Source organism: Streptomyces sp. enrichment culture (assembly GCF_964273145.1).
In the GTDB taxonomy this organism is placed as follows: Bacteria; Actinomycetota; Actinomycetes; order Streptomycetales; family Streptomycetaceae; genus Streptomyces.
The window spans coordinates 4,472,979-4,587,314 of sequence record NZ_OZ186873.1; the positions used below are offsets into that span (position 1 = coordinate 4,472,979).

Annotated in this window: 95 protein-coding genes, 5 pseudogenes and 2 riboswitches (1 of these 102 cut by a window edge); of the genes and pseudogenes, 47 read left to right on the forward strand and 53 right to left on the reverse strand. The window is 72.3% G+C overall.

Annotated features, from left to right (window positions below):
• Both ACSU6Z_RS20310 and ACSU6Z_RS20315 read left to right on the forward strand, forming a co-directional pair.
• Positions 1-88: the 3' end of a hypothetical protein gene (locus ACSU6Z_RS20310; RefSeq protein WP_437047568.1), read on the forward strand. Its footprint begins 494 nt before the window's first position; 88 of the gene's 582 nt are visible here — the last part of the coding sequence; its start codon lies beyond the left edge, outside the window; its stop codon occupies positions 86-88.
• Positions 85-273, forward strand: coding sequence for a DUF5708 family protein (locus tag ACSU6Z_RS20315; RefSeq protein ID WP_437047570.1), 189 nt, complete (start codon positions 85-87; stop codon positions 271-273). Before ACSU6Z_RS20310 ends, ACSU6Z_RS20315 begins: the two co-directional genes overlap by 4 nt.
• A 216-nt stretch (positions 274-489) precedes the next feature.
• On the opposite strand, the gene ACSU6Z_RS20320 is transcribed toward ACSU6Z_RS20315, so the two are convergent.
• Genes ACSU6Z_RS20320 through ACSU6Z_RS20330 form a run of 3 tightly spaced genes read right to left on the reverse strand, consistent with a single transcriptional unit; the run spans position 490 to position 2,652 of the window.
• Positions 490-1,062 (reverse strand): cob(I)yrinic acid a,c-diamide adenosyltransferase, encoded by a 573-nt coding sequence (locus ACSU6Z_RS20320; protein WP_437047573.1) that lies wholly within the window; start codon positions 1,060-1,062, stop codon positions 490-492.
• Positions 1,063-1,075: 13 nt separating this feature from the next.
• Positions 1,076-1,825 carry an ABC transporter permease gene (locus ACSU6Z_RS20325; protein ID WP_437047575.1) on the reverse strand — a complete coding sequence of 250 codons (750 nt, stop codon included), beginning with the start codon at positions 1,823-1,825 and terminating at the stop codon, positions 1,076-1,078.
• 8 nt (positions 1,826-1,833) lie between these two features.
• Positions 1,834-2,652 (reverse strand): ABC transporter ATP-binding protein, encoded by an 819-nt coding sequence (locus ACSU6Z_RS20330; protein ID WP_437047577.1) that lies wholly within the window; start codon positions 2,650-2,652, stop codon positions 1,834-1,836.
• Between the two features lie 79 nt (positions 2,653-2,731).
• On the opposite strand from ACSU6Z_RS20330, the gene ACSU6Z_RS20335 reads away from it, so the two are divergent.
• The 4 genes from ACSU6Z_RS20335 to ACSU6Z_RS20350 all read left to right on the forward strand — a co-directional run bounded on the left by ACSU6Z_RS20335 (position 2,732) and on the right by ACSU6Z_RS20350 (position 7,790).
• Positions 2,732-3,373, forward strand: a complete 642-nt coding sequence (locus ACSU6Z_RS20335) for a TetR/AcrR family transcriptional regulator (RefSeq protein ID WP_437047579.1) — start codon at positions 2,732-2,734, stop codon at positions 3,371-3,373.
• A 126-nt stretch (positions 3,374-3,499) separates the two neighbouring features.
• Positions 3,500-4,348 (forward strand): 3-hydroxyacyl-CoA dehydrogenase family protein, encoded by an 849-nt coding sequence (locus ACSU6Z_RS20340; RefSeq protein WP_437047580.1) that lies wholly within the window; start codon positions 3,500-3,502, stop codon positions 4,346-4,348.
• A gap of 165 nt (positions 4,349-4,513) precedes the next feature.
• The gene (locus tag ACSU6Z_RS20345) at positions 4,514-4,837 is read left to right on the forward strand and encodes an STAS domain-containing protein (RefSeq protein WP_003997851.1); all 324 of its coding nucleotides are present in this window, start codon (positions 4,514-4,516) and stop codon (positions 4,835-4,837) included.
• 274 nt (positions 4,838-5,111) lie between these two features.
• The gene (locus ACSU6Z_RS20350) at positions 5,112-7,790 is read left to right on the forward strand and encodes an ATP-binding protein (RefSeq protein WP_437047582.1); all 2,679 of its coding nucleotides are present in this window, start codon (positions 5,112-5,114) and stop codon (positions 7,788-7,790) included.
• Positions 7,791-7,874: 84 nt separating this feature from the next.
• On the opposite strand, the gene nucS is transcribed toward ACSU6Z_RS20350, so the two are convergent.
• On the reverse strand, positions 7,875-8,546 hold the full coding sequence (gene nucS, locus ACSU6Z_RS20355) for an endonuclease NucS (RefSeq protein ID WP_029382899.1): 672 nt from the start codon (positions 8,544-8,546) through the stop codon (positions 7,875-7,877).
• A gap of 291 nt (positions 8,547-8,837) precedes the next feature.
• Here nucS and ACSU6Z_RS20360 point away from each other — a divergent pair, with 291 nt between their 5' ends.
• Positions 8,838-9,230 (forward strand): SCO5389 family protein, encoded by a 393-nt coding sequence (locus ACSU6Z_RS20360; protein WP_006130174.1) that lies wholly within the window; start codon positions 8,838-8,840, stop codon positions 9,228-9,230.
• An 84-nt stretch (positions 9,231-9,314) separates the two neighbouring features.
• Here ACSU6Z_RS20360 and ACSU6Z_RS20365 read toward each other — a convergent pair whose 3' ends face one another.
• On the reverse strand, positions 9,315-10,343 hold the full coding sequence (locus ACSU6Z_RS20365; protein WP_437047583.1) for an LLM class flavin-dependent oxidoreductase: 1,029 nt from the start codon (positions 10,341-10,343) through the stop codon (positions 9,315-9,317).
• A gap of 277 nt (positions 10,344-10,620) precedes the next feature.
• On the opposite strand from ACSU6Z_RS20365, the gene ACSU6Z_RS20370 reads away from it, so the two are divergent.
• Positions 10,621-10,953: an ATP/GTP-binding protein gene (locus ACSU6Z_RS20370; protein WP_437047585.1), complete on the forward strand. Its 333-nt coding sequence runs from the start codon at positions 10,621-10,623 to the stop codon at positions 10,951-10,953.
• 23 nt (positions 10,954-10,976) lie between these two features.
• On the opposite strand, the gene ACSU6Z_RS20375 is transcribed toward ACSU6Z_RS20370, so the two are convergent.
• The 7 genes from ACSU6Z_RS20375 to mce all read right to left on the reverse strand — a co-directional run bounded on the left by ACSU6Z_RS20375 (position 10,977) and on the right by mce (position 20,943).
• Positions 10,977-11,828, reverse strand: a complete 852-nt coding sequence (locus ACSU6Z_RS20375; protein WP_437047586.1) for an ABC transporter permease subunit — start codon at positions 11,826-11,828, stop codon at positions 10,977-10,979.
• A complete protein-coding gene (locus ACSU6Z_RS20380; protein WP_437047588.1) occupies positions 11,825-13,033 on the reverse strand; it encodes an ABC transporter ATP-binding protein in 1,209 nt (402 codons plus the stop codon). Before ACSU6Z_RS20380 ends, ACSU6Z_RS20375 begins: the two co-directional genes overlap by 4 nt.
• A gap of 275 nt (positions 13,034-13,308) precedes the next feature.
• Complete coding sequence (locus tag ACSU6Z_RS20385) at positions 13,309-14,079, reverse strand: ABC transporter permease (RefSeq protein ID WP_437047589.1); 771 nt, start codon at positions 14,077-14,079, stop codon at positions 13,309-13,311.
• 2 nt (positions 14,080-14,081) lie between these two features.
• The gene (locus ACSU6Z_RS20390) at positions 14,082-15,044 is read right to left on the reverse strand and encodes an ABC transporter ATP-binding protein (protein WP_437047590.1); all 963 of its coding nucleotides are present in this window, start codon (positions 15,042-15,044) and stop codon (positions 14,082-14,084) included.
• Between the two features lie 86 nt (positions 15,045-15,130).
• Positions 15,131-16,069: a cellulose-binding protein gene (locus ACSU6Z_RS20395; protein ID WP_437047591.1), complete on the reverse strand. Its 939-nt coding sequence runs from the start codon at positions 16,067-16,069 to the stop codon at positions 15,131-15,133.
• A gap of 183 nt (positions 16,070-16,252) precedes the next feature.
• The gene (gene scy / locus ACSU6Z_RS20400) at positions 16,253-20,266 is read right to left on the reverse strand and encodes a polarized growth protein Scy (RefSeq protein ID WP_437047593.1); all 4,014 of its coding nucleotides are present in this window, start codon (positions 20,264-20,266) and stop codon (positions 16,253-16,255) included.
• A gap of 236 nt (positions 20,267-20,502) precedes the next feature.
• Positions 20,503-20,943 (reverse strand): methylmalonyl-CoA epimerase, encoded by a 441-nt coding sequence (mce, locus tag ACSU6Z_RS20405; RefSeq protein WP_437047594.1) that lies wholly within the window; start codon positions 20,941-20,943, stop codon positions 20,503-20,505.
• A gap of 146 nt (positions 20,944-21,089) precedes the next feature.
• Here mce and ACSU6Z_RS20410 point away from each other — a divergent pair, with 146 nt between their 5' ends.
• Positions 21,090-22,313: an acetyl-CoA C-acetyltransferase gene (locus ACSU6Z_RS20410; protein WP_437047595.1), complete on the forward strand. Its 1,224-nt coding sequence runs from the start codon at positions 21,090-21,092 to the stop codon at positions 22,311-22,313.
• Positions 22,314-22,366: 53 nt separating this feature from the next.
• The gene (meaB, locus tag ACSU6Z_RS20415; RefSeq protein ID WP_437047597.1) at positions 22,367-23,323 is read left to right on the forward strand and encodes a methylmalonyl Co-A mutase-associated GTPase MeaB; all 957 of its coding nucleotides are present in this window, start codon (positions 22,367-22,369) and stop codon (positions 23,321-23,323) included.
• Positions 23,324-23,500: 177 nt separating this feature from the next.
• Here meaB and ACSU6Z_RS20420 read toward each other — a convergent pair whose 3' ends face one another.
• On the reverse strand, positions 23,501-24,151 hold the full coding sequence (locus ACSU6Z_RS20420) for a PepSY domain-containing protein (RefSeq protein ID WP_437047599.1): 651 nt from the start codon (positions 24,149-24,151) through the stop codon (positions 23,501-23,503).
• A 115-nt stretch (positions 24,152-24,266) separates the two neighbouring features.
• On the opposite strand from ACSU6Z_RS20420, the gene ACSU6Z_RS20425 reads away from it, so the two are divergent.
• Both ACSU6Z_RS20425 and ACSU6Z_RS20430 read left to right on the forward strand, forming a co-directional pair.
• Positions 24,267-24,989: a response regulator transcription factor gene (locus ACSU6Z_RS20425; RefSeq protein ID WP_437047601.1), complete on the forward strand. Its 723-nt coding sequence runs from the start codon at positions 24,267-24,269 to the stop codon at positions 24,987-24,989.
• On the forward strand, positions 24,986-26,380 hold the full coding sequence (locus tag ACSU6Z_RS20430) for a sensor histidine kinase (RefSeq protein WP_437047602.1): 1,395 nt from the start codon (positions 24,986-24,988) through the stop codon (positions 26,378-26,380). Before ACSU6Z_RS20425 ends, ACSU6Z_RS20430 begins: the two co-directional genes overlap by 4 nt.
• Before the next feature lie 176 nt (positions 26,381-26,556).
• Here ACSU6Z_RS20430 and ACSU6Z_RS20435 read toward each other — a convergent pair whose 3' ends face one another.
• The 4 genes from ACSU6Z_RS20435 to ACSU6Z_RS20450 all read right to left on the reverse strand — a co-directional run bounded on the left by ACSU6Z_RS20435 (position 26,557) and on the right by ACSU6Z_RS20450 (position 29,206).
• On the reverse strand, positions 26,557-27,033 hold the full coding sequence (locus ACSU6Z_RS20435) for a MarR family winged helix-turn-helix transcriptional regulator (protein WP_437047603.1): 477 nt from the start codon (positions 27,031-27,033) through the stop codon (positions 26,557-26,559).
• A gap of 94 nt (positions 27,034-27,127) precedes the next feature.
• Positions 27,128-27,925 carry an AIM24 family protein gene (locus ACSU6Z_RS20440; protein WP_437047604.1) on the reverse strand — a complete coding sequence of 266 codons (798 nt, stop codon included), beginning with the start codon at positions 27,923-27,925 and terminating at the stop codon, positions 27,128-27,130.
• Positions 27,922-28,572, reverse strand: coding sequence for an AIM24 family protein (locus ACSU6Z_RS20445; RefSeq protein ID WP_437047606.1), 651 nt, complete (start codon positions 28,570-28,572; stop codon positions 27,922-27,924). The genes ACSU6Z_RS20440 and ACSU6Z_RS20445 overlap by 4 nt, the downstream gene beginning before the upstream one ends.
• A 1-nt stretch (position 28,573) precedes the next feature.
• Positions 28,574-29,206, reverse strand: a complete 633-nt coding sequence (locus ACSU6Z_RS20450) for an AIM24 family protein (RefSeq protein WP_437050401.1) — start codon at positions 29,204-29,206, stop codon at positions 28,574-28,576.
• 199 nt (positions 29,207-29,405) lie between these two features.
• Between ACSU6Z_RS20450 and ACSU6Z_RS20455 the strand changes: the two genes are divergently transcribed.
• The 5 genes from ACSU6Z_RS20455 to ACSU6Z_RS20475 all read left to right on the forward strand — a co-directional run bounded on the left by ACSU6Z_RS20455 (position 29,406) and on the right by ACSU6Z_RS20475 (position 33,220).
• The gene (locus ACSU6Z_RS20455) at positions 29,406-29,750 is read left to right on the forward strand and encodes a DUF3817 domain-containing protein (RefSeq protein WP_437047608.1); all 345 of its coding nucleotides are present in this window, start codon (positions 29,406-29,408) and stop codon (positions 29,748-29,750) included.
• The gene (locus ACSU6Z_RS20460) at positions 29,747-30,040 is read left to right on the forward strand and encodes an MTH1187 family thiamine-binding protein (RefSeq protein WP_437047610.1); all 294 of its coding nucleotides are present in this window, start codon (positions 29,747-29,749) and stop codon (positions 30,038-30,040) included. The genes ACSU6Z_RS20455 and ACSU6Z_RS20460 overlap by 4 nt, the downstream gene beginning before the upstream one ends.
• A 491-nt stretch (positions 30,041-30,531) precedes the next feature.
• Positions 30,532-31,041 (forward strand): MarR family winged helix-turn-helix transcriptional regulator, encoded by a 510-nt coding sequence (locus tag ACSU6Z_RS20465; protein WP_437047612.1) that lies wholly within the window; start codon positions 30,532-30,534, stop codon positions 31,039-31,041.
• 64 nt (positions 31,042-31,105) lie between these two features.
• Positions 31,106-31,444, forward strand: coding sequence for a DUF3817 domain-containing protein (locus ACSU6Z_RS20470; protein ID WP_437047614.1), 339 nt, complete (start codon positions 31,106-31,108; stop codon positions 31,442-31,444).
• A 75-nt stretch (positions 31,445-31,519) separates the two neighbouring features.
• On the forward strand, positions 31,520-33,220 hold the full coding sequence (locus ACSU6Z_RS20475) for an acyl-CoA mutase large subunit family protein (RefSeq protein WP_437047616.1): 1,701 nt from the start codon (positions 31,520-31,522) through the stop codon (positions 33,218-33,220).
• A gap of 212 nt (positions 33,221-33,432) precedes the next feature.
• On the opposite strand, the gene ACSU6Z_RS20480 is transcribed toward ACSU6Z_RS20475, so the two are convergent.
• Positions 33,433-34,077, reverse strand: coding sequence for a TetR/AcrR family transcriptional regulator (locus ACSU6Z_RS20480; protein ID WP_437047618.1), 645 nt, complete (start codon positions 34,075-34,077; stop codon positions 33,433-33,435).
• 254 nt (positions 34,078-34,331) lie between these two features.
• On the opposite strand from ACSU6Z_RS20480, the gene ACSU6Z_RS20485 reads away from it, so the two are divergent.
• From ACSU6Z_RS20485 to ACSU6Z_RS20495, 3 genes are all read left to right on the forward strand, one after another.
• A complete protein-coding gene (locus tag ACSU6Z_RS20485; protein WP_437047619.1) occupies positions 34,332-35,309 on the forward strand; it encodes a tetratricopeptide repeat protein in 978 nt (325 codons plus the stop codon).
• 646 nt (positions 35,310-35,955) lie between these two features.
• Positions 35,956-36,606, forward strand: a complete 651-nt coding sequence (locus ACSU6Z_RS20490) for a DUF6230 family protein (RefSeq protein WP_437047621.1) — start codon at positions 35,956-35,958, stop codon at positions 36,604-36,606.
• Positions 36,607-36,781: 175 nt separating this feature from the next.
• Positions 36,782-37,306, forward strand: a complete 525-nt coding sequence (locus ACSU6Z_RS20495) for a DUF6114 domain-containing protein (protein WP_437047623.1) — start codon at positions 36,782-36,784, stop codon at positions 37,304-37,306.
• 93 nt (positions 37,307-37,399) lie between these two features.
• Here ACSU6Z_RS20495 and ACSU6Z_RS20500 read toward each other — a convergent pair whose 3' ends face one another.
• Complete coding sequence (locus ACSU6Z_RS20500) at positions 37,400-37,549, reverse strand: hypothetical protein (protein WP_437047625.1); 150 nt, start codon at positions 37,547-37,549, stop codon at positions 37,400-37,402.
• Here ACSU6Z_RS20500 and ACSU6Z_RS20505 point away from each other — a divergent pair.
• Positions 37,548-38,783, forward strand: coding sequence for a hypothetical protein (locus ACSU6Z_RS20505; protein ID WP_437047626.1), 1,236 nt, complete (start codon positions 37,548-37,550; stop codon positions 38,781-38,783). The genes ACSU6Z_RS20500 and ACSU6Z_RS20505 overlap by 2 nt on opposite strands.
• Before the next feature lie 143 nt (positions 38,784-38,926).
• Here ACSU6Z_RS20505 and pyk read toward each other — a convergent pair whose 3' ends face one another.
• The 3 genes from pyk to pta form a co-directional block, all read right to left on the reverse strand.
• Positions 38,927-40,360 carry a pyruvate kinase gene (gene pyk, locus ACSU6Z_RS20510; protein WP_437047627.1) on the reverse strand — a complete coding sequence of 478 codons (1,434 nt, stop codon included), beginning with the start codon at positions 40,358-40,360 and terminating at the stop codon, positions 38,927-38,929.
• A 98-nt stretch (positions 40,361-40,458) separates the two neighbouring features.
• The gene (locus tag ACSU6Z_RS20515) at positions 40,459-41,667 is read right to left on the reverse strand and encodes an acetate kinase (RefSeq protein ID WP_437047629.1); all 1,209 of its coding nucleotides are present in this window, start codon (positions 41,665-41,667) and stop codon (positions 40,459-40,461) included.
• The gene (pta, locus tag ACSU6Z_RS20520; RefSeq protein ID WP_437047631.1) at positions 41,664-43,757 is read right to left on the reverse strand and encodes a phosphate acetyltransferase; all 2,094 of its coding nucleotides are present in this window, start codon (positions 43,755-43,757) and stop codon (positions 41,664-41,666) included. Before pta ends, ACSU6Z_RS20515 begins: the two co-directional genes overlap by 4 nt.
• 265 nt (positions 43,758-44,022) lie before the next feature.
• Here pta and ACSU6Z_RS20525 point away from each other — a divergent pair, with 265 nt between their 5' ends.
• On the forward strand, positions 44,023-45,048 hold the full coding sequence (locus ACSU6Z_RS20525; RefSeq protein WP_437047632.1) for an ATP-dependent 6-phosphofructokinase: 1,026 nt from the start codon (positions 44,023-44,025) through the stop codon (positions 45,046-45,048).
• Positions 45,049-45,473: 425 nt separating this feature from the next.
• On the opposite strand, the gene ACSU6Z_RS20530 is transcribed toward ACSU6Z_RS20525, so the two are convergent.
• The 5 genes from ACSU6Z_RS20530 to ACSU6Z_RS20550 form a co-directional block, all read right to left on the reverse strand.
• Positions 45,474-46,313, reverse strand: coding sequence for a carbohydrate ABC transporter permease (locus ACSU6Z_RS20530; protein ID WP_437047634.1), 840 nt, complete (start codon positions 46,311-46,313; stop codon positions 45,474-45,476).
• A gap of 5 nt (positions 46,314-46,318) precedes the next feature.
• Positions 46,319-47,185 carry a carbohydrate ABC transporter permease gene (locus ACSU6Z_RS20535; protein WP_437047636.1) on the reverse strand — a complete coding sequence of 289 codons (867 nt, stop codon included), beginning with the start codon at positions 47,183-47,185 and terminating at the stop codon, positions 46,319-46,321.
• Complete coding sequence (locus ACSU6Z_RS20540) at positions 47,182-48,543, reverse strand: extracellular solute-binding protein (protein ID WP_437047637.1); 1,362 nt, start codon at positions 48,541-48,543, stop codon at positions 47,182-47,184. The genes ACSU6Z_RS20535 and ACSU6Z_RS20540 overlap by 4 nt, the downstream gene beginning before the upstream one ends.
• A 269-nt stretch (positions 48,544-48,812) precedes the next feature.
• Positions 48,813-49,511: a response regulator gene (locus tag ACSU6Z_RS20545; RefSeq protein ID WP_437047638.1), complete on the reverse strand. Its 699-nt coding sequence runs from the start codon at positions 49,509-49,511 to the stop codon at positions 48,813-48,815.
• Positions 49,501-51,135 carry a sensor histidine kinase gene (locus tag ACSU6Z_RS20550; protein ID WP_437047639.1) on the reverse strand — a complete coding sequence of 545 codons (1,635 nt, stop codon included), beginning with the start codon at positions 51,133-51,135 and terminating at the stop codon, positions 49,501-49,503. The genes ACSU6Z_RS20545 and ACSU6Z_RS20550 overlap by 11 nt, the downstream gene beginning before the upstream one ends.
• A gap of 181 nt (positions 51,136-51,316) precedes the next feature.
• On the opposite strand from ACSU6Z_RS20550, the gene ACSU6Z_RS20555 reads away from it, so the two are divergent.
• The 4 genes from ACSU6Z_RS20555 (at position 51,317) to ACSU6Z_RS20570 (ending at position 56,089) form a co-directional block, all read left to right on the forward strand.
• Positions 51,317-52,699 carry a cation:dicarboxylate symporter family transporter gene (locus ACSU6Z_RS20555; RefSeq protein ID WP_437047641.1) on the forward strand — a complete coding sequence of 461 codons (1,383 nt, stop codon included), beginning with the start codon at positions 51,317-51,319 and terminating at the stop codon, positions 52,697-52,699.
• Positions 52,700-52,906: 207 nt separating this feature from the next.
• Positions 52,907-53,326: a MerR family transcriptional regulator gene (locus ACSU6Z_RS20560; protein ID WP_437047643.1), complete on the forward strand. Its 420-nt coding sequence runs from the start codon at positions 52,907-52,909 to the stop codon at positions 53,324-53,326.
• 23 nt (positions 53,327-53,349) lie between these two features.
• Positions 53,350-53,664: a thioredoxin gene (gene trxA, locus ACSU6Z_RS20565; RefSeq protein ID WP_437050403.1), complete on the forward strand. Its 315-nt coding sequence runs from the start codon at positions 53,350-53,352 to the stop codon at positions 53,662-53,664.
• Positions 53,665-53,857: 193 nt separating this feature from the next.
• The gene (locus tag ACSU6Z_RS20570) at positions 53,858-56,089 is read left to right on the forward strand and encodes a HelD family protein (protein WP_437047644.1); all 2,232 of its coding nucleotides are present in this window, start codon (positions 53,858-53,860) and stop codon (positions 56,087-56,089) included.
• A gap of 161 nt (positions 56,090-56,250) precedes the next feature.
• Here the strand turns inward: ACSU6Z_RS20570 and glgB are convergent, their stop codons facing one another.
• The 5 genes from glgB to ACSU6Z_RS20595 all read right to left on the reverse strand — a co-directional run bounded on the left by glgB (position 56,251) and on the right by ACSU6Z_RS20595 (position 65,748).
• Positions 56,251-58,875: a 1,4-alpha-glucan branching enzyme gene (gene glgB, locus ACSU6Z_RS20575; RefSeq protein ID WP_437047646.1), complete on the reverse strand. Its 2,625-nt coding sequence runs from the start codon at positions 58,873-58,875 to the stop codon at positions 56,251-56,253.
• A gap of 28 nt (positions 58,876-58,903) precedes the next feature.
• A complete protein-coding gene (locus ACSU6Z_RS20580) occupies positions 58,904-60,307 on the reverse strand; it encodes a maltokinase N-terminal cap-like domain-containing protein (protein WP_437047648.1) in 1,404 nt (467 codons plus the stop codon).
• A 144-nt stretch (positions 60,308-60,451) separates the two neighbouring features.
• On the reverse strand, positions 60,452-62,152 hold the full coding sequence (gene treS, locus ACSU6Z_RS20585) for a maltose alpha-D-glucosyltransferase (protein WP_437047649.1): 1,701 nt from the start codon (positions 62,150-62,152) through the stop codon (positions 60,452-60,454).
• Positions 62,149-64,245 (reverse strand): alpha-1,4-glucan--maltose-1-phosphate maltosyltransferase, encoded by a 2,097-nt coding sequence (locus ACSU6Z_RS20590; protein ID WP_437047650.1) that lies wholly within the window; start codon positions 64,243-64,245, stop codon positions 62,149-62,151. Before ACSU6Z_RS20590 ends, treS begins: the two co-directional genes overlap by 4 nt.
• A 300-nt stretch (positions 64,246-64,545) precedes the next feature.
• Positions 64,546-65,748 (reverse strand): S8 family peptidase, encoded by a 1,203-nt coding sequence (locus ACSU6Z_RS20595; protein WP_437047652.1) that lies wholly within the window; start codon positions 65,746-65,748, stop codon positions 64,546-64,548.
• A gap of 404 nt (positions 65,749-66,152) precedes the next feature.
• Here ACSU6Z_RS20595 and ACSU6Z_RS20600 point away from each other — a divergent pair, with 404 nt between their 5' ends.
• Entirely contained in the window at positions 66,153-68,783 is a 2,631-nt protein-coding gene (locus tag ACSU6Z_RS20600) for a glycosyltransferase family 1 protein (RefSeq protein WP_437047654.1), read from the forward strand.
• Between the two features lie 3 nt (positions 68,784-68,786).
• On the opposite strand, the gene ACSU6Z_RS20605 is transcribed toward ACSU6Z_RS20600, so the two are convergent.
• From ACSU6Z_RS20605 to glgX, 6 genes are all read right to left on the reverse strand, one after another.
• The gene (locus ACSU6Z_RS20605; protein WP_437047655.1) at positions 68,787-69,296 is read right to left on the reverse strand and encodes a DUF1990 domain-containing protein; all 510 of its coding nucleotides are present in this window, start codon (positions 69,294-69,296) and stop codon (positions 68,787-68,789) included.
• Positions 69,297-69,453: 157 nt separating this feature from the next.
• Complete coding sequence (locus ACSU6Z_RS20610) at positions 69,454-71,139, reverse strand: M4 family metallopeptidase (RefSeq protein WP_437047657.1); 1,686 nt, start codon at positions 71,137-71,139, stop codon at positions 69,454-69,456.
• A 649-nt stretch (positions 71,140-71,788) separates the two neighbouring features.
• Positions 71,789-72,622 carry a sugar nucleotide-binding protein gene (locus tag ACSU6Z_RS20615; RefSeq protein ID WP_437050405.1) on the reverse strand — a complete coding sequence of 278 codons (834 nt, stop codon included), beginning with the start codon at positions 72,620-72,622 and terminating at the stop codon, positions 71,789-71,791.
• Between the two features lie 119 nt (positions 72,623-72,741).
• Positions 72,742-74,610, reverse strand: a complete 1,869-nt coding sequence (locus ACSU6Z_RS20620; protein ID WP_437047659.1) for an ABC transporter ATP-binding protein — start codon at positions 74,608-74,610, stop codon at positions 72,742-72,744.
• A complete protein-coding gene (locus ACSU6Z_RS20625; protein WP_437047661.1) occupies positions 74,607-76,409 on the reverse strand; it encodes an ABC transporter ATP-binding protein in 1,803 nt (600 codons plus the stop codon). The genes ACSU6Z_RS20620 and ACSU6Z_RS20625 overlap by 4 nt, the downstream gene beginning before the upstream one ends.
• A gap of 336 nt (positions 76,410-76,745) precedes the next feature.
• Entirely contained in the window at positions 76,746-78,998 is a 2,253-nt protein-coding gene (gene glgX / locus ACSU6Z_RS20630; protein WP_437047663.1) for a glycogen debranching protein GlgX, read from the reverse strand.
• Positions 78,999-79,151: 153 nt separating this feature from the next.
• Between glgX and ACSU6Z_RS20635 the strand changes: the two genes are divergently transcribed.
• The 6 genes from ACSU6Z_RS20635 (at position 79,152) to ACSU6Z_RS20660 (ending at position 85,148) form a co-directional block, all read left to right on the forward strand.
• Complete coding sequence (locus ACSU6Z_RS20635) at positions 79,152-80,378, forward strand: Ig-like domain-containing protein (protein WP_437047665.1); 1,227 nt, start codon at positions 79,152-79,154, stop codon at positions 80,376-80,378.
• Between the two features lie 173 nt (positions 80,379-80,551).
• Positions 80,552-81,793 carry a L,D-transpeptidase gene (locus ACSU6Z_RS20640; RefSeq protein ID WP_437047667.1) on the forward strand — a complete coding sequence of 414 codons (1,242 nt, stop codon included), beginning with the start codon at positions 80,552-80,554 and terminating at the stop codon, positions 81,791-81,793.
• Between the two features lie 80 nt (positions 81,794-81,873).
• On the forward strand, positions 81,874-82,641 hold the full coding sequence (locus tag ACSU6Z_RS20645) for an enoyl-CoA hydratase/isomerase family protein (protein ID WP_437047669.1): 768 nt from the start codon (positions 81,874-81,876) through the stop codon (positions 82,639-82,641).
• 292 nt (positions 82,642-82,933) lie between these two features.
• A complete protein-coding gene (locus ACSU6Z_RS20650; RefSeq protein ID WP_437047671.1) occupies positions 82,934-83,437 on the forward strand; it encodes an ATP-binding protein in 504 nt (167 codons plus the stop codon).
• A gap of 133 nt (positions 83,438-83,570) precedes the next feature.
• Positions 83,571-84,764 (forward strand): YncE family protein, encoded by a 1,194-nt coding sequence (locus ACSU6Z_RS20655; RefSeq protein WP_437050406.1) that lies wholly within the window; start codon positions 83,571-83,573, stop codon positions 84,762-84,764.
• A 171-nt stretch (positions 84,765-84,935) separates the two neighbouring features.
• Positions 84,936-85,148 (forward strand): EF-hand domain-containing protein, encoded by a 213-nt coding sequence (locus ACSU6Z_RS20660; protein ID WP_437016121.1) that lies wholly within the window; start codon positions 84,936-84,938, stop codon positions 85,146-85,148.
• Positions 85,149-85,197: 49 nt separating this feature from the next.
• Here ACSU6Z_RS20660 and ACSU6Z_RS20665 read toward each other — a convergent pair whose 3' ends face one another.
• Both ACSU6Z_RS20665 and ACSU6Z_RS20670 read right to left on the reverse strand, forming a co-directional pair.
• Positions 85,198-85,995 (reverse strand): ABC transporter ATP-binding protein, encoded by a 798-nt coding sequence (locus ACSU6Z_RS20665; RefSeq protein ID WP_437047673.1) that lies wholly within the window; start codon positions 85,993-85,995, stop codon positions 85,198-85,200.
• A complete protein-coding gene (locus ACSU6Z_RS20670) occupies positions 85,992-86,711 on the reverse strand; it encodes a hypothetical protein (protein WP_437047675.1) in 720 nt (239 codons plus the stop codon). Before ACSU6Z_RS20670 ends, ACSU6Z_RS20665 begins: the two co-directional genes overlap by 4 nt.
• Before the next feature lie 35 nt (positions 86,712-86,746).
• Here ACSU6Z_RS20670 and ACSU6Z_RS20675 point away from each other — a divergent pair, with 35 nt between their 5' ends.
• Positions 86,747-87,409 carry an NADPH-dependent F420 reductase gene (locus ACSU6Z_RS20675; protein ID WP_437047677.1) on the forward strand — a complete coding sequence of 221 codons (663 nt, stop codon included), beginning with the start codon at positions 86,747-86,749 and terminating at the stop codon, positions 87,407-87,409.
• On the opposite strand, the pseudogene ACSU6Z_RS20680 reads toward ACSU6Z_RS20675, so the two are convergent.
• Positions 87,377-88,017, reverse strand: a pseudogene (locus tag ACSU6Z_RS20680) (transposase). The gene ACSU6Z_RS20675 and the pseudogene ACSU6Z_RS20680 overlap by 33 nt on opposite strands.
• 99 nt (positions 88,018-88,116) lie before the next feature.
• On the opposite strand from ACSU6Z_RS20680, the pseudogene ACSU6Z_RS20685 reads away from it, so the two are divergent.
• Positions 88,117-88,921 (forward strand): annotated as a pseudogene (locus ACSU6Z_RS20685) (transposase family protein).
• Between the two features lie 351 nt (positions 88,922-89,272).
• On the opposite strand, the gene ACSU6Z_RS20690 reads toward ACSU6Z_RS20685, so the two are convergent.
• Both ACSU6Z_RS20690 and ACSU6Z_RS20695 read right to left on the reverse strand, forming a co-directional pair.
• The gene (locus tag ACSU6Z_RS20690; protein WP_437047679.1) at positions 89,273-90,007 is read right to left on the reverse strand and encodes a DUF5825 family protein; all 735 of its coding nucleotides are present in this window, start codon (positions 90,005-90,007) and stop codon (positions 89,273-89,275) included.
• Positions 90,004-90,759 (reverse strand): hypothetical protein, encoded by a 756-nt coding sequence (locus ACSU6Z_RS20695; RefSeq protein WP_437047680.1) that lies wholly within the window; start codon positions 90,757-90,759, stop codon positions 90,004-90,006. The genes ACSU6Z_RS20690 and ACSU6Z_RS20695 overlap by 4 nt, the downstream gene beginning before the upstream one ends.
• A 379-nt stretch (positions 90,760-91,138) precedes the next feature.
• Between ACSU6Z_RS20695 and trpS the strand changes: the two genes are divergently transcribed.
• Positions 91,139-92,191 carry a tryptophan--tRNA ligase gene (gene trpS / locus ACSU6Z_RS20700; RefSeq protein WP_437050408.1) on the forward strand — a complete coding sequence of 351 codons (1,053 nt, stop codon included), beginning with the start codon at positions 91,139-91,141 and terminating at the stop codon, positions 92,189-92,191.
• 160 nt (positions 92,192-92,351) lie between these two features.
• Positions 92,352-93,293, forward strand: a complete 942-nt coding sequence (locus tag ACSU6Z_RS20705) for a UbiA prenyltransferase family protein (RefSeq protein ID WP_437047682.1) — start codon at positions 92,352-92,354, stop codon at positions 93,291-93,293.
• A gap of 38 nt (positions 93,294-93,331) precedes the next feature.
• Here ACSU6Z_RS20705 and ACSU6Z_RS20710 read toward each other — a convergent pair.
• From ACSU6Z_RS20710 to gcvT, 10 genes and pseudogenes are all read right to left on the reverse strand, one after another.
• A pseudogene (locus tag ACSU6Z_RS20710) lies at positions 93,332-94,136 on the reverse strand (transposase family protein).
• Positions 94,137-94,585: 449 nt separating this feature from the next.
• Positions 94,586-95,290 carry a helix-turn-helix transcriptional regulator gene (locus ACSU6Z_RS20715; protein ID WP_437047684.1) on the reverse strand — a complete coding sequence of 235 codons (705 nt, stop codon included), beginning with the start codon at positions 95,288-95,290 and terminating at the stop codon, positions 94,586-94,588.
• 324 nt (positions 95,291-95,614) lie between these two features.
• A pseudogene (locus ACSU6Z_RS20720) lies at positions 95,615-96,218 on the reverse strand (MmyB family transcriptional regulator); the annotation flags it as partial.
• A gap of 17 nt (positions 96,219-96,235) precedes the next feature.
• A pseudogene (locus ACSU6Z_RS20725) lies at positions 96,236-96,514 on the reverse strand (hypothetical protein); the annotation flags it as partial.
• 826 nt (positions 96,515-97,340) lie between these two features.
• Positions 97,341-97,490 (reverse strand): hypothetical protein, encoded by a 150-nt coding sequence (locus tag ACSU6Z_RS20730; protein ID WP_437047685.1) that lies wholly within the window; start codon positions 97,488-97,490, stop codon positions 97,341-97,343.
• A 441-nt stretch (positions 97,491-97,931) separates the two neighbouring features.
• On the reverse strand, positions 97,932-98,489 hold the full coding sequence (locus ACSU6Z_RS20735; RefSeq protein WP_437047687.1) for a glycoside hydrolase family 25 protein: 558 nt from the start codon (positions 98,487-98,489) through the stop codon (positions 97,932-97,934).
• Positions 98,490-98,618: 129 nt separating this feature from the next.
• Positions 98,619-99,986: an L-serine ammonia-lyase gene (locus tag ACSU6Z_RS20740; RefSeq protein WP_437047689.1), complete on the reverse strand. Its 1,368-nt coding sequence runs from the start codon at positions 99,984-99,986 to the stop codon at positions 98,619-98,621.
• Between the two features lie 94 nt (positions 99,987-100,080).
• Positions 100,081-101,343 carry a serine hydroxymethyltransferase gene (gene glyA, locus ACSU6Z_RS20745; protein ID WP_437047690.1) on the reverse strand — a complete coding sequence of 421 codons (1,263 nt, stop codon included), beginning with the start codon at positions 101,341-101,343 and terminating at the stop codon, positions 100,081-100,083.
• 15 nt (positions 101,344-101,358) lie between these two features.
• Positions 101,359-101,736 (reverse strand): glycine cleavage system protein GcvH, encoded by a 378-nt coding sequence (gene gcvH / locus ACSU6Z_RS20750; RefSeq protein ID WP_437047692.1) that lies wholly within the window; start codon positions 101,734-101,736, stop codon positions 101,359-101,361.
• Positions 101,737-101,875: 139 nt separating this feature from the next.
• Complete coding sequence (gene gcvT / locus ACSU6Z_RS20755) at positions 101,876-103,027, reverse strand: glycine cleavage system aminomethyltransferase GcvT (protein WP_437047694.1); 1,152 nt, start codon at positions 103,025-103,027, stop codon at positions 101,876-101,878.
• Between the two features lie 73 nt (positions 103,028-103,100).
• Positions 103,101-103,217: riboswitch (glycine riboswitch) on the reverse strand.
• Positions 103,218-103,313, reverse strand: a riboswitch (glycine riboswitch).
• Positions 103,314-103,493: 180 nt separating this feature from the next.
• On the opposite strand from gcvT, the gene ACSU6Z_RS20760 reads away from it, so the two are divergent.
• The 10 genes from ACSU6Z_RS20760 to ACSU6Z_RS20805 all read left to right on the forward strand — a co-directional run bounded on the left by ACSU6Z_RS20760 (position 103,494) and on the right by ACSU6Z_RS20805 (position 114,197).
• On the forward strand, positions 103,494-104,162 hold the full coding sequence (locus ACSU6Z_RS20760) for an AAA family ATPase (RefSeq protein WP_437047695.1): 669 nt from the start codon (positions 103,494-103,496) through the stop codon (positions 104,160-104,162).
• A gap of 128 nt (positions 104,163-104,290) precedes the next feature.
• Positions 104,291-105,085: an enhanced serine sensitivity protein SseB gene (locus ACSU6Z_RS20765; RefSeq protein WP_437047697.1), complete on the forward strand. Its 795-nt coding sequence runs from the start codon at positions 104,291-104,293 to the stop codon at positions 105,083-105,085.
• Between the two features lie 102 nt (positions 105,086-105,187).
• Entirely contained in the window at positions 105,188-106,000 is an 813-nt protein-coding gene (locus tag ACSU6Z_RS20770) for an enhanced serine sensitivity protein SseB C-terminal domain-containing protein (RefSeq protein ID WP_437047698.1), read from the forward strand.
• Between the two features lie 324 nt (positions 106,001-106,324).
• A complete protein-coding gene (locus ACSU6Z_RS20775) occupies positions 106,325-107,323 on the forward strand; it encodes an ABC transporter permease (protein ID WP_437047699.1) in 999 nt (332 codons plus the stop codon).
• Positions 107,324-107,364: 41 nt separating this feature from the next.
• Positions 107,365-109,101: an ABC transporter substrate-binding protein gene (locus ACSU6Z_RS20780; RefSeq protein ID WP_437050409.1), complete on the forward strand. Its 1,737-nt coding sequence runs from the start codon at positions 107,365-107,367 to the stop codon at positions 109,099-109,101.
• Positions 109,102-109,191: 90 nt separating this feature from the next.
• Positions 109,192-110,202 carry an ABC transporter permease gene (locus ACSU6Z_RS20785; RefSeq protein WP_437047701.1) on the forward strand — a complete coding sequence of 337 codons (1,011 nt, stop codon included), beginning with the start codon at positions 109,192-109,194 and terminating at the stop codon, positions 110,200-110,202.
• The gene (locus tag ACSU6Z_RS20790; protein WP_437047703.1) at positions 110,199-111,281 is read left to right on the forward strand and encodes an ABC transporter ATP-binding protein; all 1,083 of its coding nucleotides are present in this window, start codon (positions 110,199-110,201) and stop codon (positions 111,279-111,281) included. The genes ACSU6Z_RS20785 and ACSU6Z_RS20790 overlap by 4 nt, the downstream gene beginning before the upstream one ends.
• Before the next feature lie 23 nt (positions 111,282-111,304).
• A complete protein-coding gene (locus tag ACSU6Z_RS20795; RefSeq protein ID WP_437047705.1) occupies positions 111,305-112,537 on the forward strand; it encodes an ABC transporter ATP-binding protein in 1,233 nt (410 codons plus the stop codon).
• Positions 112,538-112,610: 73 nt separating this feature from the next.
• Complete coding sequence (locus tag ACSU6Z_RS20800) at positions 112,611-113,267, forward strand: trimeric intracellular cation channel family protein (protein WP_437047707.1); 657 nt, start codon at positions 112,611-112,613, stop codon at positions 113,265-113,267.
• 60 nt (positions 113,268-113,327) lie between these two features.
• Complete coding sequence (locus tag ACSU6Z_RS20805) at positions 113,328-114,197, forward strand: thioesterase family protein (RefSeq protein ID WP_437047708.1); 870 nt, start codon at positions 113,328-113,330, stop codon at positions 114,195-114,197.
• The last annotated feature ends 139 nt before the right edge of the window (positions 114,198-114,336 follow it).

Here is a 114,336-nt window from a genome sequence, read left to right on the forward strand (position 1 = left end):
GGCGTACGTGATCTGGCCGAAGAAGGCCCCGGAGCCCGGCACCGGGACGGCCGTGGCCGCACGGGGGAAGGAGGGAGCGCGCCGATGACCCGCACGTCGAGGATGATCGTCGAGGGCGCCGTCACCGCCGTGATCGGACTGGTGCTGTGGCTGTTCACCGGGGGCGTGGAGGTCCCGGTGATCACCCCGGTCAAGGTCGGCCTGGTGCTGATGTGCGTCGGTGCGGCGCAACTCCTGTGGGGCCTGGGCCGGTCGGTGCGGGCCCGGTCCTAGGCGCGCCGTCCGGCCGCTCCCGCCCGCGGGCGCACGGCGGGAGCGGCCGGGCGGCCCCTCGGGGCCGAGGCGGGCGGGGCAGGCCCCGTCGCGACGCCCGGTGCGCGCTCTCGCCGCGCCGGCCGAAACCCCGGGCGCGTCCGGTACGGGGGCTTTCGGCCGGCACATCCGGGGCGTGCGCCGGACGCCGCTTCCCGGCCTCGCGGGGCGGTACGCCTAACGCTCCCCGCCCGGTACCCACAGCACGTCCCCGGTCTCCTTGTTCGCCGTCCGGGCGAGGATGAACAGCAGGTCGGACAGGCGGTTGAGGTAGGTCGCGGTGAGCGGGTTCATCGTCTCGCCGTGGACCTCCAGCGCAGCCCACGTCGAGCGCTCCGCCCGGCGGACCACCGTGCACGCCTGGTGCAGCAGGGCGGCGCCGGGCGTGCCGCCGGGCAGGATGAAGGAGCGCAGCTTCTCCAGCTCCCCGTTGAAGCGGTCGCAGTCCGCCTCCAGCCGGTCGACGTAGAACTGCTCGACCCGCAGCGGCGGGTACTCGGGGTTCTCCACCACCGGCGTCGACAGGTCCGCGCCCACGTCGAACAGGTCGTTCTGGACGCGGACGAGGACCTCGACGACCTCCTCGGGCAGTCCGCCCAGCGCGATCGCCGTGCCGATCACCGCGTTCGCCTCGTTGGCGTCGGCGTACGCGGCGATCCTGAGGTCGGTCTTGGGGACCCGGCTCATGTCGCCGAGGGCCGTGGTGCCCCGGTCGCCGGTCCGGGTGTAGATGCGCGTCAGATTGACCATGGGCCCAGAGTAGTTACGCCCCGGCCGTGCGGAACACGCGCGTGCCGACCGCCACGGACAGCACGGTCAGGCCGACGGCGACCAGGGCGCCGTACAGCATGTGCGTGGTGGCGTACCGGCCGACGTACGCGTCCCGCATGGCGTCCACCAGGTACCGCAGCGGCATGAAGTGGGAGAGCACGTCCAGCCAGCGCGGGCCCAGCGTCATCGGCAGCATCAGGCCGCTCAGCAGCATCGCGGGCATGGTCAGCGCGTTGACCACCGGCCCGAACCCCTGCGGGGTGGCGACCTTCATCGCCAGCGCGTACGACAGTGACGCCAGCGAGACGGTGAGCAGCGCGACGAACGCGAAGCCGATCAGCACGCCGGGCAGCGGGGCCCGCAGGCCCATCACCACGGCGGCCAGCACCAGCAGCACCGCCTGGAAGACGAACACCGTCGCCTCCCGCAGCACCCGGCCCAGCAGCAGCGCCAGCCGGCTGGCGGGGGTGACGCGCATCCGCTCGACCACCCCCTGGCCCTTCTCCAAAATGATCATGAATCCGGCGAACGAGGCTCCGAACAGGCTGAGTTGCAGTAACAGTCCGGGCACCAGCACCTGCCAGGAGCTGCCCCGCCCGCCCAGCGGCAGGTCGGTGAGGAGCGGCCCGAAGAAGAGCAGGTACAGCAGCGGCATCAGCACGCCGAAGAGCAGCGCGAAACGCGAGCGCAGCGACTGGCGCAGATAGCGGCCGTAGACGAGAGCGGTGTCGTGCAGCAGCATGCGGGGTCCTATACGGCGATGGGGGCGGTGCCGGCCGACGGGGGTCCCCCCGGCCGGGTTTGTTCGGGACCGGGGGAGGGGCCGCGGCCGGTGATGGCGAGGAAGGCGTCCTGGAGGGTGGCGTCGATCGAGCCGCCGTGCGCCAGCTTCAGGGCGCTCGGGGTGCCCTCGGCGACCACCACGCCCCGGTCGGCGATGACCAGGCGGTCCGCGAGAGCGTCCGCCTCGTCCAGGTAGTGGGTGGTCAGGAACACGGTCGTGCCGTGCTCGTCGCGCAGCCGGCGCACCAGCTCCCACAGGCCGGCGCGGCTGCCGGGGTCCAGCCCGGTGGTCGGCTCGTCCAGGAAGAGCACCCTCGGACGGTGGGTGAGCGCCATGGCGATGTCCAGGCGCCGGCGCTGACCGCCGGAGAGGGCGCCGCACCTGCGGTCCAGCAGCTCGGCCAGGTCCAGGTCGCGGGCGAGTTCCTCGGCGCGCTCGGCGGCCACCGCCTTCGGCAGGCGGTAGAAGCGGCCCTGGGTGACCAGTTCCTCCCGCACGGTGATCTGCGGGTCGACGCCACCGGACTGCGCCACGTACCCGCAGGACCGGCGCACCCCGGCGGGGTCGGTCGCCAGGTCGTGGCCGGCGACCGTGGCCGTGCCGCCGGTCGGCGCGAGCAGCGTCGTCAACATCCGCAGGGTGGTGGTCTTGCCGGCGCCGTTGGGGCCGAGGAAGCCGAGGATCTCCCCCTCGCGCACGGTCAGGTCGATGCCGCGCACGGCTTGGACGGGGCCGTTCCTGGTCCGGAAGGTACGGGCCAGGCCGGCCGTACTGATGATTGCCATGGCCCCAGAAAAACAGAGTCTCTTAAATTTTGCAATGTCCCCAAGTTTTCAGCGGGTCCAGCGAAGTTAGGATGCGGGCATGGCCGAGGGACTCAGGGAACGAAAGAAGCGGCAGACCAGGCAGTACATCTCCGATGTCGCCACGGACCTGTTCATCGAACGCGGTTTCGACGCCGTGACCGTCGCCGAGGTGGCCGAGGCCGCGAACGTCTCCGTCAACACCGTCTACAACTACTTCCCGGCCAAGGAGGACCTCTTCCTCGACCGGTCCAAGGGAGTCGTCGACCGCCTCTCGCGCTGGGTGCGCGGCCGGCGCGACGGCGAGTCGGCCGCCGAGGCGGTCCTGCGCGAGCTGCGCGAGGAGGTCGAGGCGGTGTCGCCCCGGGTCGGCCTGATGGAGGGGTACGCGAAGTTCATGCGGGTCGTGCAGGACTCGCCCGCCCTGCGCTCGCGCATGTGGGCCATCGGCCAGGAGGTCCTCCTCGACCTGGAACGGACCCTGCGGGAGGAGACCGGCGCCGCCGAGGACGATCCCGTGCCGGCCCTGATGGCCGGTCAGATCAACTGGCTGCACAGCACGGTGATGACCGGCATCGGACAGCGCATGCTGGCCGGCGGCACCCCCGCGGCCGTCTCCCGCGAGATGCTCGTGCTGCTCGACGAGATGGAGGGGCTGCTGAGCGGGAAAGTGCTCACCTACGCCGTCCGGGGCGCGGAGTGACCCTCCCCGGTGTGATGTCCGTCATGTGAGACGTGACGCGCGTTACTAACCGGTCACACAGCCCCGCGCGAACGCTAATGTCCGGCCGAGGGAAGCAAGGACAGCGCGTACCAGGGGAGTCGCACAGTGGCACGGAAGCTCGCCGTCATCGGAGCCGGCCTCATGGGGTCCGGCATCGCCCAGGTCTCCGCCCAGGCGGGCTGGGACGTCGTCCTGCGCGACGTCACCGACGCGGCGCTCACCCGCGGCACCGACGGGATCAAGGCGTCGTACGACAAGTTCGTGTCCAAGGGCAGGCTCGCGGCCGGGGACGCCGAGGCCGCGCTCGCCCGCATCACCCCGACCACCGACCTCGACGCCGCCGCCGACGCGGACGTCGTCGTCGAGGCCGTCTTCGAGAAGCTGGACGTCAAGCACGAGATCTTCCGCGCGCTCGACAAGCTGGTGAAGGACGAGGCGATCCTCGCCTCCAACACCTCCGCCATCCCGATCACCAAGATCGCCGCGGTCACGGAGCGCCCGGAGCGGGTCGTCGGCACGCACTTCTTCTCGCCGGTGCCGATGATGCAGCTGTGCGAGCTGGTGCGCGGGCACAAGACCAGTGACGCCACGCTCGCCGCCGCCCGGGAGTTCGCCGAGTCCGTCGGCAAGACCTGCATCGTCGTCAACCGCGACGTCGCCGGTTTCGTGACCACCCGTCTGATCTGCGCCCTCGTCATGGAGGCCGCCAAGCTCTACGAGTCGGGCGTCGCCACCGCCGAGGACATCGACCTCGCCTGCAAGCTGGGCTTCGGCCACGCCATGGGGCCGCTGGCCACCGCCGACCTGACGGGCGTGGACATCCTGCTGCACGCCACGGACAACATCTACACCGAGTCCCAGGACGAGAAGTTCGCCGCCCCCGAGCTGATGCGCCGGATGGTGGACGCCGGTGACATCGGCCGCAAGAGCGGGCAGGGCTTCTACACGCACTGACACCGCGACCGCCCGGAAAACGTCACACCCCGGGGTGAATTCGGTATCGGTTCGCTCACGGATGGCAACCGACGATCGGTTAACGCAGTCACAGGTTGCACACCGTTTTTCACCCATCACGGAGTACGACACCGCACTCACGACTCACGCACACGGGGAGCGCATATGCACATCAGGGGCGACCACGCCGAGCTGGTCGTCGGGGGCCGCCTCGACGTCCGCAGCGCGGCGGACGCCCGTACGGTCCTGCACTCGGCCGTCGACGACGGCGCCGGCGATCTGGTGCTCGACCTGTCAGAGCTGGACTCCTGGGACGCCACCGGGCTCGGAGTGATCATGGGGGCCCACCGGCGGGCCGGCCGCTGCGGCCGGCGGCTGGTGCTGCGCGGCGTGCCGCCGCAGATGCAGCGTCTGCTGGTGGCCACCCGGCTGCACCGGATCCTGGCCATCGAGGGCGGCATCGGAGTGGAGTCCCTGCCCCGGGTGTGACCCGTGTGCCCGAGGGGGCGGCAGGGGGTCGTCGGGGCGGGGGAGGCCGGGCCCCTCCCGGCGAAAGGTTCGGTGCACGCAATCCTCACGAGACTGTGACGTCTCGGGCAGCACGGGAACCCGGATTGTCGGAGATACTGAGCAAAGGTTTAAGGTTCGGCTGCCCGCTGCCTCGAAACCCTCAAGCGGGCCCGGACCAGAAGCGACAGCGCGGTGTGCGGCAAGGCCGGGAGGGGCTTGTTGGACATACGACGCTTTTGGGGGGCTTGAACCTATGGACCCGAACAACCGGGACCCCGAGGACCACGGCCACGAGGGTGACGGCAGCGCGCCGCGCCCGCGCCCGCCCAGGGAATCCCTCACCTCCGACTTCGGACAGCACGCGCCCGCGCTCGCCCGTACGGTGCAGCTCGTCTCCGGCGACTACCTGCTCACCGTCAACCCCGTCGACGGCAGCGAGATCGAGCTCTGCCCGCCCGGGGAACGGCCCGCGCGCCCCGAGAAGCTCACCGCGGCCGAACGGGCCGAGACCGACCGTGCCGCCAAACCGCCCGTCCCGCCGGGGCCGGTGCAGCCCGCGCTGCCGCTGGTGGCCCGTCAGGAGGAACGCGAGCGGCTGGTGCGGCTGCTGGCCCGCGGTCGTTCCGTACGCCTGACCGGACCGGCCGGCGCGGGCCGCACCAGCCTGCTCGACCTCGTCGCCGAGGACTGCGCCGACCTCGCCCCGGACGGCGTCGTCCGCCTCAGCGGCTTCCGCCGCACGGCCGACGAGCTGCTCTACGACCTGTTCTACGCCGTCCACCGCGCGCCCCTGCACCGCCCCGAGCGCGACGAACTGCTCTCGTACGTCCGGGAGATCGGCGCGGTCGTCGTCCTCGACGACATCGAGTTCGGCGGTGCCGCGCTCGACGAGCTGCTGGACGCCACCCCCGAGTGCGCGTTCCTGATCGGCGCCACCCCGGACGTTCCCGCCCCGTCCGCCGGATCCGCCGTCGAGGAGGTCCTCCTCGACGGCCTGGAGCGCGCGGACGGCGTGGAACTGCTGGAGCGCGCCGTCGGCCGCGTCCTCACCGACGACGAGGCCACCTGGGCCGGCGACCTCTGGTTCGAGTCCGAGGGCCTGCCGCTGCGCTTCGTCCAGGCCGGCGCCCTGCTGCGCCGGCGCGACCGGCTGCGGGCCGGGACCGACGCCGCCGACGAGTTCGGCGTCTTCTCCGACGACCACCCGGCGGACGCCGGACCCCGCGACGCCACCGAGCGCGAGGACGCACCCCGCGACGCCGCCGAGCGCGCCGGCGCCCGCCTGCCGTCGCTCGGCGAGGCCGCCGCGCCCGCGCCGCTGCTCGCCTCGCACCTGAGCGCCTGCGCCCGCGCCGTCCTGGAGTTCGCCGTCGCGCTCGGCGGCGAGGTGCCGCACCAGGCGCACCTGCCCGCCCTGGTCGGCGACACCCACGCGGACGCCGCCCTCGGCGAGCTGGCCGAGTGCGGTCTCATCTCCCCGGTCGGCTCCCGCTACCGGCTCGCCGCCGGGGTGCTCATCCAGCTGGAGGCCGCCGGCTACGCCGACGACGCCACCGGCCGGGCCCTGACCGCCGCCCGGCACTACGCCTGGTGGGCCGGTCACCCCTCGGTCACCCCGGAACGCGTCTGCGCCGAGGCCGACGCCGTACTGGCCGCCCTGGCGGTCCTGGCACCGGCCACGGCCCGGCCGGACGACGGCGCCGAGGACGGCGCCGAGAGCCCCGCCGTGGCGCTGGCCCGCACGGCGGCGCCCGCCTTCGCCGCCGGGCTGCACTGGAGTGCCTGGGAGCGGGCCCTGCGCGCCGGCAGCGAGGCCGCCCGGCTCGCCGGTGACGTGGCCGAGCAGGCCTACTTCCACCACGAGCTCGGCATCCTCGCACTGTGCGAGGGACACCTGGACCGGGCCCGCGCGGAGCTGGAGGCGTCCATCGGTCTGCGCGGCGCGCTCGCCGACAAGCGCGGCACGGTCGCCGGCCGCCGCGCCCTCGCCCTGGTCGCCGACCGGTCCGGTGACACACCCGGCCCCGGAGCCGGGGGCGTCACCACGCCTCCGTCCGGCTCCGGCCTCGGCGCCGCGGCGGCGGGCTTCGGCCCGACCGCGGGGGAGGAGGTGCCCGACGCCCGGCACGAGGAGTCGGCGTCACCGCCCAAGGGCGCACCCGCGGCCTTCCCGCCGCTCAGGCCGCCCGCCCAGAGCCCGGCCCTGGTGACCCAGCGCAGCGCCGCCTCCCCCGGCCCGGCCCGCGCGCCGCAGGGCGGCATCAAGGGATTCGCCCGGCGCAACCTCGTGGCGGCGGGCGCGGGCGCGCTGCTCGTCGCGGTGCTCGGCACGGTCGTCACCCTCGGCGCCACGTCCGACAACGAGGGCGGCGCACCCTCCGACCACGTCGGCGTCAACCCGTCCGCCAGCCAGGGCACCGGCGACGGCGGCCTGGGCGCCGACCGGGCGGACAGCGACCAGGGCGAGGGATCCGGCGGCGGACCGGCCGTCGGCCGGCCCACCGACCCGGGCCCCGACGGCACCCTGGGCACCTCCGACGACCCGACGCCCACCGGCTCGGGCGAGCCGTCGGACGATCCGAGCGGCACGCGGGAGCCGGGCGACCCGGACGACCCGACGTCCACGCCCTCCTCCGGCAAGCCGCCGACGTCCGGGAAGCCGTCGAGTCCCGGCAAGCCGCCCAGCTCCGAGAACCCGCCGCCGAGTACCGAGAACCCGCCGCCGAGTTCCGAGAACCCGCCGCCCAGTTCCGAGAACCCGCCGCCCAGTTCCGAGAACCCGCCGCCGAGTACCGAGGAGCCGCCTCCGCCGTCGACCACCGACTCGGCCAGCGGCCCGGCCCCCAGCGGTCCTGCGAGCACCACGGCGAGCGCGCCGGGGAGCGGCGGATCCCCGAGCGGGTCCGGTTCCGCGTCGGACGTCTTCGTCTGACGCCCCGCCCGCCCGGGCCGCGTGAGCACGCGGGAGGGCCGGGTCCGTTCGACGGACCCGGCCCTCCCGACGGTCGTGGCGCGGTCAGAACAACCGCAGCTTGTCGTCCTCGATGCCCCGCAGGGCGTCGTAGTCCAGCACCTGGCAGCCGATCCCGCGGTCGGTGGCCAGGACGCGGGCCTGCGGCTTGATCTCCTGGGCGGCGAAGATGCCGCGCACCGGCGCCAGGCGGGGATCGCGGTTCAGCAGGTCCAGGTAGCGGGTGAGCTGCTCCACGCCGTCGATCTCGCCGCGCCGCTTGATCTCGACGGCGACGGTCTGCCCGTCGGCGTCCCGGCACAGGATGTCGACCGGGCCGATGGCCGTCGGGTACTCGCGGCGGATCAGGGTGTAGCCCTCGCCGAGCGTCTCGATGCGGTCGGCGAGCAGCTCCTGGAGGTGCGCTTCCACGCCGTCCTTGATCAGGCCGGGGTCCACGCCCAGTTCGTGCGTGGAGTCGTGGAGGATCTCCTCCATCGTGATGATGAGCTTCTCGCCCGCCTTGTTGACGACGGTCCACACCCCCTCGTCGTCGCCGGTGCCCTCCTTCAGCGTGCAGGGCGGCGACATCCAGTTGAGGGGCTTGTAGGCCCGGTCGTCGGCGTGGATCGAGACGCTGCCGTCCGCCTTGACCAGGATCAGGCGGGGCGCCGAGGGAAGGTGGGCGGTGAGCCGCCCGGCGTAGTCGACGGAGCAGCGGGCAATGACGAGACGCATGGTCGGCAACGCTACTCGACCGGTCCGCCCCGACGCGATCCGCACCCCTGCCGCCGGGCCGGCGGGCCGCCGGCGGGGCGCCCCACTTCTCCCATTAGACCCGTGTTGAGCACTGGCCGATTGTGTGCCTACGGGTTGGTGCTGATCTGGGCGTTCTCCTGGTGCCGCCTCGCCCGGGTGCTTACGGTATTGAACGGGAGGTCGCGGGGTGTGTACACAGCGTGTGCGTTTTCGCGGACTTCCCTTACTGTCCGGCAACCCCTGCTGGTCGGGGGTGCGAGAGGAGAACCCATGTCGCTCGACGTCTCACCGGCCCTACTGGAACAGGCCGAGCGAGGCGAGGTCGACGAAGCCGACTTCGTCGACTGCGTCCGGACCTCCCTGCCCTACGCATGGGAGATGATCAGCTCCCTGGTGGCACAGCTGAAGGTCGACGGCGGAGCCTTCGCCGACAACCAGACGCCCCCGCCGGACGAGCAGGCACGCGGTCAGCTGCTGCGTGCGCTCGCGAGTGACGCGATACGCGGCGCGCTGCAGCGGCACTTCGGTGTACGCCTGGCCTTCCAGAACTGCCACCGGGTGGCGGTGTTCCCGTTGGACTCATCCGTCGACGAGACGCTGGCCCGTTTCACCTCGGTGCGCAGTCAGCTGCTGAACCAATCGCCGGAGCTCCGGGACTGCTGACGCGGAGGGACGTCGGCTTGCCGCTCCGTACGCGGGAGGTACGGTACGCACCGGAGCGGCAAGCTCCCCGCCGGACCCGGCGGTTCAGCGCAGCCGGGGCAGTACCTCGGCCCCGAGGCGCCGCACGTTCTCCTCGGTCGCCGCGAGATCGCCGGAGCCCTCGACGAGCAGCGCGAAACGGCTGATGCCGGTCCGCTCGCTGGTCGCCGCGAGCCGGTCGGCGCACAGCTCGGGCGTGCCCACCGGGTGCAGTCCGCACAGCAGTTCCGTGTACGCCAGCGGGTCGCGCATCCGCCGGGCCCGGCCGTCCACCGTGACATGGGCGTCGAGTCCGTACCGCAGCCAGCCGGGCATCGCCTTCAGCAGCGTCTCCGCCGCGTCCGTGTGCCGGTCCGCGATCTGGCAGACCCCGGCCGAGACGTGGGCCGCGCCGCGGATCTCCTCCGCCGGCCGCCCGCAGGCCCGCGCGTGCCGCTGCCACTGGATGACCATCTCGGCCTTCTCCTCGTCGCCGACATGCATGCCGAGCAGCATCGGCAGCCCGCGCTCGGCCGCCAGGCGCACGCTCCCGGGCGAGGTGCAGGCGAGGACGACCTCCGGTCCCGGGGTGTCGGTCAGGGCCTCCGACGGCCGCGGCACGACGGTGACTTCGCGGAAGCGGAAACGCTCGCCGTCCGCGCCCACCGCCGGTTCGCGCAGCCAGCGCATCAGCAGGTCGAGCGATTCGGGGAAACCCTGTTCGTACGCCTCCAGCCCACCGCCGAACACCTCCAGATCGACCCACGGCCCACCGCGCCCCACACCCAGCGAGAACCGCCCGCCGCTGGTGAGGTGCAGCAGCGCGGTCTGCTCGCCGAGGGTGACGGGGTGGGTGGTGGGCAGTACGCTGACCGCCGTGCCGATCCGGATCCGCCGGGTGCGGCCCAGCAGGAGAGCGGCCAGGGTGACGGCCGACGGGCACGTGCCGTAGGGCACGAAGTGGTGCTCGGCCAGCCAGACCGAGTCGAGCCCGGCCTCCTCGGCGACCTCGGCGGAGCGGACCGCGCGGTGCAGCGTCTCCCCCTGGCCCTGGCCGGGGAACTGGGCCGCCAACACGAAACTTCCCACACGCATGTGCTTTTCCTGCTTCCTGGCTCCGACGCGGAGCTCCCCCATCGGGCATAACCGTCCGACACGTACCGAGGACACGGTCGGGGCGGGGGATTTGCGGATTGTCTGCAGAGCGGGCCGCCGCTGGGGCGCCGCGCCGTCCGCGGGGCCGCGGGAGGTCCGAGGCGCGCGCCGTGCACGTGCCCGGGAGGGCCGGGGTGTGCGCCGTGCGCGTGCCCCGGTGCGCGCCGCGTAGGCTGGAAGCAGTCCGTACTTCCCGTATAGCCCCGTGAGGTGTGCTGTGTCCCCGCGTCGTAACCGACCCAAGGGAGCTGGTTCCTCAGGCCGGAGCGCCGAGGACGACCGCCCCGGCCGCTACGGCGGCTGGCAGTCCAGCGAGAGCTGGCGGGGCGAGGAGTGGAGCGTACGGCACGTGGCGGGGGCGAGCGCGCAGGGCAAGGCGTACCGCTGCCCCGGCTGCGACCAGCTGATCCCCGACGGCGTCGCGCACGTGGTGGCCTGGCCGCAGTACGCGGGGGTCGACGACCGCCGGCACTGGCACCGGGCCTGCTGGAACGCGAAGGACCGCCGCACCACGCGGGTGCAGCGGTCCCGTAACGCGCCGCGGTTCTGACGGGTCGTCAGTGCGTCGGCGCCTCACACGTCCCGCTTCTCCAGCAGCGCGAAGGCGCCGGCGAAGGCGGCGGCCGTCGCGCCCAGCCCGATCCACAGCGGGTCCCAGCCGGACGGGCCGGAGTCGCTGAGGGACTGGGTGTAGAAGACGCTGAGCTGGTTCGGGATCGAGTACTCCAGCAGGGCCTGGCGCACGTCCGCCAGCGACTGCGCGAACATGAACAGCGCGATCACCAGCGGGGCGAGCACGGCTCCGATCATGAGGGTGATGGCGCCCGCCGAGTGGCGGACGATCGAGCCGACGGCGAGCGAGAGCAGGCCGAGCAGGGCGATGTAGAGGGAGACGCCGACGGTGGCCTTCAGCCACTCGCCGCCCGTCGGGTCCTCGGCGCCCTTGCTCTCCAACATGGCCACGTGCAGGAAGGCCACGAGCGAGGACGACACCAGCGTCACGACGAACGCGACCAGGAAGAACACCACCGCCTTCGCCGCCAGCACCCGGCCGCGGCTGGGGCAGGCGGTCATGGTGGTGCGGATCATGCCGGTGCCGTACTCCGAGGCCGTGGTCAGCACGCCGAGCGTGATGATGCACATGCTGCCGAGCAGCAGGCCGAACATGCCGAGGGACAGCGCGTTCTCACCGGACAGGTCGGACGAGGAGCTCGACACCACCACGCCGGTCAGCAGGCCGATGCCGACCACCAGCAGCACGAACACGCCGAGCGTCCACATCGTGGAGCGCACCGACTTCATCTTCGTCCACTCGGAGGCGATCGCGTGTCCGAGGTGCGTGCGCACCACCGGGATCGGCGAGGTGTAGGAGGGGTACGACGGGCCGGGCGCGGCCTGCGGCATCGGGGGCTGGGGCGTGCTCATCGGGCGTCCTCGGACTTGGTCGGGTCGGTGACGGGAGCGGGGGCGGGTGCGGGTGCGGGGGCGGTCGGCGGCTGCGCCGGGGCCTGCGGCGCGGCCGGCTGCGCGTACGGGCCCGCGGGCGCCTGGCCCGGCGCGGGCTGCGGCACCGGCTGCGGGGGTGCCGCCGGCCCGGGCGCCGCGTGCTGGGGCGGCGGCGGGGCGTACCAGCCGGGCTGGCCCTGGCCGGGCACCGGCACCGGCGGCTGCGCGCCGGGCGGCGGGGGCTGCCGCAGACCGGCCTTCTGGTCGGTCGTGGAGCGGTAGTCCACGGCGCTCTGCGTCATCCGCATGTACGCCTCCTCCAGCGAGGCCTGGTGCGGCGACAGCTCCCACAGCCGTACGCCGGCGTCGTGCGCGATGTCGCTGATGCGGGGCAGCGGCAGCCCCGTCACCCGCAGCGCGCCGTCCTGCTCCGGCAGGACCTGCCCGCCCGCCTCGGTGAGCGCGGCGGACAGCTTCTCGCGCAGCTGCGGCTCGGTGTCCGGCGTCCGGACCCGGGCGAAGCCGGCGGAATTGGCCGAGATGAAGTCCCGCACGCTCATGTCGGCGAGCAGCTGCCCGCGTCCGATGACGATCAGGTGGTCCGCGGTCAGCGCCATCTCGCTCATCAGGTGGGAGGAGACGAAGACCGTACGGCCCTCCGCGGCGAGCGCCTTCATCAGATTGCGCACCCAGAGGATGCCCTCGGGGTCGAGGCCGTTGACCGGCTCGTCGAACAGCAGCACCTGGGGGTCGCCCAGCAGCGCGGCGGCGATGCCGAGCCGCTGGCCCATGCCGAGGGAGAAGCCCTTGGACCGCTTCCTGGCCACGTCCTGGAGGCCGACCACGCCGAGCACCTCGTCCACCCGCCGGGCCGGGATGCCCGACAGCTGGGCGAGGCTCAGCAGGTGGCTGCGGGCCGACCGGCCGCCGTGCACGGCCTTGGCGTCGATCAGCGCGCCCACCTGGCGGGGGGCGTTGGGCAGCTTGCGGTACGGGTAGCCGCCGATCGTGACGCGCCCGGACGTGGGATTGTCCAGGCCCAGGATCATGCGCATCGTGGTCGACTTGCCCGACCCGTTGGGCCCGAGGAAGCCGGTGACGGCACCCGGCCGTACCTGGAAGGACAGGTTGTACACAGCGGTCTTGTCGCCGTAGCGCTTGGTCAGGCCGACAGCCTCGATCATGCTCCGCACCCATCGAAAAGTTCAGGACAGCGGGGCACATGCCCCCGTAAGGGTTAGGAGCATATCGAGCCGCTGACGGTTCCCCTCGGGAGCGGGCAAAAGCCGGCCGTCGCTAGGGCCTCTCGTTTGGATCATGCCGGGCTCGCGGGGCCTGGTGCCGTGCCTCGCCGCGTCGTCGTCGGTTGCCATGGCTTTCGCCATGGCGCCCTCCTCCGCCTTGCGATGCACGGCACCGGGTCCCGCTCCCTGATCCGACCCGATCCAAACGAAAGACCCTAGGCGTCGCGGCGCTTGAGCACCACGTAACCGCCGATCAGTGCCGCGGCCACCCACAGCACCATGATCCCGAGGCCGCCCCACGGGCCGTAGGGAGTGTCGTCGTCGGCCGGCAGGACCACCTGCATGATCTTGCTGCCGGCCTGGTCGGGCAGGAACTGGCCCGCCTTCTGCGTCACGTCGACCGTGCCGAGGACGCTGGAGATCAGGAAGAAAAACGGCATCAGGATGCCGAGCGACAGCATCGGCGAGCGCAGCATCGCGGCGATGCCCATCGAGAACATCGCGATGAGGGTCATGTACAGACCGCCGCCGATGACCGCCCGCAGCACGCCCGGATCGCCGATCGACGCCTTCAGGTCGCCCAGCATCGCCTGCCCGAGGAAGAAGGCGGCGAAACTGGTGGCCATCCCGACCACCAGTGCCAGCAGGGAGGCCACCGCCACCTTGCCGAACAGGAAGGTGCCGCGCTGCGGCACGGCCGCCAGCGAGGTGCGGATCATGCCGGAGCTGTACTCGTTGGCCACCACGAGCACCCCGAACACGATCATCGCGAGCTGCCCCAGGCTCATCCCGGCGAAGCTGGTGAACGTCGGGTCGAAGGAGAGCCGGTCCTGCGGGCCCATGTCGCCGTACTCGCTCCTCGACAGCGCCGAGATCAGCATGCCGAGGGCGATCGTGACGACCGCCGCGAGGGACAGCGTCCACACCGTGGACGCCACCGACCGGATCTTGGTCCACTCGGACCGGACGACCTGTGCCGTGGCCATGGTCAGCCCCTCCTCCACTCGGTGCCCCACTGCTGCCCCGGCTGCTGTCCGGGGGGCCGCCCGCCGTGGGCGTGGTACTCCACCGACTCCGCCGTCAACCGCATGAACGCCTCCTCCAGCGAGGCCCGCTGGGGGCTCAGCTCGTGCAGCACGATCTGGTGCTGAGCGGCCAGCTCACCGATCCGCTCGGACTTGTCGCCGTCCACCTCCAGCACCTCGGCACCGCTCTCGGCGACCGTGATCCCCTCCCCGTGCAGCACGTCCAGCAGCCGCTCCCGCTGCGGGGTGCGGATCCGGACGTAACTGCGCGAGTTCTGCGCGATGAAGTCGGCCATCGAGGTGTCGGCGAGCAGCCGGCCCTGGCCGATGACGACCAGGTGGTCCGCGGTCAGCGCCATCTCGCTCATCAGGTGGGAGGAGACGAAGACCGTACGGCCCTGCGCGGCCAGCGACTTCATCAGGTTGCGGATCCAGTGGATGCCCTCGGGGTCCAGGCCGTTGACCGGCTCGTCGAACATCAGGATCCGCGGATCGCCCAGCAGCGCCGCGGCGATGCCCAGCCGCTGGCCCATGCCGAGCGAGAAGCCCTTGGCCTTCTTCCTCGCCACCGCCGTCAGACCGACGACGTCCAGCACCTCGTGCACCCGGGCGGACGGGATGCCGTTGGCCTGCGCCAGGCACAGCAGGTGGTGGTAGGCGCTGCGCCCGCCGTGCACGGCCTTGGCGTCCAGCAGGGCGCCGACGCACGTCAGCGGGTCCTTGAGCTCGTCGTAGCGCTTGCCCTCGATCCGCACGTCCCCGGCGGTGGGCCGGTCGAGCCCCAGCACCATCCGCATCGTGGTCGACTTGCCCGCCCCGTTGGGCCCGAGGAAGCCGGTGATGATGCCGGGTCTGACGGTGAAGGTGAGGTTGTTGACCGCCACCTTCTCGCCGTACCGCTTCGTCAGCCCCTCGAGCTCGATCATGCCGCCCACGCTAGAACGGGACGGGGCCCTCTGCCACCGCAATGACAGAGGGCCCCGCAGGTTTTCGGCCGAAGTGCGTCGACGCGTTACCGCGACTGCTGGGCGGGCACCCCGCGGGAGACCGGATCGTCGTCCGTGGACGGCGTGCCGGCGGCGGCCACCGCGGCACCCGTGAGGGTCGCCAGCATCTCGCGCACGTTCGTCAGCTGCGCGTTGATGGAGTCGCGGCGGTTGGTGAGCGCCGCCAGCTCACGCTCGGACTCCGAACGGATGCGGTCGGCCTTGGCGTTGGCGTCGGCCACGATGTCCTCGGCCTGGCGCTGCGCCGTCTCGACGGTCTGGCGGGCACGGCGCTCGGCGTCGGTGCGCAGCTTCTCCGCCTCCAGGCGCAGCTGCTCGGCCCGGTGCTCGATCTCCGCCAGCCGCTTCTCCGCCTTCTGCTGACGGGCGGCCAGGTCCCGCTCGGACTGCTCGCGGCGCTTGGCGAGGTTCGTCTCGAAGTCGGCGGCGGCCTGGGCGGCCTTGGCGCGGGTCTCCTCGAAGAGGGCCTCCGCCTCCTCCCGCTTGGACTGGGCGTCCTTCTGCGCCTCGGCCCGCAGCTGGGCGGCGTCGCTCTTGGCCTTCTCGACGATCCGCACGCCCTCGTCCTCGGCCTTCGCCTTGCGCTCGGCGGCGTACACCTCGGCGTCGTTGCGCACCTGCTGGGCCGCCGACTCGGCGAGGTCGCGGTGCTGCTCGGCCGCGCGCCGGGCCTCCTCACGCAGTTCCTTGGCCTCTTCCTCGGCCAGGCGCAGGATCTTCTCGACCCGGGCGCCGAGACCCGCGTACGACGGTTCGACCTCGGTGATCTGGGCCTGAGCGTTCTGGGTCTCGAGGTGGAGCTCCTCGATGCGCTTCTCCAGAGCGGTGATGCGGGCGAGAGCACTGTCACGGTCGGAGACGAGCTTGGAGATACGTTCGTCCACCTGAGCGCGGTCGTACCCACGCCGCACAAGCTCGAAGCCGTAGGGGGAAGTGTCGCTCATGGGGTTCCTGTCGAAAGAGACCGGTGAGGTGATAGGGGGAATCCTAGGGGTTTGGGCGGTGTGTCATCGAGCAGAAGCCCGATTGGTGGGGAGAATGACACCCCTTTTGAGTGGCTAACCGGGTGACGGCTTGCCAAACGTAGAGCCAAAGGCTCTAGCAGACACCGGAATTGCACCTCCTCGCTACTTGTCCGACGACTTGCCACCCGATCGGGGGGCGCCCACGGTCGCGCCCGCCTTGACCCCGCCGTCCTTGCCCGCGGGCGGCGCCTCGAAGGACTCCAGCGCCTCCAGCACGTCCTGGACCCGCGAGATCTCCGCGTTGATGTCCTCGCGGCGCCGCACCAGGGCCTCCAGCTCGCGCCGGCCCTCCTCGACCGTGCGCCGGGCCTCCCGCTCCGCCTCGGCCTTGATCGTCTCGGCCTCCTTGACGAGCGTGGCCTTCTTCTGCTCAGCCTCCTTCAGCAGCCCCTCGGCCCTCTTGACGGCGGCGATCCGCACCTTCCCGGCCTCGGAATTGGCCTCCGAGACGATCTCCTTGGCCTTCGCCTCCGCCTCGGCGAGCTGCTCCTCGGCGGCCTTGACCAGGGCGTCGCACCGGTCACCGGCCGACTTCATCGCCTCGGCGGCCTCACGGCGGGCCCGCTCGTGCAGCTCCTCGATCTCGGTGGTGAGGCGATCGCGCAGCTCCTCGGCGCGCTCCCTGATCCGGGTGGCGTCCTGGCGGGCGCCGACGAGCAGCTCGTCCGCGTCCGAGCGGGCCTTCTCCACCAGGGTGTTGCCCTGGATCGTCGCCTCGGCGACGATCCGCTCGGCCTCCTTGCGGGCCGCGCCCACCATCGTGTCGGCCTGCGACTCGGCGTCCGCCGTGGTCTTCAGCGCCTGCTGCTGCGCCTCGGTGAGCAGCTTGTCCGCCTCGGCCGTCGTCTCGGCGATGAGCTTGTCGACCTGCTCGGCCGCCTCCGAACGCCGCTTGTTGGCGTCCTTGCGGGCCTCGTCCAGGGTGCGCTCGGCCTCCTCGCGCGCCTGGGTCGTCACCCGTTCGGCCTCCGCCGCCGCGTCGGTCTTGACCCGCTCCGCCTCGGTGCGGGTCCGCTCGGCGTGCCGCTGCGCGGAGCCGACCGTCTCGGCGGCCTCGGCGCGCAGCCGCTCGGCCTCCCCGGTGGCGTCCGCCACCAGCTTCTCGGCCTTCGCGGCCGCCTCGGTGCGCACCCGCTCGGCCTCCGCGGCCGTCTCGGTCCGCAGCCGCTCCGCCTCGGTGGCCGCCTCCGCGCGGACCCGCTCGGCCTCCCCGGTGGCGTCCGCCACCAGCTTCTCGGCCTTCGCGGCCGCCTCGGTGCGCACCCGCTCGGCCTCCGCGGCCGTCTCGGTGCGGATCCGCTCGGTCTCGGCGGCCGTCTCCGTGGTCAGCAGCTCGGCTTCCCTGCGCGCCTCGGTGATGAGCGTGTCCGCCTGCGCCGCCGCGTCCGACCGGATGCGGTTGGCGTCCTCGCGGGCGTCCGCCCGGGTGCGCGCCGCCGCCTGGTCGGCCTCGGCGAGCGTGTCCGACGCCTGGGTGCGCACCCGCTGGGCGTGCTCGGCGACATCCGTGCGGATCCGCTCCGCCTCGGCCATCGCCTCGGACATCGTGCGCTCGGCGAGCGCCTTGGCGGCCTCGGCCTCCTCCTGCGCCTCGCGCCGCAGCCGGGTGGCGTCCTCGCCGGCCCGCTCCCGCTCCGCGTAGGCGTCGGAACGGACCCGGTCCGCCTCCTCCTCGGCCTCCCGGCGGGTACGCTCCGCCGCGTGCTCGGCGGCGCTGCGCAGCCCGGCGATCTCCTCCTGGGCCTGCTCGTGCAGCCCGGCCACCGAGTCGCGCACCTGCTGGGCGTGCTGCTCGGCCGCCGACACCATCTCGGCGGCGCGGCGGTCGGCCTCCTCGACCAGACGGGTCGCCTCGGCCTGCGCGTCCTCCACGCGCTTGCGCGCCGAGGCGAGCAGCTCCTCGCTCTGCTCCCGCGCCCGCTCGCGCTCCTGGTCGGCCTCCTGCCGGGCCGCGCCCAGCAGCTCCTCGGCCTCGCGGCGGCGCCGGGCGGCCTCCTCCTGCGCGGCGGACAGCGTCTCCGACGCCTCCGCGGCCAGCCGTTCGGCGGCGGCCTGGGCCTCCGCCCGCACCCGGTCCGCGCTCTCCTGCGCCTCCGTCTTCAGCCGCTCCGCCTCGGCCGCGGCCTCCGAACGCAGGCGTACGGCGACGGCCTCGCCCTCCGCGCGGGACGCGGACGCGTCCGAGGCGGCCTCGGTGCGCAGCCGCTCGGCCTCCGCCTCGGCCTGCTGCTGGAGCGTACGGATCCGCTCGGCGGACTCCGCGCGCAGCCGCTCGCTCTCCTCGGCGGCCTCCCGGCGGATCCGCGCGGCCTCCTCGCGCGCCTCGGCCAGCGCCTGCTCGGCGGCGGCGAGCCGCTCCTCGGCCTCCGACTTCAGCCGCGTCAGCTCCTCGGCGGCCTCCGTCTGCCGGGCCGCCATCGCCCGCTCGGTCTCCTCGCGCAGCTCGCGCGCGGCCCGCTCGGCGTCCTCCTTGAGCGCCTCGGCCTGCTCCGCGGCCTCCGTGCGGTGCCGCTCGGCCTCCGCGCGGGTGCGCTCCAGGGTCTCCTCGGCCTGCCGGCGCAGCGCCGTGGCCCGCTCGATGGCCTCGGTGCGGACCTTCTCGCTGTCCGCGGTCGCGGTCTGCCGCAGCTCGTCCGCGTCCGCCTTGGCCTTGGCGAGCAGCCCCTCGGCGGTCTTGGCCGCCTCCTCGATCTGCGCCACGGCCTCGCGCCGGGCCTCCGCGCGGATCCGGTCGCCCTCGTCGACGGCGTCGGCGCGCAGCTGCTCGGCCTCGCCGCGCAGCCGGCGGGCCTCCTCCTGCAGCTCGACCGTCTTGGCGCGGTACTCCTTGGTGTCGTCCTTGGCCGCGCCCTTGAGCTGCTCGGCGATGTCGTGGGCCTCGGCGCGCAGCCGATCAGCCTCGGCCTCGGCCTCCTTGCGGATCCGCTCGGCCTCCTCGGCGGCGGCCTTGGTGGTCTTCTTGGCCTCCTCCGACGCCTTGTTGAGGACGTCCTCGGCGGTCTTGGCGGCCTTCGACAGCTGCGTCGCCGTCTCCTCGGCGGCGAGTGTGCGGGCCTTCTCGGTGGCCTCGGCGACGATCTTCTCGGCCTCGGCGCGGGCGTCGGCGACCAGCTGCTCGGCCTCCGCCCGGGTGGCCTCGGCCTCCTTCGTCGCCTCGCCGACCAGCCGGGCCACCTGCTCCTTGGCCACGCGCGTGCGCTGCTCGTTGGCCGTCTCGGCGCTCGCCAGCGCCTTGGCGGCGGCCTCCTTCGCCTCGGCGACCAGCTTCTCGGCCTCGGCGCGGGCCTCGCGCAGCGCCGTGTCCGCCTCGGCCAGGCGCTGCTCGGCGGTCCGGCTCAGCTCCTGGGCCTGACGGCGGGCGGCCTCGGACTCGGCGGCGGTGACGGTGCGCAGCTGCTCGGCGTGGTCGGTGGCCTCCTGGGCCTGGGTGGAGGCGGCGTTCAGCAGCCGCTCGGCGTCCGCGCGGGCGCGGCGCAGCAGCTGCTCGGCCTCCGCGCGGGCGGCCTCGGCCTCGCTCCGCAGGCGTTGGCGGGCCTCGGCGGTCAGCCGCTCGGCCTCCGCGCGGGCGGTGGCCAGGGACTGCTCGGCCTCCGCGCGGGACTCCTCCAGCAGCCGGCGGGCCTGCTGCTCGGTACGGGCGCGCAACTGCTCCGCCCACGCCACGTTCTCGTTGACGTGCGACTCGACGGTCTGCCGGCGCTCGGCCAGCTCCTGGTCGAGCTGCTGGCGCCGGGTCACCGCCTCCTGGTGCAGCTCCGCCTGGAGGCGGGCCGCCTGCTCGGCGTGCTCCTGGAGGATGCGCTGGGTCTGCGCCCGGGCCTGGCTCAGCTCGCGCTCGGCGTCGGCGCGGATCTGGTCGGCCTGCATCTGCGCGTTGCGCAGCAACTGTTCGGCCTGGTAGCCGATGTCGGCGCTGTCGTAGGCGGGCCGGGACATGATGGTGCGGCGCGCCTCGTGCAGCTTGGCGCGCAGCACCTCGACCTGGTAGCCGAGGTCCTCGGCGTGCTGGATCGCCTTTTCCCGCTCGGTCCTCAGCCGCTTCATCTCGGCCTCGAACCGAGAGAGGTGGTCGACGTCAGCCGCCGGCTCTCGCTCCTGGCTCTCGTAGCCCCGCACTGCGCGGTCCCATCCGTCCCCTGGTCGCAAAACTCTCCGAACGAGCCCCCGACCGTCCGCCGGACGGGGCTCCCGGGGAATGGTGTCAGATCAACCGCGGAGCATGGGTTGCCGCCCCGGCGCTTGTTCCCCGAAACCCGGTCCCCGGCGGTCCCGTCACCTGGCGGTGGCAGGACCGGGTCACCCTGGACTGAGCGGCGACCGCGCCCAACCCTACCGGCCCCTTCGCGCGAGGGTCAGTGCTCAGGTGCCTCAACCGGCGCGGAAGTGACCAGTTCTGTCAGGACGCCATGGCAGTCCTTGGGGTGCAGGAAGGTGATCCGCGACCCCATGGAACCGCGCCGGGGCTCGTCGTACAGGACGCGTACGCCCTTGTCGCGGACGGCCGCGGCGTCGCCGTCCACGTCCGCGGTGCCGAAGGCGATGTGGTGGACGCCCTCGCCGTTCCTGGCGAGCCACTTGGCGACGGGGGAGTCCTCGCGAATCGGTTCGAGCAGCTGGAGGTACGAGGCGCCGCCGTCCGACGTATCGTTGATCTTGAGCATGGCCTCGCGCACGCCCTGCTCCTCGTTGACCTCGGTGTGGAACACCTCGAAGCCGTACGTGGCACGGTAGAACTCGACGGTGGCGTCGAGGTCGCGGCAGGCGATCCCGATGTGGTCGATTCGCGTCAGCATGGATTCAGTGCAGCGCTCCGGAGGTGATTACGCAACGTGCGCGCGATCACACCGACAGCCCGGTGACGGGCGGGATACCGCTCAGTACATTCGGGTAAACCCTCGTTCACTCCTCGGCCTGCGGGCCGGTAAGGAGATCGCAGCTCATGTCTTCTGGAACCTCTGGAACCGGCGGGGCCAACGGCACGACGTCCGTCATCGTCGCCGGTGCCCGCACTCCGATGGGGCGGCTGCTCGGCTCGCTGAAGTCCTTCTCCGGGGCCGACCTCGGCGGCTTCGCGATCAAGGCCGCCCTCGACCGTGCGGGCATCGGGGGCGACCAGGTGCAGTACGTGATCATGGGCCAGGTGCTGCAGGCCGGCGCGGGCCAGATCCCGGCGCGACAGGCCGCCGTCAAGGCCGGCATCCCGATGAACGTCCCCGCGCTCACCGTCAACAAGGTCTGCCTGTCGGGCCTGGACGCGATCGCCCTCGCCGACCAGCTCATTCGCGCCGGCGAATTCGACGTCGTCGTCGCCGGCGGGCAGGAGTCCATGACCAACGCCCCGCACCTGCTGCCCAAGTCGCGCGAGGGCTTCAAGTACGGCGCCGTCCAGATGCTCGACGCCATGGCGTACGACGGGCTCACCGACCCCTTCGAGGGCATCGCCATGGGCGAGTCCACCGAGAGGCACAACGCGCGGCTGGGCATCGGGCGCGAGGAGCAGGACGCCGTGGCCGCGCTGTCCCACCAGCGGGCCGCCGCCGCCCAGAAGAACGGCGTCTTCGAGGCCGAGATCACGCCGGTGGAGATCCCGCAGCGCAAGGGCGACGCGGTGCTGTTCAGCAAGGACGAGGGCATCCGCCCGGACACGACGGCGGAGTCGCTGGGCAAGCTGCGGCCGGCCTTCTCCAAGGACGGCACGATCACCGCCGGGTCGTCCTCGCAGATCTCCGACGGCGCCGCGGCCGTGGTCGTGATGAGCAAGGCCAAGGCGCAGGAGCTGGGGCTGGACTGGATCGCCGAGATCGGCGCCCACGGGAACGTGGCCGGGCCGGACAACTCGTTGCAGTCGCAGCCGTCGAACGCGATCCTGCACGCCCTGAAGAAGGAGGGGCTGGAGGTCTCGGACCTCGATCTGATCGAGATCAACGAGGCGTTCGCGGCCGTCGCCGTGCAGTCAATGAAGGATCTCGGCGTTTCCTCCGAAAAGGTGAATGTCAATGGCGGTGCCATTGCCCTGGGTCACCCGATCGGGATGTCCGGGGCGCGCCTCGTCCTCCACCTGGCACTGGAGCTGAAGCGGCGCGGCGGCGGGGTCGGCGCGGCGGCGCTGTGCGGGGGCGGCGGACAGGGTGACGCGCTGATCGTGCGGGTACCGAAGGCCTGACGGCGTCTTCGGGCCGGCCGACCTACCTTCTCCTTCTCGGGAACGGAGCTGTGATGCAGGACGTCTCCACGCTGGTGGCCCAGGCCAGGGAAGGCCGGCCGCGGGCCGTGGCCCGGCTGATCTCGCTGGTGGAGGGGGCGTCCCCACAGCTGAGGGAGGTCATGGCGGCGCTGGCGCCGCTGACCGGCGGGGCGTACGTGGTCGGACTGACCGGGTCGCCGGGCGTGGGGAAGTCCACGTCGACGTCGGCGCTCGTGACCGCGTACCGCAAGCAGGGCAAGCGGGTCGGGGTGCTGGCGGTGGACCCGTCGTCGCCCTTTTCCGGGGGTGCGCTGCTCGGCGACCGGGTGCGGATGTCCGAGCACGCCTCCGACCCCGGGGTCTACATCCGGTCGATGGCGACGCGCGGGCACCTGGGCGGTCTCGCCTGGGCCGCGCCCCAGGCGATCCGGGTGCTGGACGCGGCCGGGTGCGACGTGATCCTCGTCGAGACGGTCGGGGTCGGGCAGTCGGAGGTGGAGATCGCCGCGCAGGCCGACACGTCCGTGGTGCTGCTCGCGCCGGGGATGGGCGACGGGATCCAGGCGGCCAAGGCCGGGATCCTGGAGATCGGCGACGTGTACGTCGTGAACAAGGCCGACCGGGACGGGGCCGACGCGACGGCGCGCGAGCTGAACCACATGCTGGGGCTGGGGGAGGCGCGCGGGCCCGGCGACTGGCGTCCGCCGATCGTCAAGACGGTCGCGGCGCGGGGGGAGGGCGTCGACGAGGTCGTCGAGGCGCTGGAGAAGCACCGGGCGTGGATGGAGGAACGGGGGGTGCTCGCGGAACGGCGGCTGGCGCGGGCCGCGCGCGAGGTGGAGACGATCGCGGTGACGGCCCTGCGGGAGCGGATCGGGGACCTGCGCGGGGACCGGCGGCTGGGGGCGCTGGCGGAGCGGATCGTCACGGGGGAGCTGGATCCCTACCGGGCGGCGGACGAGCTGGTGGCGGGGGTGACCGGGGGCTGACGTCCGCCCGCGGCGGCCTGCGCGCCTCCGGTCGGGTGCGGTGCCCGCGGCGGCCTGCGCGGGTGTTCGGTGGTGGCTGGTGCGCCCCCTGCTCGAAGGGGCCGGGAAGCGGCGCCCCGGCGGCGGCCGCCGCGGCGCCGGGGCGCCTGTGGGGGCGGGGTCCGTTCGGCGGCGTCGTCAGTCGTCGTCGTGGTCCGCCGTGGCCTTGCCCGACCTCAGGTCGACGCGCCAGTCGTGCCCGTCGTCCCGGCCCGGGCCGTGCGTCTCCACTTCCCATCCCCTGGACCGGCCGTCCTCGTCCAGGTCCACCGACGTCACCTCACCGCCCTTGCCGGCGACGGCCTTCGCGGCGTCGGCGGCCGTCACGGCGGCACCCTTCAGGGCGGCCCGTACGGGAGCGGTGCCGTCGTCCTCGTCCTCGTCTCCGTCCTCGGCGCGGGCGTCGAGGACCTTGCCGGTGCCGGCGTCGACCGTGACACTGCGCCAAGTGCCGCCGGAGGTGAGGACGTCGACCTCCCAGACCGTGCGGTCCTCGCCGCCCTCGCCGCCCTCGTCGTCCAGTTCGGCGGAGACCGCGGTGCCCGGGGCGTGCCGCAGGGCGGAGGCGATGGCCTCCGGGGCCGTCACACCGGCGGAGGACGCCCGCGCGGCGTCATCGTCCCGGTCGTCCCGGTCGTCCCGGTCGTCGCGCGCGTCGTCGTCCGAGGCGCGCGCGCCGGTCTGCCGGGCCGGGGCCCCGTCGCCGGCCGCGGTCGCCAGCGCCGTCGCCGTACCGCCCCCGACCAGCGCGGCGGCTGTGAGGGCGGCGATCACGATGTTGCGCTTCATGGGGATCCTCCCGAGTCGTACGGCTTGTGACGTCGTCCACTGTCGCCGACCGACGCTGAGAGGAAGCTGAAGCCACCTGAAGCGATCTTCAGGTCGATTTTGCGACCCTCTACCCATGCACCCACCCGTCACCCGCCACCGCCCCGCCGGAGACCCCGCGCGCCGCCCCTTTCGCATCCTGATCGTCGAGGACGAGAAGCGGCTGGCCCTGTCGCTCGCCCGGGGACTGACGGCCGAGGGGTACGCCGTGGACGTCGTCCACGACGGGCGGGAGGGGCTGCACCGGGCCGCCGAGGGGACGTACGACCTCGTGATCCTCGACATCATGCTGCCCGGCCTCAACGGCTACCGCGTCTGCGCCGCCCTGCGCGCCGCCGGGCACGAGGTGCCGATCCTGATGCTCACCGCGAAGGACGGCGAGTACGACGAGGCGGAGGGGCTCGACACGGGCGCGGACGATTACCTGACCAAGCCGTTCTCGTACGTCGTCCTCGTCGCCCGGGTCAAGGCGCTGCTGCGGCGGCGCGGTCAGGGCGCCGGTCCCTCACCCGTGTGGGTCTGCGGGGACCTGAAGGTCGACACCGCGGCCCGCCGGGTCTTCCTGGAGGAGAGGGAGGTGGCGCTCACCGCCAGGGAGTTCGCCGTGCTGGAACAGCTCGTGATGCGCGCGGGCGAGGTGGTGTCCAAGGGGGAGATCCTCGAACACGTGTGGGACTTCGCGTACGAGGGCGATCCCAACATCGTCGAGGTGTACGTCAGCGCGCTGCGGCGCAAGCTGCGGGCCGGGCTCATCCGGACCGTGCGCGGGGCCGGGTACCGGCTGGAGGCGTCGCCGTGAGACGGCTGTTCGGTTCGGTGCGGGCCCGGGCGACGCTCGGCGCCACCCTCGTGGTGGCCGTCGCGCTCGTCGCGGCCGGGGCCGCCGTCCTGCTGTCCCTGCGGACGAACCTGCACGGCGAGGCGGGCACCCAGGCGGAACGCTCGGCACGGGCGGTGGCCACCGAGCTCGCCGTCGGCAAGGCGTACGACGAGCTGCCGCTGGACGCGGAGGACCGGCCCGTGCAGGTCGTGGACGAGGACGGCAGGCTGGTCGCCGCCAGCGAGGACCTGGAGCGGATCGGGGGGACCGGCACCGGCGCGGTCCGGCCGCACACGGGCGCGGACGTGGGCGAGGACGAGGAGGGCGACGGGGAACTGGAGCCCGGCGAGATCGGGGAGCGGCCCGCCTACAGCGACGGGTTCGCGACGATCGACGGGGAGACGGAGGACTACCGGTTCGCCGCGCTGCCCGTCGAGACCCCGGACCGGGGCACGCTCACCGTCTACGCCGGTGCCCCGCTCTCCGCCGAGCACGGTGCCGTGGGCAGCGCGACGACCGCCATGCTGATCGGCTTCCCGCTGCTGCTCGCGGTCGTCGCGGGCGTGACCTGGCTGGTCACCGGGCGCGCGCTGCGCCCGGTCGAGGGGATCCGGCGCGAGATGGCCGCCATCACCGCCTCCGAGGACCTGGCGCGGCGCGTCCCGGTGCCGGACACCCACGACGAGGTGGCCCGGCTCGCGACCACGACCAACGAGACGCTGGCCGCGCTGGAGGCGTCCGTGGAGCGGCAGCGGCGGTTCGTCGCCGACGCCTCGCACGAGCTGCGCAGCCCGATCGCCAGCCTGCGGACCCAGCTGGAGGTGGGCGCGGCCCACCCGGAGCTGCTCGACCTCGACGGTGCCGTCGAGGACACCGTACGGCTGCAGCGGCTCGCCGCGGACCTGCTGCTGCTCGCCCGGCTGGACGCGGGGGAGCGGCCCGCCGACGGGCGGGTGGACCTCGCCGCGCTGGTGCGGGAGGCGGTGGAGGGCAGGCCCGGGGTGAGCGTGCGGGCGCAGGAGGGCGTGGCGGTGGCCGGGTCGCGGGGACAGCTGGAGCGGGTGCTCGCCAACCTGCTCGACAACGCGCAGCGGCACGCCCGGTCGGCGGTCGAGGTGTCCGTGCGCAGGGAGGGGACCGCGGCCGTGGTCGGCGTCGCCGACGACGGGGACGGGGTGCCCGTGGAGGACCGGGAGCGCGTCTTCGAGCGGTTCGTGCGGCTGGACGCCGCCCGCAGCCGCGACGACGGCGGGGCGGGACTGGGGCTCGCCATCGCCCGGGACGTCGCCGTACGGCACGGCGGCGCGCTCACGGTGCGCGACGCACCGGCGGGCGGGGCCCTGTTCGAGCTCCGCCTGCCGGGTGTCTAGGGTCTTTCGTTTGGGATCAGGTCGGATCAGGGAGCGGGACCTGGTGCCGTGCGTCGCAAGGCGGAGGAGGGCGCCATGGCGAAAGCCATGGCAACCGACGACAACGCGGCGAGGCACGGCACCAGGCCCCGCGAGCCCGGCATGATCCCAAACGGGAGGCCCTAGGGGCCGTCCGGTCAGGGGCGGCCGCGCTGGCCCCGCAGATGCTCCGCGATGGGCTTGAGGGCCTTGTCGAGCTCGATGAGGGCCTCGGGGGAGAGCAGGTCGATGAAGTGCCGGCGCACCGACGCCACGTGGTGCGGCGCGACCTTCCTCATGGTCTCCAGGCCGTGCTCGGTGAGGACGGCGTAGAGCCCGCGGCGGTCGGACTCGCAGTTCTCCCGCCGCACCAGGTTCGCGTTCTCCATGCGCGTGATCTGGTGGGAGAGGCGGCTCTTGGACTGGAGGGTGGCGGAGGCGAGGTCGCTCATCCGCATCCGAACGCCCTCCGACTCGGAGAGGTTCACCAGGATCTCGTAGTCGTTCATCGTCAGGCCGAACGGCTGCAGGTCCTTCTCGAGCTGGTATGTCAACAACTTGTTGACTTCCAGGTGGGTGCGCCAAGCGCACTGCTCCGCATCGGTCAGCCAGCGGGTGGCCGTCTCGGTCTCCATGAATGAAGTCTACCTAAGAAGTTGAAAAGCTAACTATGAGGGGTTTTCCGTGACGGCGCGCACGCGTTCGACGTCACACTCCGCAGATTATCGCTCACAGCCCGAAGCGGCGCTGGAGGTCGCCCAGCTGTCCGGGAAGGCGCGGCGTCCCCGGCTGCTGTCCCCCGGTGCCGTGCGCTCCGCCGCCCGGCACGCCCGCGTCGTGCGGAACCGCGCCGGTGGCCTGCTCCGCCATCAGGGCCTCCGACGACTGCAGCAGCACCGTCCCCGCGCCCACGAACTCGAACTGGTGCTCCTCGCCGGAAGCCCCGCCCAGGCCCGTCAGCGCGCGCAGACCGCCCAGTACACCGGTCATGTACCCGTGGTCGTAGTGGTGGCACGGCGAGGGGCAGTCGGCCCAGCCGACCAGTGCCTGCGGATCCACCCGGAGAGGGGGTTCCATGAACACCACCGGGCCGTTGGACGCGGCCACGAACTTCCCGGTTCCGATCAGGGTCAGAAAGCCCGGCACGATCGACTGCTTGAGGGCGAGGCTTGGCTGAAAAGCGAGCAGGTTGCCCGAGCGAATGGTCAGATTGCCGTCCTCCAGGTCGTACGAGTTCACGTCAAACGCCCGGTCGGCGAGGAGCATCTTGCCCGAGCCCTCCGCCACGACCCAATCGCTCGCGTGCAAGGGCGAATGGAACGACGTACGCACCAGGCGGTCCAGCCGGCCGTGCCCGATCCCGTTGAAGTCGATCGACCCGTAGTAGGCAATCATCTTCCCCTTCTGCAGGAACCACCGGCTCCCCTTGAGCTCCACGCAGAAGGTGTACGCGTTCACGTTGTCGTCGCTCGGCAGCGTCACCGGGTCGTGCACCACCGGGCCGCCCGCCGTCCCGTACATGCTCACAGCTTCTCCTCGGAGGCCTGGACGTACACCGCGCCGCTGCCGCTCAGTTCCAGCTGGAACCCTTCCCCGGAACCGCGGCCCACCAGGTCGCGCCAGCCCAGCGCCGCGGACAGCCTGTTGCGTACGTCGCCGTGGTGGGCGACGTACGCCTGCGGGTCCACGCGCACCGGCCGCTGCGGGGTGACCGGGATCTCGAACACGCCCCCGTGGGCCATCACCGCCACCGCTCCGTGCCCTCGCAGCGCGGTCGTGAACAGCCCCTGCCCGCTCGCCTGCCCCCGCACCACGCCCATCACGCCGCCCTGCGAGCCCAGGAACACCGTCCGCTGCTCCAGGGTGCCCTCGAAGGCCAGCAGCCGGTCGGCCTCGACGTACAGCGTGTCACCGGACAGACGGATGACCTGCACGTGGTGGCCCCCGTGCCCGAACAGCACCGTGCCGCTGCCCTCGACGGTCATCAGCGGGGTGTCCTCGTCGGCGACCCGGCGCCCGATCATCGACATGATCCCGCCCTGGCCGCCGGCCGTGCTGGGCGTGAAGGACACGTCCCCCCGGTAGGCGAGCATCGCGCCGCGCTGGCTGAACAGCCGCTGCCCGGGCGTCACGGTCGCCTCGACCATCTTCGCGTTGATCTCCCGGAAGGTCATGTCACACGTCCCCCGCGATCGTGTTCCGCTCGCTCGGCTGCACGTAGACCAGCCCCTCCCCCTCGAACCGGATCTGGAAGGCCTCCCCGCCGCTCTCCCCCAGGAAGGTGCGGAACGTCACCCCGGACTGGAAGGACTGCCGCAGCCGCCCCTGGTGCGCCACGTAGGCCCCCGGGTCGACCAGCAGGGGGTACTGCGGATCCACCCGGAGGACCACCGCCGGGCCGTCCGACACGATCGCCGCCTGCCCGTGCCCCTCGACGGTCGTCGTGAACAGCCCGTTGCCCTGCGAGGCGCCGCGCGTCCCCGTGAAGCTGGTCCCCGTCCGCAGCCCGGCGTCCGCGGCCAGCAGGTTGCTCGACTCGACGTACAGCTTGTCCCCCTGGAGGCTCACGAGGCTGATCTCCGAGGCGCGGTCCGCGAACCAGCAGGTCCCGTGCCCCTTCACCTCCATCATCGTCATCTGCTCGCCCGTGAGCCGCCGGGTGACCATCCCCCGGACGCCCTCACCGCCGCCGCTCAGCTTCTTGAAGGCCATCTCGCCGTCGTACGCGACCATCGAGCCGTTCTTCGCCTTCACGGCGTCCCCGGTCATGTCGACGGCAAGCACCCTGCTGCTCTGAAGTCGGAACATCGCCACACCGCGACGGTATCCGCCGGCCGGGTCCGCCGACAGCTCCCACGGGGGTGGGACGGGCCCCGACCGCCCCCGGATCCCCCACCGGGGGCCGGGGTCGGGCGCGGCGCGGCGGTTTGCCACAATGGAGCGACGCTTGTGCGCGCGTTCACAAACCGTGCGACAGTTTCGGACCGTCTCCCACCGAAGGTGACCCGTGGACCTCAAGACCGCCACCGCCCTCCGCCGCCTCCGTCTGGTCTCGGCCCCCGAGGCGATCTCCTTCCTCCTGCTGCTGGTCTGCTCGGTGCTGAAGCGGACCACGGACTTTAACGCCGTGCCCGCGATGGGCATGATCCACGGCGTCCTCTTCATCCTGTACGTGATCTTCTGGGCCGACGCGTGGAACCGCGCCAAGTGGCCCCTGGGGACTGCCGCCCTCTACTTCGTCCTGTCCGTCCTGCCCACCGGCGGGTTCTTCGCCGACCGCAGGCTGCGCCGCGAGGCCGAGGCCGCGGTCATCGCCTCCCGCGCCCGCAAGGAAGGGATCGTCAACGCATGATCGTCGCATTCTCCGTGACGCCGCTGGGTGTCGGCGAGGACGTGGGGGAGTACGTCGCCGACGCCGTCCGCGTGGTCCGCGAGTCCGGGCTGCCGAACCGCACCGACGCGATGTTCACGTCCGTCGAGGGCGAATGGGACGAGGTGATGGAGGTCGTCAAGCGCGCGGTGGCCGCCGTCGAGGCGCGGGCGCCGCGGGTCTCCCTGGTCCTCAAGGCCGACATCCGTCCCGGTGTGACGGACGGACTGACGTCCAAGGTGGAGACGGTGGAGCGGCACCTCGCCGGGTAGCCGGCCGCCACGCGGCCGGCGTTCGCCCGGCACCCGGCGCCGGGGTGACCGTCGCCGGCTCGCGCGCCCCGGCGCCGCCGGGGCGCCTCCTCCCGGCCCCTTCGAGCAGGCGCCCCGGCGCCCGCCCGCACCGCCCCGGGGCACACCTCCCGGACCGTTCGGGCGCCGGGGGAAGCGCGATCGCCCGCCGCCGGACGGCACCCCGCCCACACCCCCACCCGCCTGGCCCTCCCGGTTCGACACACCCTCGCATCTCCCTTCCCGTGTGGGCGGATCACTCCGCACGCCGGAGGGCGCCGCGCGGCCGGAGGGTTATGACTGCGACACCCACAGCCACCCGGCCGGGCCCCTCACGGAGCCGCCCGGCCGATGCGGCCCGGCGCGGTGCCGCGCCCTCGCCACCGCCCTCCGGCCGCGTCCGGACGGCGGTGCGGCCCGAAGGGCGAGACGGGGGCTGTCCGGCATATGACCGGCCGGTAAGGTCTGGTGGCGTGCCGAAGCCCCTCAGTCTCTCGTTCGACCCCATCGCCCGCGCCGACGAACTCTGGAAGCAGCGCTGGGGCAGTGTGCCGTCCATGGCGGCGATCACGTCGATCATGCGCGCGCACCAGATCCTGCTGGCCGAGGTCGACGCGGTGGTCAAGCCGTACGGGCTGACGTTCGCGCGGTACGAGGCGCTGGTGCTGCTCACCTTCTCGAAATCCGGCGAGCTGCCGATGTCCAAGATCGGCGAGCGCCTGATGGTGCACCCCACGTCGGTCACGAACACCGTCGACCGGCTGGTGAAGTCGGGACTGGTCGCCAAGCGCCCCAACCCCAACGACGGCCGCGGCACCCTCGCCACCATCACCGACAAGGGCCGCGAGGTGGTCGAGGCGGCCACCCGCGACCTGATGGCGATGGACTTCGGCCTGGGCGTGTACGACGCGGAGGAGTGCGCGGAGATCTTCGCGATGCTCCGGCCGCTGCGGATCGCGGCGGGGGACTTCACGCAGGAGTGACCCTCCGGGGGCGTCGCGCGACCCGCCGGAAGATCGCGCGAAACGGGCGGTTACGCTCGGTCCCATGAAAAAGAGCGTGCTGACCCGTTACCGGGTCATGGCGTACGTCACCGGCGTGCTGCTGGTCCTGCTGTGCCTCGGCATGATCGCCAAGTATGCGCTGACGATGGACGGCGCCGACGGCTTCACCCGCGTCGTCGCCATCGCGCACGGCTGGCTCTACGTCGTCTACCTGGTCTTCGCCTTCGACCTGGGCGCCAAGGCCAAGTGGAAGGTCGGCAAGCAGCTGTGGGTGCTGATCGCCGGCACCATCCCGACGGCCGCCTTCTTCGTGGAGCGGAGGATCAGCCGGGAGCTGGCGGCGGATGCCGCCCAGGACGCCCCGGCGGTCGCGCGGGCGTAACCGGGCCGCCGTACGGGTATTCGTGCGGCGGTTCGCCATCGACATTTACTAGGACGTCCTAGTAAATTCGAAGGTATGGACGCTGACGCCATGGAGGAGGGCCGCCGCCGCTGGCAGGCCCGCTACGACGCCGCGCGCAAGCGCGAGGCCGACTTCACCACGCTCTCCGGGGATCCCGTGGAGCCGGTGTACGGGCCGCGGCCCGGGGACAGGTACGAGGGGTTCGAGAGGATCGGGTGGCCGGGGGAGTACCCCTTCACCCGCGGGCTGTACCCGACCGGGTACCGGGGGCGTACGTGGACCATCCGGCAGTTCGCCGGGTTCGGGAACGCCGAGCAGACCAACGAGCGGTACAAGATGATCCTCGCCGCGGGCGGCGGGGGCCTGTCCGTCGCCTTCGACATGCCGACGCTGATGGGCCGCGACTCCGACGACCCGCGCTCGCTGGGCGAGGTCGGGCACTGCGGCGTCGCGATCGACTCGGCGGCCGACATGGAGGTGCTGTTCCGGGACATCCCCCTGGGGGATGTGACCACCTCCATGACCATCAGCGGCCCGGCCGTCCCCGTCTTCTGCATGTACCTGGTCGCCGCCGAGCGGCAGGGCGTCGAGCACTCCGTGCTCAACGGCACCCTCCAGACCGACATCTTCAAGGAGTACATCGCCCAGAAGGAGTGGCTCTTCCAGCCCGAGCCGCACCTGCGCCTGATCGGCGACCTCATGGAGTACTGCGCGGCCGGCATCCCCGCCTACAAGCCGCTGTCCGTCTCCGGCTACCACATCCGCGAGGCCGGGGCGACGGCCGCGCAGGAGCTGGCGTACACCCTCGCGGACGGCTTCGGGTACGTCGAGCTGGGTCTGAGCCGCGGCCTCGACGTGGACGTCTTCGCGCCGGGGCTGTCCTTCTTCTTCGACGCGCACGTCGACTTCTTCGAGGAGATCGCCAAGTTCCGCGCGGCGCGCCGGATCTGGGCGCGGTGGATGCGGGACGTGTACGGGGCGAGGAGCGAGAAGGCGCAGTGGCTGCGCTTCCACACGCAGACCGCCGGCGTCTCGCTGACCGCGCAGCAGCCGTACAACAACGTGGTGCGCACCGCGGTGGAGGCGCTGGCCGCCGTGCTCGGCGGAACCAACTCCCTGCACACCAACGCCCTGGACGAGACCCTCGCCCTGCCCAGCGAACAGGCCGCCGAGATCGCCCTGCGCACCCAGCAGGTGCTGATGGAGGAGACCGGCGTGGCCAACGTCGCCGACCCGCTCGGCGGCTCCTGGTACGTCGAGCAGCTCACCGACCGGATCGAGGCCGACGCCGAGAAGATCTTCGAGCAGATCAGGGAGCGGGGCCTCAGGGCCCACCCCGACGGGCGGCACCCCATCGGCCCCATGACCTCCGGCATCCTGCGCGGCATCGAGGACGGGTGGTTCACCGGCGAGATCGCCGAGTCCGCCTTCCGCTACCAGCAGGCCCTGGAGAAGGGCGACAAGAAGGTGGTCGGCGTCAACGTCCACACCGGGTCCGTCACCGGGGACCTGGAGATCCTGCGGGTCAGCCACGAAGTGGAGCGGGAGCAGGTGCGGGCGCTGCGCGAGCGCAAGGCCGCCCGCGACGACGCGGCGGTGCGCTCCGCCCTCGCCGGGATGATCGACGCCGCCCGCCGCGGCACCAACATGATCGAGCCGATGCTCCGGGCGGTGCGGGCGGAGGCGACGCTGGGCGAGATCTGCGGGGCGCTCAGGGAGGAGTGGGGCGTCTACACGGAACCGGCCGGCTTCTAGGCCTCTCGTTTGGATCATGCCGGGCTCGCGGGGCCTGGTGCCGTGCCCCGCCGCGTTGTCGTCGGTTGCCATGGCTCCGCCATGGCGCCCTCCTCCGCCTTGCGATGCACGGCACCGGGTCCCGCTCCCTGAATCCGACCTGTCCAAACGAAAGACCCCAGGGGGCCGGCGTACGGAGCGCGGGCGGGCGCTCCCCGGCGCGGCGGGCGCGGTCAGCGCCGGCCGCCGCGCGCGCCGGTGCGGGCCAGCCCGTGCAGCAGGACCCGGGTGAAGCCGCGCGCCCACTCCTCGTCGGCCGGCTCCGCGCTCACCAGGGTGCGGTGGACCACCGCGCCGGCCACCATGTCGAAGATCAGGTCCACGGTGCGGGCGGTCTGCCGCGGATCCGGCTGCGGGGGAAGCTCCCCGCGCCGCTGGGCGCGGGCCCGGCCCTCCCGGACCAGGCGTTTCTGCCGGTCGACGATGAGAGCGCGGATCCGGGCGCGCAGGGCGTCGTCGCGGGTCGCCTCCGCCACCACCGCCATCAGCCCGCTGCGGGCCTCCGGGCGCTCCAGGATCGCCGCGAACTGCAGGACGACGCCCTGGATGTCGGCGCTGAGGGAGCCGTGGTCGGGGAGGCGGAGCTCGTCGAAGAGTTCCGCGACGGCGTCGACCACCAGTTCGTTCTTGCCCGGCCAGCGACGGTACAGCGTGGTCTTCGCAACCCCGGCGCGTGCGGCGACGTCTCCCAGGGTGAGCTTGGACCAGCCCAGTTCGACCAGGGCCGCCCGGGTCGCGGCCAGGATCGCGGCATCGGCCGCGGCACTGCGCGGGCGCCCGGCACGGCCGGCGTGGCCGGTGGGGGAGCGGGACTGCATCCCACGACCATAACCGCGCCTCCCGCGGGGCCGTGAGGGAGATCACCGGGGGAGGGTGTCCCCGGGGTCCCGGCCGGTATTACGCTACGACCCGTAGCGAAAGCTGCGGCGAGCGGCGCACCCGGCGTGTCCGGGCGCGTACGCGAGCGACGACCACGGGCGCGGGGTGGGGACCCGGCGCCGCGGGGCCTTTCGACAGGCCCCGCCGCCACATCGTTTTTCACAGACGCGGCCGGACGGGGGAGGATAGGCGCATGCAGCCACGGAACATGTCCATGAGCGGAGTCGTCGACCTCGCCGCGGTGAAGGCGGCCCAGGAGGCCAAGGCGAAGGCGGAGCAGGCGCGCGCCCAAGCGGCCCGGCAGGGCGGCGGCACCGGAGCCGTCTCCCCGGCCGATCTCGTCATCGACGTCGACGAGGCCGGGTTCGAGCGCGACGTCCTGCAGCGGTCCACCGAGGTCCCGGTCGTCATCGACTTCTGGGCCGAGTGGTGCCAGCCCTGCAAGCAGCTCAGCCCGGTGCTGGAGCGGCTCGCCGTCGAGTACAACGGGCGCTTCGTCCTCGCCAAGATCGACGTCGACGCCAACCAGCTGCTGATGCAGCAGTTCGGGGTCCAGGGGATCCCGGCCGTGTTCGCGGTGGTCGCCGGCCAGGCGCTGCCGCTCTTCCAGGGCGCCGCCGGCGAGACGCAGATCCGGCAGACCCTGGACCAGCTGGTGCAGGTCGCCGAGCAGCGCTTCGGCCTGACCGGCCTCACCGTCGACCCGGAGGCCGAGCCGGGCGGCGCCCCGGCCGCCCCCGCCCGTCCCGCCGGCCCGCACGACGCCGCGCTGGAGGCCGCCGTGCAGGCCCTGGACGCGGGCGACCTGGGCGGCGCCATCCGGGCGTACCAGAACGTGCTGAGCGACGACCCGGGCAACACCGAGGCCAAACTGGGCCTGGCTCAGGCCGAGTTGCTCCAGCGGGTGCAGGGGCTCGACCCGCAGCGGGTCCGCAAGGACGCCGCCGAGAAGCCGGACGACGCGCAGGCGCAGATGGCCGCCGCCGACCTCGACCTCGCGGGCGGGCACGTGGAGGACGCCTTCGGGCGGCTCACCGAGACGGTGCGGCGCACGACGGGTGAGGACCGGGACGCCGTACGGGTGCGGCTGCTGGAACTCTTCGAGGTCGTCGGCGCCGAGGACCCGCGGGTGATCGCGGCGCGCAGGGCGCTCGCGCGCGCCCTGTTCTGACCGGGGGAGCCTCCTCCGCGGGGCACGCCCCGAACCGCCTGGGCACGTGATTCCTGAGTGACGCTGGGACGACAGCAAGCCGGTGCGGCCGCGTTTTGCCAAATCTTGGCAATCGCGGCCGCTGTTACTGCCAGTAAGTCAGTGGTGGCGATCTGTCGGATTCTGTCCGAGGGCAAGGGAATTGTTCTGCCGTCGGCTACCACTGAGCGTCGCCGGATGGGGCCGGTGTGTCCCGTATCGGTCACCCGGTCGTTACTAGTGAGTAACGAACCCCCTTGTGTCTGCGGCGAGAATGCACAACGATCGGCGACGCTCGGTCCAATCCCGTACCCGACAGCCAATCGGGTCGCGGGACTTCCTGGGTCCCCACCGAGCAGGGCCGGCGGCAGTGGGCGCCGGCTCTTGGGCAGGGGGGTCTTCGCTCACCCGGCGAAGCCTGTCCAGCGAGGTTGTGCGTGATGTGCGTCAGGCGCGACCAGTGGTTGTCGCTCGGGGGTGATCGCCGGTGATTCGGGCGCGTTGTGCGTGCCGTCGAGCGCGGGCGCTCCCCTTCCCGAGGACGTAGCACTTCTCCCATCCCTGCCCGGCCGAGCCGCCGTCTGGGGCCGACCGGGGCCAGGAGATGTACGTCCGAGAAGGAGGAAACATGGAGTCCCAGGTGCGTGGCGGGACCAGATGGAAGCGGTTCGCCGTGGTGATGGTGCCCAGCGTCGCCGCCACGGCGTGTGTGGGCATCGGACTGGCGCAGGGCGCCCTCGCGGCGTCGTTCGCCGTGTCCGGCCAGCAGTTCAAGGTGTCGGCCGGCCACTTGCACGGTGTGGGTTTCGCGCAGTACGGCGGCATAGACACCGGCTACACCACGACCAAGGGCGAGAAGACGACCCGGCACCCGGTCGCGATCTCGTCGTTCGAGAGGGCCGAGATCACCGAGATGTGCCAGTCGGTCAAGACGGAGCTCCCCCTCATCGGGAAGACGATCTACCTCCGTCTGGACGCCGGCCCGAACGACGAGCAGAAGGTCGTGGCCACCAACCTCTACATCGACGTCGCCCGGCTCGACGCCGACGCCGAGTTCAAGAACATCGACATCGGTGTGGCGGTCAAGGACCTGACCGAGGGCCCCGACGTGAAGAAGGACGATGTCGTGCAGCAGGGCGGCTTCGCCCAGCAGGCGGAAGAGGCGGACCTCTACGAGGTGCGGCAGACGGCGTGGGCGACCACGGCCGGCAGCTTCAAGCTCAGCGGTCTGAAGATGCGTCTTGGCACGGACCCCGAGATGGAGTGCTACCCGGGGTGACCCGGGGCGGCTGAGCCGCCCCGGCGGGGTGGGGGAGCGCGCGCTTCTCCGCCCCGGCCCCGGCCCTCGCCCGGTGCTTGCGCGCCTGGCGTCGAACCCCACCCAGACTTCCGGCTTCTCCATGCCTACGGCCGAGCCGGTATGTACGACCACCGGACCCAGGGAGCTGTTTTCCATGAGTGCCGAGACTCCGGTTCAGAGCGCCGGGAACCTCACCCGGCTGCGACTGCGGTTCCGTGACTGGCGGGGCAGCCGACCGTTCTGGGCGGGTCTGTTCACCCTGCTCGGCGGGGCGCCGATCGCCTACTTCCCGTATGCCACGCTCCAGTTGGGCACCATGTCGATCACCATGTCGACGACGGCCGGTGCCGGTTCGCTGATCATCGGCGTGCTGCTGATCACGCTCGGGCTGACGATGTGGTTCCAGGCGGCCACACGCATCTTCGCGGGCGTCGCGGCGATCGTCCTCGCCCTGGTGTCCCTGGTGATCTCCAACATCGGGGGTTTCCTGATCGGATTCCTGCTGGCACTGGTCGGCGGCGCGCTCGCCGTCTCCTGGGCGCCGGGCAAGGCGGAGCCCGCCGGGCACGGGCAGCAGCCGGCGGGTGTCCCGGGACCCGGTGGAACGGACGCCTCCGAAGGGAGCGGTCCGAACGGTCCCCGGGCCGGGGACCGCGACGGGGGGCACCGTGTCGGCTGACGGGATCCGGGACGACAGCAGCGCGGGGGTGCCGCCGCGGGAGGGAACCGGGCCCCGCCACGCGGTTCCCAGGAAGCCGCTCCTGACCAGGTTTCACGTGCCGGCCGGCCGGGCGATAGCCCTGGCGGCGATGCCCACGGCGGTCCTCATGGGGATGGGGTTCACGCCGGGGCCGGCCCTCGCCGACAGCCCCTTGGCGTCGGCCTCGAACAGCCTGACGGCCGAGGAGTACGAGGCCTGCATGGCCGCTTTGGAGAAGAGCGGCACGGCGGAGCCGTCGCCCTCCGCGTCGCCGGGCGGGGAGGAGAAGGGCGGCGGGGGCGAGAAGGGCGCGTCGGCGGTGCCTTCGGCCTCCGCCGGTGCGGAGGGCGGCGTGCCGGAGGGCGGCGCGCCGGCGGAGGGCACCGCCCCGGGCCGGGCCCCTTCGTCGGATTCAGGTTCCGACGACGCGGCCCCCGAAGGCGGGCGGACCAGTCCTGCGCAACAGGGTGCGCGAGCGGTCGAGCCCTCCACGTCCCCCTCCTCGTCCCCGAGCGCGCGGGGCGCCGGAGCGGACGCCGCGGCCGGTGCCCCGCCTCCGCCGGAGCCGGAGGGCGGTGGCCTGCTGGAGGACCTCGGCGACGCCGTCGAGGGGGTCCTCACCGGCGGCGGGTCGCCGAAGGGCACGGGCCCCACGCCCACCCCCTCGGCATCCGCGAGCGCGGTCCCGTCCCCGTCCACCCCCGCCGAGGACCCGGCGGAGGACCCGGCGGAGGAGACGGCGGAGGACCCGGCGGAGGAGACGGCGGAGGACCCGGCGGAGGAGACGGCGGAGAAGACCGCCGGCGCGTCCGGCGCGGCGGCCGGGCGAGCCGAGCGGGCCGAGCGGGCCGAGCGGGCCGAGCGGGCCTGGAGGGCGGCGGAAGAGGTCGGGAAGGCCGCGGGGGAGACCGCCGACGGAGAGGCCACCGCCTCGCCCGGTCCCGGCTCCACCCCGTCGGCGAGCGCCTCCGCGGACCCCGCGGACTGCCCGATCGCCACGGACGCGGAGGGCGGCGTCGACAACGCCCTCCTGGTGCCCGACGACCCCTGGTACCTGGAGGCCAGTTCGCTGCTGCTCAAGGGCGCCGACTACCAGGGCGTCGTCGAGGTGGAGACGGCGAGCGGCACGACGAAGCGCGTGCTGAAGTACGTCGTCTCCGACGGCACCGACATCGGCGACCTGCACCAGATCGTCAAGGACCGGGGCAGCGGCAGGACCTACCACGTGCAGGCGGCCGAGGGTTCCACGTCCACCATCCGCGACGGCAAGACGATCATGTACACGGAGAGCATCTCCGGGAAGCTGCTCGGCCTGATCCCGATCACGTTCGATCCGGAGCACCCGCCGCCGCTGAACATCCCCACGGTCTACTTCACCGACGTCAAGGTCACCCAGGCCGGCCAGTTCGGCGGCACCCTGACCATTCCCGGGCTGCGTCAGACCATCACCGACTGACCGTCCCCCGTGGTCCCGTTGCCCTCCTCATCCGCTCACTCGCCCCCTTTCCCCCGCGGACCCGTCCGGGAGCCGCACGACGCCGAGGGCGCCTCCTGCCGATCGCGGGAGGCGCCCTCGGTGGCGTGAGCGGGCGGCGGACGTCAGTTGCCGCGGGTGCCCTCGCCCAGGTGGTGGACGCGGACCATGTTGGTGGTGCCGGGGACACCGGGCGGCGAGCCGGCGGTGATCACGACGATGTCGCCCTCGTTGAACCGGCCGAGCTTGACCATCTCCTGGTCCACCAGGTCCACCATCTCGTCGGTGCTGTTGACGAACGGCACGACGTGCGGCTCCACGCCCCAGCTCAGGGTGAGCTGGTTGCGGGTGGACTCGTCCGTGGTGAACGCCAGGATCGGCTGGGCCGCGCGGTAGCGGCACAGGCGGCGGGCGGTGTCACCGGACTGGGTGAAGGCCACCAGGCCCTTGCCGCCGAGGAAGTCGGCGATCTCGCAGGCGGCGCGGGCCACCGAGCCGCCCTGCGTGCGCGGCTTCTTGCCCGGGACCAGCGGCTGGAGGCCCTTGGAGAGCAGCTCCTGCTCGGCCGCGGTGACGATCTTCGACATCGTCTTGACGGTCTCGATCGGGTACGCGCCCACGCTGGACTCGGCGGACAGCATGACCGCGTCGGCGCCGTCCAGGATCGCGTTGGCCACGTCGGAGGCCTCGGCGCGGGTCGGACGCGAGTTGGTGATCATCGACTCCATCATCTGGGTCGCGACGATCACCGGCTTGGCGTTGCGCCGGCACAGCTCGATCAGGCGCTTCTGCACCATGGGGACCTTCTCGAGCGGGTACTCGACGGCCAGGTCGCCGCGGGCGACCATGACGCCGTCGAACGCCAGCACGACGTCCTCCATGTTCTCCACCGCCTGCGGCTTCTCCACCTTGGCGATGACCGGGACGCGGCGGCCCTCCTCGTCCATGACGCGGTGCACGTCCTGGATGTCCTTGGCGTCGCGGACGAAGGACAGGGCGACCAGGTCGCAGCCCATGCGCAGCGCGAACCGGAGGTCCTCGACGTCCTTGTCGGACAGGGCGGGGACGTTGACGGCCGCGCCGGGCAGGTTGATGCCCTTGTGGTCGGAGACGACGCCGCCCTCGATGACGATCGTCCTCACCTGGTGGCCGACGACCTCGGTGACCTTCAGTTCGACGTTGCCGTCGTTGATGAGGATCTGGTCGCCCTTGGCCACGTCGCCGGGCAGGCCCTTGTAGGTGGTGCCGCAGATCGTCTTGTCGCCCGGCACGTCCTCGGTGGTGATGGTGAACTCGTCACCGCGGACCAGCTCCACCGGGCCCTCGGCGAAGGTCTCCAGCCGGATCTTGGGACCCTGGAGGTCGGCGAGGACGCCGACGGGCCGGCCCGCTTCCTTGGCGGCGGCCCGGAGGCGGTCGTACCGCCCCTGGTGCTCGGCGTGGGACCCGTGGCTGAAGTTGAAGCGGGCCACGTTCATGCCCGCCTCGATCAGCGCGACGAGCTGTTCGTGGGAGTCGACCGCGGGGCCGAGAGTACAGACGATTTTCGAACGGCGCATGGGGCGATCCTATCGGTTTGTTTCGCTACGGAATATTCCGTCTGGCGGAAGGTACAAATGGGCGGGTGGGTGCTCACCCGTGAATTCCTCTGCCTCCCTCAGCTGTTCTTTCCGACCAGCGCGTAGGTCTGCGTCGCGATCTCCAATTCCTCGTCGGTCGGCACCACGGCGACCGCCACCCGGGCGTGCTCGGGCGAGACCAGCCGCGGCCCGTCGCCGCGCGCGGCGTTCAGCTCGCCGTCGATCGCCAGGCCCAGCCCCTCCAGGCCCGCCACCGCGGCTTCCCGCACCGGTGCGGCGTTCTCGCCGACCCCGGCCGTGAAGGCGACCGCGTCCACCCGTCCGAGCACGGCGTAATAGGCGCCGATGTACTTCTTCAGACGGTGAATGTAGATGTCGAAGGCGAGTCGCGCCCGTTCGTCACCCCCGTCGATACGACGGCGGATCTCCCGCATGTCGTTGTCCCCGCAGAGGCCGATCAGGCCGCTCCTCTTGTTGAGGAGAGTGTCGATCTCGTCGGCGGACATTCCGCCAACGCGCATCAAATGGAAGATGACGGCCGGGTCCATGTCGCCGGAACGCGTACCCATCACCAGGCCCTCCAAAGGGGTGAGCCCCATGGAGGTGTCCACGCACTTCCCGCCCCGTACGGCGGAGGCGGACGCGCCGTTGCCCAGGTGCAGCACGATCACGTTGACCTCGGAGGGGTCCTTGCCGAGCAGCCCGGCCGTCATCCGGGAGACGTAGGCGTGCGAGGTGCCGTGGAAGCCGTAGCGGCGGATGCGGTGCTCGTCGGCGGTCTCGACGTCGATGGCGTAGCGGGCGGCCGACTCCGGCATCGTCGTGTGGAAGGCGGTGTCGAAGACGGCGACCTGCGGCAGGTCCGGGCGCAGCGCCAGGGTGGTGCGGATGCCGGCGAGGTTGGCCGGGTTGTGCAGCGGGGCGACCGGGATGAGCCGCTCGATCTCGGCGAGGACGGCGTCGTCGATGACGGTCGGCGCGGTGAAGCGCTTCCCGCCGTGCACCACCCGGTGCCCGATGGCGGCCAGCTCGGGCGAGTCCAGGCCCAGCCCGTCGGCGGCCAGCTCCTCCGCCACCATCTTCAGGGCGGCCTCGTGGTCGGCTATCGGGCCGGTGCGCTCCCGGGGCCCGCCGCCGTGCAGCGGGGTGTGCCTGAACCGGGAGACCCGCTCGCCGATCCGCTCGACGAGGCCCGTCGCCAGCCGGCGTTCGTCGCGCATGTCGAGCAATTGGTACTTCACCGACGAGGAGCCGGAGTTGAGGACGAGGACGCGGGTCGAGCTCACTGGGCGGTCGCCTTCTCGCTGGGGGACTGCTGGGCCTGGATCGCCGTGATGGCGACGGTGTTGACGATGTCCTGGACGAGGGCGCCGCGGGACAGGTCGTTGACCGGCTTGCGCAGGCCCTGCAGGACCGGGCCGACGGCGATGGCGCCGGCCGAGCGCTGCACGGCCTTGTAGGTGTTGTTGCCGGTGTTGAGGTCGGGGAAGACCAGCACGGTGGCCTGCCCGGCGACCTCGGAGCCGGGCAGCTTGGTCGCGGCGACGGACGGCTCGACGGCCGCGTCGTACTGGATCGGGCCCTCGATCCTCAGGTCGGGCCGGCGCGAGCGGACGATCTCCGTCGCCTCGCGCACCTTGTCGACGTCCGCGCCGGAGCCGGAGGTGCCGGTGGAGTACGACAGCATCGCGATCCGCGGCTCCACGCCGAACCGGGCGGCGGTGGCGGCGGACTGGACGGCGATGTCGGCGAGCTGCTCGGCGTTCGGGTCGGGATTGACGGCGCAGTCGCCGTAGACCAGGACCTTGTCGGCCAGGCACATGAAGAACACGGACGACACGATCGAGGCGTCCGGCCTGGTCTTGATGATCTCGAAGGAGGGCCGGATGGTGGCGGCCGTGGAGTGCACGGAGCCCGAGACCATGCCGTCGGCCAGGCCCTCCTGCACCATCAGGGTGCCGAAGTAGTTCACGTCGGAGACGACGTCGTAGGCCAGCTCGACGGTGACGCCCTTGTGGGCGCGCAGGGCGGCGTACTTCTCGGCGAAGGCGTCGCGCAGGTCGCTGCCGGCCGGGTCAATCAGCTGGGAGTCGCCGAGGTCGATGCCGAGGTCGGCGGCCCTCTTGCGGATCCGGTCCACGGGGCCGAGCAGGGTCAGGTCGCACACGCCCCGGCGCAGCAGCACCTCGGCGGCGCGCAGCACGCGCTCCTCGGTGCCCTCGGGCAGCACCACGCGGCGCTTGTCGGAGCGGGCCTGCTCCAGCAGCTTGTGCTCGAACATCATCGGGGTGACCCGGTCGCTGCTGGGCGCGGAGACCCGGCGGGCGAGCTCGGCGGTGTCGGTGTGGCGCTCGAACAGGCCGAGCGCGGTCTCCGCCTTGCGCGGGGTGGCCGCGTTCAGCTTGCCCTCCAGGGAGAACAGCCGCGCGGCGGTGGGGAAGCTGTTGCCGGACACCGACAGCACCGGTGTGCCGGGGGCGAGGCGGGCGGCCAGGGTGAGGATGTCGTCGCCCGGCACCTCGTCCAGGGTGAGCAGCACACCGGCTATCGGCGGGGTGCCGGCGCTGTGCGCGGCCAGCGAGCCGACGACCAGGTCGGCGCGGTCGCCCGGGGTGACGACGAGGCAGCCGGGGGTCAGCGCGCCCAGGAAGTTCGGCAGCATCGCGCCGCCGAAGACGAAGTCGAGCGCGTCGCGGGCGAGCCCGGCGTCGTCGCCGAGGAGCACCTTGGCGTCCAGGGCGTGGGCGATCTGGGCGACCGTCGGCGCGGACAGCGCGGGCTCGTCGGGCAGCACCCAGCACGGCACCGGCAGCCGGGAGGCGAGCCGCTCGGCGATCTCGTCCCGGTCCTCGCGGGCGACCCGGTTGGCGATCATGGCCAGGACGTCGCAGCCCAGCCCGTCGTAGGCGCGGAAGGCGTTGCGGGTCTCGGCGAGGACGGACTCCGCGGTCTGCTCGCGTCCGCCGACCACCGGGATCACCGAGGCGCCGAACTCGTTGGCGAGCCGGGCGTTGAGCGCCAGCTCGTCGGGGAGCTGGGTGCCGGCGAAGTCGGTGCCGAGGACGAGCACCACGTCGTAGTCGCGGGCGACCAGGCGGAAGCGGTCCACCAGCGCCGACACCAGCTCGTCCGTGCCCTGCTCGGCCTGGAGGGCGGACGCCCGCCGGTAGTCCATGCCGTACACGGTCGCCGGGTCCTGCGACAGCCGGTAGCGGGCGCGCAGCAGCTCGAAGAGGCGGTCGGGCCCGTCGTGGACGAGGGGGCGGAACACGCCGACCCGGTCGACCTGCCGGGTGAGGAGTTCCATGACCCCCAGTTCGACGACCTGGCGGCCGTCGCCGCGGTCGATGCCGGTCACGTACACGCTGCGCGTCACGCGTGCTCTCCGTTTCCTCCGAGGGACACCCTGCGAGACGACATTGTCCGATGGGTACCGCTTCGTGTACAAAAATCGCCCACCGAGGTGAGCGGGACCCTCTTGACACTACCTCCGTCGGCAGATAAAGCGCCCGTCAGTGAAGAGCAGGTAAGAGGGGAGGGGCACAGCGGGGCGGACGGGGAGGAATCGGCACCGTTCCGGGAGACGTGAAAGAATCGAAGCCGGCTCACCGGTACCGACAGCGAGCAGGAGACACAGCACGATGCGCATCGGAGTCCTCACCGCAGGCGGCGACTGCCCCGGCCTGAACGCAGTGATCCGGTCGGTCGTGCACCGAGCGGTCGCCCAGTACGACGACGAGGTCATCGGATTCGAGGACGGCTACGCCGGTCTGCTGGACGGCCGCTACCGCACCCTCGACCTGAACGCGGTCAGCGGCATCCTGGCCCGCGGCGGCACCATACTCGGCTCCTCCCGCCTGGAGCGCGACCGGCTGCGCGAGGCGTGCGAGAACGCCGCCGACATCGCCCGCGACTTCGGCATCGACGCGCTCATCCCGATCGGCGGCGAGGGCACGCTCACGGCGGCCCGGATGCTGTCGGAGGCGGGTCTGCCGGTGGTCGGCGTGCCGAAGACCATCGACAACGACATCTCCTCCACCGACCGCACCTTCGGCTTCGACACCGCCGTCGGCGTCGCCACGGAGGCGATGGACCGCCTGAAGACCACCGCCGAGTCCCACCAGCGGGTCATGGTCGTGGAGGTCATGGGCCGCCACGCGGGCTGGATCGCCCTGGAGTCCGGCATGGCGGCGGGCGCGCACGGCATCTGCCTGCCCGAGCGGCCCTTCGACCCCGCCGACCTGGTGAAGATGGTCGAGGAGCGCTTCGCCCGCGGCAAAAGGTTCGCGGTCATCTGCGTCGCCGAGGGCGCCCACCCCGCCGACGGCACCATGGACTACGGCAAGGGCGCGATCGACCAGTACGGACACGAGCGCTTCCAGGGCATCGGCACGGCGCTGGCGCACGAACTGGAGAAGCGGCTCGGCAAGGAGGCCAAGCCGGTCATCCTCGGCCACGTCCAGCGCGGCGGCACGCCGACCGCGTACGACCGGGTGCTCGCCACCCGCTTCGGCTGGCACGCGGTGGAGGCCGCGCACCGCGGCGAATTCGGCATGATGACCGCGCTGCGCGGCACCGACATCGTGATGGTGCCGCTGGCGGAGGCGGTCACCGAGCTGAAGACCGTGCCGAAGGACCGGATGGACGAGGCCGAGTCGGTCTTCTAGGGCCTTTCGTTCGGATCGGGTCGGATCAGGGAGCGGGACCTGGTGCCGTGCATCGCAAGGCGGAGGAGGGCGCCATGGCAACCGACGACAACGCGGCGAGGCACGGCACCAGGCCCCGCGAGCCCGGCATGATCCGAACGAGAGGCCCTAGTCCCGCGACGGGCAGCGTCCGCCCGTCGGGGAGCGGCGTCCGGCGCGTGCCCCCGGTGCGCCGGCCGGAAGCCCTCGTACCGGACGTGCCCGGGCTTTCGTCCGGTGCGGCGGGAGCGCGTGCCGGGTCCCGCGACGCGGCGCGCGTCGCCCGCCGGGGGGAGGGCCGGCGCACGGCCGCGCCGCGGGGCCGGGGCGGCCACGGGCCGTTCGGCCGGGACCGCGGAGTGCGGGAACGCGCGGCCCCGGCGGCTGCCGAAGGCGCACGGCCCCGGTCACCCCTTCACCGCCCCGCCCAGCGCGAAGCCGCCGCCCAGCCGCCGGGAGATCAGCACGTACAGCAGGATCACCGGCGTCGAGTACACGACCGAGAACGCCGCCAGCTGCCCGTACGCCACCATGCCCCGGTTGCCGAAGAACTCGTTGATGCTCACCGACGCCGGCATCCGGTCCGGGGTGAGCAGCAGCATGAAGGGGACGAAGAAGTTCCCCCACATCATCACGAACGAGAACACCGTCACCACCGCGACCCCCGGCCCCATCAGCGGCAGCACGATCCGCGTCAGGGACTGCAGCGGGGACGCGCCGTCGGTCCACGCCGCCTCCTCCAGCTCCTTCGGGACGCCGTCCATGAAGTTCTTCATCAGCCAGATGGCGAAGGGGAGCTGGGAGGCGGCGAAGAAGAAGATCGTTCCCTGTGCCGTGTCGATCAGGTTCACCCGGACGAACAGGGCGTAGACCGGCACCATGATCGCGGTGATCGGCAGGCTCGTCGCGAACAGGATCGTCAGCAGGAAGGGCCGGTTCAGGCGCGAGCGGAACCGCGACAGCGGATACGCCGCGAGCGCCGCGCACGCCACCGTCAGCGCCGTCGCGCCCCCGCACAGGATCAGGCTGTTCAGCAGGGGCGTGAAGGTGACCTCCTCGGTGAGGATCGCCTCGAAGTGGGCCGTCGTGAGACCGTCGGGCGCCTTCACGCGCAGGCCGGCGCGCGGGTCCACCGCGGACAGCGCCACCCACAGCAGGGGCAGCGCGAACGCCGCGGCGGCCACCAGCAGCCCCGTGTCGGCGGCCAGCCGGCGCCGGAAGCGGCGGGAGGCGAGTGCGCGGGCCATGGGCGTCACACCTCCGTCCGCAGCAGCCGCAGGTACACCACCGAGAACAGCGAGCCGATCAGCAACAGCAGCAGCGCCACCGCCGTGCCGTACCCGATCAGGCTGTTCCGGAACGCCTGCTCGTACATGAACAGCGGCAGCGTCTGGCTCCTGCCGCTCGGACCGCCGCGGGTCATCACCCAGATCAGTCCGAACACCGACAGCGTCTGGAGGGTGTTGAGCATGAGGTTGGTGGCGATGGAGCGGCGGATCATCGGCAGCGTCACGTGCCACAGCCGGCGCCGGCCGCCGGCGCCGTCGATCTCCGCGGCCTCGGTGACCTCCTGGGGGATCTCGTCCAGCGCGGCCGAGTAGACCAGCATCGAGAACGCCGTGCCCCGCCAGACGTTGGCGAAGGACACCGCGAGGATCGGCAGCGTGAACAGCCAGTTCTGGGAGGGCAGATGCAGCCATTCCAGGATCGCGTTGAGGGTGCCCTCGCGGCGGAAGAACGCGTACAGCAGGAACCCGGCGACCACCTCCGGCAGCATCCACGCGGTGATCACGACACCGCCCGCCAGCGTGCGCACCGGTTTGGAGGCGCGCCGCATCAGCGCGGCCAGCGCCAGTCCCAGGGCGTTCTGCCCGATCAGCGACGACACCACCGTGAACACCAGCGTCAGCCACACGGCGTCGAGGAACGCCTCGTCCCGGAACGCCCGGCGGAAGTTGTCGAACCCGACGAACGACTCCTCGGCCTGGCCGGTCAGTTGCAGGTCGGTGAAGGCGATGGCGACGCAGTAGGCGATCGGCCCCGCGAGGAAGAGGAGCAGCAGGACGAGGGCGGGGGAGAGGGGAAGCGCCCGGAGCAGGGACCGGCGCGCTCCGCTCACTTCTCGACCACCTGGTCGCCGGTGGCCTCCCTCAGCGCCTCGTCGTAGCCGCGCGCCGCCTCCTCCACCGACTTCTCACCCGTCGTCACGGCCTCCATGGCCTCCTGGACGGCGACCGAGACCCTCGGGTACGCCGGATAGGCGGGCCGGTAGTGCGTGTGGGCGACGAGGCCGGTGAAGAACTCGGTGCCGGGCTGGGCGCCGGTGTAGGCGGGGTCCCCCGCGACGTCCTCGCGGACCGCGATGCCGGAGTTGGCGACGTACCACTTGCGGGCGTTGTCCTTGGTCTGCATCGTCTTGACGAACGCGAACGCCAGGTCGGGGTTGGCCGCCTTGGCCGGGATCGCCCAGGCCCAGCCGCCCGACATGCTGACCTTGCCGGGGGCCTGCCCGTGCTGGGTGGGCATGGCGGCCAGCCCCAGCTCCTCCGGCCACTCGGGCCACTCGTGCCCGCTGCCCTCCAGCCAGTCCTGCGGCAGCCAGGAGCCGTCCAGGGCGATGCCCAGCTTCCCCTCGGGCAGCAGCTCGCCGCGCACCGCGGTGGCGAAGTTGGGGTCGAGCGCGTCGGCGACGTCCGGGCCGAGCTTCTCCCGGTAGACCGTCTCGACGAAGGCGAGGGCGTCCTCGAAGCCCCGGCTCCCGGTGATCCACTTCTTGGCGTTCCTGTCGTACAGCGGGTCGGCGGTGCCGTCGCCCGTGCCGTACAGCAGCATCTGGAAGCCCTGCATGGTGGCGGCCTCACCGGCGGGTTTGCCGGTGTAGACGTTGAGCGGGACGACGCCGGGCACCTTCTCCTTGATGGTGCGGGCGGCGGCGAGCAGGTCGTCCCAGTCCTTCGGCTGCCAGTCGGCGGGCAGCCCGGCCCTGGCGAAGACGTCCTTGCGGAACCACAACCCGCGGGTGTCCGTGCCGTCCGGGACGCCGTACGTCTTCCCGTCCTCGCCCCTGACCGCCGCCTTCGCCGTGCCGATGAACCGGTCCCAGTCCTTCCACTTCGCCAGGTAGGGGTCGAGCGGTTTCAGATATCCGCTGGTGATGTCCGAGTTGATGAGGAAGGTGTCCTCGTACACCAGGTCCGGGGCGGTCTTGGGGGAGCGGAGCATCTGCTGGAGCTTGGTGTAGTACTCCGAGTCCGGGGCCTTGATCGGGACGAACTCGACCTTCTTGCCGGGGTGGGCCTTCTCGAACTGCTCCTTGATGTCCGCGAGGTAAGTGTCCATCACCTTCACGGAGTTGTCCGTGGACTGCTTGAAGGAGACCCTCAGCGTGTCCGGGTCGCTGCCGGAGCCGCCGCAGGCGGCCAGGGAGGACAGGGTGACGAGGGCGACGAGCGTGGTGAGCGGAGCGGTGGGGCGCACGGGCACGACCTCCTACGGGCACACGTCGTTGTGGCCGGGGCGCTGCCTGGTGAACGTAAGAGGGGCGGTCCGGCCGGGTCAATGCGTGTGCGGTGCGCAGCCGGTGCCTAGGGCCTCTCGTTCGGAGCATGCCGGGCTCGCGGGGCCTGGTGCCGTGCCCCGCCGCGTTGTCGTCGGTTGCCATGGCTCCGCCATGGCGCCCTCCTCCGCCTTGCGATGCACGGCACCAGGTCCCGCTCCCTGATCCGACCTGATCCAAACGAAAGACCCTAGTGTCCCCGTCCGGCCTCCCGGACCCACCGGTACACCAGCTCGGGCCGCCCCACCTGTCCGTACAGCGGGCTGCGCCCCGCCCGTCCCGCCTCCACCAGGTGCTCCAGGTACCGCCGGGCCGTGATCCGGGAGATGCCCACGACCCGGGCCAGGCCCGACGCCGTCAGGCCCTCGGCGGTGTCCCGCAGGGCCGCGCTCACCCGTTCCAGCGTCGGGGCGCTCAGGCCCTTGGGGAGGGCCGCCGGACTTGGGGCGCGCAGGGTGGCCAGGGCGCGGTCGACCTCCTCCTGGCCGCTCGCCTCGCCGGCCGCGCCGCGGAACTCGGCGTACCGCAGCAGGCGGTCCCGCAGGGTGGCGAAGGTGAACGGCTTCAGGACGTACTGGACGACGCCCAGCGACACCCCTTCGCGCACCATCGCCAGGTCCCGCGCCGACGTCACGGCGATCACGTCGGCGCGGGACCCGCCCGCCCGCAGCGTGCGGGCCAGCTGCAGCCCGTGCACGTCCGGCAGGTGCAGGTCGAGCAGGAGCAGGTCCACCGGCGTACGCTCCAGCAGGCGCCGGGCCTCGGCGCCGGTGTGGGCCTTGCCGACGGCCGCGAAGCCCGGGACGCGGCCGACGTACAGCACGTGCGCATCCGCCGCGACGGGATCGTCCTCGACGACCAGGACGCGTATCGGCTGTTCACCGGACACGGGCCTCCCCTTCCGTCGGCACCCCGGCGCGCAGCGGCAGCCGTGCCTCGAACACCGCGCCGCCCCCGTCGGCCGCCGCCACCGACAGGACGCCCTCGTGCCGGTGCACCGCCTGCCGTACCAGCGCCAGGCCCAGCCCGCGCCCGTCCGGCCCGGCCGGCTTGGTGGTGAAACCCCGCTGGAAGACCAGGTCCGCCTGGGCGGGGTCCACGCCCGTGCCGGTGTCCGCCACCCGCAGGACCAGTTCGGTGCCGTCGCGCGTGTAGGCCGTGACCGTGACCCGGGCCCGCTCGCTGCCCTGGGCCGCGTCCATCGCATTGTCGATCAGGTTGCCGAGGATGGTCACCAGGTCCCGGGCGGGCAGGGACGGCGGCAGCAGCCCGTCGTCCAGGCGGCTGTCCGGCGACACCACCAGCTCCACGCCCCGCTCGTTGGCCTGGGCCGTCTTGCCCAGCAGCAGCGCCGCCAGCACCGGCTCGCTCACCGCGGCCACCACCTGGTCGGTCAGCGCCTGCGCCAGTTCCAGCTCGGCGGTGGCGAACGCGACGGCCTCCTCGGCGCGGCCCAGCTCGATCAGCGACACCACCGTGTGCAGCCGGTTCGCGGCCTCGTGCGCCTGCGCCCGCAGCGCCTGGGTGAAGCCGCGCTCGGAGTCCAGCTCGCCCATCAGCGACTGGAGTTCGGTCACGTCGCGCAGGGTGACGATGGTGCCGCGGCGCTCACCGCCCGACACCGGCGAGGTGTTGACCACGACCACCCGGTCGGCGGTCGGGTGCACCTCGTCCACGCGCGGCTCGGACGCCAGCAGCGCCCCCGTCAGCCGCGCCGGCAGCCCGAGGTCGGCGACGGGCCGGCCGATCACGTCGTCCTGGGCGCGCAGGCCGAGCAGCTCCCGGCCGCCGTCGTTGATCAGCGCGATCCGGTACCGGCCGTCCAGCATCAGCAGCCCCTCGCGCACCGCGTGCAGGGCGGCCTGGTGGTAGTCGTGCATCCGGCTGAGCTCGGCGGCGTTCATGCCGTGGGTGTGCCGGCGCAGCCGGGCGTTGACGACGTAGGTGCCGACCGCGCCGAGGGCGAGGGCCCCGGCGGCGACGCCGATCAGCGCGGCGAGCTGGGACCGCACCCGCTTGCTGATCTCCTCCACCTTGATGCCGGCGCTGACCAGGCCGACGACCCGGCCGCCGTCCCGGACGGGCGCGACCGCCCGGACCGAGGGGCCGAGCGTGCCCGTGTAGGTCTCGGTGAAGGTGTCCCCCTTGAGCGCGGGTCCGATGTGGCCGCGGAAGCGGCGTCCGATCTGCCCGGTGTCGGGGTGGGTCCAGCGGATGCCCCGCGGGCTCATGATCGTCACGAAGTCGACGTCGGTGTCGCGCATGATCCGCAGTGCGTACGGCTGGAGGTCCGCCGTCGGATCGGGGGTGCGGATCGCCTCCCGCACGGACGCGGAGTCGGCGATCGCCCGGGCCACCGCCGCGGCCTGCCGGCCGGCCGCGTCCTCGGCCTGCGCCTGGTCGCTGACGTAGGAGAACAGTGCGTACCCGGCGACGACCACGGCGATCAGCACGGCCTGCACGGCGAAGAGCTGGCCGGCCAGGCTGCGGGGTCGGGGAATGGACAGGCGCATGCCGCCAGTCTGCCTCTTGGATGATCGGTGAACTAAATGAACGGAAGGGTGACCGCGCCCGTACGGCGGGAGATAGTCACGGCGACCCCCGGCCCGGGCCCTCAGCTGCCCGGGAACCCCGGATCCCCCGGACGTGAGCCGCACGCCGGTGACACCGACGACGTCGTCAAGGAGGGCCGCCGTGACCAGCGCAGCCGATACGGCACCTGCCGCGCCGAAGACCAAGCGGGACCGCACGCACTACCTCTACATCGCGGTGATCGTCGCGGTCGCCCTCGGCATCGCCGTGGGGCTGGCCGCGCCGGACTTCGCGGTCGGGCTGAAGCCGATCGGCACCGGGTTCGTCAACCTGATCAAGATGATGATCTCGCCGATCATCTTCTGCACGATCGTGCTGGGCATCGGATCGGTGCGCAAGGCCGCCAAGGTCGGTGCCGTCGGCGGGATCGCCCTGGCCTACTTCCTGGTGATGTCGCTGGTGGCCCTCGCCATCGGCCTGGTCGTCGGCAACATCCTGGACCCCGGCACCGGCCTGGCGGTCACCGACGCCGTCAAGGAGACGGGCCACGCGCAGGTCGACGCCGAGGCCAAGGACACCACCGAGTTCCTGCTCGGCATCATCCCGACCACCATCGTGTCCGCCTTCACCGGCGGCGAGGTGCTCCAGACCCTGCTGGTCGCCCTGCTCTGCGGCTTCGCGCTCCAGGCGATGGGTCCGGCCGGACAGCCCGTCCTGCGCGGCATCGAGCACATCCAGCGGCTGGTCTTCCGCGTCCTGGCGATGGTGATGTGGGCCGCCCCCCTCGGCGCGTTCGGCGCCATGGCCGCCGTCACCGGCTCCGCCGGCGTCGACGCGCTCAAGAGCCTCGCCGTGCTGATGCTCGGCTTCTACGTCACCTGCGTGCTGTTCGTCTTCGTGGTGCTCGGCGCGCTGCTGCGGATCGTCTCCGGCGTCAACGCCTTCTCGCTCTTCAAGTACCTGGGCCGCGAGTTCCTGCTGATCCTGTCCACGTCCTCCTCGGAGTCGGCGCTGCCGCGCCTGATCGCCAAGATGGAGCACCTGGGCGTCAGCAAGCCGGTGGTCGGCATCACCGTCCCCACCGGCTACTCCTTCAACCTCGACGGCACCATGATCTACATGACCATGGCCTCGCTGTTCATCGCCGACGCCATGGGCACCCCGATGTCGGTCGGCGAGCAGATCCCGCTGCTGCTGTTCCTGCTGGTCGCCTCCAAGGGCGCCGCCGGTGTCACCGGCGCGGGCCTGGCGACCCTGGCCGGCGGCCTGCAGTCGCACAAGCCCGCCCTGGTGGACGGCATCGGCCTGATCGTCGGCATCGACCGCTTCATGAGCGAGGCCCGCGCCCTGACCAACTTTGCGGGCAACGCCGTCGCCACCGTCCTGGTCGGCACCTGGACCAAGGAGATCGACAAGGAGCGGGTCGCGGAGGTCCTCGCCGGGCGGGTCCCCTTCGACGAGAAGACCCTCCTGGACGACGGCCACGGGGAGGCCCGCGCCGAGGCGTCCGAGCCGGACGGCGAGAAGGAACTGGCCAAGACCTGAGAGTCCTCCCCCCACCCGGGCGGTCCCCCGCCGCCCGGTCCCCCTGCCGCCCGGTCCCTCCGCGCTCCGCGGAGGGACCGGGCGGCACCTGTGTGCCCGGACCGCGCCCACGGTGCCGTGGTGCCGGGGCGCGCGGGCGGAACCACCGGTGGGCGGGCCGGAGCCGCCCTTGCCTTGACGTCGGCGTCAAGGGCTACGTTCGTCCGCATGCGAATCGGTGAGCTCGCCGCACGCGCCGGGACCACGACGCGCACGCTGCGGTACTACGAGGCGCGCGGACTGCTGTCCGCGCGGCGGGACGACAAGGGGCACCGGACCTACGACGAGCGCGACCTGCGGCTGCTGGAGCAGATCAGGACGCTGCGGGACTTCGGGTTCGAGCTGGAGGAGACCCGGCCCTTCGTGGAGTGCCTGCGCGCCGGGCACCCGGAGGGCGACTCCTGCCCGGCGTCGCTCGCGGTGTACCGGCGCAAGCTGGCGGAGCTGGACGCGCTGATCGGCGAGTTGCGGGGCGTGCGGGCGACGGTGGCGGCGCAGCTGGCGCGGGCGGAGTCGGTGCGCGACGAGCTGGCGGCCGAGGCGCTGGTTCCGGGGGGTCCGGAGCCGGTGTGCGAACTGGGAGGGTGAGGACGATGAGCAAGGCGAGGGGCGTGACCGAGGTGACGGACGAGAGTTTCGCGGCGGAGGTGATCGGGGCGGAGCTGCCGGTGCTGGTGGAGTTCACGGCCGACTGGTGCCCGCCCTGCCGGCAGATGGCGCCGGTGCTGGCCGCCCTGGCAGAGGAGGAGGCGGACCGGCTCCGCGTGGTCCAGCTCAACGTCGACGAGAATCCGGGCACCACCCACGCCTACAAGGTGCTGTCGATGCCGACGTTCATGGTCTTCCGCGACGGTGAGCCGGTGAAGTCCATGGTGGGCGCCCGGGCCAAGCGGCGGCTGCTCCAGGAACTGGCGGACGTCGTCTGAACCGGGACCGCGGCCGGACACACCGACATACACCGACGAAAAAATCCCCCGGACGCAATTGCGCCCGGGGGATCTCTTTGCGTATATTCAATCCTTCGCGATTCCAGTTAAATGGATCGCAAAAGAAGTCCAGTGGCCATAGTATATCCGGGCGGGAGCGGAATTGTCAAACACCGAATTTCCGGACGATGAATTGAGGCAGGAGCAGGAATTCATCGACGGGCTGTACGCGCGCGTGGACGCCCTGCGCGGCGACGCCGAGGCCTCCGTCACGGACGCCCTCGCCCAGGGCAGCACGCCCATGCAGGCCAGGCTGGAGCGGGACATCCTCGTCGCCGAGCGCTCCGGGCTGCTCGCCGCGCTGAACGCGGTCGACGGCTCGCTGTGCTTCGGCCGCATCGACCTCACCTCCGGGCGGACCCACCACATCGGACGCATCGGACTGCGCGCCGACGACGCCGAACGCACCCCGGTCCTCATCGACTGGCGCGCCGAGGTGGCCCGCCCCTTCTACCTGGCCACCGGCCACACCCCGATGGGCCTGCGCCGCCGCCGGCACATCGCCACCGAGGGGCGCACGGTCACGGCCCTGCACGACGAGATCCTCGACCTCGGCGACGAGACCCGCACCGGCCACGAGGACCCCTCCGGCGACGCCGTGCTGCTCGCCGCGCTGAACTCCGCGCGCACCGGCCGCATGGGCGACATCGTGCGGACCATCCAGGCCGACCAGGACCGCATCATCCGCGCCCCGCACCGCGGCGTGCTCGTCGTCGAGGGCGGCCCCGGCACCGGCAAGACGGCCGTCGCCCTGCACCGGGCGGCGTACCTGCTCTACGAGCACCGGGAGCTGCTCGCCAAGCGCGCCGTCCTCATCGTCGGCCCCAACCCCGCCTTCCTCGGCTACATCGGAGAGGTGCTGCCCTCCCTCGGCGAGACCGGCGTCCTGCTCGCCACCGTCGGCGAGCTGTTCCCCGGCGTGAGGGCGACGGCCGCGGACACGCCCGAGGCGGCGGCGGTCAAGGGCCGCGCCGGCATGGCGGACGTGCTCGCCGAGGTCGTCCGCAGCCGGCAGGCGCTGCCCGACCCGGTCATCGCCATCGAGCACGACCGCGAGGTCCTCATGCTCGACGACGGCCTGGTGAACGTCGCCCGCGAGCGCACCCGGGCCGCGAAGCTGCCGCACAACGTGGCCCGCGAGCACTTCGAGGGCCACATCCTCAACACCCTCACCGAGCTGTACGCCGAGCGCGTCGGCACCGACCCCTACGACGGCACCAGCCTGCTCGACGCCAGCGACATCACCCAGATCCGCGACGAACTCGCCGAGAACCCCGAGGTCTGGTCCGCCATCGACCGGCTGTGGCCCGTCCTGACCCCGCAGCGGCTCGTCGCGGACTTCCTCGCCGCGCCCGAGGCGTTCCTCCCCGAGGAGGACGCCGACGCGATCCGCCGCCCGGTCACCCGCGCCTGGACCACGGCGGACGTACCGCTGCTGGACGAGGCCGCCGAACTGCTCGGCGAGGACGACCGGACGGCCCGCGCCCGCGTCGAACGCGAGCGCCGGGAGCGGATCGCCTACGCGCAGGGCGTGCTGGACGTGTCGTACGCGTCCCGGACCTTCGAGTTCGAGGACAAGGAGGAGAGCGACCCGGAGGCCGCCGAGGTGCTCTCCGCGCACGACATCATCGACGCGGAGCGGTTCGCCGAACGCCAGGAGGAGGAGGACCACCGCAGCGCCGCCGAGCGCGCCGCGGCCGACCGCACCTGGGCGTTCGGGCACATCATCGTCGACGAGGCGCAGGAGCTGTCCCCGATGGCCTGGCGGCTGCTGATGCGCCGCTGCCCGACCCGCTCGATGACACTGGTCGGTGACCCGGCGCAGACCGCGGAGGCGGCCGGCGTCGGCTCCTGGGAGGAGATCCTCCGGCCCTACGTCGAGGACCGCTGGGAGCACACCCGCCTCGGCGTCAACTACCGCACCCCCGCCGAGATCATGGACCTGGCCGCGGCCGTGGTCCGCGCCGAGCACCCCGGCTTCGAGCCGCCGAGCTCGGTCCGTTCCACCGGCGTACGCCCCTGGATCCGCGCCACCGGCGACCTGCCGGCCGCCGTGGCCGAGGCGGTCGGCGAGCTCACCCCGGACGAGGGCCGCCTCGCCGTCATCGCCCCGCGCGAGCTGCACCGCGCGCTCGCGGCCCGCCTGGACGGCGTGACGGCAGGCGCCGAGCCCGACCTGACGCGGACCGTCGTCCTGCTCGACCCCCGCCAGTCCAAGGGACTGGAGTTCGACTCCGTCCTGGTCGTCGAACCCGGCCGCTACGGCACCAGCGACCTGTACGTGGCGCTGACCCGGGCCACCCAGCGGCTCGGCGTGCTGCACACCGGGCCGCTGCCGAAGGGACTGGCCGACGCGGCCGGATAGTGCCGCGGCGGACCGGCCGGCCCGGCGGTCCCGTCCGGGACCCGGCTTCCGGCCGGGCCGGCCGTGGGCCCCGGGCGGGCGTGCCGCGCGGACGGTGGGGCGGCCGGCCGGGAACGGCGGCTCAGCCGAGGACGTTCCCGCCCGGCCGCGGGGACGGGACCTCAGGCGGGGCGCAGCCAGACCGTCGCCAGGGGCGGCAGGGTCAGCCGGACGCTCGCCGGCCGGCCGTGCCACCCCTGGGGCTCCGGCTTGACCGGGTGGGGGTGGGTGACGCCGCTGCCGCCGTAGCGGGTGTCGTCGGTGTTGAGGACCTCGTGCCAGGCGGGGACGTCGTCGGGGACGCCGAGGCGGTAGTCGTGGCGGACGACGGGGGAGAAGTTGGACACCGCCAGCAGCGGTGTGCCCTCCGCGTCGAAGCGCAGGAACGCGAAGACGTTGTCCTCGGCGGCGTCCCCGACCACCCACGCGAAGCCGGACGGGTGCGTGTCCCGCTGCCACAGCGCCGGGGTGGCGCGGTAGACGGCGTTGAGGTCGCGCACCAGGTCCCGCACGCCCCGGTGGTCGGCCTCGGCCCCGTACTCCGGGTCCAGCAGCCACCAGTCGGGGCCGCGGGCCTCGGACCACTCGGAGCCCTGGGCGAACTCCTGTCCCATGAACAGCAGTTGCTTGCCGGGGTGGGCCCACATGAAGCCGAGGTAGGCGCGCTGGTTGGCCCGCTGCTGCCACCAGTCGCCCGGCATCTTGGACACCAGGGCCCGCTTGCCGTGCACGACCTCGTCGTGGGAGATCGGCAGGACGTAGTTCTCGCTGTAGGCGTACACCATCGAGAAGGTCATCTCGTGGTGGTGGTACTTGCGGTGCACCGGCTCGTGGCTCATGTACTGGAGCGAGTCGTGCATCCAGCCCATGTTCCACTTCAGCCCGAAACCGAGGCCGCCGAAACCGCTGGGACCCTGGTGGTGGGTGGCGCGGGTGACGCCGTCCCAGGCCGTCGACTCCTCCGCGATCGTCACCACGCCGGGGCACCGCCGGTAGACGGTGGCGTTCATCTCCTGGAGGAAGGCCACCGCGTCCAGGTTCTCCCGGCCGCCGTGCTCGTTGGGCCTCCACTGGCCGGGCTCGCGCGAGTAGTCCAGGTAGAGCATCGAGGCGACGGCGTCCACGCGCAGGCCGTCGATGTGGAACTCCTCGCACCAGTACACGGCGTTGGCGACCAGGAAGTTGCGCACCTCGCGGCGGCCGAAGTCGAACTCCAGGGTGCCCCAGTCGGGGTGCGCCGAGCGCAGCGGGTCCTCGTGCTCGTACAGCGGACGGCCGTCGAACTCGGCCAGCGCCCAGTCGTCACGCGGGAAGTGGGCCGGCACCCAGTCCATGATCACGCCGATGCCGGCCCGGTGGAGGGAGTCGACCAGGTACTTGAAGTCGTCGGGGGTGCCGAGGCGGGCCGTGGGCGCGTAGAAGCCGGTGACCTGGTAGCCCCACGACCCGCCGAAGGGGTGCTCGGCGACCGGCATCAGCTCGACGTGGGTGAAGCCGAGGTCCCTGACGTACGCGGGGAGCTCCTCGGCGAGCTGGCGATAGGTCAGCCCAGGCCGCCAGGACGGCAGGTGGACCTCGTACACCGACAGGGGCGCCTCGTGCGCCGGGCGGTCGGCGCGGCGGGCGAGCCACTCCGCGTCGCCCCACTCGTAGTGCGAGGCGTGGACGACGGAGGAGGTGGCCGGCGGGACCTCGGTGCGGCGGGCCAGCGGATCGGCGCGCAGCGTCTTCGAACCGTCCGGCCGCGTGATCTCGAACTTGTACAGCTCGCCCTCGCCCACGCCGGGCACGAACAGCTCCCACACCCCGCAGGAGCCGAGGGAGCGCATCGGGAAGCCGGTGCCGTCCCAGAAGTTGAAGCCGCCGCACACCCGCACCCCGCGCGCGTTCGGCGCCCACACCGCGAAACGGGTGCCGGTCACGCCCTGGTGGGTCATCGGGTGCGCGCCCAGCACCCGCCACAGCTCCTCGTGCCGCCCCTCGCCGATCAGGTGCAGGTCGAAGTCGCCGAGGGTGGGCAGGAAGCGGTAGGCGTCCTCGGTCTCCTGGACGGCCTCCGCGTAGGTGACGAGGAGCCGGTAGGCGGGAACCCCGGACAGGGGCAGCAGCCCCGAGAAGAACCCGTCCCCGTCGTCGTGCAGCTCGGCCCGCAGGTCGCCGGCGACGACGGTCACCGACCGGGCGTACGGCCGGAAGGCGCGGAAGGCGATCCCGCCGGGTACCGGGTGGGCGCCCAGGACGGCGTGCGGATCGTGGTGCGTGCCGTGGAGCAGCCGCTCCCGGTCGCCCGTGTCCAGGGCGGGGGAGACGGCGGCCGCCACCGGCTCGGGCGGCCGCGGGGCGGCCGCGGCCCCCTCCCCCCGCGCGGCGGCCTTCCGGGCCGGAACCGCCTTCTGGACCGGGACCGCCTTCTTCGCCGCGGTCCTCCTCGCGGGTTTCCCGGCCTTCCCGGCGGCCCTCTGCGCGGCCTGCCCGGGCAGCACCGCCTTCCGCGCGCCCTCCGTGTCCTTCACGGTCCTCGCGCCCTTCGCGGTCCCTGCGGTCTCTGCGGTCCGCGCACTCTCCGTGCTCTTCGCGGTCTCCGTGTTCTTGGCGGCCTTCACGGCCTTCACTGCCTTCGCGGTCTTCGCCGTCTTCTTCGCGGCGCTCTTCTTCTGCGCCGGCCGTGCGGCCGGCGGCTGCTCGGCGCCGGCTTCCTCGGCCGTCTTCTTCGGATGCGAACCGGTGGACGGGTCACGGGGGGTCACGGGCGGAGCCTCCTCGGCGAAGGTCGGGTCAGGTGGATCGGGCGGGATCGGCGACGGCCAGGCGGTGCGCCGCCGACAGGGGCACCGGGAGCCAGCCGGGGCGGTGCCGTGCCTCGTAGACGACCTCGTAGACCGCCTTGTCCGTCTCGTAGGCACGCAGCAGCACGGGATCGGTGCGCGGGTCCCGGCCGGCGACCTCCGCGTACCCGGTGCAGTACGCGGCCCGGCAGGCCTCGGCCCACCCCGGCACCGGGGCGCCGGCCGAGTGTGCCGCGTAGTCGAAGGAACGGAGCATTCCGGCGATGTCCCGCACCGGCGGCTGCGGCATCCGCCGCTCGGCGAGCGGCCTGGCCGGTTCGCCCTCGAAGTCGATCAGGGACCACTCCCCGTCAGGGGAGCGCAGGCACTGGCCCAGGTGCAGGTCACCGTGGACCCGCTGCGCGGTCCAGGTGCGGCCCTCGGCGGCCAGGTCGCCGAGGGCGGTGAACGCCGAGCGCAGCCCGGGCGCGCACGGCCGCAGCGCCGGCACCGCGCGCACGGCCTCCTCCAGCCGCGCGAGCATGCCGCCGACGAGCTGTTCCAGGGCGCTGTGGCCGAGGGTGACGGTCGGCAGCGCCCGGGCCAGCGCGGTGTGCACCTCGGCGGTGGCCCGCCCCAGCGCCCGCGCCTCGGCCGTGAAGTCCTCCCCCTTGGCCAGCTCGCGCAGCGCAAGCTCCCAGCCGTCGGCGGCGCCCTGCACGTAGGGCTGGAGGACGCCGAGGACCCACGGCCGGCCGTCCAGGTGCGCCGCCATCCACGCCGTGGGCGCCGGCACCCGCGGGCAGCCCTCGCGGGCCAGCACCAGCGGCAACTCCAGATCGGGGTTGTCACCGGGCACGATCCGGCGCAGCAACTTGAGGATGAACGTATCTCCGTACACGACCGACGAGTTGGACTGCTCGGCGGTCACCAGGCGCGGGACCAGGCCGGACCGTATCTCCTGGCGCCGGTCCCGCTCGAAACGGAGCGGGCCGATGCGGTCCCGGGTGCGCAGCGCCTCCAGGAGCACCTCGGCGGGGCGGGCGTCGTACAGGGCGTCGTAGACCGTGTGCCCGGCCAGCGGGCCCTGGGTGACGTGGCCGATCAGCGCGGGAGCCAGCCGGGGCGGCAGCGCCTCGCGCACGCCCACGAGCAGCTGGTAGCAGTCGCCCGGATGCGCCGGGGCGCCCGGGGCCGGTACGAGTGGCTGATGGACGCGCACGATCAGGTGGTACAGACCGAACCTGGCGTCGGCGGGGAGCAGCTCGGTGGCGGCGACCGGCGAGAACCCGGTGACCGGGCGCCCCTTGCCCGCGAACCACCGCTGCCGCGGCAGCCACTCCCGCAGCAGGGGGTCCAGTGACGCGAGGAGGCCGGGTGAAGCGGTGCCGAGAGGGGTGGCGGCTTCCGACATGGCGTCGTGTCCTTTCCCCGGGGGTGGTCGGGGTGTCACTGATGCGTGCCCCGGACGGCGCGGGGGAAACCGCCCCGCCCGGGAGCCTGGGGACCGGACCGGCCCGATCGAGCCGGTCCGGTGGCGGTCCGGCGCCACCGGGCGCTACACGGCCTCCTTGCGCAGCCGGAACCAGTAGAAGCCGTGGCCCGCGAGGGTGAGCAGGTACGGCAGTTCACCGATGGCGGGGAAGCGGACCCCGCCGAACAACTCGACCGGATGCCGTCCCTGGAAGGCGCTCAGGTCGAGCTCGGTGGGCTGGGCGAAACGGGAGAAGTTGTTCACGCACAGGACCAGGTCGTCCTCGTACTCCCGCAGGAAGGCGAGCACCGCGGGGTTGGAGGACGGCAGTTCGGTGTAGGTGCCCAGACCGAAGGCCGGGTTCTGCTTGCGGATCTCGATCATGCGGCGGGTCCAGTGCAGGAGCGAGGACGGCGAGGCCATGGACGCCTCGACGTTGGTCACCTGGTAGCCGTAGACCGGGTCCATGATCGTCGGCAGGGTGAGGCGGCCGGGGTCGCAGGTGGAGAAGCCGGCGTTGCGGTCCGGGGTCCACTGCATCGGGGTGCGCACCGCGTCGCGGTCGCCGAGCCAGATGTTGTCGCCCATGCCGATCTCGTCGCCGTAGTAGATGATCGGCGAGCCCGGCAGGGACAGCAGCAGGGCGGAGAACAGCTCGATCGTGTGGCGGTCGTTGTCGAGCAGGGGCGCGAGGCGGCGGCGGATGCCGATGTTGGCGCGCATGCGGGGGTCCTTGGCGTACTCGGCCCACATGTAGTCGCGCTCCTCGTCGGTGACCATCTCCAGGGTCAGCTCGTCGTGGTTGCGCAGGAAGATGCCCCACTGGCAGCCCGAGGGGATGGCCGGGGTCTTGGCGAGGATCTCCGAGACCGGGTAGCGGGACTCGCGGCGCACCGCCATGAAGATGCGCGGCATGACCGGGAAGTGGAACGCCATGTGGCACTCGTCGCCGCCCGAGGTGAAGTCGCCGAAGTAGTCGACGACGTCCTCCGGCCACTGGTTGGCCTCCGCCAGCAGCACCTTGTCGGGGTACAGCGCGTCGATCTCCTTGCGCACCCGCTTGAGGAAGGCGTGGGTCGCCGGAAGGTTTTCGCAGTTGGTGCCCTCCTGCTGGTACAGGTACGGCACCGCGTCCAGCCGGAACCCGTCGATGCCCAGGTCCAGCCAGAACTTCAGGGCCGAGATCATCTCCTCCTGCACGGCCGGGTTCTCGTAGTTCAGGTCCGGCTGGTGGGAGAAGAACCGGTGCCAGTAGTACTGCTTGCGGACCGGGTCGTACGTCCAGTTCGACGCCTCGGTGTCGACGAAGATGATCCGGGCGTCCTGGTACTGCTTGTCGTCGTCGGCCCAGACGTAGTAGTCGCCGTAGGGGCCGTCGGGGTCCTTGCGGGACTCCTGGAACCACGGGTGCTGGTCGCTGGTGTGGTTCATGACGAAGTCGATGATCACGCGCATGCCGCGCTGGTGGGCGGCGTCCACGAACTCCACGAAGTCGGCGAGGTCGCCGAACTCGGGCAGGACGGCGGTGTAGTCGGAGACGTCGTACCCGCCGTCGCGCAGGGGGGACTTGAAGAAGGGCGGCAGCCACAGGCAGTCGACGCCGAGCCATTGGAGGTAGTCGAGCTTGGCGGTCAGGCCCTTGAGGTCGCCGACGCCGTCGCCGTCGCTGTCCTGGAAGGAGCGGACGAGGACCTCGTAGAACACGGCGCGCTTGAACCACTGCGGGTCGCGGTCCTTGGCCGGGGTGTCCTCGAAGGTGTCCGGAACGGGCTCGTTGACGATCATGTGGTGGGTGACCCTCCGGTGTGCGGGGTGGACGGTCGCAGGACCGTGAAGACGTGCGCCGGGGCCCGCCCGGGTTCGAGGCGCACGTAGTTGGTCCTGCCCCAGTGGTAGGTCTCGCCGGTGAGCTCGTCGCGCACCGGCACCGACTCGTGCCATTCCAGGCCGAGTTGCGGCATGTCCAACGAGACCGTGGCCTCCTGGGTGTGGTGGGGGTCGAGGTTGACGACCACCAGAACCGTGTTCGATCCCTTCCGCTTCGAATACGCGATCACCTCGTCCTTGTCGGCGTGGTGGAAGTGCAGATCGCGCAGTTGCCGAAGGGCAGGGCTGGTGCGCCGGATGGTGTTGAGGCGGGTGATGAGGGGGGTGATGGTGCGGCCCTCGCGTTCGGCGGTGTCCCAGTCGCGGGGTTTGAGCTGGTACTTCTCCGAGTCGAGGTATTCCTCGCCGCCCTCGCGCAGGGGGGTGTTCTCGCACAGTTCGTAGCCGCTGTAGATGCCCCAGGAGGGGGAGAGGGTGGCGGCCAGGACGGCGCGGACCTCGAAGGCGGGGCGGCCGCCGTGCTGGAGGTAGGCGTGGAGGATGTCGGGGGTGTTGGCGAAGAAGTTGGGCCGCATGTACGCGGCGGCCTCGCCGGTGAGTTCGGTGAGGTAGTCGGTCAGTTCCCCCTTGGTGGTGCGCCAGGTGAAGTAGGTGTAGGACTGCTGGAAGCCGATCTGGGCCAGGGTGTGCATCATGGCCGGGCGGGTGAAGGCCTCGGCCAGGAAGATCACGTCGGGGTCGGTGCGGTTGACGGCGCCGATGACGCGTTCCCAGAAGACGACCGGCTTGGTGTGGGGGTTGTCCACGCGGAAGATCCGCACGCCGTGGCCCATCCAGAACCGCAGGATGCGGCAGGTCTCGGCGACCAGGCCGTCCATGTCGGCGTCGAAGGCGATGGGGTAGATGTCCTGGTACTTCTTGGGCGGGTTCTCGGCGTGGGCGATGGTGCCGTCGGGGCGGTGGTGGAACCACTGGGGGTGCTTGTCGACCCAGGGGTGGTCGGGGGAGCACTGCAGGGCGAAGTCGAGGGCGATCTCCAGGTCCAGTTCGCGGGCGCGGGCCACGAAGCGGTCGAAGTCCTCGATGGTGCCCAGGGCGGGGTGGACGGCGTCGTGGCCGCCCTCGGGGGAGCCGATGGCCCAGGGGACGCCGACGTCGTCGGGGCCGGCCGTCAGGGTGTTGTTGCGGCCCTTGCGGTGGGTGGTGCCGATGGGGTGGACGGGCGGGAGGTAGACCACGTCGAAGCCCATCGCGGCGATCGCGGGCAGGCGGCGGGCGGCGGTGCGGAAGGTGCCGTGGGGCTGTTCGGGGGTGCCCTCGGAGCGCGGGAAGAACTCGTACCAGGCGCCGTACAGGGCACGCTCGCGCTCCACCAGCAGCGGCAGCGGCTCGCAGGAGGTCACCAGCTCCCGCAAAGGGTGCCGGGCCAGCACCGCGTCCACCCCCGGCGTCAACGCCGCCGCCAGACGCGACGCGGCCGGGCGGGAGGCGTCCCGCAGGGCGCGGGCCGCGGCGAGGATCTCCCGCCGGTCCTCACCGCCCGGCACGCCCGCGGCGGCCCGCTCGTACAGCCGGGCGCCCTCCTCCAGGACGAGGTCCGTGTCGATCCCGGCCGACACCTTGATGCGCGCCTGGTGGCGCCAGGTGGTGACCGGGTCGCTCCACGCCTCGACGGCGTACGTCCACAGGCCCGGTGCCCCGGCGGTGACGGTGGCTCCCCAGCGGTCGGTGCCGGGCGCCAGCTCGCGCATCGGCGTCCACGGCCCGGGGCGGCCCTCGGGGTCTTTCAGTACGACGTTGGCGGCGACCGCGTCGTGCCCCTCCCGGAACACGGTGGCCGATATCTCGAACGTCTCGCCGGTCACCGCCTTGGCGGGCCGGCGTCCGTGCTGGACGATCGGACGGACGTCGAGGACGGGAATGCGCCCGACGGCGGTGGTCTCACCGGCCGGGTCCGGTCCGGGGGCCGGCCGGGGGGTGCCGGCCGGGCGTGCGGGGACTGCTTCGGTGCTGGGCGTCGGGGGTGCCGACGAGTGGTGCCTGGCGGGCATGACCGCTCCTGTCCGCGTCAACGAGGGGTGGGCGGATGACTGTGGGGAGGTGGGTCCTGCGGGATCTGCCTGAGGGGTGTACCGCAGGAGCCTTCCCACACTCTTCGGGTGGGCAATCCGGCGCTTTGTTAACTACTCGCGCGTATACCTGCGTACGAGTCCGGCCAGCTTGCGCGGCCCCCGGGGGCGGGGGCCGGAAGGCGGGCACCGCACGGGAAGGGGGCACGGCGGCCCGGCACTTGCCCGGTACGCGTGCGGCCCCGTCCGGGAGCGGACGGGGCCGGTGTGCCGTGCGCGGGGTCACGAACGCGGCACCTGCAGCAGCCTGTTCGGCGAGCCGGGGCCCGGGTCCGACACCTTGCCGGCGGCCGCCCCGTCGGTCAGCGCCTTCGCCACCTGCGCCGGTGTGGCCCGCGGGTGACCGGACAGGTGGAGCGCGGCGGCGCCCGCCGCGTGCGGTGCCGCCATCGACGTGCCCGACCAGGTCACCCGCCGGGTGTCACCGGTGTGGGACGCCGAGGTGACCGACACGCCCGGGGCGAACAGGTCCAGCGAGGAACCGTAGTTGGAGAAGGCCGCCCGGGTGTCCCGCCGGTCGGTCGCGCCGACCGTGATCGCCCGGCGTACGCCCGCGGGGGAGTACAGGGAGGCCGGCCGGCCCTCGTTGCCCGCCGCGACCGTGTAGGTGACGCCGGAGGCGATGGAGGCGCGGACCGCGGCGTCGAGCTGCGGGTTGCGGGGACCGCCCAGGCTGAGGTTGGCGACCGCCGGTTTCCTGGCGTGCCTGGTCACCCAGTCGATTCCGGCGATGGCCCGGGCCGTGGTCCCGGCGCCGTCGTCGTCGAGCACCCGCACGCCCACGACCTTCGCCCGCTTGGCGACGCCGTACGCCGTCCCGACGGCGGTCGCGGCGACGTGCGTGCCGTGTCCGTTGCCGTCCTGGGCGGTCCGGTCGCCCTGCACGAAGTCCCAGCCGTGGCTCGCCCGGCCGCCGAAGTCCCGGTGCGTGACGCGGATCCCGGTGTCGATCACGTACACCGTCACGCCCCTGCCCGCGGCCTCCGGCCGGGTGTGGCTCCGGTCCAGCGGCGGGTTCCGCTGGTCGACGCGGTCCAGGTTCCAGGGCGGCGGGTCCCGCCGGGGGCGGTCGACCACCACGCGGGTGTCCTGGACGACCGAGGCGACCCGGGCGTCGGCGGCCAGGCGCCCGGCCTGTCTCTTCGTGGCCCGGACGGCGAAGCCGTTCAGGACCGTGCCGTAGATGTGGCTGATTCTCACCCCGTACGTCCGGGCGAGGCTCTTTCCGGCCGCCGACGCGGCCTCCGTTCCCCCCTTGAGCGTCACCAGGTAGCTCCCGCTCACGGAGCCGGGCGCGCCGGCGCCGAGTATCCGCCCCTGGGGCGCGGCCTGCGCGGGCGGGGTGACGGCCGAAAGGGCCGCGGCACAGGCCACCGCGACCAGGCCCCCCGCCCGGCGCAGACGCGCTGTTCGCGTCCGTGCCATGGTGTGCTGTCCCCTCCTCGACACGGCGTACGGCCTTCGCGCCGGGCCCCTGGGGGGCGGCGCGGGGGTACGCCTCCGGGCAGCCTCTCGTGCGGGGCGGAGCGCCACAAGGAGGCCTGGGAAGGCGGAATCGGCCATATCGGGTGTGTGAGGGGGGAAGGGATGCGGTGGTTTCCGGCCGGGCGGGACCGGAGTGGACTGTGCGGGAGTGGAACGGGCCGAACATGACCGAAATTGGTCAGGTGAGTTCGGAACGGGTCGGGGAAGATCCGGCGACCGGGTGATTCAGGCCGAACAAGTGCTCAGGGGCGAACCACCCGGCGGGAGCCGTACCGCCGCCGGTACCGTCGCAGGGACGAGGTGACGCCCACCCGTCCCATCGAGCGACCGCGTTGAGGTGGAATGTGAAGGCGATCCGCCGACTGACCGTCCGTCCCGTCCTCCCCGACCCCCTGCGGCCCCTCAGCGACCTGGCCCGCAACCTGCGCTGGTCCTGGCACACGGAGACCCGCGAACTGTTCCAGTCCGTCGACCCCGAGTGCTGGGCCGCCTCGGGCGGTGACCCGGTACGGCTGCTCGGCACCGTCGACCCCGCCCGCCTGGCCGAACTGGCGGGCGACCGCCGCTTCCTGCGCCGCCTCACCGCCGCCGTCGACGACCTCGACGACTACCTGACCGGCAGCCGCTGGTACCAGGCGCAGACACGGGCGGGCACCCGGCTCCCCGCCGCCGTCGCCTACTTCTCACCCGAGTTCGGCATCACCGCCGCCCTGCCGCAGTACTCCGGCGGCCTCGGCATCCTGGCGGGCGACCACCTGAAGGCGGCCAGCGACCTCGGGGTGCCGCTCATCGGGGTCGGCCTGCTCTACCGGCACGGCTACTTCCGCCAGACCCTCTCCCGCGACGGCTGGCAGCAGGAGCACTACCCGGTCCTCGACCCCAACGAGCTCCCCCTGACCCTGCTGGAGGAGGCCGACGGCACCCCCGTCCGGGTGCGCCTCGCCCTGCCCGCCGGGCGGCAGCTGTGCGCCCGCCTCTGGCTGGCCCGGGTCGGCCGGGTCCCGCTGCTGCTGCTCGACTCCGACGTGGAGGAGAACGACCTCGGCGAACGCGGGGTGACCGACCGGCTCTACGGCGGCGGCAGCGAGCACCGGTTGCTCCAGGAGATGCTGCTCGGCATAGGAGGGGTCCGGGCGGTGCGCGCGTACTGCCGGCTCACCGGCCACCCCGAGCCGGAGGTGTTCCACACCAACGAGGGGCACGCCGGGTTCCTCGGCCTGGAACGCATCGCCGAACTGTGCGCCGACGGACTGGAGTTCGACTCCGCGCTGGAGTCGGTGCGGGCCGGTACCGTCTTCACCACCCACACCCCCGTCCCGGCCGGCATCGACCGCTTCGACCGCGAACTGGTCGCCCGCCACTTCGGACCCGGCGCCGAACTGCCGGGCATCGACGTCGAACACGTCCTGCGCCTCGGCATGGAGACCTACCCCGGCGGCGAGCCCAACCTGTTCAACATGGCGGTGATGGGCCTGCGCCTGGCCCAGCGCGCCAACGGCGTCTCCCTGCTGCACGGCCACGTCAGCCGGGAGATGTTCCGCGGCCTGTGGCCCGGCTTCGACCCCGACGAGGTGCCGATCACCTCCGTCACCAACGGGGTGCACGCCCCCACCTGGGTCGCCCCGGAGGTGTTCCGGCTCGGCGCCCGGCAGATCGGCGCGCAGCGCACCGAGGACACACTCGCCGTCGGCGGTTCGGACGACCGCTGGGACGCCGTCGCCGGCATCCCCGACCAGGACATCTGGGAGCTGCGCCGCACCCTGCGCGAGCAGCTCGTGACGGAGGTGCGGGCGCGGCTGCGGGCCTCCTGGCGGCAGCGCGGCGCCGGGACGGCCGAGCTGGGCTGGATCGACGGCGTCCTCGACCCGGACGTCCTCACCATCGGGTTCGCGCGGCGCGTCCCGTCGTACAAGCGGCTGACGCTGATGCTCCAGGACCGCGACCGGCTCACGGAGCTGCTGCTGCACCCCGAGCGGCCGGTGCAGATCGTGGTCGCGGGCAAGGCGCACCCGGCCGACGACGGCGGAAAGCGGCTCATCCAGGAACTGGTGCGGTTCGCCGACGACCCGCGCGTGCGCCACCGGATCGTGTTCCTGCCCGACTACGGCATGGCGATGGCGCAGAAGCTCTACCCGGGCTGCGACGTCTGGCTGAACAACCCGCTGCGCCCCCTGGAGGCGTGCGGCACCTCCGGCATGAAGGCGGCGCTCAACGGCTGCCTCAACCTGTCCGTGCGGGACGGCTGGTGGGACGAGTGGTTCCGGCCCGACTTCGGCTGGGCGATCCCCACCGCCGACGGCGCGGGCACCGACCCGGACCGGCGCGACGCCGTGGAGGCCGCCGCCCTCTACGACCTGCTGGAACAACGGATCACCCCGCGTTTCTACGAGCGGGGCCGCAGCGGGCTGCCCGACCGGTGGATCGAGATGGTCCGCCAGACCCTGAGCCTGCTCGGTCCCAAGGTGCTGGCCGGCCGCATGGTCCGCGAGTACGTCGAGCGCCTCTACGCCCCGGCCGCCGAGGCCCACCGGGCGACGGACCCCGACGCCGCGCACTCGCTGGCCCGGTGGAAGGCCCGGGTGCGCGCGGCCTGGCCCGGGGTGCGGGTCGACCACGTGGAGACGTCCGCCGCCACCGCCTCCGCCGAACTGGGCTCGACGCTCGGCCTGCGGGTGCGGGTCGGCCTCGGCGACCTCGGCCCGGACGACGTGGAGGTCCAGGCGGTCTCCGGCCGGGTCGACTCCGACGACCGCATCACCGACGCCACGGCCGTGCCGCTGAAACCGGTGGGCGGACCGGACACCGAGGGCCGTCTGCTGTACGAGGGACCGCTCGCCCTGGACCGTACCGGCCCCTTCGGCTACACCGTCCGTGTCCTGCCCGCCCACCGGCTGCTGGCGTCGGGCGCCGAACTCGGACTGGTCGCGGTGCCGCCGGAGGAGGTGGTGGAGGCGGCGGGGGTGCTGATGCGGTGAGCGTCACTCCTGCGCTTCCCCGCCGCTGAGCCGCTTCAGCACGGCTCCGCAGCGACGGGCGTACGCGTGCTGCAGGCCGCGGGTCGCCACCCCGCCCGCCCGGGAGTACCACTTGGCCGGGCGACTGAAGGCGGCGACGGTCAGCCAGACGGTGCCGTCCCCCGTCCGGTCCACCACGAACGCCTCCTCTCCGCACTCGGGGTGGCCGGGCAGGGTGCCGTACGCCCAGCCCGCCCGGCGGTGTTCCTCCACCGTCCAGACCACCCGGCAGGGCGCCTTGATCATTCCGGCGAGGGTGACGGTCACGTCGACGCCGGGCGCGGCCCGCTCCGCGCTCGCGTCGATGCCGACGCCCAGGGCCCGGTGCATCCGCCAGGTCAGGACCGCCTCGGCCGCCCGCCGGAAGACCGGCTCGCCCTCCCCGAGGCGGGTGCGGACGTGCAGGGGGTGGAAGCCCGGCGGGCAGTGGCCCTGCTCGCGGGTGGCGCCGACGTCGTCGTAGGTGAAGGACATGGGCACCAAGGGTAGGGCGGTGTCCCGCGGGACGCCGCCGTGTTCGCGGCGGGGCCGCGTCCGGGGACGCGGGAGGGCGCCGTCCCGGGGAGTCGAACCACCGGGAGGGCGCCCTGGTCTCGGACGGCGCGGCCCGTGAGGGGGGCGCCGTTCCGCCTCAGCCGCTCGCGCGCGCGCCGACGTTGACGGCGGCCCAGGCGTTCTGCACCGCCTTGTACTCGGCGCTGGACGTGCCGTACAGCTCACCGGCCGCCGCGAGGGTGCCGGTGCGGGCACCCGCGTAGTTCGTGGTGGAGGTGAACTTGGTGGTCAGGGCCCGGAACCAGATCTTCTCGGCCTTGGCGCGGCCGATGCCGGTGACCGGCAGGCCGTCCGAGGTCGGCGAGTTGTACGTGACCCCGTTGATCGTCTTGGTGCCGCTGCCCTCGCTCAGCAGGTAGAAGAAGTGGTTGGCCGGGCCGGAGGAGTGGTGCACGTCGATCGAGCCGATGCCCGAGTACCAGCTGTCCTTGGACGCCCCGTCCTTGCTGGGCTTGTCCATGTGGCGCAGCGGCGTGCCGTCGCCGTTGAGGTCGATCTCCTCGCCGATGAGGTAGTCGCCGACGTCGGAGGAGTTGTTGGCGTAGAACTCGACGGTGGTGCCGAAGATGTCGCTGGTCGCCTCGTTCAGGCCGCCGGACTCGCCGCTGTAGACGAGCCGCGCCGTGTTCGAGGTCAGGCCGTGCGTCATCTCGTGCGCGGCCACGTCGATCGACGTGAGCGGGTTGGCGTTGCCCGAGCCGTCGCCGTACGTCATGCAGAAGCAGCTGTCCGACCAGAACGCGTTGACGTAGTTGTTGCCGTAGTGGACCCGCGAGTAGGCGCCCGTGCCGTCGCCGCGGATGCCGTTGCGGCCGTGCACGTTCTTGTAGTAGTCCCAGGTCAGCGCGGCACCGTAGTGCGCGTCGGCGGCGGCCGACTCCAGGTTGGACGGGCTGCCGTCGCCCCAGACGTCGTCGGCGCCCGAGAACAGGGTGCCGGTGCCGGAGGTGCGGCGGTTGAGGTTGTACGTGCGGTGGTTGCCGCGCGCCCCGTCGGTGAGGGTGTACGACGATCCCGACCGCGTGGTGGTCAGGGGGACGGTGCCGCTGTAGACGGTGTGGCCGGTGCCGTTCTGGATCGCCTGCCACTCGTACAGCTTCTCGCCGGTGTTCGCGTCGGTGATCACGTGCAGTTCGTTCGGGGTGCCGTCGTGCTGGAGGCCGCCGACGACCGTCTCGTAGGCGAGGACCGGGCTGCCGCTCGCGGCCCAGACCACCGTGCGCGGCGCCCGGGTGACGTCCGGGCTCTCGGCCTGCGCCTTCGCCGCGCCGAGCGCCTGCCGCTCGGCCTGCGCGGCGGCGACCGCGGGCTTGGCGGACGCCACCGCGACCTTGGCCCGGGTCGCCTTGGCCACGCTCTCGGTGGCACCGGAGGGGGACGTCTCGACGACCAGGTCGCCGCCGAGGACCGGCAGTCCGTCGTACGTCCGCTCGTAGCGCGTGTGCACGGTGCCGTCGCGGTCCTTGATCACGTCGCGGACGACCAGCTTCTCCTTGGCACCCAGGCCCAGGGTCTTCGCGGTGTCCGCGGTGGCCGCGTCGGCCTCGCGCAGGAGTTCGGCGCGCTGGGCGGAGGTGAGGCGGACCGGCTCCGCGCCCGGGGCCGCCTGGGGGGCCGGCGGGGCGGCGGTGGCGGCGCCCGACTGGAGGGCGGTGGCGATCAGGGCGGCGACCCCGGCGAGGGCGAGGGCCGCGCCGCGGCGGGCCGTCCTGCGGCGGGGCATGGTGTGGGGGGCGCGTCTGTGGGAGGACCTGCTCAACACTGACTCCTTCTGCGCGGCCGCGGATCACGCGGCCAGGGGAGACCGGACGGCGGGCGGGCCGGCCGGGCGGAACGGGGGCGGTACGCAGAACGTGCTCGTGGACTCCGGCCGCGGCACAGCGGTGGGGCGGGGCTGTGGGGTTGCTGTGGAACGGCCGTGGGAAGAGTGGCAGGAAATCGAGGCGCTTGTCAGGAGCGCGTCAGTAAGTTGGCTGGAAATCGTTCGTTGTCCGGGAGTTCATGTTCGTTATACGGATTCGTTGCCCTGGCCCGGCCCGTTGTCGCTCCTCGCCCGTCCGCCCGCGTCTCCGGGCACGGCCACGCCGACGGCCTTCTGGCCGAGATCACTTCCCCCCGGCCACCTGGGCTTCCCCGGTCCCGCCACCGCTCCGTGCCGTTACCAGCGGCTCGTCCGCCCCACCCCGTAGGGCAGGGTCTTGGTCGTCAACGGCGGTGGCCGGAGGGCCTGCGGGCGCACCGGACCCCTCGCCGTCCCTCAGCCGAGCCGCTCGGCCGGTCCGACCCCGCACGGCCGGCGGCAGGTTCTCGACACCCTCCGCCACGGACCTCAGCGAGCCGCACCGCTCGAACGCGGAGGGCACACGCTCGGGGTTCAGCGGCACAGGACGCCGCTCGTCGCCTCCGGTCGCTCACGGGTCGGCACGCCGGGCGACCGGGATGCGGCAGAACTGCCGGGCCCCGCGCAGCCTCGTGCGCAGTTTCCGCTGGGTCGCCCGACTGTCGAGACGCACGTCGAGGGCTCCTGGAAGCGAGCTGTCGGCGCGCAGACCCGTGGGCAGTCGAGAGGCGTCGAGACCGTCACGCCTTGCGATGAGGACGCCGAACTCGTGGCGGCTCAACGCATCGGGCCCTGCGAGATGGTGGATGCCGGCCGCATCGCCCGATGCCAGTTCCAGAAGAGCGGCGGCCAGGTCCGTGACGTGCACCGGGCAGCGGATGTCATCGGTGAACAGGACGCCGTCCCGGCGGCCGGTGGCGAGTTCGCGCACGAGGTGCTCGTGTACGGAACGCCCATGGCCGATGATCAGCGAGGTGCGGGCGACGATCGCTCCCGGGTGCACGGCGAGGACCGCCGTTTCCGCCGCCGCCTTCGCCGCTCCGTATGGGGTGACGGGGGCGGGCGGGCTGGACTCGTCGTAGTGCGTCCGGGCACCGGAGAACACGGCGTCACTGGACACGTGCACCAAGCGGCTGCCGTACCTCGCCGCGGCCCTCGCGATCCGGGCGGGCCCCTCCGCCGTGACCGCCCAGTCGGCCTTGCCGCTCGACGCGTTGACGACGAGCTGCGGGCGCACCTCCGCCATGACGTCGTCCAGGCGTCGCGCGTCCCGCAGATCAAGGGCGTACCACGCGGCCCGGGAGGCGTCGCCGGGAGCCGTCGCGTACGTCGCGGCCGTGGCGTGCCCGGCCGACCTCGCCTGCCGGACCAGCTCGGCTCCCAGGAAGCCGCTGCCGCCGATGATCAGGGCTGTCGTGGGCGACGCGGTGGACCGGACCCGGCACGCGTCGGTGGAGGCCCGGTCCGCCGGGTCGCCCGACCCGGCGAGTGGTGCCGCCCGCTCCGACGCGCCCCCGGGGCCCTTCACGCCAGGCTCTCCCGCCATGCCCGGTGCAGGTCCGCGAACCGGCCGGCTCCGGCGATCAGTTCGGCGGGGGTGCCGTCCTCGACGATTCGGCCGTGCTCCATCACCAGCACCCGGTCGGCGATCTCCACGGTCGACAGCCGGTGCGCGATCACCACCGCCGTACGCCCCTCCAGCACCGTCGCCATCGCCCGCTGCACCGCCCGTTCGCCCGGGACGTCCAGCGAACTGGTCGCCTCGTCCAGGATCAGCACCGCCGGATCGGCCAGCAACGCCCGTGCGAAAGCCACCAGTTGCCGCTGTCCGGCGGAGATCCGGCCGCCCCGCTTGCGGACGTCGGTGTCGTAGCCCTCGGGCAGCGCGCTGATGAAGTCGTGGGCGCCGATCGCCTTCGCGGCCCGCTCGATCTCCTCCCGGGAGGCGTCCGGACGGCCGATCGCGATGTTCTCGGCGACCGTGCCGGAGAACAGGAACGCCTCCTGCGTCACCATCACCACCCCGCGCCGCAGCTCGGCCAGGGGCAGGTCGCGCAGGTCCACGCCGTCCAGCAGCACCCGCCCCTCGGTGGGGTCGTGGAACCGGGCGAGCAGCTTGGCCAGCGTCGACTTGCCCGCGCCGGTGGAACCGACGACGGCGACGGTCTGCCCGGCGGGGATCGTCAGGCCGAAGCGGGGCAGCACCTCGCCGCCGGTGCGGTAGGCGAAGCGCACCGAGTCGAAGACGACCTCGCGGCCGGGGTCCCGCGACACCCGCGGCGGCAGCTGCCTGGGCACCGCCGGCTCCGGCACGGTGGGCGTCTGCGCCAGCAGGCCCGCGATCTTCTCCAGCGAGGCCGCCGCCGACTGGTAGGAGTTCAGGAACATGCCCAGCCGGTCGATGGGGTCGTACAGGCGGCGCAGGTACAGCACCGCCGCCGCCAGCACCCCGAGGGCCAGCGAGCCGTCCGCCACCCGGTGGGCGCCCCACAGCACGATCCCGGCGACGGCCGTGTTGGCGACCAGCCGGGAGCCGGTGACGTAGCGGGCCATCTCCAGCAGCGCGTCGCCGTTGGCCCGCTCGTGCCGCCGGTTCAGGGTGGCGAAGGCGGCGTCGTTGGCGGCCTCCCGGCCGAAGGCGCGCACCGGCCGGATGCCGTTCATCGTCTCCACGAACCTCACGATCACGGCGGCCGTCGCCGTGGACTTGCGCCCGTACGCCTCCCGCGCCCGCCGCCGGTACGCCCGGACCAGCCCGTACAGCGGAGCGAAGGACGCCGCCGCCACGGCCCCGAGCCCCAGGTCCAGCCAGAGCAGCAGCGCCGTGATGTACGCGAAGGACAGGACCACCGTCACCAGCTCCTGGAGCCCCTCGTCGAGCAACTGGCGCAGCGCCTCCACGTCCGTGGTGGCGCGGGAGATGAGCCGGCCGGAGGTGTACCGCTCGTGGAAGTCGACGCCGAGCGCCTGCGCGTGGCGGAAGATACGGCCGCGCAGGTCCAGCAACACGTCCTGGTTGACGCGGGCGGAGGCGGCGATGAACGCGTACTGCAGCGCCCCGGCGCCCAGCGCGCACAGCAGGTAGCCCGCGCCCACCGCGACCAGCGGCCCCCGGTCGCCGCCGGTGAGGGCCGGTACGGCGCGGTCGATGGCGTACGCCACCAGCAGCGGGCCCGCCTGCACCACCGCCTGCTGGAGCAGCAGCAGGAGGGCGGTGACGGCGACGCGGGCCCTCATCGGCGCCAGCAGCGAACGCAGGAGCGCGGCGGTCGCGCCCGGCGGGGTGGGCAGGACGTCCCGGTCGAAGGGGTCGCCGGCCTCGTCGGGGCGGGGGCCGCCGGGTCCGCCGCCGGGCGCGGGCGCGGCGGGGGTGGACGTCGGGGGAGCCGTCATCGCGGGCCGTCCTCCTGTTCCGGTTCCCCGGCGCCCGACATCAGGTAGGCGTACTCGGCGTCGGTGCGCAGCAGTTCCCGGTGCGTGCCCACGGCCGTGACGCGTCCGCCGCGGAGCAGGGCGACCCGGTCGGCGAGCAGGACCGTGGACGGACGGTGCGCCACGATCAGCGCGGTGGCGCCGGCGAGCACCCGCCGCAGGGCGGCCTCCACGGCGGCCTCCGTGTGCACGTCCAGCGCGGACAGCGGATCGTCCAGCACCAGGAAACGCGGCTCGCCGACGACGGCCCGGGCCAGCGCCAGCCGCTGCCGCTGCCCGCCGGACAGGCTCAGGCCCTGCTCGCCGACCTGGGTGTCGACGCCCTGCGGCAGGGCGTGCACGAAGCCGGCCTGCGCCACCGCCAGCGCCCGCTCCAGCTCCGCCCGCCCCGCGCCGTCCCCGGCGCCCATCAGGACGTTCTCGCCGACGCTCGCCGAGAACAGCGTCGGCTCCTCGAAGGCGACGGCGACCTTGGCGCGCAACTGCGCACGGGGCATCGAGGCGATGTCCACGCCGTCCAGCGTGATCCGGCCCCCGGTCACCTCGTACAGCCGGGGGACCAGCGCGGTCAGCGTCGTCTTGCCGCTGCCCGTCGCCCCGACCAGGGCCAGGGACTCGCCGGGGCGGATGTGCAGGTCGACGCGGTCCAGGACGGGCGGGGAGCCGGGCGGGGCGTCGGGGTAGCGGAAGGTGACGTTCTCGAAGCGCAGGCCGCGGTCACCGGTGGGAACGGCCGGCCGGCCGTCCGCCGCCCGCGACGGCTCCGGCTCCGGCTCGGCGTCCATCACCTCGAAGTACCGCTGCGTCGCCGCCGCCGCCTCCTGGCCCATCGCCAGCAGGAAGCCGATGGACTCCACCGGCCACCGCAGCGCCAGCGCCGTCGACAGGAACGCCACCAGCGTGCCCGCCGACAGGTGCCCGTCGGCCACCCGCACGGCACCGACCACCAGGGCCGCCGCGATCGCGAGCTCCGGCAGCGTGACGACGACCGCCCAGATCGCCGCCAGCAGCCGTGCCTTGCCCAGCTCGGTGCCGCGCAGCGTCCGCGACAGCTCCCCGAACGCCCGCGCCTGGCTGCGGTGCCGCCCGAACCCCTTGACGATCCGGATGCCGAGCACGCTCTCCTCGACCACCGTCGTCAGATCGCCGAGCTGGTCCTGTGCCCGCCGCGCCACGGCGGCGTACCGCTTCTCGAAGACCGCGCAGGTGGCGATCACCGGCACGGCGGGCCCGAGGATCACCAGCCCCAGCACCCAGTCCTGCACCAGCATGACGGCCACGCCGACGACGATGGTCACCCCGTTGACGAACAGGAACGTCAGCGGGAAGGCGAGGAACATCCGCAGCAGCATCAGGTCCGTCGTCCCCCGGGACAGCAGCTGCCCGGACGGCCACCGGTCGTGGAAGGCGACCGGCAGCCGCTGCAGGTGCCGGTACAGATCCGCCCGCATGGCCGCCTCGACGCCCGCCAGCGGGCGCGCCACCAGCCACCGCCGCAGCCCGAACAGCAGCGCCTCCGCGCCCCCGAGCAGCAGCAGGCACAGCGCCCCCAGCCACACGCCCGCCGGGTCCCGGCCGGCCACCGGCCCGTCCACCATCCACTTCAGGACCAGCGGGATCACCAGCCCCGCGCAGGAGGCGAGGACCGCGACGAACGCGGCGGTCAGCAGCCGCGCCCGCACCGGCCGCACGTACGGCCACAGGCGCAGCAGCGCGCGAACGGCGGACCGCTCCTCGGCGGTGGGGTGTGTGGAGAGCATCGGTGGCGAGCCTACGGACCGTCACGGACCCTGCCCACCGGGTTTCCGCCTTCGTGGAGGCCCGCGACCCGGCCCCGCGCGCCGGTCGCACGCGCCGCCCGCACCGGCCGTACGGGCCGGTTCCACGCGCCGGCCGCACGCGTCGCCGCCCCCTGCGCGCCGGTCGTACGTGCCGCCGCCCCCTGCGCGCCGGTCGTACGTGCCGCTCCCGAGCACCGGTCACACCCCGTCATCAATCGATCGGGCGATGCGCCTTCGGGCGCGTCGGCCGGGGAGCCGGGAGGGGCAAGGGGACCGGCGGGGAGTCCACGGAGGGGAGACGCGGGGCGCGCGGCCTCAGCCGGCGACCTTCAGCAGCAGCACCGTCCGGGCCGGCACCGTGACCGTCGTCCCCGCCGGGTGCTCCACCCCCGGCGCCTCGGCCTGCTCCTCCCGGCCGGTGTCGAGGACCACCTCGTACCGCTCCGCCCAGGGCGGCCCCGGCAGTACGAAGTCCACCGGATGCTCCCCGGCGTGCAGCACGGCCAGGAAGCTGTCGTCGACGACCGGCGCGCCCCGCTCGTCCCGGCCGGGAATGTCCCGCCCGGACAGGTACATGCCCAGCGTGGCGGCGGGCGCGAACCAGTCCCCTTCCGTCATCTCCGTACCGCGCGGCGTGAACCAGGCCAGGTCCCGCAGCCCGTCCGAGGACTGCGCCCGCCCGGAGAAGAAGGCGCGGCGGCGCAGCACCGGATGGCGGTGGCGCAGCCGGATCAGCCGGGAGACGAGGTCGGACAGGGCCCGCCAGCCCGGGTCCTCCAGCAGGCTCCAGTCCACCCAGCCCAGCTCGTTGTCCTGGCAGTAGGCGTTGTTGTTGCCGCCCTGCGTGCGGCCCATCTCGTCGCCGGCGAGCAGCATCGGCACGCCCGTCGACAGCAGCAGCGTGGTGAGCAGGTTGCGCAACTGCCGCCGCCGCAGCGCCCGCACGCCCTCGTCGTCCGTCTCGCCCTCCGCCCCGCAGTTCCAGGAGCGGTTGTCGTTCGTCCCGTCCCGGTTGCCCTCGCCGTTGGCCTCGTTGTGCTTGCGCTCGTAGCTGACGAGGTCGCGCAGGGTGAAACCGTCGTGCGAGGTGACGAAGTTGACCGAGGCGTACGGGCGGCGCCCGCCCCAGGCGTACAGGTCGCTGGAGCCGGACAGCCGGTAGCCCATCTCCCGCACGTCCGGCAGGGCGTGGCGCCAGAAGTCCCGCACGGCGTCGCGGTAGCGGTCGTTCCACTCCGTCCACAGCGGCGGGAACGCGCCCACCTGGTAGCCGCCCGAGCCGACGTCCCACGGCTCGGCGATCAGCTTCACCCGGCGCAGCACCGGGTCCTGCGCGATCACCGCCAGGAACGGGGAGAGCATGTCGACGTCGTGCATCGAGCGGGCCAGCGCGGCGGCCAGGTCGAAGCGGAAGCCGTCCACGCCCATCTCCGTCACCCAGTACCGCAGCGAGTCGGTGATCAGGCGCAGCACGTGCGGCTGCACCACGTGCAGGGTGTTGCCGCAGCCGGTGTAGTCGGCGTAGCGGCGGGCGTCCGGCTGGAGGCGGTAGTAGCCGCGGTTGTCGATGCCCTTCAGCGACAGCGTCGGGCCCAGCTCGTTCGCCTCCGCGGTGTGGTTGTAGACCACGTCGAGGACGACCTCGATCCCGGCGGCGTGCAGCGCGCGCACCATCCGCTTGAACTCGCCGACCTGCTCGCCCGTGGTGCCGGAGGCGGCGTAGGCGGCGTGCGGGGCGAAGTAGCCTATGGAGTTGTAGCCCCAGTAGTTGCGCAGGCCCCGCCGCAGCAGGTGGTCCTCGTGCGCGAACTGGTGCACCGGCATCAGCTCCACCGCCGTCACGCCCAGCTTCACCAGGTGCTCGATCGCCGCCGGGTGCGCCAGGCCCGCGTAGGTGCCGCGCAGCTCCTCCGGTATCCCGGGGTGGAGCTTGGTGAAGCCGCGCACGTGCAGTTCGTAGATGACCGAGTCCGCCCACGGCGTCTTGGGGCGGCGGTCGTCCGCCCAGTCGTCGTCGTCGTGGACGACGACGCCCTTGGGGACGTACGGTGCCGAGTCCCGGTCGTCGCGCACGGTGTCGGCCACGTGCTGCTCCGGCCAGTCCCGGACGTGCCCGTACACCTGCGGCGGCAGCCGGAAGTCGCCGTCCACCGCGCGCGCGTAGGGGTCCAGCAGCAGCTTCGCCGGGTTCCAGCGGGCGCCGGTCCACGGGTCCCAGCGGCCGTGCACCCGGTAGCCGTAGCGCTGCCCCGGCAGCACGCCCGGCACGAAGCCGTGCCAGATCTGGTGGGTCAGCTCGGTCAGCGGGACCCGCCTCTCCACCCCCCGCTCGTCGAACAGGCACAGCTCCACCGCCTCCGCCCCGCCCGCCCACAGCGCGAAGTTGGTGCCCGCCACCCCGTCCGGCCCGACCCGGAAGCGGGCGCCGAGCGGTGTCGGCGCCCCCGGCCACGCGGGCACGGCGGGTGCCCGGCGCGGCCTGCCGTCCACGGCGGCGGGGCGTTCGTCCTGACCGTTGCCGGCGGCCCGCTTCCCGGCCACCGCCTCCTGCTCGGCTGCGCTGGACACGTGTCGGCCTCCCACGGCTCGTGGAACGACGTGGAAAAGGGCGCACGGTGTCCCGGCCACGGCTCCCCGTCGCGTCGTCCTCCCCCATGTTCTGCCCAGAGCATGGCTCGCACTCACGTTTCCCCGCGGCGGGCCCCGTCGTTAGGGGCGGGTGTGAGGCATGTACACAGGCGCGCGCGGCGCGCGGGGGCCGCCCTGGCCGCCCTACTGACCTGGGCGGGACTGCTGGCAGGGGCCGCCGGCTGCACCTCGGGCGGCTCCGGGGGCGGCGGCGTGTTCGACAAGCCGCCCTCCCGCGAGGAGATCATCCGGATCTCGCCGGCCGACGGCAGCGAGGGGGTGCGGCCGGGGGAGAGGCTGTCGGTGCGGGTGCCGGGCGGGCGGCTGGAGTCGGTCCGGGTCGTCAGGTCGCGGGACGCCCGGCGGACGCCGGTGCCCGGTCGCGTCGTCGCCGGCGGGTCGCGCTGGGAGCCCGCCGACGGCCGGCTGGCGCTCGCCGCCCGCTACACGGTCGACGCGGTCGCCGTGGACGGACGCGGACGCCGCTTCGCCCGGCACGCGACCTTCACGACGTACGTCCCGCGGGAACGCTTCATCGGCTACGTCGCCCCGGAGAACCGCTCCACCGTCGGCACCGGCATGATCGTCTCCCTGGAGTTCAACCGGGAGATCACCCACCGCGCCGCCGTCGAACGCGCCGTGCGCGTCACCGCCGTCCCCGCTGTCGAGATCCGCCCCCACTGGTTCGGCCGCGACCGGCTCGACTTCCGGCCCCGGCACTACTGGAAGCCCGGCACCCGGGTCACCGTCGCCCTGCGCCTGCGCGACGTCGAGGGGGCGCCCGGGGTGTACGGGCTGCAGGACCGGACGTTCTCCTTCACCGTCGGCCGCAGCCAGGTCTCCGTCGTCGACGCCGCCGCGCACACCCTGCGGGTCCACCGGGACGGCGACCTGCTCGCCACCGTGCCGATCACCGCCGGCGCCCCGGGGACCACCACGTACAACGGCAAGATGGTGGTGACCGAGATGCTGGAGGTCACCCGCATGGACAGCCGCACGGTCGGCTTCGGCGGCGAGTACGACATCCCCGACGTCCCGCACGCCATGCGCCTGACCGATTCCGGCACCTTCCTGCACGGCAACTACTGGGCGCCCGAGGACGTGTTCGGCCGGACCAACGTCAGCCACGGCTGCGTAGGCCTGCGCGACGTGCGCGGCGGCGGCGCCCACACCCCGGCGGGCTGGTTCTTCGACCGCAGCCTGGTCGGGGACGTCGTCGAGGTCGTGCGCAGCAAGGACAGGAAGGTCGCTCCCGACAACGGGCTCGGCGGCTGGAACATGAGCTGGAGGAAGTGGAAGGCGGGCAGCGCGGTGAAGTGACCGTGAGGCGGCCCCTCCCCGGCCTCCCCACCTGCGGCGCCGGAGCCGGATCCGGTACGGAACGGTGACGATCCGGGAGCGCCGACGCCCCTTGCCGGGCAGTTAATATGCGCCGGAGCGCGTAGCACGCGTTGGGGTGCGGGCCCGAGCGGGGCCCTGCGAGGGGAGAACAAGTGAACGGGCGACCGGTATCGGGGGCGTGGACCGACGCACGGGGGCGGAGCGCCAGGAGGCTGTCGGCGCTGCTGTGCGGTGTGGTGCTGACGGCCGTGACCGCGTGCGGCGGCGGATCGGATTCCGGGTCCGGCTCCGCCGACGGCAAGGGCAAGGGCTCCGCCGCGGCGCAGAGCGGGCAGTCCGAGGCCGTCGTCACCATCGCCCCGAAGGACGGCGCCGAGGGCGTCGACACCAGCGGCGCCCTGAAGGTCGGCGCCGCGAAGGGGAAGCTGACCGAGGTCGAGGTCAAGGACGCCGAGGGCGACGAGGTCGAGGGCGAGATATCGGCCGACGGCGCCACCTGGACGCCGTCCACCCACCTGGCCGCCTCCACCACCTACACGGTGCACGCGGTCGCCGAGGACGCCGGGGGCCGCACCGCCGCCGAGGACGCCCGCTTCACCACGCTGACCCCGAAGAACACCTTCATCGGCCACTTCGCCCCCGAGGACGGCTCCACCGTCGGCGTCGGCATGCCGTTCTCGATCCGCTTCACCCGCGGCATCACCCGCCCCGAGGACGTCGAGAAGGCCATCCGCATCACGACGGAACCGGCCGTCGAGGTCGAGGGCCACTGGTTCGGCAACGACCGGATCGACTTCCGGCCCGAGAAGTACTGGAAGGCCGGCACCAAGGTCACCGTCGACCTCGACCTCGACGGCGTCGAGGGCCGCGACGGCGTCTACGGCAAGCAGTCCAAGACCGTCTCCTTCACCATCGGCCGCAACCAGGTCTCCGTCGTCGACGCCGAGAAGCTCACGATGAAGGTCATGCGGGACGGCAGGACCGTCAGGACGATCCCGGTCACCACCGGCGCGCCCGGCTACGAGACCTGGAACGGCCAGATGGTCGTCAGCGAGAAGCTCACCGTGACCCGGATGAACGGCGAGACGGTCGGCTACGGCGGCGAGTACGACATCAAGGACGTCCCGCACGCCATGCGCCTGACCACCTCCGGCACCTTCATCCACGGCAACTACTGGGGCGGTGACGCCTTCGGCAACCGCAACGCCAGTCACGGCTGCGTCGGCCTGCGCGACGTGCGCGGCGGCTGGGACAAGAAGGCGCCGGGCGCCTGGTTCTTCGACAACTCGCTCATCGGCGACGTGGTGATCGTGAAGAACTCGAACGACGCCACCGTCGCCCCGGACAACGGCTACAGCGGCTGGAACATGTCCTGGGAGAAGTGGAAGGCGTAGCCCCCGCCGCCTGACGCACGGCCCCGGTGTGAGCCATCGCACCGGGGCCACCGCCGTTAGTGGCCGTTAACCTGCTGGGCATGACCGTACACCTCGAAGTCGAAGACGGCGTCGGTACGCTGCGCCTGGACCGCCCGCCCATGAACGCGCTGGACATCCCCACCCAGGACCGGCTGAAGGAGCTCGCCGAGGAGGCCGCGCGCCGCGAGGACGTGCGGGCCGTGGTGCTCTACGGCGGGGAGAAGGTGTTCGCGGCCGGCGCGGACATCAAGGAGATGCGGGCGATGGACCACACCGCCATGGTCCTGCGCGCCCGTGCCCTGCAGGACTCCTTCACGGCCGTGGCCCGCATCCCCAAGCCGGTCGTGGCGGCGGTCACCGGGTACGCGCTGGGCGGCGGCTGCGAACTCGCCCTGTGCGCCGATTACCGCATCGCCGGGGACAACGCCAAGCTGGGCCAGCCCGAGATCCTGCTCGGCCTGATCCCCGGCGCGGGCGGCACCCAGCGGCTGGCCCGGCTGATCGGCCCCTCCAGGGCCAAGGACCTGATCTTCACGGGCCGCCAGGTGAGGGCCGACGAGGCGCTCGCCCTGGGCCTGGTGGACCGGGTGGTGCCGGCCGCCGAGGTGTACACCGAGGCGCACGCGTGGGCCGCGCGGCTGGCCCGGGGCCCCGCGCTGGCGCTGCGCGCGGCGAAGGAAGCGGTCGACACCGGGCTGGAGACGGACATCGACACCGGCCTGGCCGTCGAACGGAACTGGTTCGCGGGGCTGTTCGCCACGGAGGACCGGGAGCGCGGGATGCGCAGCTTCGTGGAGGAGGGACCCGGCAAGGCGAAGTTCCTCTGACATCCGCCGGCGGCGCGGCCCGGGGCGCGTCACCGGCGTGACGTCCGCGGCGGGTCCCCCGAAGGGGCGGTTCGCGCCGGACGTGTGGCGCGTGGGGCCCGCCGTGCCGGGCGGCCCGCCGACCGCCGCCGGCAGGCCCGTCCGCGCAGGTCGCCGCAGGCCTCCTCGCCCTCCGTCGGACGGCCGGCACACGCCTCGCGTCGCCCCTCGGCCGGGGCGGGGCGGGATGCCGCGGGGGGGTATTCCCCGGGAACGGCCCCGTGCGGTGCACCGGGCGGCCATCATGGGGGGCATGGCGGGGCTGGAGGGTCTGGGGCGGCCGCGGGGAACCGGCCGGGCGCCTGCGGCGCGCTGGTCGCCGGCGGTCGAGGACGAACGTGCGCTCGTGGCGCTGGAGTCGTTCGGCAGCCCGGCGGAGAGCGAGGTCGAACTCCCCTCCCGTCCCGAGTCCGCGGCCGTCGCGCGGCGGCTCGCCCAGGTGGTGGCCCTGCGCCAGTGGGCGCTCCCCCCGAGGCTGACCGAGGACGTCGTCCTGCTCGTCTCGGAACTGGTGGGCAACGCCGTGCGCCACGCCGGTGCCCGCCGCTTCGGCCTGCGCATGCACCGCCATCCCGGCTGGATCCGCGTCGAGGTGCGCGACCCCTCCCGGGGGCTGCCGTGTCTGATGCCGGTGCGGGAGACGGACATCAGCGGGCGGGGGATCTTCCTCGTCGACAAGCTGTCCGACCGGTGGGGGGTCGATCTGCTGCCGTGCGGCAAGCGGACGTGGTTCGAGATGCGCGTGGTGGACCGCTAGGTCCGTACCGGGATGTGCCGTACCGGGGCGGGGTGCCCTGGGGCGAGGGCGTGCCGCGCCCCTGACCGGCCACCGTTCGGGCGAATCGCCCATTTTCGTTCATATTGCCCCTTAAATGGGGCGAATGACGCCGATGCATCGTCCCCCGACGCACCGCGGCCTGTCGAAAGGCGCCCTGGCCGCGGCCGCCGCCCTCGCCGCCCTCGCCGCCTGCGGCACCGAACGCGACGACCGGGCCGCCGAGCCCCGCGCCACCCGGGCCGCCGCGCCCGCCCCGACCGAGAAGAGGCCCGTCGACGGCCTGCCCGGCATGCCGCCCGTCCTCGACCCCGAGGACGTCTACGCGGCCGACCGCCCCAACAAGCTGTCCCCGGTGGTCAAGGACTTCCCCTCCCGGGTCTACGTCCCCAACACCGGGTCCGACACCGTCACGGTCATCGACCCCAGGACGTACGAGGTCGTCGACACCATCCCCGTCGGCCGCCAGCCCCAGCACGTCGTCCCCTCCTGGGACCTGAAGACCCTGTGGGTCAACAACAACCGCGGCCACACCCTCACCCCCATCGACCCCAGGACCGGCAAGGCCGGCAAGCCGGTGCGGGTGCACGACCCGTACAACCTCTACTTCACGCCCAACGGCAAGTACGCCGTCGTGATGGCCTCCCTCGACCGCGAACTGGTCTTCCGCGACCCGCACACCATGAAGGAGGTCAAGACCGAACCGGTCTCCTGCTACGGCGTCAACCACGCCGACTTCTCCCTCGACGGCCGCTACTTCATCGTCTCCTGCGAGTTCAGCGGCGAGCTGCTGAAGGTCGACACCGAGAAGATGGAGGTCGTCGCCCAGCGGAAGCTGCCGTTCGACGGCGCGATGCCGCAGGACGTGAAGGTCTCGCCCGACGGCAGCAAGTTCTACATCGCCGACATGACGGCCCACGGCATGTGGGTCCTGGACGGCGACAAGTTCACCGAGCCGGCCCTGCTGCCCACCGGCAAGGGCTGCCACGGCCTGTACGTCAGCCGCGACTCCCGCGAGATGTACGTCTCCAACCGGGGCGAGGGCACCGTCTCCGTCTTCGACTTCACCCGGGACAAGCTGACCAGGAAGTGGCGCCTGCCCGACGGCGGCAGCCCCGACATGGGCGGCGTCTCCGCCGACGGCAAGGTGCTGTGGCTGTCCGGGCGGTACGACTCGGAGGTGTACGCCATCGACACCCGCACCGGCAAGCAGCTCGCCCGTGTCAAGGTCGGCAGCGGACCGCACGGCCTCGCGGTGTACCCGCGGCCGGGCCGCTACTCCCTGGGGCACACCGGCGTCTTCCGCTGAGGCAGGGCGAGGTGCCACGCCGCCGGACGAGCGGCGGTCCGTGGCGCGCGGGCTCCGAGGGAGCCGGGCCGGGTGGCCGCCACACCACGCGCGAGGGAGGGCGGTTAATCTGATCTGCGCCAGCGGAACGGGCTGAGCGGACGACCTGAGCACGAGATGAGGGGCGGATCGGTGGCGGACATCGAGGAAGCACGCAAGCAGTTCGAGCGGATCGATACGGACGGGGACGGGTTCGTCACCGCTGCCGAGTTCAAGACCGCCCTCGCCCAGGGCGGTGACTGGAACGTGACCGAGGCGGTCGCCGAGGCGATCATCGCCAGCCGGGACGTCGACGGCGACAAGCTGCTGTCGTTCGACGAGTTCTGGGCCCACCTGAACAAGTGACGACGTGAACCGGGGGCGCCCGGCCGGTTTACCGGCGGGCGCCCCCTCGTCATGCCCCGTCCGCCCGGCGCCGGACGCGCACGGTCCAGCGGCCGTCGTGGCGCTCCAGGACCAGCGGCAGGTCGAAGCACTTGCCGACCTGGTCACCGGTCAGGACGTCCGCCACCGGACCCTGGGCGAGCGGGCGGCCGTCGCGCAGCAGCAGGGCGTGCGTGGTGCCCGGGGGCAGTTCCTCCAGGTGGTGGGTGACCAGGACCGTCGCCAGGCGCGGATGGTCCCGGCACAACTCGTCGAGGGCGCCGATCAGTTGCTCCCGGCCCGGCAGGTCCAGCCCGGTGGCCGGCTCGTCCAGGAGCAGCAATCGGGGCCGCGGCATCAGGGCGCGGGCGATCAGGGTCCGGCCGCGCTGCCCCTGGGAGAGCGTGGGCCAGCGCGCCTCGCGCAGCTCCTCCAGCCCCAGCGTCGCCATCAGCCGCTCGGCGCGCTCCACCTCCTGCGGCCCCGGCCGCCACCGGGGCACCGGTTCCACCGAGTTGGTCAACCCGGTCAGCACGACGTCCCGGACCCTGAGCGGCGAGGTGAGCGGATGGCGGGGATCGACGTGGCCGACGTAGGCGCGCAGCTCCCGCAGGTCCACGCGGCCCAGACGGCGGCCGAGCACCTCCACCGTGCCCCGCGTGGGGTGCGTCCGGGCGCCGAGCAGGCCGAGCAGCGTCGACTTGCCCGCGCCGTTGGCGCCCAGCAGCGCCCAGTGCTCGCCGGCGGCGACGGTGAGCGACACCTCCCGCAGGATCGGCCGGCCGTCCCGCACGACGTGCACGTCCTCGGCGCGCAGCACCGGTGTCACCGGGCCGCCCCGTTCACCGCGGACGGCACCGCCCGCACGGAGGCGGCCGCGACGCCCGCCTCCCGCGCCCGGCGGGCGTGCCCGGCCGGCCCCCTGCCTTCCGCGTCCCGGCGGGTGCCGCGGAAGGCCATGCGGACCAGCTCACCGGCGTACGGGTGGCGCGGGCGCGCCGGGAGCCGGTCGCAGCGCGCGGCGGAGTCGCGGACGGTGTCGATGCCGCGGAGGCCGGCCGTCGGGCCGGCGCCCCGGGCGCACAGGTCGAGGACGAGGGTCACCGGGCCGACATTACCGGTGCGCCCGCCGGTGCCGGACAGGCAGCCCTCGACGTGCTGGGCACCGGCCGGGACGGCGTGCTCGGCACGGGCGGCACCGGTGCCGCGGTCGCCGTGCGGGTGGCCGGAGGGTACGGCCGGGTCCCGGCGGGCCGGGCGCGGCGGCGGACGTACCCGGTCCGGCCGGCGCAGGCGCCCGGGGCGCCGATCTCGGTCTCCTTGACGCCCATGGGGACCGGCGGGGCGAAGAGGCGGCGCTTGCGGGGGTGTCCGCCGGCCCGGTCGGCGTCCGGCCGCCGTCGTGCAGGTCGACCGGGGCCCACGGGGGAGCGCGGCGGGTGCGGGCGGAGGGCCGGTTCCGGCCGGGCGCCGCCCGTCACCCGAACGCCACGGGCGCGGAATAGCCGGGAAAGCGGTGGGGTTCTCGCCCCACGAAGGACGCATGCACGTGCATCGGCATCTCTCCGGAAGGGCCTGTCATGAAGATCGGCATCATCGGCGCGGGCAACATCGGCGGCAACCTCACCCGGCGGCTCACCGCCCTCGGCCACGAGGTCTCCGTCGCCAACTCCCGCGGCCCGCACACCCTCACCGAGCTGGCCGAGGAGACGGGCGCGAGGCCCGTGCCCGTGGAGGAGGCCGCGCGCGGCGCCGAGGTCGTGGTGATCGCGGTTCCGGTGAAGGCGGTCCCCGACCTCCCCGCCGGCCTGCTGGACGGGGCGGCGGACGGCGTCGCCGTCGTCGACACCGGCAACTACTACCCGCGCGAGCGCGACGGGCGGATCGCGGGAATCGAGGACGAGGGCCTCACCGAGAGCCGCTGGACCGAACGGCGGATCGGCCACCCGGTGATCAAGGCGTTCAACGGCACCTACGCCCAGGACATCCTGGACCGCCCCCGCCCCGCCGGCGACCCCGACCGCATCGCGCTGCCGGTGGCCGGCGACGACGAGGCGGCCAAGGCGAAGGTCCGGGCCCTGATCGACGAACTCGGCTTCGACACCGTCGACGCGGGCGGCATCGACGACTCCTGGCGCCAGCAGCCCGGCACCCCGGTGTACGGCCTGCGGGGCGGTGCGGAGGCGGTGGCCGAGGCCCTGGCGGAGGCGTCACCGGAGCGCCCCGAGGCCTTCCGCGGCTAGGTTCTGCCTCTTTGGCCGGCGCCGGCTCCGGATGAGGATGCCGGCGGGGTGGAGTGCGGCCCGGTGGGCGATGGCGGGTCCGTCGGTCCGTGTGGCCGGGCCGCGCCACTGCTCGAGGCGGTTGATGCATCGTTCGACGGCGTTCCGCTGTTTGCAGGCATCGCGGTCGAAGCCGGACGGGCGGCCGGCTTGGCGGCCTCGTCGCAGCCGGTGGCCGATCGGGTCGGAGGGCTGCGGGACGACCGCGCGGACTCCCCGTGCGGGACCGGCGGGCTCGCCGGAGCGCATCGCCCCTTTTCGCATGTCCCGGCGGCGTGCTGGTGGGCCCGGACGACCGTGGAGTCCGCCGATGCCGTCCAGCCGATGTCGTCATCGGCATCCACTGCTGCCAGGACAGCGGCGAGGACCTTCTCCCGGGTGCCGTCGACGACCCATCCGATCGGCCGTTTATGGGCGGTTCGAGACGAACCGAGCTCGTCGGGCAGGTCCCGCCAAGGCGAGTTGGTGCGGTACTTCCACGCGATGGCCCCAAGGGTGCGGCGGTGATCGGCCCATGGCCGCCCGCGGACCGGATCGGCCGGCGTCGGCGGCTCGGTCCGGCCCCGCATCACATCAGTGATCACTGAACGTCTTTCATCCTGGCGCTTGAGGAGTAGAACGACCTGGCCAGGTGGGGTGGTGACGTGGCGAAGCCCCTCGTCGTTGGTGTGGTGATCTCACTCATCACGCCGACGCCGGGGGGCTTCGTTGGTTCCGTATCCTTCCATGCTTGACGTCCCGCACGAGCTGGTCGAGCACGTCTCGTGGCTCATCTACGCCCGAAGGCGTGAACTGCGTTCGCCCTGGCGACGGTTGAGCTGCTTCAAGCAGGCCCTTCTGACGCTGGCCCACCTGCGCAAGAACGAGACCTTCGCCCGGGTCGGAGCCGGGTTCGGCGTGTCCGAAGCGACCGCCTGGCGGTACGTGGACGAGACCCTCGAGGTTCTGGCCGCCTGGGCGCCCGGCCTGCATGAGGCCCTCGTCGGCCTGGGCGAGGGAGACTTCGTCATCGTCGACGGCACGTTGATCCCCATCGACCGCGTCGCCGCGGACCAGCCGTACTACTCCCAGAAACACCGCAAGCACGGCATGAACGTCCAGGTCATCGCACGGCCGGACGGCACCCCGCTCTGGTTCTCCCGCGCGACTCCAGGTCGCACCCACGACCTCACTGCGGCCCGCGCCCACGGCATCGTCCAAGCCTGCCTCACCCGGCAGATCCTCGTCCTCGCCGACCGCGCCTACCAGGGCGCCGGCGCCACCTTCCGCACCCCCTACTACCACCACAGCGAACAACCCGAGCACTACCAGCAGTTCAACCGCGACCACGCCCGACTCCGGGCCCCCGGAGAACGAGCCTTCGCCCACCTCAAGACCTGGCAGATCCTGCGCAGGGCCAGATGCTCCACACGCCGCATCGGAACGATCGTCCAAGCCGTCCACACCCTGCTGACCTGCGACTATTCAGGATGAAAGACGTTCACTGAGCTTCTTCGAATTGGCTACCGATCGGGTGATGGGCTGTGAAGCGCAACGAGCGAGGCCCCCGGGCTGTTGACCGAGATGTCTGACGTCTCAATCACGTTGCTCGGGGGCCTCGCACATCTGAACAGAATTCCTGACTCGGAGGACTAGCTCGGCTATGACATGTCCCTCGAACCCCGCGCCGATGGCTGATCAGGCGGGGATTTCAGAACGGATCGGGGCTGCTTCAGCGTTCCAGCCACCGTCGAAAGAACCTGCACGCGAGCCACCACCAGCATCGACGATTTCACGAGCCCCACGCCCCTCACGACGAGGACCCCATTCCCGGCAACCCCTCGGCTACTCCGTACCATCATCCGATCTCTTCCCCGCCGAGGCCAAGGTTCCGCCCAGTAGTGCCACCCCCAAGGGCCATGAGCGCATGTGCACCGGAAGGGTCACGCAGTGCTCCCCGATGCGCAGGAGCAGGCCCCTGCCCACCAGGTCCTGCGCGGCGGTGGCGCATCGCGGGTCCTGGGTCAGCTCGGCCCATGTGCATCCTTCCAGGCCTCGACGGAAGACATTCATCAGGACGGGATCGTCCACGACGATCCGGCTGCCGGATTCGGGGCGCTGGTCGACGACGGACAGGAACGCCGGCCCCTTGCGGAAGTAGAGGAGGCCGAACTGGCGGGAGGACCGCCACCGGCCGACGGGGAGGGGCCCCTCCTCCCGCACGGTAATCCGGTTGGGTGCGGGCAGGTGGTCGAGCCGCGGGAGCAGGTCGAGCTGTTCCGGGTCCAGCGTCAGCGACCAGGTGACCCGGGCGCCGACCGAGGAGCACTCGCGAATCAGCGCGATGATCCGCACGATCACGTGGCCGGGAAGGGCCGAGAAGTCCGCAGGTTCCGTCAGCCGCACCCCGGAGACGGGCACCCGGAGCAGCAGCGCCGCCAGCTCGGTGGCAGCCGGGAGCTCGGCCCCGCCGGTGCCGAGGATGAGCGTCGCGGCCGCGGGCCGGCCATCGGGCGAGGCGCCGCCCTCGCCGGAAGCCCGTGCCCTGAGTCCATCGACGTCCATCATCGTGCTCGTCACGATGCCGCGACCTCCTTGCCATTGATCAGCTTGCGTCGGTACGGGTCGACCTCGGGTGCGACGCTCACGTAGCGCCCCTCGTCCTCGAAGGCCAAGCCCCGGTCGACGAAGTAGTGGAGCATCTCCTCGATGTCCCCGTCCCCGACGGAGTGCCCGCCTTCGGCGAGCCGTCGGCGTATGCCCTCCCGGCCAGCCACCTGGAACATGCCGAGGTACGCATTGCTCTGGAGGTCGTCCAGCTCGATCACTTCCTCCGGCCAGCTGACACGGCGATCTTCGATGACGACCCGGCCCCGGTCGTCGGTCCAATAGGAGAGGGTGCTCTGCGGATATGCCTTGGCCCATTCCTCACAGGCCTGCTTCATCTCCTCCTCGATGGGCCCCGAAATTCCCTGGATGCTGGTGTCGAAGAAGAAAACCATGTCGTACAGCTGATCCCGTGGAACCCGGTAGATGAAGTCGTATATCTCTGACGGGCGGCGGAACATGAACCCCTGGGTGGGATCCTCGAACTCGGCCATCACGCTCTCGTCGCGGTCGCGGACGTTCTGCACGAATTGAATGTCGCTGATCGCTATCTCGGATTCGTCCGATCGCCCGAACAGCAGTCCCGAGGTGCGCGGGAGATGGGAGGGGACCCCGTTCTCGTCGCGGCTGTCCAGACACTTCCGACATTCCTGGACGGCATTGTCGATGAAACGCCTGAGGGGTTCGCTCTCGAAGCGGGCGGTCCTTGGCAGGTCGGCAGTCACACGCCGGGGATCCTCAAAGCTTGTCACTCGTGACTCCTCCGATTTCCTCGGTCGACCCATGCGATGCCAATCAGGAGTACCGGGCAAGCCAAACTACAACCAAGGATGCACCGGTCCTGCATTCCGGCTGACCGGGAGGCGGCCTGTCGTTATGATGTGCCCATGCATCTCTCGCCATCTCTGCGCTGGTGGCGCTCCTCATAGGAGCGGCCGCCTTTGATGCATGACAGGGCCGTTCGAATGGATGGACGGTCCTTCTGCGGCCCCTGGGCCAGGGATCGTGCCATCCTCACGGTGGCATCGACCCCAAGGAGACCTTGTGAACGCCGCACCCCAGACCACCGCCCCCGATGCCACCACCTCCGGCACCCCCGGCGACATGCTCGGCATGTCCGCCGTTCAGGCCCGCAGCGCGGTACTGGAGGAGCAGATCGTCAAGCACCCCACACAATTCCGGGTGCTGACGGGCGACCGCCCCACCGGTCGCCTGCACCTGGGCCATTACTTCGGCACGCTGCACAACCGCGTACGTCTGCAGAACCTCGGCGTGGAGATGTTCGTGATCATCGCGGACTACCAGGTCCTGACCGACCGCGATGTAGCAGACAACCTGACCGAGCACGTGGAGAACCTGGTACTGGACTACCTCGCCGTCGGGGTGGACCCGGCCCGCAGCACGATCTTCACGCACAGCGCCGTGCCCGCCCTCAACCAGTTGATGCTGCCCTTCCTCAGCCTCGTCTCCGTCTCCGAGCTGAACCGCAACCCCACGGTCAAGGACGAGATCACCCACTCGCGCCAATCATCCGTCAGCGGGTTGATGTTCACCTACCCCGTCCACCAGGCGGCCGACATCCTCTTCTGCAAGGGCAATCTGGTCCCGGTCGGCCAGGACCAGCTCCCTCACCTGGAGATCACCCGCACCATCGCGCGTCGTTTCAACGACCGCTACGGCAACGGCACCCCCGTCTTCCCCCAGCCCGACGCCCTGCTGTCGAGCGCACCGCTGCTGCTGGGCACGGACGGCACCAAGATGAGCAAGAGCCGCGGCAATGCCATCCTGCTGTCCGCCGACGCCGACGAGACCGCTCGTCTGCTCAAGGGGGCCAAGACCGACTCCGAGCGCCACATCACCTACGATCCGGCCAACCGCCCGGAGGTGTCGTCGCTCCTCCTGTTGGCGGCGCTCTGCCAGAACCGGCCCCCCGAGGAGGTGGCCGCCGAGATCGGCTCCGCCGGGGCCGCCGCGCTGAAGAGGACGGTGACCGAGTCCGTCAACGAGTACCTGGCCCCGATCAGGGCCCTGCGGGCCGAGTACGCGAAGGACCGCGGCTATCTCCGCCAGACGCTGCGTGAGGGCAACGAGCGGGCCCGGGTGGTTGCCGACGCCACGCTCGCCGAGGTGCGTGCAGCCATGAACAGCGTCTACTGAGGTCGGCCGGCGGGACGCCCCGGTTGCCGCAAGCGGTCTCCCGCCACCCGGTTCCTGCCGCCCACCGGGGCAGGTGATCGCGAGCAGGAGGCGAGGGCCGTGACTGCACCCTTGGGTGCAGTCACGGCCTGGGACGACATGATCCTCGTAATCTGGCGCCGTGACCGTGACCACCGGCAGAGTTCTCGCCACTGCATCACAGCCTCGTGTCTCGCTTTGCCGCGGGCTCCGCTACGCGCGTCTGGGCCTGGTCGAGGCACGGCCTGTCGTCCAGATCGTATTCCTCATGCGGTTCGCGGTGGGCGCCGCCTTTTCCGCTCAGGATCTGGCGGACGTGCCGAAGCTGGCCGCCGGAGGCCTCGCATGGTGGCTGGCCGTGGTGACCGCCTACCTCGTCAACGGTGTGCTGGACGTCAAGGAGGACCGCGCCAACGGGTCCGCCCGTCCGATCGCCCGGGACGATCTGCCGGAGCGGACGGCCGCGGTGCTCACCGCGGTCGCGGCCGCGGGGTCGCTACTGCTGTCGCTGTTCGTTCCCGGGCTCACCGTATGGGTGGCGCTGTTCCTGCTGCTGGGCTGGCTCTATTCGGCACCGCCGTTTCCCGCGAAGCGCTGGAGCAGCACTTGCGCGGTGGTGGTGTTCGGACTCGGATGGACCTCGTTCGCATCAGGTGCCGTTGCCGTAGGAGGAGAACTGGGCCCGGCCGGACTGGTCTTCGCCGCCGTGATGAGCGCCTGGATGGCCTTGGTGGGCGCGGTCGTCAAGGACCTCGGCGACATCGACGGGGACGCCGTCGGCGGGCGCCGCACCGTGGCCGTGCGGCACGGCGCCGGCCGGGCCCACGCGGTCGCGGCGGCGGGTGCCCTCCTCGTCGGCACGGGCGCCGTTCCGGCGGCACTGGCCTGGGCCCCGCTGACACTGGCCGGAACGGTTCCCCTGACGATCGGAGCCGTCTGCGTGGTGGCGCAGATCGTCCGTACGGCCGGGGGCACGGACGGGGACAGGAGAACCCGCCGCAGCGCGTACCGCGTGTTCATGCGCACTCAGTATGCGGCGAACATCGCCATGATGCTCGCGCTGCTGCTGCACGGACCTGCGTGACGGCTGTCCGTGTGCCGGTGCGCGTCAGTGAACGTCTTTCATCCTGAATAGTCGCAGGTCAGCAGGGTGTGGACGGCTTGGACGATCGTTCCGATGCGGCGTGTGGAGCATCTGGCCCTGCGCAGGATCTGCCAGGTCTTGAGGTGGGCGAAGGCTCGTTCTCCGGGGGCCCGGAGTCGGGCGTGGTCGCGGTTGAACTGCTGGTAGTGCTCGGGTTGTTCGCTGTGGTGGTAGTAGGGGGTGCGGAAGGTGGCGCCGGCGCCCTGGTAGGCGCGGTCGGCGAGGACGAGGATCTGCCGGGTGAGGCAGGCTTGGACGATGCCGTGGGCGCGGGCCGCAGTGAGGTCGTGGGTGCGACCTGGAGTCGCGCGGGAGAACCAGAGCGGGGTGCCGTCCGGCCGTGCGATGACCTGGACGTTCATGCCGTGCTTGCGGTGTTTCTGGGAGTAGTACGGCTGGTCCGCGGCGACGCGGTCGATGGGGATCAACGTGCCGTCGACGATGACGAAGTCTCCCTCGCCCAGGCCGACGAGGGCCTCATGCAGGCCGGGCGCCCAGGCGGCCAGAACCTCGAGGGTCTCGTCCACGTACCGCCAGGCGGTCGCTTCGGACACGCCGAACCCGGCTCCGACCCGGGCGAAGGTCTCGTTCTTGCGCAGGTGGGCCAGCGTCAGAAGGGCCTGCTTGAAGCAGCTCAACCGTCGCCAGGGCGAACGCAGTTCACGCCTTCGGGCGTAGATGAGCCACGAGACGTGCTCGACCAGCTCGTGCGGGACGTCAAGCATGGAAGGATACGGAACCAACGAAGCCCCCCGGCGTCGGCGTGATGAGTGAGATCACCACACCAACGACGAGGGGCTTCGCCACGTCACCACCCCACCTGGCCAGGTCGTTCTACTCCTCAAGCGCCAGGATGAAAGACGTTCAGTGAACCTTTCTCATCCTGAGCGCCGAGCGGTCCTGATGGTGTGAGGGCGCCGACGGTTCGGCCGATGCGGTTGGTGCCGCGCCGGACCCTGCGCGGGATCCGCCATCGCTTGAGGCGGGTGAAGGCGCGCTCGCCCGGTGCCCGCAGGTGAGCGTGGTTTTTGTCGAACCGGGCGTACTGCTCGGGCAGGAGATGTGCTCGACCACCTCCTGCCGGACGTCGGGCATTGGTACGACACGGGACCGACGAGGCTCCTGTGTTGAGTGCTGATGGGTGAGATCACCAACACACCGGGCAGGAGCTTCGTCCCGTCATGCCCCTACCCACCGGCCACCACCACCCCTGAGCGCAGGGTGAGAAGAGTTCAGTGGTAACCGAAAGCCTTGTTGACTGCGTCGATACGGGAGACGGCGTCCAGCTTTCCGTAGATGTTGTTGAGGTGCCGCTTCACGGTCGCCGTCGTTATGCCGAGCTGGCGGGCTATCTGGCTGTTGCTCATCGCCTTCGCGACCATCTCGAGCACCTCCCTCTCACGCCGGGACAACACCGAGCAGGCCGCGGCGTGCGCCGGCGCCACCTTCGAGGCGCACCCTTCGGCGTCGTCGTCCAGGACGCCGTCGGACGCCCGGGCGGTGGCCTCCCCATAGCCGACGACCCCGGCGTAGAGACGGTTTCCGGAGCTGTGGCGGAAGGCGGAACTAATCAGCAGCAGCGCAGACGCTCGTCGCGCGGGCGCCTCGTACCGCACTGCAGTACGGATGATCGGCTGCATGGCATTCCACAGGAGTTCCACCGCGCGAATCGACTCGGCCACCGCGATCCCCTGGTTGGCGCGGTCGGCGCCTACGAGGCGCGAGTACTGCCAGACTTCGACCGGTTCCGGCGGCTGGTCCCCGTTCAGTGTCGTGATGCAGTCCTCTACGATCGCTTGCGCCTGATCGCGGCATTTCGGCCACGCCTCCCTGTCCATCACCAAAGGACTTCGGACCGTCCGCAACGCCGTTTGATAGGAGTGGATGACGGCAGGAATTGCGGTGCGCAGGAACCGCGCCGCAGCCGGATAGCGCATAGGCCCTCCTTGCTGCACCCTTGTCGAACCGGGTGGTTGCACCGATCGGTGCCGCGCCCCAACGCGGCAGCGGCCAGGAGGCGGCGACTTGCAGAGGCTAACAATGCCGTCCCCCTGGCCCATAGTCGCCTGCCCGACTTCAAACGATCTTGGCAATTGACCGTATGCCGCATCGCGATGAGGCGGAGCCCCGGGGTGTTCCTCGGTTGTCCGGTTCGGTCACTGCAGTCAGCCGACTGCGTCCGAGAGCCGATCGAGGGCCGAACCCTGTGTGGCGGCCGATTGTTGATCTTGCTGGGGCAGAGGACCGTTGGCGAGAGCAGCGGTCAGGCCGGGGGCATCGGGGGCGGTGCCGGCGGCAGCGCGCAGCCGGGCCGCACAGGCGGTGATGCGGCGGTACCAGTCCGGGAACAGAACTTGCGCGGCCGGGTGGAGGAAGGGGTGGCGGGCAAGGTCGCGGTGGTTGGCCAGTCCTCCGGGCCCGCGTCAGGGCGAAGCCGCCGGGGTTCCAGGCCGGCATGTCCATGTTGCGGCTGATCACGCAGGCGGGGTTCGGCCGTACTGATTCCAGCAGCAGTTCCAGGTGGGAGCGCACGGTGCGGCTCGGAGCCGGAGGCGGCTCCGACACGTAGCGGGCGGCCCGGGCGGCGATCTCGTGCAGGTGCTGGTGTTCCCGGTCGTCCGGGCACAGGGCGAGCGCGTCGAGGACGGCAGGGCCGGGGCGAGTTTCCCTGCCGCGTTCCAGGCGCACGTAGTAGTCGATGCCGATCCCGGCGAGGGTGGCCAGTTCCTCGCGGCGCAGTCCAGGCGTACGGCGGATGCCGGTGCCGATGGTGAGTCCGGCCCGCTGCGGGTTGGTCCGGGTGCAGCGGGCGCGCAGGAAGCGGCCCGCTCGACCGCCCGCCGCTCGGGCCGCTGCAAGCTCCACCCCATCCGGCCGGTCGGCAACCGCCGCACCGATGCCCGCGACAAAGACACCCCCGTCACCCGCTCGACCACCGGGCCGACCCGCTCCAAAATCCACAGATCAGCCTCGAAGCCATGCGCCTGGGCGCCTTGCTCCAGTACGGTCCGCACCCGCTCGACCTGGACGTCGTCCAGCTTGGACGGACGACCGGTGGCCGGGCGCCGCCGCAAGGCGTGAGTGCCGCTCCCCCTCCCACACCCGTTTCCACCGCCGCACGCTCCCGGCACTGGCCTCCAGCATTCGTGCGATCTCGGCATTCGAGCGTCTTTGCTCGAACGACTCGGCTGCCCGTACACGCCGTGCCTCGGCCAACTGCGGTCGCGTCAACGAGGGAACGGCGGACCCGGAGACAGCACGCGAGGGCTTGAAGGACACGGCACCAGGCTCCCGCCAACGAGTCCGCCACGCCCACGGAGCCAACGAAGCCTCAGCAGGGGCGTGCACCTCGTAGGCGGCCCGGCGCCTGCACAGGCCGATGGAGGAGGGGCCGAGGAGCCGCTGCCGTGAGCGGGGCCGGCTCCGGTCGTCCCGGTGAGCACCCTTCCACAAGTCGGGGACCGGGACAGTGGCGCGCTCGGTGGCGCTGCCGGTGGTCATGGAGTCCCGCACTCTCATGGGTTGGCTGCCCTGCGGGTCGCGGCCCGAGGGCGGTGAGCGGGCCACTGCCGGTGATCGGGACCCTGACGGGGCTGGTGACACCGGCCGTGGCGATCCGGTCGGCGGCTGGCCGGTGAAGTCATTTCCGCCTGCGCCCGTCGTCGCTACGCCGCCCAACGATGTGCCGGTATGTGCGGCGGGGTAAGTCAGTGCACCGTCACGGCCGACGCCGCCCCTCTCCCACGTCGGCAGCCTGCGGCGCGACAGGCGCCCGATGGCCTCATCGAGCTTCCGCGCCGTGGGCTGTTGCGGCCCTGGGCCGACATGCCCGCAGGTATTCGCGGACGGGGCCGTTGCTGTAGGCCTTGTCGGCGGCGAGACGGTCCGGCCTCCTGCGGGGTCCGCCCGGCCCTGGCCGGGGCACGCGGATCTTGTCCAGGACGGGCTCGAACTGGGTGCAGTCCGCTCACTGTCCCGGTGTGACGATCAGGGACAGCGGGCGGCAGCGGCCGTCCGCGCTCGGATGGAGTCTGCTGGTGAACCCGCCGCGTGGGCGGCCCGGGCCCTCACCTCCAGCACCACCTCCACCAGGCGGGCGACCAGACTCCGCCACGGCGTTCCGTCCTGGTGCTCCACCTCGTCGGCCTCCTTTGACGCGAGGGCCGACGGCGGGTCGGTGCGGGCGCCGGCCGCGTGCTGATGCGCGCGGACGATGGTGGAGTCGGCCGAGATGTCCCAGTCGATCCCGCCGGCCGCGGCCCGGACCTGCCGGAGCAGACGCTCCCACGTGCCGTCGGCCGACCACGGCCGGTGGCGTTCACGGACCGTCTTCCCCGGGCCGAACCGCTCGGGCAGGTCACCGAACGCCGGTCCGCACCCGGTGCGGAATCCCGTCGATCACCTGCCGGTGATCCCGCCACCTGCCACCACGCCCGTCGCTGACCGGTGGGAACGGCCGCAGCCGTTCCCACTCGGCATCCGTCGGATCACCCGGCCTCATGTCCACGTCGACGACGCGACCGCGGAACGGTCACGTGATCGGCAGGACAAGTCCCAGGCGCGCAGGGGGCCGTGCCGTCAGGCCCCCTCGGCCCATCTCCTCAGCGCCGCCTTGCTGCCGAAGTCGGCGACGTTCCTGTCCAGGGGATCGCTGGTGTACTGGTGGAAGCGCCACTTCGCCCGGATGCGGGGCTCGCCCGCGGTGACGTAGTCGGCGATCCACAGGCCGTCCCCGGCGTAGGAGGTCGTGTCGACGTTCAGCCAGAAGTCGCGGTTGCAGTAGAGGACGACGCGATGGCGGGGCCGCAGCTCCTTCACCTTCTTGATGAAGCGGTCCTTCTCGGCGTTGCTCGCGCGCGTCCCCGCGCTCGTCGTCTCCCAGTCGACGGCGAGGATGTCACCGGCCCGGTCGGGGGCCTTGCCGACGAAGTACTCGGCCTGGGCGGTGAGGTTGCCGGGCCACAGGAAGTGGTAGAAGCCGACCACCAGCCCGGCGGCACGGCCGCGTTCGGTCTGGTCGGCGAGTCTGGGATTGACGTAGGAGCGGCCCTCCGTCGCCTTGACGAAGACGAAGGAGAGGCCGTCCGTGTCGTACGAGGCGGACTGGTAGGAGCTCACGTCGATGCCGTGCAGCATGGGGTCTCCCGGGAGGGCCTTGAACGGCTGGCGGTGGTGGGGTTATGCCCCCGGCGGCGCGCGGCCGACCCCCGCCGGAGCGGAGTCGTCCGTTCTCTGGTTGGCTCCGGTGGTCCACCGGCGTGCGGCTCAGCACTCGATGATGTTGACCGCGAGCCCGCCCCGCGCCGTCTCCTTGTACTTCACCGACATGTCGGCGCCGGTCTCCTTCATCGTCTTGATGACCTTGTCCAGCGACACCTTGTGCGTGCCGTCGCCGCGCATCGCCATCCGCGCCGCCGTGACCGCCTTGACCGCGGCCATGCCGTTGCGTTCGATGCACGGGATCTGCACCAGACCGCCGACCGGGTCGCAGGTCAGGCCGAGGTTGTGCTCCATGCCGATCTCGGCGGCGTTCTCCACCTGCTCGGGACTGCCGCCCAGCACCTCGGCCAGCGCGCCCGCCGCCATCGAGCAGGCCGAGCCGACCTCGCCCTGGCAGCCGACCTCCGCGCCGGAGATGGAGGCGTTCTCCTTGAAGAGCATGCCGATCGCGCCGGCGGCCAGCAGGAAGCGGACCACGCCCTCCTCGTCGGCGCCGGGCACGAAGTTCATGTAGTAGTGCAGGACCGCCGGGATGATGCCGGCCGCGCCGTTGGTGGGGGCGGTGACGACCCGGCCGCCGGCCGCGTTCTCCTCGTTCACCGCCATCGCGTAGAGCGTGATCCACTCCATGGCCAGGGCCTGCGCGTCGCCTTCCGAGCGCAGCTTGCGCGCGGTGTTCGCGGCGCGGCGGCGCACCTTCAGGCCGCCCGGCAGGATGCCCTCGCGGGACATGCCGCGCGCCACGCACGCCCGCATCACCCGCCAGATCTCCAGCAGGCCCGCGCGGATCTCCTCCTCGGTGCGCCAGGCCCGCTCGTTCTCCAGCATCAGCGCGGAGATGGACAGGCCCGTCTCCCGGGTCAGGCGCAGCAGCTCGTCGCCGGTGCGGAAGGGGTACTTCAGGACCGTGTCGTCCAGCTTGATGCGGTCCGCTCCCACCGCGTCCTCGTCGACGACGAAGCCGCCGCCCACCGAGTAGTACGTCTTGGCCAGCAGCTCGGCCCCAAAGGCGTCGTACGCCCGCAGGGTCATGCCGTTGGCGTGGTAGGGGAGGGCCTTGCGGCGGTGCAGGACCATGTCCGCGTCGAAGTCGAACGCGATCTCCCGCTCGCCGAGCAGCCTCAGCCGGCCGCCGGCCTTGATCGCCTCCACCCGCTCGTCGGCACGCTCCACGTCCACCGTGCGCGGCGAGTCGCCCTCCAGGCCGAGCAGCACCGCCTTGGGCGTGCCGTGGCCGTGGCCGGTCGCGCCGAGGGAGCCGTACAGCTCCGAGCGCACGGAGGCGACGGAGTCCAGCAGGCCCTCGTTGCGCAGCCGCCGGGCGAACATGCGGGCCGCGCGCATCGGGCCGACCGTGTGGGAGCTGGACGGGCCGATGCCGATCGAGAACAGGTCGAAGACCGAGATGGCCACGGGGACTCCTCAGGACGGGGGTGGTGCGGAGGGGGGTGGGGCGCCGTGCCCGCTTGTGGCGGGCACGGCACCCCGGGGACTTGCTCGTCCGGGCCTACTTGTTCAGGCCGGAGTACAGCGGGTGCTTGTCGGCCAGGGCCTTCACCCGGGCCTTGAGGGGCTCCACGTCGCAGGACGGCTTGAGCGCCTCGGCGATCACGTCCGCGACCTCGGCGAAGTCCTCGGCCGTGAAGCCGCGGGTGGCCAGCGCCGGGGTGCCGATCCGCAGACCCGAGGTCACCATCGGCGGGCGCGGGTCTGCGGGGACGGCGTTGCGGTTGACCGTGATGCCGATCCCGTGGAGGCGGTCCTCGGCCTGCCGGCCGTCCAGCTCGGAGTCGCGCAGGTCGACCAGGACCAGGTGGACGTCCGTGCCGCCGGTCAGCACCGACACGCCCGCCGCCCTCACGTCGTCCCTCACCAGGCGCTCGGCCAGGATGCGGGCGCCCTCCAGCGTACGGCGCTGGCGCTCCTTGAACTCCTCGCTCGCCGCGACCTTGAAGGCGACCGCCTTGGCGGCGATCACGTGCTCCAGCGGGCCGCCCTGCTGACCGGGGAAGACAGCAGAGTTGATCTTCTTGGCCAGCTCGGCCGTGGAGAGGATCACACCGCCGCGCGGGCCGCCCAGCGTCTTGTGGGTGGTGGTGGTGACCACGTGGGCGTGCGGCACCGGGTTGGGGTGCAGCCCGGCCGCCACCAGCCCGGCGAAGTGCGCCATGTCGACCATCAGGTACGCGCCGACCTCGTCGGCGATCTTGCGGAACGCGGCGAAGTCGAGCTGACGGGGGTAGGCCGACCAGCCCGCCACCATCAGCTTCGGCCGGTGCTCCCGGGCCAGCCGCTCGACCTCGGCCATGTCGACCAGGCCGTCGTCACCGACGTGGTAGGCGACGACGTCGTAGAGCTTGCCGGAGAAGTTGATCTTCATGCCGTGGGTCAGGTGTCCGCCGTGGGCGAGGTCCAGACCCATGATCGTGTCGCCCGGCTCGAGCAGCGCGAACATGGCCGCCGCGTTGGCCTGGGCGCCCGAGTGCGGCTGCACGTTGGCGTGCTCGGCGCCGAACAGCGCCTTGACGCGGTCGATCGCGATCCGCTCGACCACGTCGACGTGCTCGCAGCCGCCGTAGTAGCGGCGGCCCGGGTAGCCCTCGGCGTACTTGTTGGTCAGGACCGAGCCCTGCGCCTCCATGACCGCGACCGGGGCGAAGTTCTCCGAGGCGATCATCTCGAGGGTGGACTGCTGGCGGTGCAGCTCGGCGTCGACCGCGGCGGCGACGTCGGGGTCGAGCTCGTGCAGGGGCGTGTTCAGAAGCGACATGCGGTCCACGACTCCTCAGCCGGCGGTGAAGGCGGTGTACTCGTCGGCGGAGAGCAGGTCGGACGGCTCCTCCGAGACGCGCACCTTGAACAGCCAGCCGCCCTCGAAGGGCTCGGAGTTCACCAGGGACGGGTTCTCGACGACGTCCTCGTTGATCTCGGTGACCTCACCGGAGACCGGGGAGTACAGGTCGGAGACGGACTTGGTCGACTCCAGCTCGCCGCAGGTCTCGCCCGCGGACACGGTGCGGCCGACCTCGGGGAGGTCGACGAAGACGACGTCACCGAGCGCGTTCGCCGCGTGCTCCGTGACGCCGACCGTCGACACGCCGTCCTCGGCGGCCGACAGCCACTCGTGCTCCTTGCTGTAGCGCAGCTGCTGGGGGTTGCTCATGGCCTGAATTCTCCTGTACGCGGGGGAGTGGTGCTGACGGGGGGACTGCTGGGACCGCTGGTGAGCAGCGGAAACGTGCGCGGGGTCACACGCGGGACGCGGCCGCGCCCGGTGGCTGTTCCGGGACGGTTCCCGGGGGCTACTTCCGGCGCTTGTAGAACGGCAGCGCCACGACCTCGTACGGCTCGTGGGTGCCCCGGATGTCCACGCCGACGCCGGGCGTGCCCGGTGCCGCGTGCGCCGCGTCGACGTACGCCATCGCGATCGGCCTGCCCAGCGTGGGCGAGGGGGCGCCGGAGGTGACCTCGCCGATCACCTCGCCGCCGGCGACGACCGCGTACCCCGCGCGCGGCACCCGGCGGCCCCGGGCGACCAGGCCGACCAGGACGCGCGGCGGGTTCTGCTCGGCGCGCGCGGCGGCCCGGAGCAGGGCCTCGCGCCCGACGAAGTCGCTCTCCTTGCCGAACTTCACCACGCGGCCGAGCCCGGCGTCGAACGGCGTCAGGGAGGTCGTCAGCTCGTGCCCGTACAGCGGCATGCCCGCCTCCAGGCGCAGCGTGTCCCGGCAGGACAGGCCGCACGGGACCAGGCCCGCGCCCTCGCCCGCCCCGGTCAGCGCCTGCCACAGCTCCACGGCGTGCTCCGGCTTCACGAACAGCTCGAAGCCGTCCTCGCCGGTGTAACCGGTGCGCGCGATCAGCGCCGGGACCCCCGCGACCGTGCCGGGCAGGCCGGCGTAGTACTTCAGCCCGTCCAGGTCGGCGTCGGTGAGGTTCTCGAGGATGCCCGGGGACTCGGGGCCCTGCACGGCGATCAGCGCGTAGGCGTCGCGGTCGTCGCGCACCTCGGCGTCGAAGCCGACGGCGCGCTCGGTGAGGGCGTCCAGCACCACCTGGGCGTTGGAGGCGTTGGCGACCACCATGTACTCGGTCTCGGCCAGCCGGTACACGATCAGATCGTCGAGGATGCCGCCGTCCTCGCGGCAGATCATGGTGTAGCGGGCGCGGCCCGGCTTGACGGCCCCGATGTCGCCGACCAGGGCGTGGTCCAGCAGCGCGGCGGCCTGCCGGCCGGTCACCGTGATCTCGCCCATGTGCGACAGGTCGAAGAGGCCGGCCCGGGTGCGCACGGCGGTGTGCTCGTCGCGCTCGGAGCCGTAGCGCAGGGGCATGTCCCAGCCGGCGAAGTCGGTCATGGTCGCGCCCAGCGCGCGGTGGACGGCATCGAGCGCGGTGCGGCGCGGCGGGGACGCGGAGGACGCGGGGGACACAGGGGATTCGGTACTGCTCATCGGACGGTCGTCTCCCAGGGCGATGGGGCCCCCTCGCGCGAGCGCTGCCGAGCGTGGGGGAGGGCGAGGAAGGTCCTCCCCATCTGTCATCGGAACCTGAGAGGTTCGCCATGACACCCGCGCGAGGCGGCGGCCACGGCTTGCACCTTGGGTGGGGCCGCTGGGACAGCGGCCCGCTTTTCAGATGTGCCTCGCCCGCGCGGTAACGGGGCCTGAGAGATTCAAGGGAGGGACTTGCTCCTTCGGCGCCCCAGCCGGTGGCTGGGGACTCTCCCGCGCGGATTCAAACGGCCGGTATGCAGTTGGCGCGCTCATCATTGCACGCCTCGCCCGATCACGGCAGGCCGCGATCTGTGACCGGCCTGTAGCGCGATGCGCACGGAAAAGAAAGACAGCCGGGATTACCTTCTCTTTACACTCGACGGGGATGGGAACTCGTGAACCGCCCCAGGGGAGGACGATCACGGTGAACAGGACCACGGCGTTGGCCACGACCTCGGGCCTCGCGCTGCCCGAGCAGCCCTCCACCTCGGCCCGGGAGGCATGCGGGCCGCTGCCCGCGCCCATGGTCCGCGATCTGCGCGACCGGGCCGGCCGCAGCCCGCACGCCCTGCTCTTCGGGCCCCGCGACCTCGTCGTGGTCACCGGCCTGCCCGGCAGCGGCAAGTCCACGCTGATGCGTCGCACCGTGCGCGGCCGGCGCGTGGACTCGCAGGACACCCGCGACCGCTGGGACCGCAGAATGCCGCGCTTCCTGCCGTACGCGGTCTACCGCCCCCTGGTCCGCCTCTCCCACTACGCCGGGCTGCGCCGCGCGCTGCGCTCCGGCGAGGGGGTGGTCGTGCACGACTGCGGCACCCAGGCGTGGGTGCGCGCCTGGCTGGCCCGCGAGGCGCGGCGCCGGGGCGGCACGCTGCACCTGCTGCTGCTCGACGTCAGCCCCGAGGAGGCGCTGGCCGGGCAGCGCGACCGGGGCCGCGGGGTCTCCCGCTACGCCTTCCGCCGCCACCGCGCGGCCAACGCCCGCCTGCTGCGCGACGCACAGCGGGGCGACCTGCCCCGCGGCTGCGTCTCGGCGGTCCTGCTGGACCGTGCGGCGGCCGACGCGCTCCACCGGATCGGCTTCGCGGGCTGACCGGGACCGGCCGGGCCGGACCGACCGGATCAGCCCGACCGGGCACGGTCCGCCGTCCGCCGGCGCGTACGGCCGTACGGGTTAGCCTTTTCAGCCACAGCAGTGGCTTCGGAGCAGGCGGTAGGCAGATGGACTTCCCGGCGGGTTTCTCCGCGGACTTCCCGGCGCAGGCGCAACCCCGTTCGCACGGCGGGTGGCCCGGCAACGAGCTGGAGGAGGTGCTGTCGGCCGCGCTCGGTGCCGGGCCGTCGGCCAACGGACGGATCGTCGAGGTGCTCGGCCGCAGCTTCCTGTGGGTGCCGCTGCCCAACGGCGGCGGTCCGCACAGCGGCCCCCTCGACCTGCCCGCGCTGGAGATCGAGGGCCAGGCGTACGTCCCGGTCTTCAGCTCCGAGGAACAGCTGCGCCAGGTCGCCGGCGCGCAGATGCCGTACACCATCGCCCCCGCGGTGGAGTTCGCCCGCGGGCTGCCGCCGCAGGTCGGCATCGCCGTCAACCCGGACGGCGTGGTCGGCATCCCGCTGCCGCCGCCCGCCGTGGCCGAACTGTGCCGGGCCGGGCGGACCCCCCTGGAGGGGGAGGCGGGCGGCGGCCGGGTCCGCCTCTTCGAGCCCGACTGGCAGGACGACCCGGTCGACTTCCTCGCCGCGGCCCGCGCCGAGTTCGACGCCGTCGGCGTCGTCCGCACCGCCCGCCGTTGCCTGGCCGCCATCGAGACCGACGATCCGGTGATGTTCGTCGGCGTCGAGCTGTCCCACTGGGAGGGCGACGCGCGCGCGATCCCGCTGGAGGCCCTCGGGCGGGCCCTGGGCAAGGCGCCGGTGACCTGGCCGGTCAACCTGGTGCTGCTGGAGGCGGCCCAGGATCCCGTGTGCGACTGGATGCGGGAGAAGGTCCAGCCGTTCTACCGCAAGGACCCGTGACCGGCCGGTCCGGCGGCGTCGCGCGCGCGACGCTCCTCCCTCCCGACCGCATAACCTGGTTTCATAGCGCGGTCGGGTGTTGCACGAAGGGGCGGTAGAAGAGTGAGCGCGAGCGGCACGGCCGCGGCCGGGCAGGTCGAGCACATGCTGCGCCAGGTGACGCCCGGGCGCTACGACGCCTACGAGGCGCTGCTGCGCGCGCTCGCGACCCCCGGCTCCGGCCAGGTCTGGATGCTGCTCTGGCACGGCCAGGCCGGTTCCCCGGACGCCCAGTACGGGAGCATGCAGGTCGACGGCCACGGCTACGCGCCCTGCGTCACCTCCGCCCAGGAACTGTCGGCCAGCGGCTGGAACCGTTCGTACGAGGTGGCCGACGGACTGGAGGTGGCCCGCGCCCTCTACCCGGACCACTACGGCCTCTGGCTCAACCCGCACGCCCCCGGCGGCGGGGTCGGCATCCCCTGGCTGGACCTGCGCCGGATCGCCACCGGTCTGGACCGGCAGCCCGCCGGGCCGCTGCGGCTGTCCGAACCGGCCATCGAGATCCCGCAGTTCTACGCCCTGCTCACGCAGAACGCCCACCGCACCCCGGCCATCCGCTCGCTGCGCCGCGCCTGGGTGCAGCCGGCGCTCGGGGCGCCGTACCTCGCCATCGGCCTCGACGTGTACGACACCTCCCCGGCCGCCGTGAACTCGGTGCGGACGATGATGCAGCAGTCGATCGGCGCGGTCCCGGACGGGCTGCCGGTGTCGACCGTGGCGATGTCCGACGCGTACGACCCGGTGGCCCTGTGGCTGCGCGCCAACGCCCGCCCCTTCTACGACCGCGAGGCCCACGCGGCCGCGCCGTCCCAGGCCCCGGCGGCCGGATACGGCTACCCACCGGCCCCCGGCGGATACCCGTCCGCACCGTGACCCGTACCGGTCGGCAAACGGCCCGGGCCACGCCCGGGGCGGCGCGTCTTCGCGCGTAGAGGACGGCGGAAGGCCCCGCTCTGCCCTTCATGCCCAACTCGCGTGCGTCCGAAGCCTGTTACCGGCCGTCCGGATAACGAAAACCGGCAGACAGCATCACGGTTGCGCATCCTTTCCCCGTCAAGTCTGGCAACAGATCACCGGCGCGTTGAAGACTCCCGGGAAAGCACGGGCCGGTCGGACCTGTGTACGAGTCGGAACAACCGCTACAGCGGCAGCCAGGGGGGGTCGGCGATCGTCGGCCCGAGAGGGGTCGATCGCACCGTGACCGCACCGATCGAAACTACCGGGGCGGAAGCCGGAGTACAGCCCGAGGCCGTGCTCTCCGGGGTCAGGAAGAGCCAGATCGAGGGGCGTTCGCTCACCCAGATCGCCTGGACGCGCTTCAAGCGGGACAAGGTGGCGGTGGCGGGAGGCGTCGTCGTCGTCCTGCTCGTCCTGATGGCCGTGCTCTCCAAGCCGATCCAGTGGGTGTTCGGCATGGATCCCAACAAGTTCAACCAGGACCTGATCGATCCCGCGCTGCTCGCGCCCAAGGGCGGCTGGGGCGGCATGAGCTGGGACCATCCGCTCGGGGTCGACCCCCAGTACGGCCGTGACATGCTCGCCCGCATCATCGACGGCTCCTGGGTCTCCCTCCTGGTCGCGGGCGGCGCCACGGTCCTGTCCGTGGTGATCGGCACCGTGCTCGGCGTCGTCGCCGGTTACTACGGCGGATGGATCGACAGCGTCATCAGCAGGATGATGGACACCTTCCTGGCCTTCCCGCTGCTGCTGTTCGCCATCTCCATCTCCGCCTCGGTCCAGGACGGTTTCTTCGGACTCGACGGGCTCCCGCTGCGCATCTGCGTGCTGATCTTCGTGATCGGCTTCTTCAGCTGGCCCTACATCGGCCGCATCGTGCGCGCGCAGACGATGAGCCTGCGGGAGCGCGAGTTCATCGAGGCCGCCCGGAGCATGGGCGCCCGCGGCCCGTACGTCCTGTTCCGGGAGCTGCTGCCCAACCTCGTCGCACCGATCCTCGTCTACTCGACGCTGATCATCCCGACGAACATCCTCTTCGAGGCCGCGCTGAGCTTCCTCGGAGTGGGCATCGCCCCACCGCAGGCCTCCTGGGGCGGAATGCTCAGCAACGCTGTGGATCTCTACACCGCGGATCCCCAGTACATGTTCGTGCCCGGACTGGCGATCTTCATCACCGTCCTGGCCTTCAACCTGCTGGGTGACGGGCTGCGTGACGCGCTCGACCCTCGCAGCAAGTGATCTATCGATTGAGGGGGCTTTTTCAGGTGAAGACGAGAAGGGTGACCGCCGCGGTGGCGTCGGTCCTGGCGCTCTCGCTGGGCGCTGCCGCGTGCAGCGGCGGGGGCGACGACAACGACGGCAAGGGGGGCAGCGCCAAGAAGGACGCGGCGCTCACCGGCATCGTCAACGCGTCGGACAAGAAGGGGGGAACGGTCGCGTACGAGCACTCGGACGTGCCGGACTCCCTCGACCCGGGCAACACCTACTACGGCTGGGTGCAGAACTTCTCCCGGCTCTACGGCCGGACGCTCACCACCTTCAAGCCCGCGGCGGGCAAGGAGGGCCTCACGGTCGTCCCGGACCTGGCCGAGTCCCTCGGCACGCCCAGCGCCGACGCCAAGACCTGGACGTACAAGCTGCGCAAGGGCGTGAAGTTCCAGGACGGCACGCCGGTGACCTCGAAGGACGTGAAGTACGCCATCGAGCGGTCCAACTTCGCGCCCGAGGCGCTGTCCAACGGCCCCACCTACTTCAAGGCGTACCTGGTGGGCGGCGACGAGTACAAGGGCCCGTACAAGGACAAATCGCCCGATGGCCTGAAGTCCATCGAGACGCCGGACGACCACACGATCGTCTTCAAGCTGAAGCAGCCCTTCGCCGACTTCGACTACCTGGCGACGTTCTCGCAGACGGCGCCGGTGCCGCGGGCCAAGGACGACGGCGCGAAGTACGTGCAGCACATCGTGTCCTCCGGTCCCTACCAGTTCCAGTCGTACGAGGAGGGCCGCGGCGCCACCCTCGTGCGCAACCCGCAGTGGGACCCGAAGACGGACCCGATTCGCAAGGCCCTGCCGGACAAGATCACGATCAAGTTCAAGGTCAACCCGGTCACGGTCGACAACAACCTGCTCGCCGACAAGATCACGGCCGACGCCGCCGGCACGGGTGTGCAGCCGCAGACCCAGCCGAAGGTGCTGCGCGGCAAGTACGCGGACCAGACCGACAGCTCCTACGCCGGCGCCACGCAGTACATCGCCCTGAACCTGCACGTGAAGCCGTTCGACAACATCCACTGCCGCAAGGCCGTGCAGTGGGCCCTGGACAAGCAGTCCGTGCTCGACGCCATGGGCGGCCTGCCCAAGGGCGACGTGGCCACCACGCTGCTGCCCCCGTCGGTCAACGGCTACACGAAGTTCGACACCTACGCGACCGAGGGCCACAAGGGTGACCAGGCCAAGGCCAAGGAGGAGCTGAAGGCGTGCGGCAAGCCGAACGGCTTCTCCACGATCCTGACGGCCCGCTCCGACCGTCCCTCCGAGATCGCGGCCGCCACGGCCGTCCAGAACTCGCTGAAGGGCGTGGGCATCAACGTCGAGATCAAGCAGTTCCCCTCCGGCAAGTACTTCTCCAACTTCGCCGGTGTCCCCAGCTACGTCCACGAGCACAAGCTCGGCATGCTGTCGATGGCCTGGGGCGCCGACTGGCCGACCGGCTACGGCTTCCTCGACCAGGTCGTCAACGGCGCCGCCATCAAGCCCTCCGGCGGCAACAACCTGATGGAACTGGACGACCCGAAGATCAACAAGGCCCTGAAGGACGCCATCGCCAACACCGACGACGCCGCCCGCACCAAGGCCTGGGGCGACATCGACAAGATGGTGCTCGACAACGCCTCGGTCGTTCCGCTGGTCTACCGCAAGAACCTGCTGCTGCGGCCAGCCTCCGCGTCCAACGTCACCGTCACGCAGGCCTACCTCGGCATGTACGACTACCTGCTGATGAGCGCTTCCAAGTAACAGCAGGCCAGGATTTCCCGAAAGGCAGGTGAAGGCACCGGGCGGCCGGAGCGGGCACCACCCGCTCCGGCCACCCGGAGCCGTACAGCTGTGGCTGCGTACATCCTCCGACGCGTCATGGGCGCGGTGCTGTTGCTGCTGGTGGTCAGCGCAGTCACCTTCGCGATCTTCTTCCTGGTCCCCCGCCTGGGCGGCCAGACAGCCACCCAGCTGGCCACCCAGTACGTCGGCAAGGACGCCAACCCGGAGTCCGTCGCCGCGATCAAGCAGAACCTGGGACTCGACCAGCCCCTCTACGTCCAGTACTGGGATTACCTCAAGGGCCTCGTGGTGGGCGCCGACTACAAGTTCGGCCCCGACGCGACGCACTGCGACGCACCGTGTTTCGGGTACTCCTTCAAGAGCCACGTCGAGGTGTGGCCCCAGCTCCTGGAGCGAATACCGGTCTCCTTCTCCCTGGCGATCGGCGCCGCGGCGGTCTGGCTGCTCTTCGGCGTGACGACCGGCGTGATCTCGGCGCTGCGCAAGGGCAAGCCCGTCGACCGCGTCTCGATGTTCATCGCGCTCGCCGGCGTCTCGCTCCCGATCTTCTTCACCGGCCAGGTGCTGAACGCGCTCTTCGTCTACGAGATCCCCATCTGGGACGGCATCGACTACGTACCGTTCACCGAGAACCCCGTGGACTGGGCCTGGCACCTGCTGCTGCCCTGGATCAGCCTGGCGTTCCTCTTCTCCGCGCTCTACGCCCGGCTCACCCGTGCGGGCATGTTGGAGACCATGGGCGAGGACTACATCCGGACGGCCAGGGCCAAGGGCCTCAGGGAGACCACGGTGGTGGCCAAGCACGGCCTGCGCGCCGCGCTGACCCCGATCGTCACCATCTTCGGCATGGACTTCGGCACCCTCATCGGCTCCGCGGTGCTCACCGAGACCGTCTTCTCCCTGCAGGGCATCGGCGCCTACGCCGTCCAGTCCATCAAGGACAACGACCTGCCCATCGTCATGGGCGTGACCCTGGTCGCCGCGTTCTTCATCGTCTTCTGCAATCTCGTCGTCGACTTGGTGTACGCCGCCATCGACCCCCGGGTGAGGTACTCGTGAGCAAGCTCGACAAGGCCGCGCTCGGCGAACCGGCCGCCGCCGCCCCGCCCGGCGCGGACGCCGGGTTCCTGTCCGTACGCGATCTGCGCATCCACTTCGACACGGACGACGGCTTGGTCAAGTCCGTGGACGGAGTCAGCTTCGACGTGCGGCGGGGCCAGACCCTGGGCATCGTCGGCGAATCCGGCTCCGGCAAGTCCGTCACCTCGCTCGGCGTGATGGGCCTGCACCGCTCGGCGCGCGCCAAGGTCTCCGGCGAGGTGTGGCTCGACGGCCGGGAACTGATCGGCGCCGACCCCGACGAGGTGCGGCGGCTGCGGGGCCGGAAGATGGCGATGATCTTCCAGGACCCGCTGTCGGCGATGCACCCCTACTACACGGTGGGGCAGCAGATCGTCGAGGCGTACCGCGTCCACCACGACGTCAGCAAGAAGGCCGCGCGTCAGCGCGCCGTCGAGATGCTGGACCGCGTGGGCATCCCGGAGCCCGCCAAGCGGGTGGGCAGCTATCCGCACGAGTTCTCCGGCGGCATGCGCCAGCGCGCGATGATCGCCATGGCGCTGGTGAACAACCCGGAGCTGCTCATCGCCGACGAGCCGACCACCGCCCTGGACGTCACCGTGCAGGCGCAGATCCTCGACCTGATCCGGGACCTGCAGAAGGAGTTCGGCTCCGCGGTCATCATGATCACGCACGACCTGGGCGTCGTGGCCGAGATGGCCGACGACCTGCTGGTCATGTACGGCGGCCGATGCGTGGAACGCGGACCGGCCGAGGCGGTCTTCTCCAGCCCCCGCCACCCCTACACCTGGGGCCTGCTCGGTTCGATGCCCCGCCTCGACCGTGACCAGACCGACCGCCTCATCCCGGTCAAGGGCTCCCCGCCCTCCCTCATCGACGTCCCGTCCGGCTGCGCCTTCAACCCGCGCTGCCCGTACGCCGACGTGCCCAAGGACGACGTCACCCGCACGGTCCGCCCCGAGCTGACCGAGGTCGGCAGCAGGCACTGGGCCGCCTGCCACCTGTCGCAGGAGCAGCGGGAGCGTATCTGGACCGAAGAGATTGCGCCGAAGCTGTGAGCGAGAACGCCAAGGACGAAGCAGTGGCCCTTCCTGCACAGAGCAAGGGCGCCGGGTCCGCCGCCCCCGCCGAGGACGCCGCCCCCGGCGAGGTCCTGCTGAGGGTGACCGGCCTGCAGAAGCACTTCCCCATCAAGAAGGGGCTGTTCCAGCGGCAGACCGGCGCGGTGCACGCGGTCGACGGCATCGACTTCGAGGTCCGCTCCGGTGAGACCCTGGGCGTCGTGGGCGAGTCCGGCTGCGGCAAGTCGACCATGGGCCGGCTGATCACCCGGCTGCTGGAGCCGACCGCCGGCAAGGTCGAGTTCGAGGGCAGGGACATCACGCACCTCGGGGTGAGCGGCATGCGTCCGCTGCGCCGCGACGTGCAGATGATCTTCCAGGACCCGTACTCGTCGCTGAACCCGCGCCACACCATCGGCACCATCGTCGGCGCCCCCTTCAAGCTCCAGGGCGTCGAGCCCGAGGGCGGCGTCAAGAAGGAGGTGCAGCGGCTGCTGTCGGTGGTCGGACTCAACCCCGAGCACTACAACCGCTATCCGCACGAGTTCTCCGGCGGCCAGCGCCAGCGCATCGGCATCGCCCGCGCCCTCGCGCTCAACCCGAAGCTGGTCGTGGCCGACGAGCCGGTCTCCGCGCTGGACGTGTCGATCCAGGCGCAGGTGGTGAACCTGCTGGACGACCTCCAGGAGGAGCTCGGCCTGACGTACGTGATCATCGCGCACGACCTGTCGGTCGTCCGGCACGTCTCGGACCGGATCGCGGTGATGTACCTCGGCAAGATCGTGGAGCTGGCCGACCGCGACCTGCTCTACAAGTCGCCGATGCACCCGTACACCAAGGCCCTGCTGTCGGCGGTGCCGATCCCGGACCCGGCGCGCAAGTCGGCCAGGAGCGAGCGGATCCTGCTCAAGGGCGACGTGCCGTCGCCGATCTCCCCGCCCAGCGGCTGCCGCTTCCACACTCGGTGCTGGAAGGCGACGGAGATCTGCAGGACCACCGAGCCGCCGCTGAAGGAGCTGCGGCCCGGCCAGCGGGTGGCCTGCCACCACCCGGAGGACTTCGAGGACCAGGCCCCGCAGGACACGGTCCTGCTGTCCGCGGCCGGGAAGGCGGCGGAGCCGGTACCGGAGAAGGAGCCGGCCGGGGCGGCGAAGGCGGTGGCCGCGGAGGCGGGGACCGGCGCGGACGCCGAGGAGACGCCCGCCGGGGAGACGCCCGCCGAGGGGGCCGGCGGGAAGACCACGGACAAGTAGCACGCCCTGCTGTCCAGCGAGCCCCCGCCTTCGTTTGCAAGGCGGGGGCTCGCCGACGGGTGAGAATGACAGGGTGCTCCAGCAACTGTTCAGCCCGTCCGTCCAGCACACGCTCGACCTGATCGGCATCTTCGTCTTCGCGATCTCCGGCGCGCTGCTGGCCGTCCGCAAGAACTTCGACGTGTTCGGCATCGCCGTCCTCGCCGAGGTCACCGCACTCGGCGGCGGGCTGTTCCGGGACCTGGTCATCGGGGCCGTACCGCCCGCGGCCTTCACGGACCTGGGGTACTTCGTCACCCCGCTGCTCGCCGCCGCCCTGGTCTTCTTCCTCCACCCGCACGTGGAGCGCATCCAGACCGGCGTGAACGTCTTCGACGCGGCGGGCCTGGGCCTGTTCTGCGTGGCCGGGACGACCAAGGCGTACGAGTACGGACTCGGGCTGACCGCCTCCGCCTGCCTGGGCCTGGCGACCGCGGTGGGCGGCGGCGTGCTGCGGGACGTGCTCGCCAACGAGGTGCCGTCGCTGCTGCGCTGGGACCGCGACCTGTACGCCGTGCCGGCGACGGTCGGCGCCGCCCTGGTCGCGCTGTGCATCCGCTACGACGCGCTCACCCCGGTCACCAGCGGCCTCGCGGCGGTCACCGCCTTCGTACTGCGCCTGCTCGCCATGCGGTTCCACTGGCGGGCCCCGCGGGCGTGGAACCGCCGCTCGGAGGCGCGGGAGGAGTAGGGTCCACCGGCGCATCACCGAAAGCTACCGCTTAGTATTTTGTTGTTGTAGCGTTCGGCCATGCCAGAAGCAGCCTCCGCGCCGGCCGCGCGGGCCACCATCGGCGACAGCGAGTTCGACCGCGACACCGCCGTCACCCGGCGCGAGCCCGGCGTCCCCGGCCTCTACGACATCGACCTCTCCGCCGGCTGGACGATCGTCAACGCCGTCAACGGCGGTTATCTGCTGGCCGTCCTGGGCCGCGCGCTCGCGGACGCCCTGCCGCACCCGGACCCCTTCACCGTCTCGGCGCACTACCTGACCGCCTCCCGGCCGGGCCCGGCCGTGGTCCGCACCGAGGTCGTGCGCACCGGCCGGACGCTGTCGACCGGACAGGCCTCGCTCCTCCAGTACGACGAGGAGGGCCGCGAGGTCGAGCGCGTCCGCGTCCTGGCCTCCTACGGCGACCTGGACGCGCTGCCCGACGACGTCCGCACGACGGCCGAGCCGCCCGCCATCCCGCCCATCGAGCAGTGCCTCGGCCCCGAGGACGGCCCCGCCCCCGTTCCCGGCAGCTCCGCCATCACCGACCGGCTGATGCTCAAGCTGGACCCGGCCACGCTCGGCTGGGCGCTCGGGCGGCCGTCGGGCAGGGGTGAGATGCGGGGCTGGTTCGGCCTCGCCGACGGCCGGGACGCCGACCCCTTCTCGCTGCTGCTGGCGGTGGACGCGCTGCCCCCGACCGCGTTCGAGCTGGGACTGTCCGGCTGGGTGCCCACGGTCGAGCTGACCGTGCATGTGCGCCGCCGCCCGGCGCCGGGTCCGCTGCGGGTGTCGATCACCACCCGCAACCTCGCCGGCGGCTTCCTGGAGGAGGACGCCGAGGTGTGGGACGACGCCGGCCGGCTGGTGGCGCAGTCCCGGCAGCTGGCCCGGGCCAGGCTCGGCTGACCGTCCCGGCCGTCCCGGGCCCGGGACGGCCGCCGCCCGCGGGAAGGCGCGCCGCGCCCGTCCCCGCCCGCGACGCGGGCGGGGTGCCGGCACCGGTCCCGGGGTGGGCGATCGGTCCCGGGGTGGGCGATCGGTCCAG

Excerpts from the sequence above, each read along its gene's own strand:
- ACSU6Z_RS20420 (WP_437047599.1), bottom strand. The coding sequence starts at position 24,151 with ATGAAGCGCAACATCGTGATCGCCGCCCTCACAGCCGCCGCGCTGGTC.
- ACSU6Z_RS20550 (WP_437047639.1), bottom strand. The coding sequence starts at position 51,135 with ATGCGCCTGTCCATTCCCCGACCCCGCAGCCTGGCCGGCCAGCTCTTC.
- ACSU6Z_RS20450 (WP_437050401.1), bottom strand. The coding sequence starts at position 29,206 with ATGTTCCGACTTCAGAGCAGCAGGGTGCTTGCCGTCGACATGACCGGG.
- ACSU6Z_RS20765 (WP_437047697.1), top strand. The coding sequence starts at position 104,291 with ATGGACTTCCCGGCGGGTTTCTCCGCGGACTTCCCGGCGCAGGCGCAA.
- ACSU6Z_RS20390 (WP_437047590.1), bottom strand. The coding sequence starts at position 15,044 with ATGATCGAGCTCGAGGGGCTGACGAAGCGGTACGGCGAGAAGGTGGCG.
- ACSU6Z_RS20445 (WP_437047606.1), bottom strand. The coding sequence starts at position 28,572 with ATGACCTTCCGGGAGATCAACGCGAAGATGGTCGAGGCGACCGTGACG.
- gcvT (WP_437047694.1), bottom strand. The coding sequence starts at position 103,027 with ATGAGCAGTACCGAATCCCCTGTGTCCCCCGCGTCCTCCGCGTCCCCG.
- ACSU6Z_RS20580 (WP_437047648.1), bottom strand. The coding sequence starts at position 60,307 with ATGTCGGAAGCCGCCACCCCTCTCGGCACCGCTTCACCCGGCCTCCTC.
- gcvH (WP_437047692.1), bottom strand. The coding sequence starts at position 101,736 with ATGAGCAACCCCCAGCAGCTGCGCTACAGCAAGGAGCACGAGTGGCTG.
- ACSU6Z_RS20590 (WP_437047650.1), bottom strand. The coding sequence starts at position 64,245 with ATGCCCGCCAGGCACCACTCGTCGGCACCCCCGACGCCCAGCACCGAA.
- glyA (WP_437047690.1), bottom strand. The coding sequence starts at position 101,343 with ATGTCGCTTCTGAACACGCCCCTGCACGAGCTCGACCCCGACGTCGCC.
- ACSU6Z_RS20480 (WP_437047618.1), bottom strand. The coding sequence starts at position 34,077 with ATGCAGTCCCGCTCCCCCACCGGCCACGCCGGCCGTGCCGGGCGCCCG.
- ACSU6Z_RS20645 (WP_437047669.1), top strand. The coding sequence starts at position 81,874 with ATGACCGTACACCTCGAAGTCGAAGACGGCGTCGGTACGCTGCGCCTG.
- ACSU6Z_RS20410 (WP_437047595.1), top strand. The coding sequence starts at position 21,090 with ATGTCTTCTGGAACCTCTGGAACCGGCGGGGCCAACGGCACGACGTCC.
- ACSU6Z_RS20365 (WP_437047583.1), bottom strand. The coding sequence starts at position 10,343 with ATGCGTGTGGGAAGTTTCGTGTTGGCGGCCCAGTTCCCCGGCCAGGGC.
- ACSU6Z_RS20625 (WP_437047661.1), bottom strand. The coding sequence starts at position 76,409 with ATGCTCTCCACACACCCCACCGCCGAGGAGCGGTCCGCCGTTCGCGCG.
- ACSU6Z_RS20650 (WP_437047671.1), top strand. The coding sequence starts at position 82,934 with ATGGCGGGGCTGGAGGGTCTGGGGCGGCCGCGGGGAACCGGCCGGGCG.
- ACSU6Z_RS20620 (WP_437047659.1), bottom strand. The coding sequence starts at position 74,610 with ATGACGGCTCCCCCGACGTCCACCCCCGCCGCGCCCGCGCCCGGCGGC.
- ACSU6Z_RS20495 (WP_437047623.1), top strand. The coding sequence starts at position 36,782 with ATGAGTGCCGAGACTCCGGTTCAGAGCGCCGGGAACCTCACCCGGCTG.
- ACSU6Z_RS20350 (WP_437047582.1), top strand. The coding sequence starts at position 5,112 with ATGGACCCGAACAACCGGGACCCCGAGGACCACGGCCACGAGGGTGAC.
- ACSU6Z_RS20475 (WP_437047616.1), top strand. The coding sequence starts at position 31,520 with ATGGACGCTGACGCCATGGAGGAGGGCCGCCGCCGCTGGCAGGCCCGC.
- ACSU6Z_RS20315 (WP_437047570.1), top strand. The coding sequence starts at position 85 with ATGACCCGCACGTCGAGGATGATCGTCGAGGGCGCCGTCACCGCCGTG.
- ACSU6Z_RS20425 (WP_437047601.1), top strand. The coding sequence starts at position 24,267 with ATGCACCCACCCGTCACCCGCCACCGCCCCGCCGGAGACCCCGCGCGC.
- ACSU6Z_RS20460 (WP_437047610.1), top strand. The coding sequence starts at position 29,747 with ATGATCGTCGCATTCTCCGTGACGCCGCTGGGTGTCGGCGAGGACGTG.
- ACSU6Z_RS20530 (WP_437047634.1), bottom strand. The coding sequence starts at position 46,313 with ATGGCCCGCGCACTCGCCTCCCGCCGCTTCCGGCGCCGGCTGGCCGCC.
- ACSU6Z_RS20735 (WP_437047687.1), bottom strand. The coding sequence starts at position 98,489 with ATGCTGCACGGCATCGACGTGAGCTCCTACCAGTCCGCCTCGTACGAC.
- ACSU6Z_RS20360 (WP_006130174.1), top strand. The coding sequence starts at position 8,838 with ATGTCGCTCGACGTCTCACCGGCCCTACTGGAACAGGCCGAGCGAGGC.
- ACSU6Z_RS20675 (WP_437047677.1), top strand. The coding sequence starts at position 86,747 with ATGAAGATCGGCATCATCGGCGCGGGCAACATCGGCGGCAACCTCACC.
- ACSU6Z_RS20715 (WP_437047684.1), bottom strand. The coding sequence starts at position 95,290 with ATGCGCTATCCGGCTGCGGCGCGGTTCCTGCGCACCGCAATTCCTGCC.
- ACSU6Z_RS20605 (WP_437047655.1), bottom strand. The coding sequence starts at position 69,296 with ATGTCCTTCACCTACGACGACGTCGGCGCCACCCGCGAGCAGGGCCAC.
- ACSU6Z_RS20655 (WP_437050406.1), top strand. The coding sequence starts at position 83,571 with ATGCATCGTCCCCCGACGCACCGCGGCCTGTCGAAAGGCGCCCTGGCC.
- pyk (WP_437047627.1), bottom strand. The coding sequence starts at position 40,360 with ATGCGCCGTTCGAAAATCGTCTGTACTCTCGGCCCCGCGGTCGACTCC.
- ACSU6Z_RS20325 (WP_437047575.1), bottom strand. The coding sequence starts at position 1,825 with ATGCTGCTGCACGACACCGCTCTCGTCTACGGCCGCTATCTGCGCCAG.
- ACSU6Z_RS20505 (WP_437047626.1), top strand. The coding sequence starts at position 37,548 with ATGGCCGCTTTGGAGAAGAGCGGCACGGCGGAGCCGTCGCCCTCCGCG.
- ACSU6Z_RS20330 (WP_437047577.1), bottom strand. The coding sequence starts at position 2,652 with ATGGCAATCATCAGTACGGCCGGCCTGGCCCGTACCTTCCGGACCAGG.
- ACSU6Z_RS20500 (WP_437047625.1), bottom strand. The coding sequence starts at position 37,549 with ATGCAGGCCTCGTACTCCTCGGCCGTCAGGCTGTTCGAGGCCGACGCC.
- ACSU6Z_RS20485 (WP_437047619.1), top strand. The coding sequence starts at position 34,332 with ATGCAGCCACGGAACATGTCCATGAGCGGAGTCGTCGACCTCGCCGCG.
- nucS (WP_029382899.1), bottom strand. The coding sequence starts at position 8,546 with ATGCGTCTCGTCATTGCCCGCTGCTCCGTCGACTACGCCGGGCGGCTC.
- mce (WP_437047594.1), bottom strand. The coding sequence starts at position 20,943 with ATGCTGACGCGAATCGACCACATCGGGATCGCCTGCCGCGACCTCGAC.
- ACSU6Z_RS20525 (WP_437047632.1), top strand. The coding sequence starts at position 44,023 with ATGCGCATCGGAGTCCTCACCGCAGGCGGCGACTGCCCCGGCCTGAAC.
- ACSU6Z_RS20595 (WP_437047652.1), bottom strand. The coding sequence starts at position 65,748 with ATGGCACGGACGCGAACAGCGCGTCTGCGCCGGGCGGGGGGCCTGGTC.
- trpS (WP_437050408.1), top strand. The coding sequence starts at position 91,139 with ATGCTCGGCATGTCCGCCGTTCAGGCCCGCAGCGCGGTACTGGAGGAG.
- ACSU6Z_RS20470 (WP_437047614.1), top strand. The coding sequence starts at position 31,106 with ATGAAAAAGAGCGTGCTGACCCGTTACCGGGTCATGGCGTACGTCACC.
- ACSU6Z_RS20670 (WP_437047675.1), bottom strand. The coding sequence starts at position 86,711 with ATGCGTCCTTCGTGGGGCGAGAACCCCACCGCTTTCCCGGCTATTCCG.
- ACSU6Z_RS20375 (WP_437047586.1), bottom strand. The coding sequence starts at position 11,828 with ATGAGCACGCCCCAGCCCCCGATGCCGCAGGCCGCGCCCGGCCCGTCG.
- ACSU6Z_RS20385 (WP_437047589.1), bottom strand. The coding sequence starts at position 14,079 with ATGGCCACGGCACAGGTCGTCCGGTCCGAGTGGACCAAGATCCGGTCG.
- treS (WP_437047649.1), bottom strand. The coding sequence starts at position 62,152 with ATGATCGTCAACGAGCCCGTTCCGGACACCTTCGAGGACACCCCGGCC.
- ACSU6Z_RS20345 (WP_003997851.1), top strand. The coding sequence starts at position 4,514 with ATGCACATCAGGGGCGACCACGCCGAGCTGGTCGTCGGGGGCCGCCTC.
- ACSU6Z_RS20490 (WP_437047621.1), top strand. The coding sequence starts at position 35,956 with ATGGAGTCCCAGGTGCGTGGCGGGACCAGATGGAAGCGGTTCGCCGTG.
- ACSU6Z_RS20395 (WP_437047591.1), bottom strand. The coding sequence starts at position 16,069 with ATGAGCGACACTTCCCCCTACGGCTTCGAGCTTGTGCGGCGTGGGTAC.
- ACSU6Z_RS20560 (WP_437047643.1), top strand. The coding sequence starts at position 52,907 with ATGCGAATCGGTGAGCTCGCCGCACGCGCCGGGACCACGACGCGCACG.
- ACSU6Z_RS20335 (WP_437047579.1), top strand. The coding sequence starts at position 2,732 with ATGGCCGAGGGACTCAGGGAACGAAAGAAGCGGCAGACCAGGCAGTAC.
- meaB (WP_437047597.1), top strand. The coding sequence starts at position 22,367 with ATGCAGGACGTCTCCACGCTGGTGGCCCAGGCCAGGGAAGGCCGGCCG.
- ACSU6Z_RS20435 (WP_437047603.1), bottom strand. The coding sequence starts at position 27,033 with ATGGAGACCGAGACGGCCACCCGCTGGCTGACCGATGCGGAGCAGTGC.
- ACSU6Z_RS20805 (WP_437047708.1), top strand. The coding sequence starts at position 113,328 with ATGCCAGAAGCAGCCTCCGCGCCGGCCGCGCGGGCCACCATCGGCGAC.
- ACSU6Z_RS20380 (WP_437047588.1), bottom strand. The coding sequence starts at position 13,033 with ATGATCGAGGCTGTCGGCCTGACCAAGCGCTACGGCGACAAGACCGCT.
- ACSU6Z_RS20320 (WP_437047573.1), bottom strand. The coding sequence starts at position 1,062 with ATGGTCAATCTGACGCGCATCTACACCCGGACCGGCGACCGGGGCACC.